We start from the raw sequence: 112515 nt of genomic DNA, 5'->3' as shown, positions 1-112515 counted from the left end.
CCGGTCAGGCCGGCCTGCTCGGCTTCATGATGCCCGAGGAGTACGGCGGCGGCGGGGTCCGCGACTTCCGGTTCAACACTGTGCTGATCGAGGAACTGACCCGGGCGCGCGCGAGTGGGGTCGGCTTCACGATCCACACCGACATCAACTCGGCGTACCTGCTCGACTATGCGACCGACGAGCAGAAGGCGCGCTGGTTGCCCGCGTTCTGCGCGGGGGAGACGATCACCGCGATCGCGATGACCGAGCCCGGCGCCGGCAGCGACCTGCAGGGCATCCAGACCACGGCCCGGCGCGATGGTGATCACTACGTGCTCAACGGCCAGAAGACGTTCATCTCCAACGGCATTCTCGCGGACTTCGTCATCGTCGTCGCCAAGACCGATCCGGCGGCCGGTGCGCAGGGGATCTCGCTGCTGGTGGTCGAGCGGGGGATGCCAGGTTTCGAGCGCGGCCGCAACCTGGACAAGATCGGCCTGAAGGCGCAGGACACCGCCGAGCTGTTCTTCGACAACGTCCGGGTCCCGGTCGGGAACCTGCTCGGTGAGGAGGGCAACGGTTTCATCTACCTGATGGAGAAGCTGCCGCAGGAGCGTCTGACCATCGCCGTCGTCGCGGCCGCGGCCTGCGAGAACGTCCTCGCGGACACGCTGCGCTACGTGAAGGACCGCAAGGCCTTCGGCCGGGCGATCGGCTCGTTCCAGAACAGCCGCTTCGTCCTGGCCGAGCTGGCCACCGAGACTCAGATCGCCCGGGTCTTCGTCGACCGCTGCATCCAGGAGCTGAACGCCGGCACGCTGACCGTGGCCGAGGCGGCGATGGCGAAATGGTGGACCACCGAGCTCCAGCAGAAGGTCGTCGACCGTTGCCTGCAACTCCACGGCGGCTACGGCTTCATGACCGAGTACCCCATCGCCAAGGCCTACCTCGATACCCGCATCCAGACCATCTACGGCGGCACCACCGAGATCATGAAAGAAATCATCGGCCGCACCATGGGCGTGTAGTCGACGACTACCTGCCGGTGAGGAGCCGGCAGGTAGTCCGCCATGGGCCCGCCCGCTGCAACGGGGGCCGCGCCTGATCGATCAACCGAGCGGTGAAACGCGTGCGAAGCTGATTGACACAGCGCCACGCCAACCCCTCCCAGGGGCGCGACACATCCGGCGCCAGGGTCTGGGGCGTACCTGAACAGGCTCGCTCAGCGTAGCCACCAAACCGGTACGGCGCCAGATGTAGCGACAGCCGGGGCTGTCTACTCGGGTTTGGCGGACTGGAGCCTGGGCATCGTGAGGCGGCCCTGCACGACATCGTCGGCGACATCCGTCAACCGGCGGTTGTTGGCGCGGGCATACGCCCGCATGATGGCGAACGCCTCGTCGACGTCGACGGACAGGCTGTGGGTCAGGAACCCCTTGGCCTGCTCGATCAGGATCCGGCTGTTGAGGGCGGTCTGCAGTTGCTCGGTGACGATCTCCTGGCGGGCCAGGGCGCGCTGGTGCACGATGCCGATGGTGGCGGCGTCGGCCAGCGCCTGCCCGAGGGTGATCGTGTCCGCGTCCAGCGTCCCGGTGGACCTGCTGAACAGATTCACCGCGCCCAGGACGGTGTCGCGCAGCCGCATAGGCATCGCCTGCACCGACAGAAACCCGGCGCCGACGGCCGCCTTGGTGAAGCGGGGCCACGTGCTGCGGGCGTCCCGCAGATCGGCGTGCTGGACCGGACGGCCGGTGGTGAACGCGTCCAGGCACGGGCCTTCGAGATTCTGCAACTGGGTCAGCTCGACCAGGCGCGCCTGTTCGCTGGATGCCGCGACGAGATTCAGTACGCCGTGATGGTCGGCGAGCAGGATGCCGCAGGCCGAGACCCCCAGCAGCTCGCTGCACCGGGCCGCGAGGCGGTCCAGGAATTCGATGATGTCGAAATCGTCGACGAGAGTGTCCGACAGTTCGATGAACACTTCCCGCACTCTACGGTCAGAGGCGCTCATGAGTCCTCCTCCTCTTCCGTCTCGGCATGTTCAGGGCGCAGCTCGGCGGCGCCGTTCTGGTCGTCCTCCAGGCGGAGGCGGTCGGCCATGACCTCGATGGCGACCTCTTGCAGCGACAGACCGCTGCTGTAGGCATGTGCGCGCAGGCGCGCGAACGCGTCGGTGACGCTGATGCTCTGCTGGGCCGCGATCCGTCCGGCGGCTTGGTGCACCTCGGCACGCCGAGCGGTGAACGCGACCTCGATCATCGCGTCCAGGTCGGCGCTGAGTCCACGACGATGGTCCAGGGTGAGGACGAACACGGCGTCGGCGAACACCAATGCGTCGGCCAGTTGGTCGGATCGCAGCGGCCCGGCCTGTCGCCGGTAGACACTCAGCACGCCGACCTTCGCGGCTCCGGCGCCGATGGGAAAGGCGAAGGTGCCTCGCACGCCCCGCTCGGCACCCGCCGCCGCGAAGGCCGGCCATCGCTGGCCGGCGGCGACGCCGGCCAGGTCCGACTCCAGGACCGGCGCGTCGGTGCGGATCGCGTCGCGGCCGGGACCTTCGCCGAGGGCGAACTGCAGTTCCTCGAGTTCGCCGGCCTCGGGATCGCTGGCCAGCAGCGGTTCCAGGACCCCGCCGTCACCGGTGATGGCCAACCCGGCACCGATGGCCGACAAGACCTCAGCGCAGGCGGTCACCGCATGCAACAACGTCGGGGATGCGCCATTACCATCGGCAACGGCCCTGATCGTCCCCCACACTCGGGCACTGCGGTCGTGATCCACCCATTCCGCCCACACTCGAACCGCCGCGGGGCGGATGGTCCACTCTAGCGGCAGGATTGCCGAACCGCTGTTCATCGCGACGCACGCCACCAACTGTCTGTCAGGATCGCCCAATACCCGGTCCCGCGACCCTCACTCCTCCGCCACCGGTTCGTCGCTCGGCGGCACCTCCACTTCAGGCTCCGGCGCCGTCCGCTCGTCGGGTCGTCTCGGCGCGGTCCGCTCGCTCACGCCAGCCGGGCGTAGGCCGTACCACTCGCTCATCGGGCACCTCCCGGACTTGTGGCGACGCGCGAGGCTACCAAGGTCCGGGGCAGCGTCACAGACTTGTGATTCTAGTCCGATGTTCGGCCCGGCGCGCTGTGATCGCGCGGGTCGCGCCGCAGCGGGACGAAAATCGTCGCCGGAGTGGTGGGAGTTCCAGGAGTGCCGTGATTGACTGCCTTCAGGGATGTTGAGGAGGTCGTCATGGGCATCGTGTCGCCTGGCTTCACCGGTCGTCGGCGGGGTGGGTCGGAGCTGCCGCCGGGGCAGTACCTGACGCGGGACTTCCCCGTGCTGTCGGCCGGACCGACGCCCCACATCCAGACCGAGCATTGGGAGTTCACGGTCACCACCGAGAGCGGCGAGAAGTACCGGTGGGACTGGGCCGCGCTGCTCGCGTTGCCGGCCGAGGAGATCACCAAGGACATCCACTGCGTGACCCGGTGGTCGAAGCTGCAGACGGACTGGAAGGGCGTCTCGCTCGACACCCTGCTCGCGGATGTCGAGACCGGCGCGGACTTCGCCCTCGCGACCAGCTACGGCGGGTACACGACCAACCTGCCGATGGACGACCTGCTCGACGGTCAGGCCTGGATCGCCTACGAGTACGACGGTGAGCCGCTGGACCCCGAGCACGGTGGCCCGGCCCGCCTGCTCGTGCCACACCTGTACTTCTGGAAGAGCGCGAAGTGGGTGCGCGGCCTGGTCCTGTCCGACACCGAGGACCTCGGCTTCTGGGAGACGGCCGGCTACCACGAGTACGGAGACCCATGGAAAGAACAGCGATACGCCGGCGACTGACCTGGCAGGTGGCCACGGTCGCCGACGTACGACGTGAGACCGCGACCGCACGCACGCTGGTGCTCGACGTACCGGAGTGGCCCGGGCACCTCGCCGGGCAGCACCTGGACGTCCGGCTGACCGCACCGGACGGCTACCGCGCCTCGCGCTCGTACTCGATCGCCTCGGCGTGGACCGGTGACAAGATCGAGCTGACCGTCGAGCAGGTGCCCGACGGCGAGGTATCGCCATACCTGGTCGACGTGGTGAAGGTCGGCGACCCGCTGGAGATCCGCGGTCCGGTCGGCGGGTGGTTCGTCTGGAAGCCCGAGCAGGACGGTCCGGTCCAGCTGATCGGCGGCGGATCGGGCATCGTCCCGCTGCGCGCGATGATGCGCGCCCACGCCGCCGCGGACAGTACGACGCAGGTCCGGCTGCTCTATTCGGTCCGGCGTCCTGCCTCGGTGATCTACGTGGCCGACCTGAAGGAGCTGGCCGCCTCGGACGATGTCGACGTACGACTCGTCTACACGCGCGAGGCGCCGGCGGGGGAGCCGCGGGTCGGGCGGATCGACGCCGAGCTGATCGAAGGGCTGGCGTTCCGGCCGGAGGACGCGGCGACGACGTACGTGTGCGGGCCGACACCGTTCGTGGAGGCGGTGGCTGACCTGCTGGTCGGGGCCGGGCACGACCCGGCCCGGGTGAGAACAGAGCGGTTCGGACCGACAGGAGACCAGCAGTGAAAGAGCGAAGCGAGTTCACCATCAAGTACAGCGTGCTTGGTGCCTCATCCGCGCCCGGAGCGAAGCGAGGACGCGGATGAGTGAGCCTACTTACCTCGACGGCAACGCCGCGGCCGGTGCGTTGAGTCAGGTGTTCGCCATGGACGTGACGTCGGCGATCACCCGGTGCAACGGCTGTGGGCAGACCGCGGTGTTCGCCGAGTCCCGCCTGTACGTCGACGCCCCCGGGCTGGTCGCCCGCTGCTCGGGCTGCGACGCCGTACTGCTTCGCGTGGTCTCCACGCCCAACGACACCTATCTCGACCTCCGCGGTCTGACCTACCTCCGCGTCCCCAACTCGTAGGACTTGGATGATCTGCCGTCGCGCTGTGGTGCACGGGCACGTCCAAGGCGTGTTCTTCCGGGACAGTTGCCGCCAGGAGGCCCAGCGGGCCGGAGTTGCCGGCTGGGTCCGGAACCGGCCGGATGGCACGGTCGAAGCCCTCTTCGAGGGCCCCGAGAACTGCGTCCAGCGCATGCTCGACTGGGTTCGGCGCGGACCGTCGTACGCCCGGGTCGAGCGGGTCGACGTCGTGGACGAGCAGCCCAGCGGCCACACCACCTTCGTCATCACTCGCTGGAGCTAGTGCCTCTCGTTACCGCATTCGGCTTCCGCACGGGGTCGATTTGAGGGGAGAACCTCGCAGCTGCACCCTTCTCCCCACGGCATACGCGGGGTGAAGGGACCAGATCAGGGGTGAACCCCGCACCTGGCCGCTTGGAAGAGATCATCCGGCGGCGGTGCCCGCACCCCAAGTCACGCAGCTGGCGGGGTTTCTTTGCGTGTCGGGACCTTGACAGCGCGCACACACCTGAGGTTCTGTATCACGAGTCGGTGAGAAGTTAACAGGAATTCGTGAGAGGTGTGATTCGCATGAAGCGCTTCGGGGTGTTGGCGGTGGCGGGGCTGATGGCGCTGGCGCCGGCGGCGTGTGGATCCGGCGCCGACGCGGGTGGTGGCAGTTCGGACGCGAAGATCGCCTTCCTGATGCCCGACATCGCCTCGACCCGGTACGAACTGTTCGACGCGCCGTTGTTCACCGCGAAGATGAAGGAGCTCTGCGGCGGCTGCACGGTGCTGTACCAGAACGCCGCGGCCGACCCGGCCAAACAGCAGCAGCAGGCGAACTCGATGCTCGCCCAGGGCGTGAAGGCGATCGTGATCGACCCGGTCGACTCCGCCGCGGCCGCGTCCATCGTCCAGGCCGCGCAGGGCCAGGGCGTACCGGTGATCGCCTACGACCGGCCGATCCCGGCGAAGAAGGCCGACTACTACATCTCGTTCGACAACGAGAAGATCGGCCGGATGATCGCCCAGTCGCTGGTCGACGACCTGAAGGCGACCAAGGCGACCGGCGGCATCCTGCAGGTCAACGGCTCGCCGACCGACGCCGCGGCCGGCCTGATCAAGAAGGGCATCCACAGCGCGGTCGATCCCAGTGGCTACAAACTGCTGGCCGAGTTCGACACCCCGGGCTGGGCGCCGCCGAAGGCACAGGAATGGGTGGGCGGCCAGATCACCCGGTTCCCGAACCAGATCGCCGGCGTGGTCGCCGCGAACGACGGGACCGGTGGCGCCGCCATCGCCGCGTTCAAGGCGGCCGGCACCAAGACCGTCCCGCCGGTGACCGGCAACGACGCCGAGCTCGCCGCGCTGCAACGGGTGGTCTCCGGCGATCAGTACAACACCATCTCCAAGCCGATCAAGATCGTCGCCGACGCGGCCGCCACCGTCGCGCATGAATTTGCCCAGGGCAACAAACCAGCCGGCAAGACGACCCTGTTCGACACCCCGTCCGAGCTGTTCACGCCGACCGTGGTGACCCGGGAGAACATCGCCGAGATCCTCAAGCAGCCCGGGTTCGCGGTGAAGATCGCCGACGTATGCACGGCGGAGTACAAGGCGGCCTGCACGGAGCTGGGCCTGAGCTGATGGCGACGCTGCAGCTCTCCGGCATCAGCAAGAGCTTCGGTGCCGTGGCGGCCCTGACCGACGTCGAGCTCACCGTCGACGCCGGTCAGGTGGTCGCGATCGTCGGTGACAACGGCGCCGGCAAGTCGACGCTGGTCAAGGTGCTGTCCGGAGTGCATGCGCCGGACGCCGGCACGATCGTCTTCGGCGGCCGCGAGGTGACGATCCCGGGGCCGGCCGCCGCACACCGGCTCGGCATCGCGACCGTCTTCCAGGACCTCGCCCTCTGCGAGAACCTCAACGTGATCGAGAACCTCTTTCTCGGCCAGGAGCTCGGCCCGTTCCGGCTCGACGACGTGGCGATGGAGGTCCGGTCCTGGGAGTTGCTCCGGCAGTTGTCCGCGAAGCTCCCGACCGTGCGGCTTCCGGTCGCCGCGCTGTCCGGTGGTCAACGGCAGACGGTCGCGATCGCCCGCTCGCTGCTCGGCGACCCGAAGATCATCATCCTCGACGAGCCGACCGCGGCCCTCGGCGTCGCGCAGACCGCCGAGGTGCTGAACCTGATCGACCGGCTCCGCCAGAACGGCCACGGCGTGATCATGATCAGCCACAACATGGCCGACGTACGCGCGGTTGCCGATCAGGTCGTCGTACTGCGTCTCGGCCGGAACAGTGGCGTGTTCGACGCCCGGCGTACGTCGTCGGAGGAGATCGTTGCCGCGATCACGGGTGCTCGGGACAACGTGGTCTCCCAGCGCGCCGCCCGAGTTGAAGGAGCAGGCCAGTGACCGCAGCGGATCTGACGGACGAGCGGCTCCGGCAGGCGACCGGCCTGCGCGGATACGCGACCGAGCTGGTGGATCGGGTCCGGGCCGGCGAGCTCGGCATGGTGCCGGTCGTCGCCGGGCTGCTGGTGATCTGCGTGGTGCTGCAGATCCTGAACCCGATCTTCCTGTCCAGCACGAACCTGGTGAACCTCCTGATGGAGTGCGTCCCGGTCGGCATCATCGCGCTCGGAATCGTCTGCGTGCTGCTGGTCGGCCAGATCGACTTGTCCGTCGGGTCGATCAGCGGGCTGTCCGCGGCGATCATGGCGATCCTGGTCGTGAAGGAAGGCTGGCCGGCCTGGCTCGCGGTCCTGCTCGCGCTCGTCACGGGATGCGCGATCGGTCTGCTGTACGCCGAGATCTTCAACCGGGTCGGCATCCCGACGTTCGTGATCACGCTGGCCGGGCTGTTGTCGTTCCTCGGCCTGCAACTGAAGGCACTCGGGGCGATCGGGTCGGTGAACCTGCCGTTCGACTCCGGGCTGGTCGAGTTCGCCCAGTTGAACTTCGTCCCGGCCTGGTTGTCCTACGTGTTCGTGCTGCTCGCCGCGGCCGGGCTCTTCGTCGTCGGCTTCCTCCATGCGGCCAAGCGCCGTACGGCGAATCTGTCCGCGAGGTCGATGCAGTTCCTGCTGGTGCGAAGCGGCGTACTCGCGGTGGGGCTCGGCTTCGTGGCCTGGTACCTGAACCGGACGCGGGGGATCGGTTGGATGTTCGTGCTGTTCGTCGTCCTCGCGCTGGTGCTGCACTACGCGCTGACGTCGACCAAGTGGGGCAAGGCGGTCTATGCGGTCGGTGGCAACGTCGAGGCGGCGCGCCGCGCCGGCATCAATGTGCGGCTCGTCTATGCGTCCGTGCTCGCGATCTGTACGACGCTTGCCGCGTTCGGCGGAGTGCTGGGCGCGGCGAGGCTGGCCGCGGCCAACCAGGCGAGTGGCGGCGGTGACGTCAACCTGAACGCGATCGCGGCCGCCGTGATCGGTGGCACCAGCCTGTTCGGCGGCCGGGGTACGGCGTTCGCCGCTGTGCTGGGCATGCTCGTCATCCAGTCGATCTCGAGCGGACTGACGCTGCTCAGCCTCGACTCGTCGTACCGCTTCTTCGTCACCGGAGTGGTGCTGCTCCTGGCGGTCGGGGTCGACTCACTGGCGCGCCGCAGCCGCACGACGCACGGCCGCGCCTGAGCGGACGCGGGCCTGGTGTCGCGGGGGATACCGGCAGTATGGTGCGAACGTACGTGTGCCCTGGACCCAGGCGCTGAATGTGCCATTTCTTCGCGAGGGTTGGTGGGCCGCGATGACTTCGCAGTATCTCGAGCGCCTGGCGCGTTCGGACCGGTTGGACGCGTGGAAACCTGGGGAACTGACGGAGGCGCTGGCCGCCGTCGAGAATCTCGTCACCCTCAGCAGGCAACCACCCGGCGAGCCGAGGGTCCTCAATCTCCGGCTGGCGATCTACCGGCGGCGGCTGCGCTACGAACTGGATCAGCGAGCCGACCGCGACGAAGATGCCGGCGAGCCCTGACAGCGGAACGATGGCGCGGTCTGTCAGCGGCGCTGCTTGTTTTGGGTGCGGCGGATGGTGTCGCGCTGGGTCTCGCCGACGGCGCGTTCGTAGGCGAGCACGAGGCCCTGGATCGTGACCGGCTTGAACCGCTCGACCAGGTGCTGGATGTGCTCCGGCGGTCCACCCGAATCCCGGTAGTGCGGCCAGACCTTGCTCCGGAACACCTCGGTGAGTTCCTCGGCGATCGCCCGGCCGTGCTCGGTGAAGATCCGCCCCGCGTCCTGCACCGCCTCGACCGGTAGGTCCAGGTCGAGCAACTCGACCCCGAGGCTCAGGTGGGCGGTCGCGACCTGGAAGACGTCCTCGTCCGGCGTCGGTTCGACCACGCCGAGCGCGACCAGCATCTCGATGTCGTCGTCGGACAGTTCGCGTCCGGTACGGCGTACCAGCGCGGCGCGATCGAGGGTCTCGGGCAGGTCCCGCATCCACGGCGTCAGCAGCGTGCGGTGCAGCGCGATATCCTGCGGAGTCGCGTCGGTCGGGATGCGCTCCAGGTAGCCCTCGATCGCGGACAGCGTGAACCCATGAGCCTGCAGCTCACGTACCAGGTCGAGCCGGGCGATGTGTTCCGGCCCGTAATACCCCACCCGCCCGCGCCGGATCGGCGGCGGGATCAGCCCGCGCCCGGCGTAGAACCGCAACGTCCGTACCGTCATTCCGACCCGCGCCGACAACTCGTCGACGGTGAGGGTCGCATCCCCCGCGACTTCCGACATGGCGCAGATCATAACGACCCTCCTTGACGATCGTGACACCACAACTGTCACAATCTGGGAGACGACTCGACCGACGGGATCATCATGACTGTATTAATGCCACGCCTCCGGCGCGGCGGGTCACGGGGCTTTTGCTCCCGGCCTTCCCTCGTCGCTCCGGTCGCTTCGCTCCCTCCACTCCTCAGTCCAGGCCGGGAGGCCCCGTGACCACCGAAGCCTTCCTGTACGACGCGATCCGCACGCCCCGCGGCAAGGGCAAACCGACCGGCGCGCTGTACGAGGTCAAGCCGATCCAGCTGATCACCGGCCTCCTGCACGAACTGCGGAACCGCCATCCCGACCTGGATCCGGCCGTCATCGAGGACGTCGTCCTGGGTGTCGTGACGCCGATCGGCGACCAGGGCATGGACATCGCCCGGACCGCGGTCCTCGCCGCGGGCTATCCGGAGACGACCGGTGGCGTGCAGTTGAACCGGTTCTGCGCCTCCGGCCTGGATGCCGTGAACCAGGCGGCCCAGCGGGTCCGCTCGGGCTGGGAGGACTTCATCCTCGCGGGCGGCGTCGAGTCGATGTCGCGGGTGCCGATGGCCTCCGACGGCGGTGCCTGGGCGATGGACCCGGAGACCGCGCTGCAGACCAACTTCATCCCGCAGGGCATCAGCGCGGACCTGATCGCGACCCTCGACGGCTTCTCCCGCACCGACGTCGACACATACGCCGCCGAGTCGCACGCACGCGCCGCGAAGGCCTGGGCCAACGGGTACTTCGCCCGCTCGGTCGTGCCGGTGAACGACCGCAACGGCCTGCAGATCCTCGACCATGACCAGCTCGTCCGGCCGGGTACGACGGTCGAGACGCTGGCCGGGCTGCCCGCCTCGTTCGCGGCGATCGGGGAGCACGGCGGGTTCGACGCGGTCGCGCTGGAGAAGTACCTGACCGTCGAGCGGATCGAGCACGTGCACCACGCGGGCAACTCGTCCGGGATCGTCGACGGCGCCGCCCTGGTTGCCATCGGCAACGAGAAGGCCGGCGAGGCGCTCGGCCAGGCACCCCGCCGCCGGGTGGTCGCGGCTGCGGTGAGCGGCGCGGACCCGACCATCATGCTGACCGGACCGGCACCGGCCGCCCGGAAGGCGCTGGCCAAGGCCGGGCTCGAGGCCGGCGACATCGACCTGTTCGAGATGAACGAGGCGTTCGCAGCCGCCGTCCTGCATTTCATGGCCGATCTCGGCGTACCGCACGAGAAGATGAACGTGAACGGCGGCGCGATCGCGCTCGGGCACCCGCTCGGCGCGACCGGCGCGATGCTGATCGGAACCCTGCTGGACGAACTGGAGCGGCGCGAGCTCCGGTACGGACTGGCCACCCTGTGCGTCGGCGGCGGGATGGGCGTCGCGACGATCATCGAGAGGCTTGCGGCATGATCTCCTGGGACCTTGACGAGGGTGTCGTCACGCTGACGATGGACGACCCCGGCGCGTCGGCGAACACGATGAACGAGACGTACCTCGCGGCGATGGGCTCGGTGGTCGAGCGCCTGCGGGCCGAGAAGGACTCCCTGCGCGGTGTCGTGATCACCAGTGCGAAGTCCACCTTCTTCGCCGGCGGCAACCTCCAGATGCTGTCGCAGATCCAGCCCTCGCAGGCCGCTGAGGTGTTCGAGACGGTCGAGGAAGTGAAACGGCAGCTCCGGGCACTGGAGACGCTGGGCGTCCCGGTCGTTGCCGCGATCAACGGGTCTGCTCTGGGCGGCGGCCTCGAGATCGCGCTCGCGTGCCACCACCGGATCGTTGCCGACGACAACCGGATCGAGATCGGCGTACCGGAGGTGACGCTCGGTCTCCTGCCCGGCGGCGGCGGGGTGACCCGCACGGTCCGGATGCTCGGCCTGCAGGACGCGCTGATGAAGGTCCTGCTGCAGGGCCAGCGGATGAAGCCCGCGCACGCTCTGAGCGTCGGCATCGTCGACGAGGTGGTGCCGGCCGACGAGTTGCTCGACGCGGCGCGCCGGTGGATCTCGTCGTACGACGGGGATGCGAAGCAGCCGTGGGATCGCGACGGCTACAAGATCCCCGGCGGTACGCCGGCCTCGCCGAAGCTGGCCGCGTTCCTGCCGGCGTTCCCGGCGAACCTGCGCAAGCAGTTGAAGGGCGCGCCGTACCCGGCGCCGCGGGCGATCATGAGCGCGGCGGTCGAGGGCAGCCAGGTCGACTTCGCCACCGCGTCGCGGATCGAGTCGCGGTACTTCGTCTCACTCGCGACCGGGCAGATCGCGAAGAACATGATCCAGGCGTTCTTCTTCGACCTGCAGGCGATCAACGCCGGCGCTTCGCGGCCGAGCGGCGTACCTCGCTACTCCGCGCGGAAGGTCGGCGTCCTCGGAGCCGGGATGATGGGCGCGGGGATCGCCTATGTGTGCGCGAAGGTGGGCATCGAGGTCGTACTCAAGGACGTCTCGCTCGACGCGGCTTCGAAGGGCAAGTCGTACTCCGAGAAGCTGCTCGCGAAACAGGTGCAGAAGGGGCGTCTTTCCGCTGCCGACGTGGAATCCTTCCTCAGCCGGATCACCCCGGCCGCGGATCCGAACGACCTGGCCGGCTGCGACCTGGTGATCGAGGCGGTGTTCGAGAGCGAGGAGCTCAAGCAGAAGGTGTTCGCCGAGATCGCCGGTGTGGTCGAGCCGGATGCGCTGCTCTGCTCGAACACCTCGACCTTGCCGATCACCTCGCTCGCCGACGGCATCGACCGGCCGGACGACTTCGTCGGCATGCACTTCTTCTCGCCTGTCGACCGGATGCCGCTGGTCGAACTGATCGTGGGGGAGAAGACCTCGGACCGCACGATCGCCAAGGCGTACGACGTGGTCCGGCAGCTCAAGAAGACGCCGATTGTGGTCAACGACAGCCGGGGCTTCTTCACCTCGCGCGTGTTCGGCACGTTGGTGATGGAGGGCGCGGCGATGGTCGCCGAAGGCATCGATCCGGTGACGATCGAGCGCGCCGCGACCCAGGCGGGCTTCCCGGCGCCGCCGCTGGCGATGCTGGACGAGGTCACGCTGACGCTCCCACAGAAGATCCGCGACGCGGCCAAGGCGGCGGGCGACAGTGCGGGCGCGTTCGACGACCACCCGGGGATGGCGGTGACGGATCGGCTCGTGAACGAGTTCGACCGCCGCGGGAAGGCTGCCGGTGCGGGGTTCTACGACTATCCGGCCGACGGACCGAAACGCTTGTGGCCAGGACTGTGGGAGCACTTCGCGCATGACGCCGAGGTGTCGCTGATCGATCTGCAGGAGCGGATGATCTTCGCGATGTCGCTCGAGACCGTCAAATGCCTCGACGAAGGAGTACTACGCTCCGTCGCCGACGCGAACATCGGCTCGATCTTCGGAATCGGTTTTCCGCCGCTGCACGGTGGCGCGTTGCAGTACGTCAACGCCTACGGATTGAAGGCTTTCGTGGAGCGGTCCCATGCACTGGCAGCCTCGTACGGCCGTCGTTTCGAGCCGCCGGCGCTGCTGCTGCGCAAGGCGGCGGCCGGCGAGATCTTCGGCTGATCACGGAGCGGTATCAACTCAAGCAAACTCCACAGAATCGAACAAATAACAGCGCGCCCGGTCTTGCGCCGGGCGCGCTTTTGCGTCATGGTGCTGGCACTTCTACAACGATTGACTTGACGGTGCCGGTACCTTCGGGCCGAAGTCTGAACACCTGGCGCCGTACCCCTGCGGCGTTGCTCCCCGGGAAGGTGGAATTCATGCCTGCTCATGTTCCGAACGCCGGTCTGACCCGGCGGGACCTGCTCAAGCGGACCGGTGGTCTGGCCGCCCTCGCCGCGTTCACCGCGGCCTGCGGAGGTAATACCGGCCGGCCGGCCTCGTCGGGCGACAGTGGCGGCGGAGCGAAGGTCAATCTGGCCCAGTGGTACCACCAGTACGGCGAAGCCGGCACCCAGCAGGCGGCGGCGAAGTACGCCAAGGCCTACACCGACGCGAACGTCGCCGTGCAGTGGACGCCGGGTGACTACGGCGCCAAGCTCTCCTCCGGTCTGCTGTCCAGCAAGGGCCCGGACGTGTTCGAGAGCCAGCTCAACATCGGCATGGTGAAGAGCAACCAGGTCGTGCCGCTGGACGACATCATGGCCGACGTCAAGGACGACTTCCTGCCCGGCGACCTGGCCACCAACACGGTCGACGGCAAGATCTACGGCATCCGGATGATCATCGACCCGCAGGTCATCTACTACCGCAAGTCACTGCTGGACAAGGCCGGCATCAAGCCGCCGGAGACCATCGACGACCTGATTGCCGCGTCCAAGGAACTGACCACGAACAAGGTGAAGGGCATGTTCGTCGGCAACGACGGCGGCAACGCCATGGGTGGGCCGGCGCTTTGGTCGTCGGGTGGCTCCTACCTGACCGACGACAACAAGCCCGGCTTCACCGACGCCCGCGCGGCCCAGGCCTTCGGGAAGCTGCACGAGTTGTATGCGAGCAAGAGCATCCTGCTCGGCGCGCCGACGGACTGGTGGGATCCGAGCGCGATCAACCAGGGCCTGGTCGCGATGCAGTGGATCGGCATGTGGGCGGTGCCCGGGATGCAGAAGGCATTGGGTGACGACATCGGCGTGATCCCGTTCCCGAAGCTCGACGCGCAGAGCAAGCCGGCCGTGTACTCCGGCGGCTGGACCGAGTTCGTGTCCGCGAAGAGCGCGAACATCGACGCGGCGAAGAAGTACGTGAAGTGGCTGTGGCTCGACAAGGCGGACTTCCAGGAGGACTGGTCGCTGAACTACGGCTTCCACATCCCGCCGCGGAAGAGCCTCGCCGCCAAGGCGTCCAAGCTGCAGAGCGGCGTCGCGGCCGACACGGTCAAGCTGAACGAGGACTTCGGGCACACCGACAACCCGGCCTGGACTCCGAAGATGGGTACGGCGTTCGGTGACATGCTCACCAACATCATCAAGAAGGGAGCCGACCCCGCCGCCGAGATCAGCAAAGCCGAGAAGACCGTCAACGCCGAGCTGTCCCGGTTGTTCGGATGAGCGCTCCGGTCAAAACCGCCCGGGCTGTGGACCCCGCCGTCACTGGTGAACGGCGGGGGACCCGGCGGCGCAAGGGGATCGCCGGGAACACCTTGTGGTTCTGGGTGTTCGTCGGCCCCTTCGTGCTCGGCCTGCTGATCTTCTCCTACCTGCCGATCATCTGGAGCCTGATCCTCAGCTTCTTCGAGGCCTACAACACGGCGACGCCGTCGAAGTTCGTCGGGCTCCGGAACTACATCGACATGCTCACCGACCACAACTTCTTGTCCAGCCTCGGCACGTTCACGATCTTCGCGGTGTTCATCGTGCCGCTGACGTTTGTCCTGTCGCTGGCGCTGGCGTTGCTGGTCAACCAGGTGAAGATCGCGCGGTCGTTCTTCCGGTCGGTGTTCTTCCTGCCGACCGCGTGCTCGTATGTGGTCGCGTCGCTGATCTGGCGGTTGTCGATCTTCAACGGGGTCCGGTTCGGTTTGGCGAACACGATCCTGGGCTGGTTCGGCATCGACGGGATCGCGTGGCTGTCGACGGTCGATCCGCCGTGGTACTGGCTTCCGTTGGTCACCGTGCGGCTGTGGCTGCAGCTCGGGTTCTACATGATCCTGTTCATCGCCGGACTGCAACGGATCTCGCCGACACTGTACGAGGCGGCGTACGTCGATGGGGCGAAGCCCGGGTGGCAGGTGTTCCGCTACATCACGTTGCCGCAGCTGCGGGCGACGTCGGTCGCCGTACTGATCCTCAACCTGATCGCGGCGTACCAGGCGTTCGACGAGTTCTACAACCTGATCGGCAACGTGAACTACGCGCGGCCGCCGCTGGTCTACCTGTACGGGATCTCGTTGGGGACGATCCAGGACCTCGGCCACGGCTCCGCCGGCGCGCTCATCCTGGCGGTCATCATCATGATCGTGACCCTCGTGCAGGGCCGGATCTTCGGCTTCGGAAAGGCAGGTGACTGATGGCTGTCGCCGAGCGTACGACGGGAACCCCACAGCCGATCGGCTTCAGCCAGAGCGTCATGGGCCGGGTCGGGACGGTGCTGCGCTGGATCGCGCTGTTCATCGCGGTGGTGCTGTTCCTGATCCCGTTCTACCTGATTCTGCGCAACGCGTTGTCCACCGAAGCAGACATCACAGCGCCGGACTGGACGCTGTTCCCTTCACACCTGCAGTGGAGCAACATCAGCGAGCTGTTCAACGACACCGAGGTGCCGATGGCGCGGGCGCTGTACAACTCCGCCGTCGTCGCTGTGCTCGGGACCGGGGGACAGTTGCTGTTGGCATCGATGGCGGGGTACGGGCTGGCGCGCATCCCGTACCGGCACGCGGACAAGATCTTCTACGCGATCGTCGCGACATTGATGATCCCGGCCGCGGTGACGTTCATCCCGAGCTTCATCGTGGTGTCGTCGCTCGGATGGGTCTCGTCGCTGCGTGGTCTGATCATTCCGACGTTGTTCAGCGGGTTCGCGGCGTTCTTGTTCCGTCAGTACTTCCTGGGCTTCCCGAAGGAACTGGAGGAGGCGGCCCGGGTGGACGGTGCCGGCTATCTCGGTGTCTTCTGGCGGATCGTCGTACCGAACTCCCTGCCGTTCTTCGCCGCCATCGCCGCGATCACCTTCATCGCCAACTGGAACTCGTTCCTGTGGCCGCTGGTGATCGGGCAGGACTCCTCCTCGTGGACGGTCCAGGTCGCGATGTCCACCTTCGTCACCGCCCAAACCATCAACATCCACGAACTCTTCATGGCGGTAGCGGTATCGATCCTCCCGCTGGTGCTGATCTTCGCCTTCCTTCAGCGCTACCTGATCCAAGGCGTAACCCAATCCGGCATCAAAGACTGAACGTCTGGAAAGCTCCGGCGGGGAGTCCACCAGGCTCCCCGCCGGCCCGCCACCCCACGACCGGGGCTGGTGCTGGAGGAGCAATGACCTAATCTACGGTGGTGCAGCCTGAGAGCATCATCAGTCTGATCGATGAGGTTGTCCCGTCGCTTGACCGCGACCTGATCGACGTGCGCCGGGCGATCCACCGGCACCCGGAACTGGCCGGCAGCGAGGTGAGAACCGCGGCGCTCGTAGCCGACCAGTTGCGAGCGGCTGGGCTGGAGGTCTCGACGGGAGTCGGCGGGCACGGTGTGGTCGGCATCCTCGACTGCGCTGAGCCGGGAGCGACGATCGGGTACCGCGCGGACATGGACGCGGTGGCCATGGACGAAGCTTCCGAGTCCGAGTTCAGGTCACAGGTCGACGGAGCAGGGCACCTGTGCGGGCACGACATCCACACGGCCATCGGAATCGGCGTCGCGCGAACCCTGGCCCGGGTGCGGGACCAACTGAGCGGACGGGTCGTGTTCTACTTCCAGCCGGCCGAAGAAGCCCTCACCGGCGCGAAGGCGATGCTCGATGCCCGCGTCCTCGAACTGGCCGAGCCCGACGAGATCTACGCACTGCATTGTGCGCACATCCCCGTCGGCACCTTCGCGGTGATGCCGGGCGGCGGACTGCCGGGGCACGACAACTTCGACCTGGAACTTTCTGGGCCGGAGGCGGCAGACAAGGCGGAGGAGATCGCCGCTCGGATCGCCTCCTGGTCCACGGTCAGGCCGCCGGCTACGCCGGAGCAACATGAACAGTTGCTGGCTGACCTGCTAGTGGAAGACGGTCCGCTGGCTCGCTTCGTATTCGCCGGCGCGTGGATCAGCAGGGATGAGACCCGCGCACAGGTGACCACGCATGGCTGGATCAAAGCGTGGCCTGACGAATCGTACCCCGGGATCCGGGAACGGGTGATGGATCTCGTGCAGGACGTTTGCGGGGCCGAGGGACTGAACCACCTGACTTTCCGGGAGGCGCCGTTCCCCGCCATGGTCTGTTCGGTGGACCTCAGTGAGTCGGCAGCGCAGTACTTTCGTGGGGCGTTCGGGGCCGACGCGGCGACGGTGCTTCATGCACCGTTTCCTTTCAACGGTGAGGATTTCGCCTACTTCCTCAACAGGGTTCGCGGGGCGATGTTCTTCGTCGGCGTGGCGAACCCGGCGGCCGGACTGAGCGGCATCGTGCACACCCCTACTTTCGCTGCCGACGAACGCGCAATCGCACTGGGAGTACGCGCGATGGCAGGTTGGCTCGCGACCCGCCTGTACGTGCTGGCCGATTAGGCCATCGAAACGAACCCGACGGTCGGCCCGACCAGCTCGACGCCGACGAGCGCCCGCCGTACGTCGCCGGGGGTGTCTTCAGGTGCCAGACAGTGTCGGACGCGGCTGCTACGTTGCCGACACCGAGGTCTCCTACTCGAATGCGCGAGGTGCCGAGATCGAGGAGACCATCCTTCGCCTCGACTAGAGCTCGCGGCCCCAGTCGTGCAGGTCCGACCTCGGACAGGCAGTGGGGACCTCGGACACGGCACAGCCTGTCCGAGGCGCCCAGACGGTGTCCCATGCCCGAGACCGGTAACGGTCCCACCGCCGGCAAGACGAACCCGTCCAGTCACCGCGCTTGCCCGCCGGTGCCGGCTGGTCGGGTGCGGACGGTCGCAGCCCGGGAGTGTGTTGCGGGCACGGCATCCGGAGCTCACGGTCCGGGCGGACGTGCTGTGGGACGGTGGTTTGCGGGAGGGTGGGCAGCTCGACAGACATCCCAGGAGTTTGGGTGTCAAGCTGCGAGGGTTTGGGTGGGGTGGGTCCAGGCGGTTGTTTCGTTGTAGTGGGTGTTGGTTTTGAGGCAGCCGTGGAGGATGCCGACGAGTCGGTTGGCGAGTTGGCGTAGGGCGGGGTTGTGGTCGGCTCCGCGGGCTCGTTGTTTGTCGTAGTAGGCGCGGGCTCCGGGCGAGGCGTTGAGTGCGGCGAAGGCTTGGCTCATGAGGGCGTCGATGAGCCGGTCGTTGTGGACGTAGCGGGCCAGGGCGACTTTCTTCTTGCCCGAGGCGCGGGTGATCGGGCTGGTCGCGGCGTAGTTCTTGCGGGCTTTGGCCGATGCGTAGCGGTCGGGGTCGTCGCCGAATTCTGCGAGCACCCGGGCGCCGAGGATCGGTCCCAGCCCGGGCTGGGACAAGATGATCTCAGCGGCCGGGTGCCGGCCAAAATGGGCCTCCACCTGCCCTTGCAGGCCGGTGACCTGCTCGTTGAGGACGGCCAGGACCGCGACCAGTGCGCGGGTCGAGGCGGCGTAGGCGGCGGTGACCACGGCGGGCTGGCCGAGGTGCTCGGCGCGCAGCGCCGCCTGGATCGCCGCGGCCTTGTCGGCGATGCTGCGGCGACGGGCCCGTTTCAGCGCCGCGGTGATCTGGGCGGTGGTCAGCCGGGCCGCCGCGGCCGGGTCGGGGGCCTTGGTCAGCAGCTCGAGGGTGTCGGCGGCGTCCAGGTCCTCGAAGGCTTCCAGCGCGGCCGGGAAGTACTCGCGCAGCGCGTGCCGCAACCGCTGCGTGGTCCGGGTCCGTTCCCAGATCAGGGTCTTGTGCATCCGGGTGACGACCTTGATCGCCTCGGCCTCGGCGCTGTCACCGGCCACCGGGCGCAGCTGGTGGGAGTCGGTGCGGACCATGTCGGCCAGCACATGCGCGTCGGCCGCGTCGCTCTTGGCACCCGACACCGCGTGCCGTTTGCGGTACTGCGAGGCCTGCAACGGGTTCACCGCGAACACCAGGTACCCCGCGGCCACCAGCGCGGCCACCCACGGGCCCCGATCGGTCTCGATCCCGACCACCACCTCGACCTCGTCAGGATCAGCCGCACCGAACTGCTCGGCCACCAGCGCATGCAACCGCGCCATCCCCGCCACCCCCTCGGGCAACCGCGCCTTGGCCAGCACCCGCCCCGCCGGGTCCATCACCTCCACATCGTGATGCGCCTCGGCCCAGTCATCTCCCACAAAGAACCTCAACACCGATCTCCCACACTCTCGACGCCATCCACACCACCAGCAAGCCGGTCGGGAGAACCATCAGCGACCTAATGAAGCAGTGCTCACGCCCCCAACCACACCAAGGGCCGGGCACGACATCCCATCAGCGATCAAATCTCCCGGTCACCGGCAGGGGCACGATCTGTCGACAGGACTCAAACGGTCCAGGAGGTACAAGTGCTCACCCACCGGCGGCTTACCAGCCCCGAGTCTGCCCGACGGCGACCCGGTAACTCTCATTAGGAGGTGTACGGTCCGGGCCTTGCCGGGCCGGGCGGGGCCAGGCGTGAACGCCTCGCCCGGCCAGCACCCTGGACCGACACCACCTGTCGAGCTGCACACCGGCCAGCCTGGCTCACCTCGCCCACACATCCAGCAGAAGAGCCTCATATGATGTCCCAAAGCTCGATTCCGCGGTCTTGTTAGGGTGCCTGGATGCCTTCTCAGCGCGTCGTACTGCCGCGGTCGACACCGACCGCCTCGGGGATGTCGTCGCGCTCGATCACCGCGCTGCTGGACCGGCTCGAAGCACGATCCGTCGAGTGTCACTCCATCATGGTCGTACGCCGCGGTCACGTCGTGGCGGAGGGCTGGTGGGCGCCGTACTCGGCCGAGCGCCCGCATCTTCTCTACTCGCTGACCAAGTCGTTCACCTCGATCGCCGTGGGGCTCGCCATCGCCGACGGGCTGCTCTCGCTGGACGATCGGGTGGTGGATGTGTTGCCTGACCACGTGCCGGCCGACATCTCGGAGCAGGGGCGCCGTCTCACCGTTCACCACCTGCTGTCCATGACGGCCGGACATCGCACGGACAGCCTGACCGAGGCCTGGCAACTGGAACCGGGCGACCTGGTCAAGGGCTTCCTGCGCGTACCGTTTCCCGACGCCGAGGGAACACGGCACGCCTACGACAATCCGACCACCTTCGTCCTGGCGAGGATGGTCGAGCGAGTCACGGGCCGCGGCCTCCCGGAGCTGCTCGACGAGCGCCTCTTCCGGCCGATGGGCGTCGACCACGCGGAATGGGACCGGGTGGCGAGCGGTGCCGCCTTCGGATTCCACGGACTGCACCTCACGACCGAGGCCGTCGCCGCCTTCGGTGAACTGCTGCTGCGCAAGGGCCTTTGGGGCGACCGGCGGCTCGTCCCGCACGAATGGGTGGAGCTCGCAACCAGACGGCACATCGGCACCCTGCCATTCGAGGACGGATCGGGGGACGCCGACTACCTGTGCGGTTACGGTTATCAGTTCTGGATCTCGCGTCACGGTTACCACGGTGACGGCTCCTTCGGCCAGCTGTGCGTCGTCGTCCCGTCGCACGATCTCGTGGTCGCCGTGACCGGCGCCACTACGCAGGCACAGGCAATTCTCGACACAATATGGGAGTGTCTGCTGCCGGGCATGGACCAGGCGGGAAGCACCCGGGAGGACGAGATCCTCGCCGATCGGCTGCGGCGGCTGTCATTCGCACCGGTGTTGGGTTCGGCCGTTCCGGATCGTTCGCTCACGGCGAGACTCGACGCCTCCGCCGAGAATTCGGCTCTGCCCGACGGAACCACGGTGATCGTCGATCCCGTGGACGGTGGATGGCTCCTGCACTTCGGGGCATCCCTCAGGGTCGAGGTCGGCCACGGCGAGTGGCGGGAAAGCTCGCCGCTCGGCCGCCCTGTGGTCGCGGCCGGCGCGTGGCAGGGAAACACGTTCGTCGCAGAGCTTTACGTCATCACCACCCCGCACCGGGTCCGGGTGGTGGTCGACGCCGACGCGGGGACAGCGGTGGCGACGTGGAACATCGTGCCCCTGACCAGCCCCAGTCTGGGGTTGCATTTGCGGTCGCCGCTGATGACAAGGCCTGACGTCTCGTAGCTGATGTTGGCTGCGAGATGTCTCGTCACCAGGTGCTGGTCTAGCCTGTCTGGGCAGGAAGGGGACGACGTTGTCCGAGCTATCAGGAACCGGCGATCCGTTCGGTGGGCGGCAGCCGACGAGTCATGAGCGGATGACTGGCGAGCCTTGGGATGCGTCGTACCACGATGGTCCTGCGCCGTGGGATTTCGGCGGCGCTCAGCCTGCGGTGATGCGACTGGCCGCCGAAGGTGCGTTCACCGGTTCGGTCCTCGATGCAGGTTGCGGCAGTGGCGAGAACGCCCTGCACATCGCCTCGCTGGGTGCGTCGGTCGTCGGCGTCGACGTTGCCGAAACCGCCTTGGCCTTGGCCCGCCAGAAGGCCGTCGACCGCCGCATCAAAGCCGACTTCACCACAGCCGACGCCCTCCACCTGGATCGCTTGCGGCGCACGTTCGACACCGTTCTGGACTGCGGCCTGTTCCATTCCTTCGACGCCGACGAGCGCCCGCCGTACGTCGCCGGCCTGGCCTCGGTCACCAAACCCGACGGAACCCTCTACGTCCTCTGCTTCAGCAGCGAAGGCCCCGACACCGGCCCTCACCCCGTCACCCGCGAAGACCTGACAGCAGCCTTCAACCCCAACACCGGCTGGCACATTGCCACGCTCGAAAACACCAAGCTCGAAACGCGCTACCACAACAACGGCGCCCCAGCCTGGCTGGCAACAATCAACCGGACGTGACGGCAGGCGTTGGCGCTTGCTGGGTGAGGTGGGATTGGAAGTGGGAGGCGAGGTCGGTGGCTATTTCTATGGTTCGTTTGGTGAGGGGGGATTGGGTGCGGCCGGAGGGCCAGAGGAGGTAGATCTCGCGGCGGGGTGGGGCGGGGAGTAGGTCATGGATGGACAGGGCCGGGTCGGGGGTGGTCAGGACCAGGCGGGGGAGTACGGCGGAGCCGAGGCCCGATCGGACCATTGCCAGTACGGCTTCGTTGCCTGCGGCCCGGAACACGATGTGGGGATGTACGTCGTTGGTGGCGAACAACTGTTCCACACGGGGCTGGTCGCAGGTGGGTGGCCAGGCCACCATGGGGGCGCGGTCGAGGCTGGTGAGCTGGACCGGGCCTTCTGGGAAGGCGCCACGTGGGGCGACCAGGACGTACGGGTCGTCGAGCAGTTTGAGGTGTTCGATGTCGCCGGCGACGCGGCCGTCGAAGAACATCAGGTCCACCTTGTCGACCGGTGGCGGATCGGATTCGTCCTCGAACAGGCGGATGTCGCAGCCGGGATGTTCCTCGCGCAGTTGGCGGACGACATGGGGGAGGAGCACGTTGGAGACGCTTTGGAAGGTACCGATGTCGATGCGTCCCTCGCCGGCTTTGAACCGGTCGAGTGCGGCGGTCATGGCCTGGCTCCGTGCCAGCAGGTCGCGACCGTGGGACAACACGACCGTGCCGAGCGGGGTGATCCGCACCGGCTTCGGGCCGCCGGGGCGGTCGAACACCGCGCCGCCGACGGCCTTCTCCAGCGCGGCGATGTGCTGGCTCACCGTCGACTGGGTGTAGCCGAGCCGGGTGGCCGCCCGACCGAACGAACCCTCGTCGGCGACGGCGGCGAGGGTGGCGACATGCCGGAGTTCTACGTCGGACATGGACGCGAGCGTACGCCGGATGATCGTAGTTCGCGATGGGGTCGATCGAGGACTATCGCTTTTCACGATGCTGAGCGCGGCATAGCGTCGTTGCCGTGAGCTGGGGAACGACGAACGAGAAGCGACCATGACGGCCGAAGCGCAACGCGGGCAGTTCGACTACGACGCCGAGCTGAGTCGGTATCACCCGCGGCTACTGGCGGCGATGGATGTCAGGCCCGATGACCACGTGCTCGACATCGGATGCGGTAGCGGGCTCACCACCCGGGCGGCCGCCGAGAGCGCGGTCTCCGGGAGCGCGCTCGGCGTCGACGTCTCCGCCGAGAGGTTGGCGGCTGCCCGCCGACTCAGCGAGCAGGAGGGCCTGCTGAATGTCCGTTTCGAGCGCGCAGATGCTCAGACGCATCTCTTTCCGGCGGAGGGCTTCTCCCTCGGTATCAGTCGTTTCGGCACGATGTTCTTCAGCGACCCGGAGGCCGCGTTCACCAACATCGCCCGCGCGTTGCGTCCGGGGGCCCGGCTGGTGCAGCTGGTCTGGCAGGACAGAAGGCACCAGGAGTGGGACGTCGTGGTCCGTCGTACGCTCGCCACCGGACGGACGGCGCCGGACACCGGAGGCGAACCGTTCTCGCTCGCTGACCCCGCGGCCGTGGAGCGTCTCCTGACCGGCACTGGGTTCACCGACGTACAGGCGATCGACGTCCGTGAACCCGTGTACTACGGCCCGGACGCGGACGCCGCGTGCGACGCCGTACGCAGCCTTTGGCTGACAAGGCACCTGCTTGCCGAGATCGGCCCCGCGCGTGCCGAACAGGCCCTCGACCGACTGCGTGCCAGCCTCGCCAGCCGTCAAACCGCGGACGGCGTGTGGTTCGACTCTCGCGCCTGGATCGTCACCGCACGCCGCCCGTAGTATCCGGGCCGGCTGGGCAATCAGGCCGGGATCTGGTAGGTCGGGGTGAGGATGGCTCGGGCGAGGGTGTGGAAGGCCAGGTTGAAGGAGACGACGGCGGGGGTGGCGCCGGAGTCCACGTCGAGGGCTTCTACGTCGATGGCGTGGACGACGAAGTAGTAGCGGTGGACCTGGTCGTTGGGCGGCGGAGCGGCGCCGCCGAAGTTCTTGGTGCCGAAGTCGTTGCGGACGTGGAAGGCGCCGTTGTCGAGGCGCTCCGTCGCACCGGCGCCGGCCGGGAGCTCCGTCACCGTGGCCGGCAGATTGACCAGGATCCAGTGCCAGAAGCCGGACGGTGTCGGGGCGTCGGGGTCATAGCAGGTGACCACGAAGGCCTTGGTCTCGGCGGGGAATCCGGACCAGCTGAGCTGCGGCGAGGTGTTTCCGCCGGCGAACGCCTGGGCGTCGGGCAACTGCTGACCGTCGGTGACATCGGTGCTGGTGACGGTGAACGCTCCGCACTTCGGCAGGAGTTCGTACGGGTCCGGGGCGACTGGACGATCGAGCGACATCGGTGATCCTCCGGGATCTCGCGAGTGTGGTGATTCCGACATTACTGTCCACATCTCACCGGTCCGTCCCGGGGCACGCGCGCGGGGATGCGAAGATCGGAGCGGTACGACGGCAGACGTGAGCGGAGGACGTGGTGGAGGAGTATCTGGAGCGGATCGTTCCGGCGGATCCCGGGGCGATGCGGGCTGCCGCCGAGCGGCAGGCGATCCTGACGAAACCGGCTGGATCCCTCGGCATCCTCGAGGACCTGTCCGTCCAAGTCGCCGGGATGACCGGCACGTGCCCGCCCGCGATCCCCGCGCCCGCCGTGGTGACCGTGTTCGCCGCGGACCACGGCGTCCACGCGCAGGGTGTGTCGCCGTGGCCGCAGGAGGTGACCGCCGCGATGCTGGCGAACTTCGCCGCCGGCGGCGCCGCGGTGAACGCGTTCGCAGCGAACAACCGGGTCGACGTCCGCGTGGTCGACGTCGGCGTGGCGACGCCCGTCGACGAGCTGGACATCATCCACGCGAAGGTGCGCCCCGGCACCCGCGACCTGTCCACGACCGACGCCCTGACCGAGGACGAGACCAGGGCCGCGATCGCGGTCGGCTTCGACCTGGCGGACTCACTGGTCAAGGACGGCTACCGGTGTCTGCTCACCGGTGACATGGGGATCGCGAACACCACCGCGAGCGCCGCCCTGATCGCCACGTTCACCGGCTCGACCGCCGACGTGGTCACCGGCCGCGGTACCGGCATCGACGACGCCACGCTGGCCCACAAGACCGCGATCGTGCGGTCCGCTCTGCAGTTGCACGATGTACCGGCGACCGACCCGCTCAAGGCACTCCAGGCGTACGGCGGCCTCGAGCATGCGGCCCTGGCCGGGTACATCCTCGGCGGCGCGGCCAACAAGGTGCCGGTGATCCTGGACGGCGTGATCGCGGGAGCCGCCGCGCTCGTCGCGCAGGCCTTCCACCCGGCGGTGATCGACTACTGCGTCGCCGGGCACCGGTCCGCCGAGCCGGGACACGCGGTCGCGCTGAAGACGCTCGGCCTGCAGCCGTTGGTCGACCTCGATCTTCGGCTCGGTGAGGGGACCGGCGCGGTCCTCGCGTACCCGATCCTGACCTGTGCGGTACGAGCGCTGGACGAGATGGCGACGTTCGAGTCCGCGGGAATCGACTCGTGACGAGCCAGTACCTGTCTGGTCTGGTCCTCGACGGGCGGCGCGTTGTCGTCGTCGGGGGCGGCGGTGTCGCCCAGCGGCGGCTTCCACGCCTGCTGGAATCGGGCGCGAAGATCGACCTCATCTCGCCGTCGATCACGCCAACGATCGAGGGCCTGCTGAACAACCCGTCGCTGACGTGGATCGAGCGGGGCTACGCGGACGGCGACCTCGACGGCGCCTGGTACGTCGTGGTGGCGACGGACGACGCCGCGGTGAACGACCGGATCTCGGCGGACGCCGACGAACGGCGAATCTTCTGTGTCCGCTCCGACGACCGGTCCCGCGCGACCGCGTGGACCCCAGCGTCCGGGCAGCACGACCAGGTGACCGTCGGCGTACTCGGTGGCGGCGATCACCGGCGCTCGGCCGAGGTTCGCGACGCGATCCTGGAAGGCCTGCGGACGGGGCAGCTCGGAGCGCGCACCCAGGACAAGAAACCGGGGGTGTATCTCGTCGGCGGCGGACCGGGCGATCCGGATCTGATCACCGTCCGCGGCCGGCGGTTGCTGGCCGAGGCCGACGTGGTCGTGGCGGATCGGCTCGCACCGCAGCAGTTGCTGGATGAGCTGCACCCCGATGTCGAGCTGTTCGACGCGGCGAAGCTTCCGCGTGGACGGGCGGCTCAGCAGGAGGAGATCAACCGGATCCTGGTCGATCGCGGTCGCCAGGGGAAGGTCGTCGTCCGGCTGAAGGGCGGCGATCCGTACGTGTTCGGCCGCGGCTTCGAGGAGGCGCTCGCCTGCGCCGAGGCCGGGGTGCCGTGGTCGGTGGTGCCGGGGATCACAAGTTCGATCTCGGTGCCGGCGGTGTCCGGGATCCCGGTCACGCATCGCGGCGTGACGCATGAGTTCACCGTGGTCTCGGGGCACATTCCGCCGGCGCATCCGGATTCGCTGATCAACTGGGACGCGCTCGCCCAATTGAGCGGGACGCTCGTCCTGCTGATGGCGGTCGAGAATCTGGCGGCGATCACCGAGCGGCTGATCGCCGCCGGCCGGCCGAAGACGACGCCCGCCGCGGCGATTGCCGACGGCACCCTTCCGGGGCAGCGGATGGTGACGTCCGACCTGGCCGGGATCGCCGCCGCGATGGCCGGGGCCGGCGTCGGCGCACCCGCTATCGTTGTCATCGGCAACGTTGTGGAGGTGGCCGCGCAAGCGCGCGACAGGCACGGCGGCGACGGGCCGGGGCCGGCGTGAGTTCGCTGGTGCCGCTGGATGATCCGGCGGATCCGCGGCTGGCGGACTACGTGCAGCTGCGGGAGGTGAACCTGCGGCGCCTGCTCGAGGCGGAGCACGGCCTGTTCATTGCCGAGGGCGACAAAGTGATCCGGCGCGCCGCGGACGCCGGGTACGAGCCGCGCTCGTTCCTGCTCGCGCCGCGCTGGCTGGAGTCCCTGCACGAGGTGCTGGCGAAATGGCCGGACAAGCCGGTGTACGTCGTCTCCGAGGAGCTGGCCGAGCAGGTCACCGGATTCCACGTGCACCGTGGCGCGCTCGCGTCGTACCGGCGTCGCGCCGCCCGGCCGCTGACCGAACTCCTCCGGGACGCACCCCGGCGGATCGCGATCTTCGACGACATCGTGGATCACACCAACGTCGGCGCCGGCTTCCGGGCCGCCGCGGCGATGGGCGTCGAGCTCGTCCTCGTCACCCCGACCTGCGCGGATCCGCTGTACCGGCGCTCGATCAAGGTCTCCATGGGCACGGTCTTCCAGGTCCCGTGGACCCGGCTCGACACCTGGCCCGGCGATCTCGAGCTGCTCCAGGACAGCGGGTACGTCGCCGCCGCGTTCGCGCTCACCGACGACTCGATCACGCTCGACGACCTCGCCGCACGCCACGACGAACGGCTCGCGCTGATCTTCGGCACCGAAGGGCACGGCCTCAAGCCGCACGTGCTCGACAAGGCAGACCTGACCGTACGCATCCCGATGGCCGGCGGCGTCGACTCCCTCAATGTGGCATCCTCAGCAGCAGTCGCGTTCTACGCCACGCGGCCGTAGGGGGAGTCATGCGTACGACGGAACGCCTTGTACTGCGCCCGTTTCGCGAAGAGGACCTGGAGCCGTGGGCCGCGCTGAACGCGGACCCGGAAGTGACCGAGTACCTCGGGGAGCCGCTGAGCCGGGACGAGTGTGACCGGATCGCGTCCGCGGTCAACGCGCGGTACGCCGCCGACGGATTCGGGTTCCTCGCGGTCGAGCGTCGTACGGACGGAGCGTTCCTCGGCGCGGCCGGCCTTACGCGTGAACAGTGGTACCCCGACGACCTCGAGATCGGCTGGCGGCTCGCCAGCGAGTACTGGGGACACGGTTACGCGACCGAGGCCGCGGCCTCGTGGATGGAGCACGGCTTCACCACGCTGGGGCTGCCGCGCATTATTGCGGTGACCGATACGCCGAACGTCCGTAGCATCGCGGTCATGCGCCGGCTCGGGATGAGGTTCGACCACGAGGCGGTGCTGGCGGAGGACGGCGTCGAGTTCGGCGCGACCATCTACTCACTCACGGCGGAGGCATGGACCGCAGCCCGAAGGTAGTGCTTGTCACGGGGATGCAGGCGGCGGGGAAGTCGACGGTGGCGCCGATGGTGGCCGCGCGACTCGGGCCGCCGGCGGCGACGCTGGATGGGGATGTGTTCTACCGCGGGGTCGTCGCCGGCGCCGAACAGATGACGCCGGAGCCGTCGGCGGAGGCGGTCCGGCAGCTGGAGCTGCGGTACGACGCGACCGCGCTGGTGGCGCAGCACTACGCGGACGCCGGATTCGACTTCGTCTGCAGCGACATCATCCTGGGCGAGCACGTCGAGAAGTGGTTCGCCCGGCTGCGGGGCGTGGACACGTATCTCGTCGTCCTGATCCCGTCGGTGCGGTCGATCGTCGAGCGCGAGATCGGTCGAGGCGGCAACAACAGCTACCGCGACTGGGGCCTCTCGCTGGAGGACGGCGTCCGCGCCCTGCAGGCGGGCCTGGAGGACATTCCGCGCCGGGGTCTGTGGCTGGACACGACCGGCCAGACCCCGGAGCAGACCGCCGGCGCGATCCTCGCCGACCTCGAGAAGGCCCGCTGGTAGACCGTCAGGTGGCGGTGCTGTCCTCGTGGGCGTTCTCGTGTTCGATCATCGGGGTGACCGGCCAGTCCGAGGGGTAGTCAGGAGCCAGTTCTTCGGCTTCGGCGAAGAGGCGCTTGCGGTACTTGCGGGACAGGCGGTCGCCGAAGACGGTGCCCTGGGTGTGGTCGGTCTCGTGCTGGAGGCAGCGGGCGAGCAGGCCGTCGCCCTCGAAGCTGACAGGTTCGCCGTGCTGGTCGACGCCGGTGACCCGGGCGAAGTCTGGGCGGGCGCACTTGGTGAACGCGCCCGGCAGGGACAGGCAGCCCTCGTCGCTCTCGTCCAGGCGGCGGTCCTTGCCCTCGGGGAGCTCGATCACCGGGTTGCAGACGACCCCCTGGACCCGGTTGCCGTCCTTGTCCGGGCAGTCGAACACGAACAGCTGCAGGTCCACGCCGACCTGGTTCGCGGCCAGGCCGACGCCCTCGGCCGCGTTCATCGTCGCGACCATGTCGGCGACCAGCTTCTGCAGCTCGTCCCCGAACTCGGTCACCGGCCGGTTGACCCGGTGCATCACGTCCTCACCCCACCGGGTGATAGCCAGCACCGAACCGCCCTCAGGCAACGTAGACATGCCCGAAATCCTACCCAGACCCCGTTGCGTCCGAAGAACCGTGGGCTCTGGGCCACAGTTCTTCGGACGCAAGCGTCTTACTTCTTCAGGTCGTCACGCCAGGCGACCCAGTCGCGGAGGAGGCCGAGGTCGTAGTCCGGGCCGGAGGCGTGCACGGTGAACAGGCGGGTGCCGACGTCGAGGAGGGGCTTGCCGACCTCTTCGGGGGTCTTGGTGCCGACGGCCGTCGAGCGCTCGATCTCGCCGGGGTCGCGGCCGATCGTCTTGCAGTGCTCGTCGAGGACGGCGTGCTTGTGCGCGATCGTCTCGGCGTCGCCGAAGCCGTGCCAGATGTGCGCGTGCTGGGCGACCAGCTTCAGCGTCTTCTTCTCGCCGCCGCCGCCGATCAGCACCGGGATGTCCCGGGTCGGCTTCGGGTTGAGCTTGGTCCAGCGCTGCTCGATCCGCGGCAGCGCCTCGCCGAGCGCGTCCAGCCGGCCGCCCGCCGTACCGAACTCGTAGCCGTACTCGTCGTAGTCCTTCTCGAACCAGCCGGAGCCGATGCCGAAGATCAGCCGGCCCTCGCTGATGTGGTCGACCGTGCGGGCCATGTCGGCCAGCAGGTCGGGGTTGCGGTAGGAGTTGCAGGTGACCAGGGCGCCGATCTCGACCCGCTCGGTCGCCTCGGCCCAGGCGGCCAGCATGGTCCAGCACTCGAAGTGCAGGCCCTCGGGCTCGCCGGACAGCGGATAGAAGTGGTCCCAGTTGAACACCACGTCGACGCCGATCTCCTCGGCCGCGGCAACGGTCCGCCGGATGTCGGCGTACTGGGCGTGCTGGGGCTGGATCTGCAGGCCGATCCGTACCGGGAAGGCGGCGTACGGACGGTCGGTGGACTTGGAATCTGTCATGGTGGTGATCCTATCCGGCGTTGCGGAGGACCCTCCGGATAGGTCCATGACAAGGGGGTACGGCGTGATGCCGGACGGGACCGAGATCGACGAGTTCGCGCGGCTGTTCACGCGGTTCCTGGAGCGGATGCAGCAGGCCGGCGGGCGGACGGGCCGGGAGAGCCTGCGGGACCGGTTGCGCGCGCATCTCGGTGTCGACCCCGAGCAGGTGGCGGTGGTGTCATCGAGCTTCCCGTCGTACGACCTGCCGAACGTGCAGCGCGGGATCGAGGCGTGGTTCGACGAGTTCGAGGTGCTCGGGCTGGCCGGATCGAACCGCGGTCACCATTCGCTCGGCGAGCTGCTCGAGCTGGCCGAGTACGACCGGTTCGGGATCGGCGCGGTCGACTACCAGCGGGTGCAGATCGACGTCGACGAGGAGATGGACTGCGTCGCGTTCGGGTTCTACCTCGGCGTCCAGGGCGAGGACCGGTACGTCGCACTGTTGCGCGCGGCGAACCCGCAGTACGGGCGGATGAGCGTCGAGCTCGAGGTCCTCGCGGTGGTGAAGGAGGCGGGGGATCGGTTCCTCGGTGCGCTGCCGGACCTGATCCGCGAGCACAACGTGTTCCGCGGCAAGGTGGTGTCGTTCGAGGGACACGAGTTCGGTCAGGGGGTGGGGCCGTTCCGGTTGCATCCGCGTCCCGGGATCACGCGGGCGGACGTCGTACTGCCGGATGGCGTGCTGGAGCGGGTCGAGCGTGAGGTCGTCGGCATCGCGGAGCACCGGGAGAAGCTGTTGTCGGCCGGCCAGCACCTGCGCCGAGGCGTGCTGCTCTACGGGCCGCCGGGGACGGGCAAGACCCACACTGTGCGGTACTTGCTGTCCAGGTTGCCCGGGTTCACCGTCGTACTGCTGGCGGGGACGAGCATCGGGTTCATCTCGCAGGCGTGTTCGCTGGCGCGGATGCTGCAGCCGGCGCTCGTCGTACTCGAGGATTGTGACCTGGTGGCCGAGGCGCGCGACTACTCGCACGGGATGGGGAACCCGCTGCTCTTCCAGGTCCTCAACGAGATGGACGGACTGGCCGAGGACGCGGACGTCGCGTTCCTGCTGACGACCAACCGTGCCGACCTGCTCGAGCCTGCCCTGATGCAGCGTCCGGGCCGGGTCGACCTCGCGGTCGAGGTGCCGCTGCCCGATGCCGAGGGTCGTGCGCGGCTGCTGAGTCTCTACGGACCGCGGCTTCAGCTGGCTGCCGACGTGATCGAGGAAGTCGTCGGGCAGACGGAGGGTACGACGGCGTCCTTCATGAAGGAGCTGGTACGACGGACCGTCCTGCTGGCCGCAGAGTCGGGGGAGACCGCGGGACCCACGGAGCTGCGGACCGCGGTGGCCGAGCTGCTGTCGTCCCGCGACGCGCTGACCCGGCGACTGCTCGGTGCGGCCGACGGCGACGCGCCGGACTACTCGCCGGGACCGGCACCTGGACCGATGCCCGGCGTCTACAAGGGGCTCATCGGCTGAAGTACGACGCCATGTGCCCGAGCATCGTCGCGACACCGGGCTTGATCGTGGTCTCCTGGTCGGCGGGCAGGCCCACGCTCCGGTAGTCGAGCCGGGTCCGCTCGTCGCCGAGATCCGTCAGCTGGACCGTGATCTCCTCGGCCGGCTCGTCGAAGTGGAGTACGACGCTCCGCGGCAGGTCGACCTCGCCGAAGCGGAGGGTGAAGGGCACCTCGACGTCCCCGTCGCCGACGAAGACGGCCGAGACGAGTCCGCCGGGGCGAGCGTCGATGGAGACGCGGTCGGCGGGAGTGGTGAAGCCTTCGGCGAGGAACCAGGCGGCGAACGGCTCGGGCTCGGTGAAGGCGCGGGCGACCTGGGCGGGCGCTGCGTCGATGGTCTGGGTGAGGGTGAACATGAGCTTGACCTCCTGGAATCGGGCTGACTCCAGCACTGTGCCGCGACCCGTTTACGGTTTGTTTCCAGTCGGGATCCGGTCGCCGTAAGGCCGCGTTCGGGTCAGTCCTCCCTGGGCATTGAGATCGGGCGACCGAGGCGGAGGCTCCAGGCCGGGAAGAGCAGGTAGGTGCCCGCCCAGCTGAGGCCGCCGACGTAGGTCCAGCCGGACGCGGTGCTCATGTCGTCGAGACCCAGGATGATGCCGGGCACGCTGACGAAACCGAGCAGCATCACGGCGCCGGCGACCAGGCCGGCTCGTTGCAGGCGCTGCGGCCACGGGTCGTCGGTGAGTCTCCGGCTGGCGGCGACGAGCCAGACCCCGATCAGCGCGAACCCGGTCGCCGACACCAACCCCGCGAAGAAGAATCCGGTGGCGTCGGTCAGGATCAGGATCGAGCCGACGACCGTGATCACGGCGCCGAGAGCCGCGATGCCGACGAAGACGGGCCGGACCTTCGCGGCCGACTGCTGGAACCGCCAAGCAAGCCCGGCGCTGAGCAGCCCGAGCGCCGCGTTGCCCACGTCGTTGATGGAGCCGAACGCGTCGGCGCCGAGGTAGAACACGATGAGACACAGGCAGGTCGCGAGGCCGACGATCCCGTGAACGATCGCCAGCCGGCGCAGTCTGTCCGTCACCATCGTTGCCCCCACCCCGCGAGCTACTTCCCCCGACCCGACTGTGCTCCCGGGACAGGTTGCCTGGCAACTAGCGCGGTGACCGGCTCCCGAAGAGCTGGTTGAGTTCGGCTTGCGGGATCTGGTCGGCGGCGAAGGTGATCGTGCCCTTCGTGGCCAGCTCCTCGGCGCTGCGGCGGATGAAGCCGAGGGCGGCGCGGGCGATACTGCCGCCGAGGCTGATCCGGGTGACGCCGGCGGACTGCAGGTCGGCAACGGTCAGGGTCGACGTACCGAGGCCGACGACGACGTTGAGCGGGCCGTCGATCTCCGTCACCAAGGTGCCGATCGTGTCCAGGTCGTTCACGCCGGGCACGTAGAGGCAGTCGGCACCAGCCGCGCGGAAGCGGTTGGCGCGCTCGATCGAGTCGGTCAAGGAGGTCGGCGTACGCAGCAACTGTCCGTCGGTCCGGGCCGTGAGCACGAAGTCCGCGCCGGCCGCCTCGCGGGCCGCGACGATGCGCTCCACCGCGAGCTCGGCGTCGTACAGCTCGCGTCCGTCGTAGTCCTCGATGTTCCCGCCGGCCAGCCCCGCCTCGCGAGCGAGCGCGATCGTCTCGGCAACCCGCTCAGGCTCGGCGCCGTACCCGTCCTCGAGATCCCCGTTCACCGGTACGTCGCTCGCAGCGGCGATCTCGCGGATCCGCTCGAACATGACCTCGCGGGACACCGACGGTGCGCCATCGGGCAGCGTGTGATCACCCTTCGCGAGCGAGAACGCGATACCGGCGCTCGTGGTCGCGATCGCCGGGAAGCCGGCCGCGGCAAGGATCACCGCGGTCCCGGCATCCCAGGCATTCGGCATCACGAAGAACTCGGTGTGCAGCTCACGGAAGGTCATGACCGCGATCCTGCCAGACCGATGCTTCGGCACCGGCCGAAGTCTGGCCAGCGGGGCCGGGGCGGACTACTCGATGTGTGACGCGGCGGCTTCGTCGAGGAGCCAGAGCGTGCGGTTGCGGCCCTTGGGCGCCGAGGCAGGAAGGGTGCTGGTTTCTTTCAGGGCATCGGCCACCGCATCGGCCTTGTCGTCGCCGGAGACGACGAACCAGACCTCGCGGGAGCGGTTCAGGGCCGGGAGCGTGAGCGAGACCCGGGTCGGCGGGGGCTTGGGGGAGTCGTGCACCGCGACCGCCGACACGTCGGTGATGGCCAGCTGCGGGTAGCCCGGGAACAACGATGCCACGTGCCCGTCCGGCCCGACACCGAGCATCAGTACGTCGAACGCCGGTACGGCGCGACCTTTGGCGTCGTGCAACGCCGAGATCGTGGCGGCGAGTTCGCTGGCGTACGCCTCGGCGGCTGCCTCGGGCGATTGCCCGGTGTCGGCGGGCATGGGGTGGACGCGAGCCGGGTCGACGTCAACGTGGGCGAGGAGGGCCTCGCGAGCCTGGGTCTCGTTGCGCTCGGGGTCGCCGGGCGGCAGGAACCGCTCGTCACCCCACCAGAACTCGACCCGCTGCCAGTCGATGCTCGCGCCGGCCGGCCACTCGGCGACGGCGCGGTACACCGCGGCCGCGACGCGACCGCCGGTCAGCACCACCTGCGCGACCCTGCCGTTGCTCTGGGCATCGACCAGCGCCGTCACGAACCGCGCCGCAACCGCGTGCGCCAAGGCCGTGGCGTCACGATGGATCAACAGCTCCGGGTCGACCACCCGGCCGGGAGCGGATGCATCAGTCATGAGCGCCTCGCCGCTGTCTTGCCCGCAGCCTTCTTCGCAGCGGTCTTCTTGGTCGCGGTCTTCTTGGCAGCAGTCTTCCGCCCGGCCGCGTTCTTCGCCGCGGCGGCCTTCTGCGCGGCAGCCGACTTCCGCGCGGCAGCGGCCGTCTTCTTGGCCGGGGCCGTGGTGGCACCCGGTCCCTTCTTGGCCGGGGCCGTGGTGGCACCCGCCGTACGGGCTGCGGCGTTCGACACGGCGGTCTGCACCGAGCGCCGGTCGGCCGCATCGACCTTCTTCTCGGCTTCGGGCATCTTCTCCCGCTTGACCATGCACGCCAGCGTCTTCGCGTACACGTCGTCCGGGTCGAGTCGCCGCAACTCCTCGCTCAACAGCTCGGACGTCGTACGGCGCTTCAGCGCCACCGGCCGATCCGGCTGCCCGGGGATGCTGAACGTCGCCACCGCGCCATCGGGCCGCGTCAGCGCGATCGGCCCCGACGGCGTGAACATGCGTACGGCGGTCACACCCGGGCCGCGGGAGTTCCGCTGCTCGACCGGGACGCCGAGCCGGCACTGCAGCCACGCGGCCATCAGGTCCGCACTCGGGTTGCCCTTCGCCGACACCACCTCCGCACCCGTCACCTTGGTCGGGTACTGATCCAGGGCAGCCGCCATCAGCGCCCGCCACGGCGTCAGCCGGGTCCACGCGAAGTCCGTGTCCCCAGGCTCGTAGCCCTCGGCCCGGGCGGCGAAGTCGACGGATGCCCGGCGAGTCGCGGCCGCGTCGCTCACCCGGCGCCGGCCGAGGCGGCCCAGCGGGTCGTCGGCCGGAACCTTCGGTCCGCCGCCCGGCCACCAGACGATGACAGGGGAGTCGGGCAGCAAGAGCGGCGTGACCACGGACTCCGGGACCTTCGCCAGCTCACCGTGCAGCCGGAGCAGCACGGCCTCACCCGGAATGCCCTCGCCCACCCGCACCTCGGCGTCCAGGCCGGAGGCACCGCGGCCCGGCCGCAGGATCGCGACCAGGACCCGGGACGGGTGTTCTCGGCCGGCCTCGTTCGCGGCCTTCATCGCGTCGTGGTGGGACGCCTCGTCGACGACCACCACGATCGTGCCGACCATGCCCATGGCCGGCGAGCCCGCGTTCCGGCGGGCCCTCAGCAGCGCCGACGCGATCTCGCTCGACGTGGTGTCGGTGAGGTCGATGATCACTGGAGTCCTTTCGGGGGTCTGGGGGTCGTCCCCCAGATCGATGTCACGGCCGCCTCCAGGCGCGTCCGTCGCGGGCGAGCATCTCGTGCGCCGAGTCCGGGCCCCAGTCGCCGGACGCGTACTGCTCCGGCTTGCCGTGCGCGGCCCAGTAGTTGATCACCGGGTCGAGGATCTTCCAGCCCAGCTCGACCTCGGTGTGCTGCGGGAACAGCGGCGGGTCGCCGAGCAGGACATCGAGGATCAGCCGCTCGTACGCCTCGGGCGAGGACTCCGTGAACGAACCGCCGTACTGGAAGTCCATGTTCACGTCGCGGATCTCCATCGCGGTCCCGGGCACCTTGGCGCCGAAGCGCATCGTGATGCCCTCGTCCGGCTGGATCCGCAGGACCAGGGCGTTCTGGCCGAGCTCCTCGGTCTCCGTCTTGCTGAATGGCAGATGCGGCGCGCGCTTGAACATCACCGCGACCTCGGTGACCCGGCGGCCCAGCCGCTTGCCTGTGCGCAGGTAGAACGGCACTCCCGCCCACCGGCGCGTGTCGACGTCGACCCGCAGCGCCGCGAAGGTCTCCGTCGCGGAGGACGCGGGGATGCCGTCCTCCTGCAGGTAGCCCTTCACCTTCAGGCCTCCGGCCCAGCCGGCCGCGTACTGACCACGGGCGGAGTGCAGGTCGAGGCGCTCCGGCAGTTGCACCGCGGCGAGCACCTTCTTCTTCTCCTGGCGCAGCGACCAGGCGTCGAAGCTGACCGGCTCCTCCATCGCGACCAGCGCGAGCAGCTGGAGCAGGTGGTTCTGGATCACGTCCCGGGCCGCGCCGATGCCGTCGTAGTACCCGGCCCGGCCGCCGATGCCGATGTCCTCGGCCATGGTGATCTGGACGTGGTCGACGTAGTGGCTGTTCCAGACCGGTTCGAACATCGCGTTGGCGAATCGCAGCGCCAGCATGTTCTGGACGGTTTCCTTGCCCAGGTAGTGGTCGATCCGGAACACCGACTCCGGCGGGAACACCGACTCGACCACGCGGTTCAGCTCGCGCGCACTCTTCAGGTCGTGGCCGAACGGCTTCTCGATCACCACCCGCCGCCACGAACCGGGGACCTCGTCGGTCAGCCCGTGCTCGGACAGTTGCCGCACGACCTCCGGGAACAGCCCCGGCGGGATGGACAGGTAGAACGCGTGGTTGCCACCGGTCCCGCGGGTGACGTCCAGCTCGTCCACGGTCTCCCGCAGCCGCTTGAACGCCTCGTCGTCGGTCAGGTCGCCCGGGACGAACCGGAAGCCCTCGGCGAGCTGCTGCCAGACCTCCTCGCGGAAGGGAGTCCGGGCGTGCTCCTTCACCGAGTCGTGCACGATCTGGGCGAAGTCCTGGTTGGTGTAGTCGCGGCGGGCGAACCCGACCAGGGCGAAACCGGGCGGCAGCAGCCCCCGGTTCGCCAGGTCGTAGACCGCCGGCATCAGCTTCTTGCGGGCCAGGTCGCCGGTGACTCCGAAGATCACCAGGCTGCACGGCCCGGCGATCCGCGGGAGCCGCCGGTCCTGCGGATCCCGCAGCGGGTTCACCGGGCCGGGCCCGTCGTCGAGCTCAGCGGTCATCAGCCGCTTCCCTCCGAGTTGTCTAGTTGCCGAAAAGGGACAGGAGCTGTTGTACGCCGTTTGCCGGGTCGGTCAAGTGGAGCCGGAGTACCGGACGGCCGCGGTCGGCCAGAACGTTCGCGTCACCGGCCGCCTGGGCCGAGATCAGCGTGCCGAACGTGAACGGACGGTCGGGGATCTCCACGTCCGTCGGGTGCGCCGCGGTGATCTGCAGGAACACGCCCTCCGGGTGGCCACCCTTGTGGTACTGGCCGGTCGAGTGCAGGAACCGCGGACCCCAGCCGAAGGTGACCGGACGGCCCGTGCGGGTCGCCAGCGCCGGGCGAATCGCGGCCAGATAGCCGTCGCGCTCGGAGTCCAGGTACGCCATGACGGCAAGGTAGCCCTTGGCATCGAGCTTGCCCAGCAGCGCGTCGACCGCGCCTTGCAGCGAGTCCACACCGTCCAGCAGACCCTCGGAACCACGAACCTCGACGGCACCCTCGGTGAATGCCGCGGCCTCCGGCTCGGGCTGTGCGTCGAGCAGGCCACGCGCCGCCTTCTTCGCGCTCTCGACGTCGGGCTGGTCGAACGGGTTGATGCCCAGCAGGTAGCCGGCCACCGCCGTCGCCATCTCCCAGAGCAGGAACTGCCCACCGAGCGTGCCCGAGGTCAGCGCCGTCGGCACACCGCTGGTCGCCTTCTCCGCGAGCAGCGCGTTGGTCAGGTCCGCCGCCTCGCTACGCAGCTCCGGAGCGCCGAACTCGACCGCTACCGGGAGTACGCCGGTGCCGTTCTTGCCGGTGCTCTCGGCGATCAGCTGCTCCGCCCAGTCCGGGAAGCCGACGATGTCCGAGCCGTCGGCCGTGATGATCGCCTTGTCCCGCCCGGCGCTGGCCGCGAGTACGGCGCCCAGCCACAGGGCCGGGTTGTCCGTGGAGTCGGCCTGGAGCTCGGGGGCAGCCTCGGCGGCCTGGTCGAGCAGCTCGGCGATGTCCGCACCGGCCAGGCCGGACGGCACCAGCCCGAACGCGGTCAGCGCGCTGTACCGGCCGCCGATGTTCGGGTCGGCCAGGAACGTCTTGCGGTAACCCTCGTCGGCCGACAACTTCTCGAACGGCGACCCCGGGTCCGTCACCACGACGACCCGGGACGCGGCGTCGATGCCCGCGTCCGTGAACGCCTTGACGAACGTCCGCCGGTGGCTGTCCGTCTCGACCGTCCCACCGGACTTGCTGGACACCACGATGACTGTCTTCGACAGATCGCCCGCCAGCGCCCGGCCGACCACACTCGGGTCGGTCGAGTCCAGGACGACGAGCTCGACGCCTGCTGTCCGGGTGATCACCTCGGGGGCCAGCGACGAACCGCCCATGCCGGACAGCACGATCCGGTCCAGACCCTCGGACCGCAGGTCCGCCTGCAGCGCCTCGATCTCGGCCAGCAGCGGACGCGAGGTCTCGTGCAGGTCGACCCAGCCGAGCCGGATCGAGGCCTCGGACTCGGCCTCCGGGCCCCAGATCGTCGCGTCCTTCGCGGCGATCCGGGACGCGATCTTCGCAGCGACCAGTTTGCCGACAACCTCGGCCCAGTCGCCGTTCTGCGTGCTGACCGACGGAGCGCTCACTTGGCGGCCGCCTTCAGCGCCGCGGTGACGGTGTCCTGCAGGTCCGACCAGGACGCGTCGAACTTGGCCACACCCTCGTCCTCGAGCACCTGGACGACCTCGTCGTACGAGATGCCCAGCTTCTCCAGGTCGTCGATCACCTTGCGGTCGGCCGCGTAGTCGCCGCGGACCGTGTCACCGGAGAACTCGCTGTGCTCCTCGACCGCCTTGATGGTTGCCTCAGGCATCGTGTTGACGACACCGCTGGTGACCAGGTTGTCGACGTACAGGGTGGGGGAGTACGACGGGTCCTTGGTGCCGGTTGACGCCCACAGCGGACGCTGCGGCTTCGCGCCGGCGGTCTCGATCTCGCGCCAGCGGTCGGTGTCGAAGATCTCCTCGTACACCTCGAACGCGAGCCGGGCGTTGGCGATCGCGGCCTTGCCCTTCAGGGCCAACGCCTCGTCGGTGCCGATGGCGTCCAGCCGCTTGTCCACCTCGGTGTCGACCCGGCTGACGAAGAACGACGCGACGCTGGCCAGCTTGGTCACGTCGTGGCCGTTCTCGATCGCCTGCTCCAGGCCGGTCAGGAACGCGTCCACGACCGCCTTGTAGCGGTCGAGGGAGAAGATCAGCGTCACGTTCACGCTGATCCCGGCGGCCAGCGTCGCGGTGATCGCGGGCAGTCCCTCCTTGGTGGCCGGGATCTTGACGAAGATGTTCTCCCGGCCGACGGCCTCCCACAGCTCCTTGGCCTGCCGGTTCGTCTTCTCGGTGTCGTGCGCCAGCGTCGGCTCGACCTCGATCGAGACCCGGCCGTCCTGGCCCTCGCTGTCGTCGTACGCCGGCTTGAACACATCAGCGGCGTCGCGGACGTCCTCGGTGGTGATCACCCGGATCGCCTCGTCGGTGGAGATGCCCTGCGCAGCCAGCCGGGAGATCTTCTCGGCGTACGCGTCGGCGTCCGAGATGGCCTTGGCGAAGATGGTCGGGTTCGTGGTCACGCCGACCACGTGCTTGTCATGGATCAGGGCTGCCAGGCTGCCGCTGGTCAGTCGTTCGCGGGAGAGGTCGTCGAGCCAGATGGAGACACCCGCGTCGGTGAGTGCTTTCAAGCGATCGTTCATGTCCGGAGCCTTCCGAATCTTCTGTTGTGGGTGTCGTCAGTTGCCGGCGTCGGCGGGTCCGACCGGCCCGGCGGCGGCTCGCTTGGGCGGCACGCCCGGGCCGCTGATCCCGGCGGCCGCGGCGATGCTGTCCTTGGCTGCCTGTACGACGGCGCCGGCGGTGATGCCGAACTCGTCGTACAGCGTCTGGTAGGCGGCGGACGCGCCGTAGTGCTCCAGGCTGACCGTGCGGCCGGCGTCGCCGACGATGTCGTGCCAGCACTGGGCGATGCCGGCCTCGACCGACACCCGGGCCCGGACCGCCGCCGGGATGACGGACTCGCGGTACGCGTCGTCCTGCTCGTCGAACCACTCGCGGGAGACCATCGAGACCACGCGCGCCTTGATGCCCTCGGCCGCCAGCGTGTCGCGGGCCTCGACGGCCAGCTGCAGCTCAGAGCCGGTCCCGATCAGGACCACGTCCGGCGTGCCGTCGGTGTCGAGCAGCGTGTAGCCGCCCTTCTTCACGTTCTCCGTGGTGGCGAAGCCGTCGGTGCCACGGGGGAACGTCGGCACGTTCTGCCGGGTCAGCGCCAGGCCGGCCGGGCGGTCGGTGTGCTCGAGGATCACGGCCCACGCGGCCGCCGTCTCGTTCGCGTCACCGGGCCGTACGACGTCCAGGCCGGGGATCGCCCGCAGTGCGGCCAGGTGCTCGACCGGCTGGTGGGTCGGGCCGTCCTCGCCGAGGCCGATCGAGTCGTGCGTCCACACGTAGGTGACCGGCAGCTTCATCAGCGCGGCCAACCGGACCGCCGGGCGCATGTAGTCGCTGAAGACCAGGAACGTGCCGCCGTACGGGCGGGTCAGGCCGTGCAGGGTGATGCCGTTCAGCACCGAGCCCATGGCGTGCTCGCGGATGCCGAAGTGCAGCACCCGGCCGTACTCGTTGCCCTGGAACTCCTTGGTGGCGTGCTCGGCCGGGATGAACGACGGCTCGCCCTTCGGGGTGGTGTTGTTCGAGCCGGCCAGGTCGGCCGAACCGCCCCACAGCTCGGGCAGCTCCGGCGACAGCTTGGTGAGCACGTCACCGGACGCGGCGCGGGTGGCAACGCCCTTGGCGTCGGCGTCCCAGCTCGGCAGCGCGTCCTTCCAGCCGGCCGGCAGCTCACGCTTCCGCAGCCGGTCGAGCAGTGCCGCGCGCCCCGGGGTGGCCGTGCGCCAGGCGTCGTACTTCACGTCCCAGTCGTCCTGCAGCGCCTTGCCGCGTTCGAGCGCCTTGCGGGTGTAGGCGATCACGTCGTCGGCGACCTGGAAGGTCTGCTCCGGGTCCCACCCGAGCACCTTCTTGGTGGCGGCGACCTCGTCCGCACCGAGGGCCGAGCCGTGGATCTTCCCGGTGTTCTGCTTGGTCGGGGCCGGCCAGCCGATGATCGTGTGCAACCGGATGAAGCTCGGCTTGTCGGTGACCGCGTTGGCCGCCTCGATCGCGTCGTACAGGGCCTGGACGTTCTCCTCGTAGCCGGTGCCGCCATTGGTCCAGTCCACGTCCTGCACGTGCCAGCCGTACGCCGCGTAGCGGGCCGCCACGTCCTCGGAGAACGCGATGTTGGTGTCGTCCTCGATCGAGATCTTGTTGGCGTCGTAGATCACCGTCAGGTTGCCGAGCTGCTGGTGACCGGCCAGCGAGGACGCCTCACCGGAGATACCTTCCTCGAGGTCACCATCCGACGCGATCACGTAGATGTGGTGGTCGAACACGCCCGCGCCGCGGGCCGCATCCGGCTCCAGCAGACCGCGCTCGCGGCGGGCCGCCATCGCCATGCCGACCGCGTTGCCGACGCCCTGGCCGAGCGGGCCGGTCGTGGTCTCGACGCCGGGGGTGTGGGAGTACTCCGGGTGGCCCGGAGTCTTGCTGCCCCAGGTCCGCAGCGACTTCAGGTCGTCCAGTTCGAGGCCGAAGCCGGCCAGGTACAGCTGGATGTAGAGGGTGAGGCTGGAGTGACCGGCCGAGAGTACGAACCGGTCGCGGCCGGCCCAGTGCGGGTCGGCGGGATTGTGCCGCATCACCTTCTGGAACAGCAGGTACGCCGCCGGTGCCAGGCTCATCGCCGTACCGGGGTGGCCGTTGCCGACCTTCTCGACCGCGTCCATCGCGAGCACCCGCACGGTGTCGACCGCGCGCTGGTCGAGCTCGGTCCATTCAAGCTTGGGGCTGGTCTTCTCCGTCACGCCGGCGGCGCTCCTCTCGATGGCTGCGAAACACGTCTGGTCAGCGTCGAGGGGATCGCTCCGCGACCTACCGGCCGGTCACGATCGCGCCCCCGCGCGTCACCGTGAGCGAGCCTACTCGCCTAGGCGTCCGGCGCCTTCCATAGACTCCGAACCCGGCCGGCCTGGTGCTTGTTCCCGACGTCTGCCAGGTCACACCGATGACTCGCCCAGGGGGGTGGCGAGTCACTCCTACGGGCCGTCGTAGACTGTCGAATCGTCAGCGCCGGACCTCCGGCGTCAACCCACTGAGTTCGAGGTGTTCGTGACGGCCGTCGACCCGCGTCCAGCCGCGACGACGTCGTACCCGACGCCGCTGGTGGACGCTCCTGCTGTGGTGAGTCCGTCGGTGCGCGACGTGGTGAAGACGTACGTCGGTCTGACCAAGCCTCGCATCATCGAGCTGCTGCTGATCACGACCGTGCCGGTGATGTTCCTGGCCGCCGGGGGAGTGCCCGGTCTGGAGGTCGTCGCGGCCACCCTGGTCGGCGGCATCCTCGCCTCCGGCAGCGCCAACACGATCAACTGCGTGCTCGACCGGGACATCGACGAGCAGATGCGCCGGACCCGGCGCCGGCCGCTGCCGCGGCACGCGGTCAGTCCGCGCTCGGCGACGGTGTTCGGCATCGTGCTCGGCGTCCTGGCCACGCTCGAGCTCGGGTTCTTCGTCAACTGGCTGTCGTCCGGACTGGCGCTCGCGGCGAATCTCTTCTACGTGTTCGGCTACACGATGGTGCTCAAGCGCCGGACCGTGCAGAACATCGTCTGGGGCGGCATCGCGGGCTGCTTCCCGACCCTGATCGGCTGGACCGCGGTCACCAACGAGCTGGCCTGGACCCCGGTCGTGCTGTTCCTCGTGGTGTTCTTCTGGACGCCGCCGCACACCTGGTCGCTGGCGATGCGCTACCGCGAGGACTACGCATCGGTCGACGTACCGATGCTGCCTGTAGTCGCCACCCCGGTCGCGACCGCCCGGCAGATCATGGCGTACTCGGTGATCATGGTGATCACCTCGCTCGCGCTGTGGCCCGTCGCGGATACCGGATTCGTCTACCCGCTGGCGGCGATCGCGCTGGGTGTGGTGTTCCTGCGCGAGGCCCGCGCGTTGTTGCTCCGCGCCCACACCGGCGCCGAAGGAGCCGCGCTGCGGCCGATGCGGTTGTTCCACTTCTCCAACATCTACCTGGCGCTGCTGTTCATCGCCGCGGCCGTCGATCCCTTGCTGCACTGAGCAGAACGACTCCGGTACGCCGGTCGCCGGGTCCCGTGGCCGGGTCGGTCTTCAGGTGCTGTGGTCGGGGTCGGCCTTCAGGTGCTGTGGTTCGCGTTGGCGCCCGGGAGTTGTCGTTCCCTTTGCCTTCGGCGGTGCTGGGGGCGGGTTCGCCCTCGGCGGTGCTGGGGTCGGGTTTGGCCCTTGGGAGGTGGTGGGGTCGGGTTCGCCCTTCGGAGGTGCTGGGGTCGGGTTTGGCCTTCGGAGGTGCTGGGTCGGGAACGGTTCGGAACGGCTGGGGTCCGGCTTCGGAAGGGCTGTGGTGCGCTGGGTACGGTGATCCGGTCGGGGGCTGGCACACCTCGTCGGGGGCTTGGACAAGTTATTCCCTGTCCCTGGTCCCCGTTTCCTGTCCCCGCCCCCGTCAACTGCCCCATTCGACCCCCGCATCCCACCAGGCGCACCCGACTGCCCCCATTCGACCCCGCATCCCACCAGGCGGACACAGTCGTCCATTTCGCGGAACGCCCACCCGGATCAGCCACCGAGTCGTGGATCCAGGCCGAGAAACCTGGCGTGTCGACAACCACGATCCACGACTCGACAACCGAAGCCGCCGCCCGGGTCCACGAGTCGACAACCGAAGCCGCCGCCCGGGTCCACGAGTCGACAACCGAAGCCGCCGCCCGGGTCCACGAGTCGGGAACCACCGAAGCCGCCGCCCGGGTCCACGAGTCGGCAACCGAAGCCGGCGCCCGGGTCCACGAGTCGGCAACCGAAGCCGGCGCCCGGGTCCACGAGTCGGCAACCGAAGCCGCTGCCCGGGTCCACGAGTCGGCAACCGAAGCCGGCGCCCGGGTCCACGAGTCGGCAACCGAAGCCGCTGCCCGGGTCCACGAGTCGGCAACCGAAGCCGGCGCCCGGGTCCACGAGTCGGCAACCGAAGCCGGCGCCCGGGTCCACGAGTCGGCAACCGAAGCCGGCGCCCGGGTCCACGAGTCGGCAACGGAACCACCGCCGTGGTCAACGACTTGGTGGCCGAGCCGGCACTTTGGTTCACCACTCGACGAGCGATCTGCGCCCGATTCGCAGCATCGCGGACAGCCCGCTTGACCCCAGCACCTCCGACGGCCTTGGGGGTGGGTGCGCGGCGAGGGAGGTGCGCCTGAACGGGCAGGGTGGTTGCTTCGGGCATCGAATGGCGGTGTACCGAGGGTGGAGTCGCGGCGACACTGCGTTGTTCGTAAGGGGTTTGCGGCGCGTGTGTGGTCGGCTGCGTGGAGTCCTCCCGTTGACCTCATCGTTATCTGATGTTCCGATAGGGCGGTCTGTGGAGGGGGTTCCACGCCTGGGGGGACACAGATGAAGGGGAAGACATGGGGGTTCGAACACGCATTGCCGCAGTCGCAGCACTGGCACTCGCCGGGTCCGTGCTGGTGGCCGGACAGGCAGATGCCGGTGGCAGCCATTCGAGTTTGACGCCGGTCGCAACGGGCCTGAACGGCCCGCGCGGCGTCTCGACGTTCGGGAACAAGGTCATCTACAGCGTGACCGACGGTTCGGTCTACGCGACTGACGGGCACAAGACCTGGAAGCTCGGCACCGTGCCGGGGGCGGGCGGCTTGGCGCCGGCGATCGACACCAGCAAGCGGGGCGTGACGTATGCCCTGACCGGTGCGGGCGGGGAGCCCGGACAGCCACCGGTGCCGGGCGGTTCGACGCTGTACCGGTTGCGGCCCGGCAAGTCACCGGTGAAGGTCAAGGACATCGCGGCGTACCAGGCGACGGACCCGGACCCGTACAACCAGGCCGACTCGCCGACGGAGTCCAACCCGTTCGGTGTCGCGGCGCTGAACGACGGCACCGTCCTGGTGTCCGATGCCGCGAACAACGATCTGCTCCGGGTCTGGCCGAACGGCAAGACGAAGACGGTCGCACGGCTGAAGCCGCGCACGGTGAAGGTGCCTGCTGGTCTCGGGCCGGACGCACCTCCGGCCGGAACGCCGTTCGTCGCCGAGGCCGTGGCAACGTCGGTGACGGTCGGGTCCGACGGCTACTGGTACGTCGGTGAGCTCCGCGGCTTCCCCGCCACACCAGGGACCTCGGAGATCTGGCGGATCAAGCCGGGTTCGATCGGCGCGGTCTGTGACCCGGTCAAGCCGAACAAGGGCAACTGCCAGCGGTACGCCGACGGCTACACGTCGATCGTCGACCTGGCCGGCGGGCCGCACGGCACGCTCGCGGTGGTGGAGCTGGCGCGGGACAGCTGGCTCGCTTTCGAGTCCGGCGGCTCGACGATCGGCGCTCTCTTCCTGCAGTACCCGGGCAAGCACCACAGGGCCGGTTACAAGCGGGAACTGGTCCGCGGCCAGCTGAACCTGCCAGGCGGCGCGGCCTTCAACCGGTGGGGCGGCCTGTACGTCTCCGCACCGGTCTTCGGGCCTGGAGCCGTCTACAAGGTGAAGTACTGAAGTAAGTGGTACGCCCGCGGCGTGAGCTACGTCGCGGGCGTGCCGCGTTCGGCGTACACGGCTGTTACCAGGGCGACGAGTAGGCCGGCGAAGAACATGTGGACCAGGACCAGGCCCCAGGGGAGGCCGGTGAAGTACTGCGTGAAGCCGACGGCGCCCTGGAGTAGTTCCATCGCGAGCAACCAGGCGGCCAGCTTGCGCAGCGTTCTCGAGGTCGCCGTGACACGGGTGGCGATCACCAGTGCGATCGTGATTCCGAGCAGGCCGAACACGACGTCCGCGTGCAGCTGGCTGATCAGCTCCTCGTTGAACCCGTTCCGCCCGGTGTCGGGATCGCCCGAGTGCGGACCCGCGCCGGTGACCAAGGTGCCGAGGGCAACGGTCAGCCAGACCGCCACGACACAGGCGGTCGCGAGGGCGCGGACCACCGGGGGAGTGTGCGGGTAGGGACTGGTCCGGGACCGGCGCACCATCGACACCGTCAAGGTGATGATCACCGGCGAGACCAGGAAGTGCGCGGACACGATCCACGGGTTCAGCCCGGTCAGCACGCTGATGCCGCCGATCACGGCCTGCAGCGGGACGCCGAGCGCGGCCGCCGTGGCGAGCCGGCGCAGGTCCCGGCGGATCGGGCGGTACCGCATCACCACGAGCCAGGTGCAGATCGCGATCACCGCGACCACGAACCCGAGCATCCGGTTGCCGAACTCGATCGCGCCGTGGATGCCGAGCGCGCTGTGCGGTACGTACGACTGGTCGGTGCACTGCGGCCAGGTCGGGCAGCCGAGGCCGGAGCCGGTCAACCGGACCAGACCACCGGTGACCACGATGCCGATGTTCGCCACCACCGAGGCCCAGCCCCAGCGCCGGACGACGTCCAGGCTCGGTTCGGGAACCAGTCGCCAGAATCCGCTGACTGGCTCGGTCTCTTGGGCCGGCGTCTCCGTGCTCATCACCGGCACACTCTAAAGGTCAGTCCCATCGGAAGGTTCGGGAGACCAGGTAACCCAGCACCCCGGCCCAGAGCGCGAGTGACAGCGCCGCAGCCCATGGGATCACACCTTCGACGGTCGAGTTCGCCAGCCCGTTGGCCAGGGCCGCACTCGGCAACAGACGTACGACGCCCTGCATGCCGGCCGGATACTCGTCGACCGGCGTGAGGATCGCGCCACCCACCAGCAGCAGCAGGTACAGCAGGTTCGCCGCGGCCAGCGTGGCTTCGGCGCGCAGTACGCCGGCCAATAGCAGCCCGAGCGACGCGAAGGCCGCCGTACCGCACAGGACCATCAGGATCACACCGAACACTGCGTTGAACCCACCCGTCGGGTCCCAGCCGAGGGCGAAGCCGGTCCCGATGAGTACCGCGAGCTGGATCGCCTCGACCACCAGCACCGCGCCGATCTTCCCGGCCAGCAGACCGGTGCGGGACAGCGGTGAGGCGCCCAGCCGCTTGATCACGCCGTACCGCCGCTCGAAGCCGGTCGCGATCGCCAGTGACGTGAAGGACGTCGAGAGCACCGCCAGCGCGAGCACCCGTGGCACGGCCTGGTCGATGGCCGGACCGTCGCCGAGGGGGAGTCGGTCACCGAGTTCGGTGCCGCCCAGCAGCAGGAGCAGGCCCAGCGGGATCACCAAGGCCAGCAACAACTGCTCGCCGTTGCGGATGAGCAGCTTGAACTCCATCCGGGCGTGCGCGAGCACCTTGCGGGGCCACGGGGCGCCACCTGGCCGCGGGGCATAGGTCGCGGCGCTCATCAGCCCTCCCGCTTCGGTGCCGTCAGTTCGAGGAAGACATCCTCGAGCGATTTCGTGTGATGTTCGGTGAGTGAGTCCGGCGTGCCGGACGCGATCACCTTGCCGGCGGACACGACGTGGACGTGGTCCGACAACTGCTCGGCCTCGTCCATCGCATGTGTCGTGAGTACGACGGTCACGCCGTCGTTCCGCAGATCGCGGATCAACTGCCAGATCTCGCGCCGTCCGTGCGGGTCCAGCCCGGTGGTCGGCTCGTCCAGGAACGCGATCTCCGGCCGCCCCACGATCGCGAGCGCGAACGACAGCCGCTGCTTCTGCCCACCCGACAACCGCCGGTACGGCGTCCGCCCGCAGCTGCCCAGGTCGAGTCGCTCGGCCAGCGCGGGGATGTCCAGTGGATGGGTGTGCAGGGTGGCGACGTACCGGAGCATCTCGAGCGCCCGGACCCCGGACCAGGCGCCGCCCTCCTGGAGCATCACGCCGATCCGCGGCATCAGTTCGTCGTGGTCCGCGATCGGGTCCAGCCCGAGCACCCGGACCCGGCCGGAATCCGGCCGCCGGAAACCCTCACAACTCTCCACGGTCGTGGTCTTGCCGGCGCCGTTGGGGCCGAGCACGGACGTCACCGTGCCGCCGGTTACGGTGAGACTGAGACCGTCGACCGCGGCCTTCTCGCCGTACCGCACGACGAGGTTGTCGATCTCCACCGCAACAGGCACGGCAGCAGTCTAGGACTGGGCTGTCGGGCCCTCGGCCCGGGCTGGGGGTGGTGGCGAGCGGCGTGACGCTGGTCACGGCAGGGCTCCGCCGCCCGCGGAGCGGCGCGAACCGGTTAGGTGAGCCTTATTTGAAGGGTCCGGGGAATTACGCGACACTGATGTTGTGAAAACTCCTGCGACCAATCCTGCGACGGGTGGCCCAGCGCCCTCCGGCGCCGGTGCTGTTGCCGGTGTGATGCGGGACGAGTCCACCCGGGACCGGGTCGCCCGCTCGATCCTGACCCACGGCCCGTCCAGCGCCGCGGTGCTCGCCGAGCGCCTGGAGCTGACCCCGGCGGCAGTCCGCCGGCACCTCGACCATCTGCTCGACGAGGGCCTGGTCGAATCCCGCGAGGAGCGTGTCTACGGCCCGCGTGGCCGCGGCCGCCCCGCGAAGGTCTTCGTGCTGACCGACACCGGCCGGCACGCGTTCCACCAGGCGTACGACGACCTGGCGGCCACCGCGATGCGGTTCATCGCCGAGGCCGGCGGTGAGCAGGCGGTCGCGGAGTTCGCCCGGCGCCGGGTCGCCGAGGTGGAGCAGAAATACCGGGAGCTGGTCGACGCCGCTCCGGAGAGCGACAAGACGGAGGCGCTGGCCCGGGCGCTGACAGCGGACGGGTACGCCGCCTCCACGGCGGAGGCCGGGCACGGCGCCCAGCTCTGCCAGCACCACTGCCCGGTCGCGCACGTGGCCGAGCAGTTCCCCCAGTTGTGCGAAGCCGAGACCGAGGTCTTCTCCCGGTTGCTCGGCAAGCACGTCCAGAGATTGGCCACCATCGCCCACGGCGACGGTGTCTGCACCACACATATCCCCGGCCCCCAGCCGGCTACTGCCCCTGTACCCGACGGCGAATCTGCGAGGACTGCACGATGACGCAAACCGCTCACCCTGAGCTCGAAGGGCTCGGCACGTACAAGTTCGGCTGGTCCGACAGTGACGCCGCCGGTTCCGTCGCGAAGCGGGGCCTCAGTACGGACGTGGTGGGGGGCATCTCGACGCTGAAGAACGAGCCGGAGTGGATGCTGGACCTGCGGCTGAAGGGCCTGAAGCTCTTCGACCGCAAGCCGATGCCGTCGTGGGGTGCCGATCTGTCCGGGATCGACTTCGACAACATCAAGTACTTCGTCCGCTCCACCGAGAAGCAGGCGACGAGCTGGGACGAGCTGCCCGCGGACATCAAGAACACCTACGACAAGCTCGGCATCCCCGAGGCGGAGAAGCAGCGCCTGGTCGCCGGCGTCGCCGCGCAGTACGAGTCCGAGGTCGTCTACCACCAGATCCGCGAGGACCTGGAGGCCCAGGGCGTCATCTTCCTGGACACCGACACCGGCCTGCGCGAGCACCCGGAGATCTTCAAGGAGTACTTCGGCTCCGTCATCCCGGTCGGCGACAACAAGTTCGCCTCGCTGAACACGGCGGTCTGGTCCGGCGGCTCGTTCATCTACGTGCCCAAGGGCGTCAAGGTGGACATCCCGCTGCAGGCCTACTTCCGGATCAACACCGAGAACATGGGCCAGTTCGAGCGGACGCTGATCATCGTCGACGAGGACGCCTACGTCCACTACGTCGAGGGCTGTACGGCGCCGATCTACAAGTCGGACTCGCTGCACTCCGCGGTGGTCGAGATCATCGTGAAGAAGGGCGCCCGCTGCCGCTACACGACGATCCAGAACTGGTCGAACAACGTCTACAACCTGGTCACCAAGCGCGCCACCTGCGAAGAGGGCGCGACGATGGAGTGGATCGACGGCAACATCGGCTCCAAGGTGACGATGAAGTACCCGGCCGTCTACCTGATGGGTGAGCACGCCAAGGGCGAGACCCTGTCGGTCGCGTTCGCGGGCGAGGGCCAGCACCAGGACGCCGGCTCCAAGATGGTGCACAACGCGCCGTACACGTCCAGCTCGATCATCTCGAAGTCGGTGGCCCGCGGCGGCGGCCGGACGTCGTACCGCGGCCTCGTCGAGGTCGCGCCGGGCAGCCACCACAGCAAGTCCACGGTGCGCTGTGACGCGCTGCTGATCGACACGATCAGCCGCTCGGACACCTACCCGTACGTCGACGTCCGCGAGGACGACGTGGCGATGGGGCACGAGGCGACCGTGTCCAAGGTCAGCGACGACCAGCTCTTCTACCTGATGAGCCGGGGCATGGCTGAGGACGAGGCGATGGCGATGATCGTCCGCGGCTTCATCGAGCCGATCGCCCGCGAGCTCCCGATGGAGTACGCGCTGGAACTCAACCGGCTCATCGAGCTGCAGATGGAAGGGGCCGTCGGCTGATGTCCGCCGCTGAAACCCTGGTCGCCACCGGCAACCGGGCGCACTCCCACGGGCCGGGCTCCCCGGTCCCGTTGCAGGCCCGCAGTGAGCGGCCGACGTCGTACGACGTGGCCGACTTCGCGGTGCCGAACGGTCGCGAGGAGGAGTGGCGCTTCACCCCGGTCAAGCAGCTCAAGGCACTGTTCGACGACGCGGCCGGCAGCGAGACCCCGAAGATCGACGCGAGCGGACCCGAGGGCGTCGTGTTCGACACGGTCGCCGCCGACTCGCTGCGGGTCGGCAAGCCGCAGGACCGGTCGGCCGCCATCGCCTGGAACCAGGCCGGCGCGGCGTTCGCGGTGCGGATCCCGGTCGAGGCCGAGCTGACCGAGCCGGTGCACGTGAACGTCGCGAGCCTCGGTGCGCGCGGCTTCACCCACCTGATCGTCGACGCCGGCCGGCACAGCCGCGCGATCGTGATCATCGATCACACCGGCGCGGGTGAGCTCGGCAGCAACGTCGAGATCGTCACCGGCGACGGCGCCGAACTGCGCGTGGTCAGCATCCAGCAGGGCGACCACGAGTCGATCCACCTGGCCCAGCACGACGCGCTGGTCGGGCGGGACGCGAAGCTCCACCACGTCGTCGTCACCCTCGGCGGCAGGATCGTCCGGATCGCCACCAACGTCCGGTACGCCGGGCCTGGCGGCGACGCGGAGCTCCTCGGCGTGTACTTCGCCGAGTCGGGCCAGCACCACGAGAACCGGCTCTTCGTCGACCACGAGGCCGCCAACTGCAAGAGCAACGTGATCTACAAGGGCGCGCTGGCCGGTGACCACGCCCGCTCGGTGTGGATCGGCGACGTCCTGATCCGCGCCGCGGCCGAAGGCACCAACACCTTCGAGCTGAACCGGAACCTGGTCCTGACCGACGGCGCGCGCGCCGACTCGGTGCCGAACCTGGAGATCGAGACCGGTGAGATCGAGGGCGCCGGCCACGCGTCGGCGACCGGCCGGTTCGACGACGAGCAGCTGTTCTACCTGCAGGCCCGCGGCATCCCCGAGGACGCGGCCCGGCGGCTGGTGGTGTCCGGCTTCTTCAACGACATCATCGGCAAGATCGGCGTTCCCGAGGTCGCCGAGCATCTGCACGACGTGATCGAGGAGAAGCTGGCGCGGGCCGCGGAGTTGAGCGCATCGGCCGAGGCGGTCGTCGGGCAGTGAGCGACAGCTTCGAGCGCGCCTGCGCCGCCGCCGACGTACCGGATGAAGGAGTCATCCCGGTCGAGGTCGGCGGCGTCGAGGTCGCGGTGGTGAAGAGCGAGGGACAGTTCTTCGCGGTGCGGGACGAGTGCTCGCACGCGCAGATCCAGCTGTCCGAGGGCGATGTCGGCGAGTGCGAGATCGAGTGCTGGCTGCACGGCTCCCGCTTCGACCTGCGCACCGGCGAGCCGACCAGCCTGCCGGCGTACGACCCGGTCCCGGTGTATCCGGTCCGGCTGGACGGCGACGACGTACTCGTCGACGTGAAGAACCCCCTGAATCAGGCATCCCTGTAAAGCGACGGAGATAGAAGAACCTCATGGCGACACTCGAGATCCGCGACCTGCACGTGTCGGTCGACACCGAGAGCGGCCCGAAGCAGATCCTGCGCGGCGTCAACCTGACCATCAGCGGTGGTCAGACGCACGCGATCATGGGCCCGAACGGTTCCGGCAAGTCCACGCTGGCGTACTCGATCGCCGGCCACCCGAAGTACAACATCACCAGCGGCACCGTCACCCTCGATGGCGAGGACGTCCTCGCCATGAAGGTCGACGAGCGCGCCCGGGCCGGCCTGTTCCTGGCCATGCAGTACCCGGTCGAGGTGCCAGGGGTGTCGGTGGCGAACTTCCTGCGGACGGCGAAGACCGCGATCGACGGCGAGGCGCCGAAGCTGCGCACCTGGGTCAAGGACGTCAACAAGGCGCTCGCCGACCTGGACATGGATGCCGACTTCGGTACCCGCAACGTCAACGAGGGCTTCTCCGGCGGTGAGAAGAAGCGGCACGAGATCGTCCAGCTGGAGCTGCTCGACCCGAAGATCGCGATCCTCGACGAGACCGACTCCGGCCTCGACATCGACGCGCTGAAGATCGTCTCCACCGGCGTGAACCGGTTCGCGGAGAAGGGTGACAAGGGTGTCCTGCTGATCACCCACTACACGCGGATCCTGCGCTACATCAAGCCGGACTTCGTGCACGTGTTCGTCGACGGCCGGGTCGCCGAAGAGGGCGGACCGGAGCTGGCCGAGGAGCTCGAGGCGAACGGCTACGAGCGCTTCCTGAAGGCCGGCGCGAAGTGACCACCGCCCGGACGTTCAGCAGTCCCCTGGACCTGCAGTCGGTCCGGGCGGACTTCCCGATCCTGTCCCGCGAGCTCGCGGGCGGTTTCCCGCTGGTCTACCTGGACTCGGCGAACTCCTCGCAGAAGCCTCGCCAGGTCGTGCAGGCCATCGAGGACCACTACCTCAAGCACAACGCGAACGTCGCCCGAGCCATGCACCAGCTCGGTGCCGAGGCGACCGCGGCGTACGAGAGCGGCCGGGACAAGGTGGCCGCCTTCATCGGAGCGCCGTCACGGGACGAGATCGTCTTCACCAAGAACGCCTCCGAGGCGCTCAACCTGGCCGCGCACACACTCGGCGCCTCGCTGAAGCCGGGCGATGTCGTGGTCATCTCCGAGATGGAGCACCACAGCAACATCGTCCCGTGGCAGCTCGCGTGCGAGCGGACCGGCGCGACGCTGAAGTGGTTCGGTGTCACCGAGGAGGGCCGGCTCGACCTCAGCAACATCGACGAGCTGCTCACTCCGCAGACCAAGGTCGTGGCACTGACCTGGGTGTCGAACGCACTCGGCACGATCAACCCGATCACCGACATCGCCGCCAAGGCGCACGCGGTCGGCGCGACCGTGGTGGTGGACGCGTCGCAGGCGGTGCCGCAGTTCCCGGTCGACGTCTCGACGCTCGGCGCCGACCTGCTGGCCTTCACCGGCCACAAGGTCGTCGGCCCGACCGGCGTCGGCGTGCTCTGGGGACGGTACGACCTGCTCGCCGCATTGCCGCCGTTCCTTGGTGGCGGTGAGATGATCGAGGTCGTGCGGATGACGGGTTCGACGTACGCCGCTCCGCCGGCCCGGTTCGAGGCCGGTACGCCGCCGATCGCGCAGGCGGTCGGGCTCGGTGCGGCGGTCGACTACCTGTCCGGGATCGGGATGGACAAGATCGCGGCGCACGAGCACGCGATCGTCGAGTACGCGCTCGAAGGGCTGAAGACGGTCCCGGGCGTGACGATCCTCGGGCCGACCGACGCGGCCGACCACGGCGGCGCGATCAGCTTCGAGGTCGAGGGCGTTCATCCGCACGACGTGGCGACTGTGCTGGACACGCGCGGGATCGCGGTACGGGCCGGGCACCATTGTGCGCGGCCGGTGCACGAGCGGTTCGGCGTGCAGTCCTCGACGCGGGCGTCGTTCTATCTCTACACGACTCCGGAGGAGATCGAGGCGCTGGTCGACGGCCTCGGCTTCGTCCGCTCTTTCTTCAAGCGTGCTTGACATCAGATACAGCAAGGTGGCCTGACTTTCCATGCAGCTGGACGCGCTGTACCAGGAGATCATCCTGGACCACTACCGCAGCCCGCACCACGCGGGCCTGGCGGACCCGTACGACGTGGAGGTGCACCACGTGAACCCGTCCTGCGGGGACGAGGTCACGCTCCGGGTCGAGCTCGACGGCGACACCGTGAAGGGTGTGACGCACGAGAGTGTCGGCTGTTCGATCAGCCAGGCGGCGACGTCGGTGATGTCGGATCTCGTCATCGGCAAACCGGTCGCCGAGGGCATGGCGACGTACGAGAAGTTCCTCGAACTGATGCAGAGCCGGGGGAATGCCGAACCGGACGAAGAGGTTCTGGAGGACGGCGTCGCGTTCGCGGGCGTCGCGCAGTTCCCGGCCCGGGTGAAGTGTGCGCTGCTGGGCTGGTCGGCCTGGCGGGACGCGACCGCCCAGGCTCTGGCCGCGAAAGAAGGAGTGAGCAATGCCTGACCAGACCGACGAGAAGATCGAGCTGCCCGAGGTCGACCTGGAAGCGGCGGCCGCTCAGCCCGGCACCAGTCCGGCCAAGGAAGAGGACGTCACCGAGGCACTGAAGGACGTCGTCGACCCCGAGCTCGGCATCAACGTGGTCGACCTGGGCCTGATCTACGGCATCACGGTCGACGACACCAGTACGGCGATCATCGACATGACGCTGACGTCCGCGGCCTGCCCGCTGACCGACGTGATCGAGGACCAGACCAGGATGGCGCTCGACGGCCTGGTGAACGACTTCCGGATCAACTGGGTCTGGATGCCGCCGTGGGGTCCGGAGAAGATCACCGACGACGGTCGCGACCAGCTCAGGGCGCTCGGCTTCAACGTGTGAGCCGCATCGTTACGGTGGCGCCGGAGCGGCTGGACAGGTGGCTGGCCGGCTTCGGTGACCGCCACGGCGAGGTCTCGTACGACGTGACGCCGACGAGCGTCACGGTCTCCGCGGCGGACGGCTCGCTTGCGGTCGTGACGGTGCCGTTCGCGCCGTTGAGTGAGCTCACTCGCGCGGGGTTGGTCGCGCACGTGCTCGGGGACCATCGGCTCGGTGTGCTGCTGGTGCGGCGCGGTGGTTACGGCGCCGGCGTGTTTGCCGGCGGCAAGCTTCTCGACTCCAAGGTCGGCTCGCGGCATGTGCAGGGGACGACCAAGGCCGGCGGCTGGTCGCAGCAACGGTACGCGCGGCGCCGCGACAACCAGGCGCGGGAAGCCTTCGCGGCCGCGACCGAGGTCGCCGTACGCATCCTGGCCCCGGCCAAGCTGGACGCGCTGGTGTGCGGGGGAGACCGGCGCGCCATCGACACCGTGCTCGAGGATCCGCGGTTGAAGGACCTGCCCGGACTGGTGCGGCCGCCGTTCCTCGGCGTACCGGATCCGAAGCAGAAGGTGCTCGAGCAGGCGGGAGTGGACGCCCGGGCGATCCGGATCGAGGTGACTCAGGAGGACCCGTCGTAGAGCGCGCGGAAGTCCTCCAGCGTTCCCCGGTAGTACTCCAGGTCGTCTTCCAGCTTGGCGCGCGTCACCAGGTGCCGGTTCTCCGCCCGGGCCTGCCGCCCGAACTCCGACCACACCGCCGCGTCCGGCGCCTCATTGGCTCCCTCAGGCACGAACTTGAGCGCCTCGCGGACCGCGTCCGCCGCAAACTCCCAGTTGATCTCGACGAGGTAGCGATCCTGGTCCGGTGCGGCGGTGTAGGCCATGTCGGCCTCCAGCGCCCGCCGCGCGAAGGTCGCGCCCACCACGGCCCACTGCGCCGCGTCGACCAACTGTGAGACGCCCAGGCCGAACCGGGCGCCGACCGTCCGGGACGCCTCCTCGGACGCGTACGGGATGAGCAGATCGCCGGCCGACGATCGCAGCGTCCAGCCGTCCGGGCCCTCGAGCAGGTTCTCCCCGGGCTGCAGTGGGGCGGGCTCGTTCGCCGGCACCTCCAGATCCGCCGCCGTCGTCAGGCTCACGTAGATCTGCGCCTCGGCCAGGGTCCTTGCGGTCAGCATCGGTTATCTCGCTCCTGTCTCTCGGACCAGATCGTGGTACGTGTCGCGAACCACCAGCAACCGGTCCAGCCGGAACCGGCCCGGCTCGGCGTCCCGGACCGCCCGGCCCTCGGGCGTCCAGAACTCGTCCTGCGGTACGGCGTCCTGCCCGGCCGGCACGAACTTGACCACCTCGTCCACGGCGGCCCGCGCGACGGCCAGCACCCTACCCGCCTCGACCGGCTCGGTGGGGACCGCCGCGGCGGCACGATCGGCCACAGCCATCCACTGTCCGGCATCCAGCAGCTCCGACGGCTCCGGTCCGCCGAACGTCGGCCAGCCGTTCACCCTGGTCTCCCGCTCGGGCAGACCGAACAGGTACTCGCGCTCGGCCGTACACCCGGGGCAGGTTCCGGCGTAGCTGATCGCGAGCTCGCCGTCGGCCTCGATCAGGCTGTGCTCCCAGGGCGTCTCGATCGAACCGCAGTCGGGGCACGGGTGCAGCTCCAGATACAGCTGCGCCTCATCCCGGGTGCGTGCCACTGCGAACGCCATGCCGTCCCTCTCGTCGTCGAGAACCATCATGCGGTCACGGGCCCGACAGAGACGGCCCGTGGCCGCTCGGTGCGATGGTCCGGCCGGACGCCGCCGAATGCTTCCCGCCCTTGCTCGGCGACGCTGCGAACTCGCGCGCGGTGGTGGCGTAGTCGAGACCCTTGAGCACACTGGCCGGCACCCCGCTCTTCTCCAGTTCGGCGGCCACCTTGGCGCTGAAGCTGCCGTCCGGGGACGAGGTGTTGTAGAGCTTGCGCAGGTCGACCCGGCCCTCTGCCATCCGCACCACGTCGCGATGCAACGTGGCGAAGGCCGAGGCGAAGCCACCGTCGCCGGCACACCGCATCTTCCCGTCGTGGAAAGCCTCGTAGACGCGCTCGGTGCCGTCCTTCTCCCGCATCGCCAGCACCACTGTCCTCCGCTCGGCCTTGGCTTTCGCCAGCGCCTGCAGCAGCGGTTGGTACGGCTGGTGGACCGGTCCCGACGGGCCTTCGACGTACTCTGTCGCCTCCAGGTCCGGTCGGCCCAGGTCGGGCGGCACCGCCTCCAGCCGCGCACCGGCCAGGACGGCGTCCATCGAGGCGCCCTCCTCCATCTGCCGGAGCCCCTCCAGGTACTCGTGCCGCAGCATCTTCACGTAGTACTCGCCGTGGGCCACGTCCCGCAGCTGGGTCGTCCGTGTGGTCTGCGGCGTACCGCGGCCCTTGTCGGTGGTGTGCCGGACGGTGACGTCGTACACGACCGGGATCCGGACCGTGACGAGCTTGCCTTCCTCGATCTTGGTGGCCTCCAGCCGCGTGCCGTGGGCATCGGAGGACTGTTCCTTCACCTGCTCTCCGACCGAGCCGGTGACCGCGACGATGCCGGCGTCGAACCCGCCGGTCACCGTGACCGGGGTGGCGTGGTTGCCGGTGCTCGAGGACCGGGTGGCCTCCTGCCGCCGGCGGACCTTGCCGGACTGTCCGTCCACTCCGTCGTCCTCGAGCACCCAGCCGATCGGCGTGGCGTTGATCGCGACGGCGACCGTGGTGCGGCCGTTGCCGCGCGCCGCCATCGGCACCAGGTGGAGGCCCTGGGCACTGGTCAGCCGCTCGAACTTGGCCTTCAGCGCGGTCGGCTGCAACTGCGCCCCGACCATCGCCTTGTGCTCCGCGAAACCCGCCTCACCGAGGACGCCGGGGCGGCTGAGGAAGGCCCCGACCTCGTCGAACAGGCGATCGGACTCCGGCTCGCCCTTCAGGTACGGCGCGGCCCGCTCGACCGACGCGCTCTCGGGGAGTTCGAACATGCGGTGCTCCGGCAGGCGGTCGTCCGGCGACCGCTGAGCCACGGCGGCCGGACCGTCGGTGATCAGCCCGCGGGGGACCAGCGCGGTCAGGTCCGCGCGCAGTTGCCGCTGCTGGGACACGGTGGTGACCTCGCCCGGCGTGTTCCGCTCGAGCTTCCACCGCAGGCTCGCCATCGTCGCCGCACCCGCGTTGTGCAACCGGACGACCTCGGTGGTGAAGACGATCTTCCGGTTCACCTTGGCCACGTCGAAGTGGCCGGTGCGATCCAGCGTGGTGTTCTGCTCGCCGCTGCCGGCCGTGTGCGTCCGGGTCCGGTCGGTCCCGACACTGCCCGACATGCTTCCGCCCGCACTGTTGGCGTCGGCGGCCTGGACTGTCCCGGAGTACGTCGTCGTGCGGCCGGTGGACCGGTCCCGCTGGGCGTAGTCATAGGCCTGGTTGATGCTGCCCGCCGCGACCTTGGGGATCTCCGGCGTACCGTCGGCCGCTTCCGGAGTGCCGTCGATGGTGATCTCACCCTCGAAGTGTGCCCGGACCCGGACGAGCAGTACGTCGGGTAGCTCCCGCCCCTCGACCGGGACCTCGATCGAGCCGACGTACCCGCGCGGACCGAGCATGTCCTCCAGGTGGCCCTGGTAGCTGTCCGGACTCAGATCGGCCTTCAGCTCGGCGCTGAGCAGGGGACTGGCCTGCTGTAGGCCGGGCGCGACCTCCTCGATCTGCTGGTTGATCAGCGCGAGGAGCTCGACCTCGTCGTCCGGCTTGCCCTCGGGGGTGATCGACTCGAGCTGGCTCGACGCCAGGCTGGCGTCGTACGCGCCGGAGAGGTGCACGATCCGGGGCTGATCGGCCAGCTGCTCGGCCCGTTCAGCCGCGGTCTCCAGCCGCTCGCTCGGCGTCGGTGCGTGCGGCATCGGCACCTTGGTCTGCCGCACCACCTTCTCGGTCAGGCGTTCGTCGGTGTGCGTTGCCGCGAGGCCCGTGGTCACACCGGCCTTCTCCTGCCGGTAGCGACGGACGAAACCGGCCGCGGTCCGCGGATCGAGCTCGAGTTTGCCCTCCAGGTATCGCTCGGCGGCGTCGGCCACGACCGGCAACGGCAGGTCGAGCTTCCGGCCCGCGTAGAGCTCCAGGGCACGGCGTTCGGCCATCGCCTTCTGCGCCAGGGCGTCCTCCAGCGGCACGGTCTGGATGACGCGCCCGTCCTGGACGATGTCCGCGACCAGCTTGTACCGCTCGAGGAGCTCGTAGTGCGTGCCGCCGTTGACCAGCAGGCGTTCCTCACCCGAGGTCTGGCTGTTCGAGGTGGACTGCGACCTCCCGCCGGTCCGCCCGATCGTGGCCCCACCCGACCAGCCGGAGCCGTCGGCCTCGGTCAGTCCGCCGCCTCCGTCGACACTCAGCCCACCGGAGTGCGACGTACCGGATGTCAGGCCGACGTCGGTCATCGTGAAGTTGATGTCGACCGTGGTCTGCTCACTGATCGCGGCGAACGTGAGGGCGGTGGCCTCGCCGCGGATGACGATCTGGAGCTGTTGCGGCAGCAGGGTCCGGTCCTCGAGGGCCTGGGCCGGGTTCGCTGGTGCCGGGATGACGACCATGGGCAGCTCGTAGCTGCCGTTCATCCAGTCCCGGTTCGCGACCAGGCTGTCGGGGGAGAGGAACGTGTGCAGCTGCTGGAAGGCGCTGGAGTCCGTACGGATCGCGCTGACGGCTGAGAAGATCCGGTCGGCCGGGTTGCCCGCATCCACCGCGACCGGGATCGCCTGCCGAACGGCGAGCGCGCTCGGTGCCTTCGGGTCCGCCTCGAACACCGGCGCCTCGGCCCGGGACAGCGCACTGTCGTACTCGACCTCGAAGCTTCCGCGGACGTCGGCCAGCGGCTCGGAGTCGCCCTTGTCGGTGACCTCGGCGAAGGTGATCCGGGCGCCTTGCCTGAGCCGGTCGGTTTCCGCGCTGCTCTCGTTCAGCGTGACCCGCTGCACCCGCCGGCCGACCGTCCAGCTGAAGCTCCGGCCGAGCGCGTTGCGGCTCAGCTTGATGCCGAGCCGGCCGGCCCAGCCCCGGACACCCGGCGCCGGACCGGATTTGGCGCCGACCCCACCCGAGATCGGGACTGCCTTCGATCGTCCGGACGTCCGCCCGGTGGCGCGCGAACTGATGCCGAGCCGGACGATGTTCTCCGTCGTACTGGTGCCGCGCCCCTGGACGTCGTCGAAGTCCTGGGTGACGGACAACCGGAAGTTGCGGTAGTGCGGCGCCCGGCCGGTGCGGTGGTCGTCGAGGACCACGATCAGGCCACCCTGACACGCCTGGTTCAGCCCGGCCTCGATCCGGGGCGCGGCGATCTGCTGGGTGATCCGGTCGTAGTTGGCCAACTGACTGGCCCGGCGCAGCGGATCCCTCGGCATCTTGTCCTGGCGCGGCTTGAGCCTGGAGTCCAGCGGTGGCACCAGACCCATCGCACTCAGCTTCAGCAGCGCCTGCCGCTGGGTCTCCTCGGCACCGCGGAGGTTCTGCGGCAGTGCTTTCCCCGGGCCGCGCAGCTGGTTCTCGCCGCGACCGAGCCACGGCGGCAGAGTCCGCGGTCCGGTCGGCGGCTCGGGGTCGCCGCGCAGCAGCACCCGGTCGTCCTGGTCGAACCGCATCGCGCCGTCGGGCTCCCGCCGTACGGCGTTCTTGTCCGCGCGTCCGCCCGCCCGCAGCAGGTCGTTCTCCGGGACGCGCAGCCGTGCCTTCCAGGTGTCCGTGATGACGATCGGCTCGGACTTGCGGTCGTTGACCTTGCGCAGGGTCGCCTTGACCCTCAGGTCGACGATGACCCCCTGGGTGGGGCCCTGGTTGCGGTGCACGGCCGGGGTGATCGACGTCGAGCTGACCGCCTGCCCGCCTTGGCGTGAGACGGTGCGACCGACCGAGACGCTGGGCGAGAGGTCCGCGCCGGATCCACCGACATCGTTCAAGGCCTTCGGGCTCGGCAGGAAGCCCGGGACCGGCTGGCCGGCCACCGCCTTGCCCGGGAAGGCCAGCGAGGCCGTGCCGGTCAGCGACGTGCCGTAGGACTGACTCGCGTTGACTCCGGCGAAGTCGACCAGAACCTCTTCCTGCCACATCTCGGAGCTGGACTCACCGCTCAGCTCGGCAGTGCTCCAGACCGGTTCCACCTCGAGGGTGAGCTCGTACTCCGTCTCGCCGCCGGACGGGATGGGCCTGGTGATACCGCCGGGGGCGGTGGCCTCTCTGAGCAGGCGGTGCGAGTCCTGGGTGATGAGTCCGCTGATGTGGTCGTAGGTGACGCGGTCGATCCCGCCGTACTTCCGCTTGGCCTCGGCGACCATGCGGTCGTTGAGGCGCTGCGGACCGCTGATCCTGGTGACGGTGTGCCGCGGGAACTCCGTCGTGCACTCCGCGCCGCGGCCGAGCTCCGCCAGCGACACCGTGTCAGCCGGTGGCTTGACGGTGTAGGCGCTCGACACCCACGTCAACTGCCGGCCCGCGTCGGCCGGCTCCACCGGAAACCAAGGCTCGGTGGGTGAGTTGCGGACCTCGATCTCCCACTCGCCGGACCACTCGTAGAGCAGGGACTCGCCCCGGTTGACGTCGACCCAACCGGACTGGTGGTGGGCGGTGGCGCCACTGGTCTCGGCCAGCGTGCGGCCCGTGGAGACCTCGCCGCGCGGCGAGAGTAGCTGGGACGCGACGTGCAAGGGCGTCCCGGGTGCGGCCATGGCGAGGAACGGCTGGACGTTGACACCGACTGTGGCGTTCGACGCGTGGGTGCTGGTGGTGGCGAAGCTCTGGCCGCCCTCGCCGAGGGTGCCCGACATCTGCTCGGCCAGGTCGTAGTCGCGATCGACCACCTCGGTCACGTCGCGCGGTTTCATCCGGAGCCGAACCTGCGTGATCCGGGTGACGTCGTCGTCCGGACTGCCGCCGACGGTGAACACCATGCCGTCGGGGGAGAGCAGCCGGCGGTACTCGGCGCCAGGCATCGGGATCGGCGCGTCGGACCCGAGCCGCTCACGACAGTCGTACTTGGCGAGCACCCGGTTGATCTCGTCGAGCGGCACGGTCAGCGGCTTGCCGGTCGGTACGCCGGTCTCCAGCAGGTCCTTGACCGGCGTCGCCTGATCGACGCTGCTCTCGTAGACCTCGACGCGTTCCCCGGCTTGCCGGGCCAGCTCGGCGATCCGGGTCCGCGAACCGTTCGCGTCGAGCTCGCTCAGCAGGGCCTGATAGCCGGCCAGCGCCTGCCGGGCGTCGGTCGCCGCCTGTCCGTACGCCCCGGCGATCTCGGTGTGCCGCCGCGCTTTGTTGCCGGCCGCAACGGCCGCGACGCGCAGCTTGCGGGCCCGCTCGGGCGCGCCGAGATCCTTCCCGGTCTCCTCGTTCTGAGCGTCGCGCTTGTTCTGATCGGCCTCGGTGATCGCCGCGGAGGCACTGAGCGTCTTGGTCCGTGCCTTGCCCTCCAGGTCCCCGACCGCGGCTTCCAGCGTCGTGATCTGCGCGACGACCTGTCGGCGGAGGTGGCCCGGCGTGTGCCGCGCGGGCGTGGCGTCCGCCTCGGCGCGAGCGGCGGCGAGGCCGGTCTCGGATGCGTCGGCGGTGGCGATCGCGTTGACCGCCCAGGGGAGTGCGGGCTCGGTGCCGCTCCGGCGTCCGATCGCCTTCGCCAGGCCCTGGATGTCCTGCTCGAGCTCCGCGACGCTGCGCGGACCGGTGGGCCGTCCGTTCGCGAGCGTCTCGGCCCGCGCTTGCCGCCAATCCTGCGTCAGCAGTTGGTACGCGGCGTTGTCGGCCCGGACACGGCGATCCCGCCCCTCGTGGCCGAAGGCCGACCGCAGCCGGCCGAGGATCCCGGTCGGCCGCTCGGCCTTCGCGGCCGCGAGTTGCTGCGTCAGCAGAGAGAGCTGGTGCGCCCAGATGTGCCGGTACTGCGTGTCGGCGAGGCCGGGCGCGATCCGCAGTACGTGCGGGTCGTTCGCCGTACCCGAGCGGAGCCGGCCCTGCGCCACCAGGCCGCCGACCGTGGCGAGCACCTCGACCCGGACATGCTGAGGTACGTCGCTCGCCGTCATCCTCACCACGGCCAGCTCGGCCTGCGGATCGACGGCCGGCTTGGCGGTGAGGGACGAGCCGAGCTCGTCCTGAGTCATGGTCTCCAGGACATTCAGCGCGGTGCGCCGGTTCTGCTCCGGGTCTCCCGCGGCACCTGTCACCAGGCCGGTGCCGCGGATCGCTCGGGTCAGCGTCTGGCGACGCGACGGCCGGCGATGGTTGGTGCCGACCTGGGGACGATGGCGTCCGGGAGAGGAGCGGGCGGGTGCCGTCGCGGCGAGCAGCCGAGCGTCGCGGCTGATCTGCTGCGATGCCGACACGACCTCGGACGCCGCGACCGGCTTCGACGTACCCGGTAGGCGCTCGAGTCGAGCGGCGGCTTCCGGGGAGTCCGGCGCCGCGCTTCGGAGCGCGACCCGGAGCATCGCCTCGGCCTCGGTCCGCCGCGATTGGTCCAAACCGGGGACATGGAGGAACCGATCCAGCGCTGCCGTCGCTCCGGCCGCGGGCGATTCGCCGCGGACGCGGGCGACCTCGGCGCCGAGTACGCCGACAGCCTCGGCCAGCAACCGGTCGTCGTGAGAATGGTCCGCGGCCCGGCGGCTGAGTTGTGCCTCCAGCGCCCGGACGACGTACGCCGGCAGGACGTCCTGCCGGCTGGTCAGCCAGACCCGGCCGTCACTCAGCGGCACTGCCGCCGGATAGACGATGCCGAGGGCGGTTCCGATGGCCGTTCGGGCCCGGACCGCCGGCTCAGGGGCGGCCATCGTGGGTGTCGTCAGCCGACCCACCCCCTCCCGTAGGTGCCTCGGTGCTCACCAGTTGTCACCAAGACGTCTGCTTCCGGAATCTAGCAAACTTTCGGTTACTCGCCAGCTACTCGGAACACCCGAACTGTTAACGATTTACGCCCCGTCGGCCACCTAGGATCACGCGCATGGACGACCGGCTGGGTTCATCGGAGTGGAGCGTGCCCGAGGCGCGGAACGTGGTGGCCCCGTTGCGGCACATCGCGGCCGAAGGTCCGGAGTACGACGGTGTCGAGCTCTTTCTCGCTCTGTGTGACTACCTGGACGAGCTCCACGGCGAGGCCGGATTCGACCGGGTGTTGACCGGGCCGGAGCGGTCCGCGCTGGCCGGCGCCGTACGCCGGATTCACGGGCGGAGCGCCGTACCGGATCGGGACGGGGAGCGGCTGGTGCAGCCGGTGAACGCGGCCGTCACGCTGACCGAGGGGCGGGCGCTCGCGGCTGAGCTGGAAAGCGCTGACGGGTGGCAGCGGGAGCTGGGTCTGGCGCTGCACGGGCTGTACAGCTATCTAGACCAGTTGTACGGCGGACCGGGCGCCTTCACCGACCTGCTGACGACCGCGGAACGGGACCGGGTCGCGAGCCGGTAACGGCACCGACCTGGCGGCCCGGATGGCACCTCGCTGCCATTACGGTAGGGCGCGTGAGTCTCTCGTCCTCCACGCGCACACCCTCCCAAGGCACCCGCGGAGCGGGCCGATCGGCGGGCGGTGGCGCGACCCGCCTCCCGGGCAGCCGGGAGCGCCGTCCGGCCCTGGCCGCGCTCGCGGTCATCCTGATCCTGCTCGGCGCCGCCGGGTCCGCCCTGATCGCGCTGAACAGCGGCAACCGGTCCGACTTCGTCGCGATCGCCCCCGACAAGCTCGCGCCCGGCCACCGGATCGAGCCCAAGGATCTGTCCCGTGGCGACCTCGCCGGTGCGACCGGCGGCCTGATCCCGTGGTCGGAGGCGAACAAGTACCTCGGCCGCTACACCACGACCTGGCTCTACAAGGACCAGTTCGTCACGCCGGACAACTTCACCAAGGACGGCGCCAAGCCCATCCCGGCCGACGGTGCACTGGTCGGTGTCAGCCTCGAGGCGGGCCGCGCGCCGTCGGACGGACTCGACGTCGGCGACATGGTGTCGGTGATCCGGGTCCCGGCGGCCACCGGCGACTCGGGGATCCCGACCACGCTGGTCAAGGCCGCCGAGATCACCTCGACCGCGGGTGCCGTCACGGACCCGAAGACGAGCGCCAGCACGACCTTGAACGTGACAGTGCTGATCCCGACCGACCAGTCGATGCCGGTGGCCGCTGCCGCCGCGGCGAAGACCCTGGTGCTGGTGAAGCTCGCGCCGGGGACCAGGCCCGACGTCTCGCGGACCGACGGGACCAATTGATGGCACTGGTGGCATTGGCGAGCGCGAAGGGCTCGCCCGGGGTGACGACTGCCAGTCTCGTCTTCGGCGCGCTCTGGCCGCGGCAGGTGCTGCTGGCCGAGTGCGACCCGGCCGGCAGCGATGTGGCGATCCGGATGACCGCACCGGGTGGTGCGGCGCTCAACTCCGACCGTGGCCTGGTCAGCCTGGCCGCCGCGAGCCGGAAGGGCCTGGGCGACGAGGTGATCCTCGCGCACAGCCAGCAGCTCGACGGTGGTCTCGACGTACTGCTCGGCGTCCGTTCACCTGAGCAGGTCGGTGGCATGGGCGGCCTGTGGCATCCGCTCGGCGTCTCGTTCAACCAGATGCAGAACGGCGACGTACTGGCCGACTGTGGCCGGATCGGCGCATCGTCGCCGCAGCTTCCCGTCATCCAGTCCGCGCGCCTCGTCGTACTCGTGTGTACGGCGACCGGGTCGTCGGTCGCGCACCTGCGGGAGCGACTGTCCTCACTGGTGCACCATGTCGACGCACAGCTCGGCGTGGTCGTGGTGGCCGACCCGAAGCGGCGCGACGGGGTCAAGCAGGTGTGGACCGTGCTGGACGCGATGTCCGTGCCCGTTCGGCACCGGTGGCATCTGGCGTACGACCCGGCCGGTGCGGCGTTCTTCGACGGGCGTGGTCACGGCCGGCTCGACAAGACGCCGCTGATCCGGTCCGCGACCGACATCACCGCGGAGATGGCCGCACTCGTCGCGGCGCCACCGCAGCAGGACTTCGACATGGCCCAGGCCGCCTTCCCGCCGCAGGGTGAGTACTGATGAGCGCTGATCAGGAGCTGGTCCGCAAGTTGCGGGTCCAGGTCGCCGAGCGGCTGAACGAACAACGCCGCCGCGACCAGGTGAACGGCGTACCGCCGATGAGCGCCGAGGACGAGCGCGAGTACGCCCGTTCGCTGATCGTCCAGGTGCTCGAGGACCACGCCCGCTACGAACTCGCCGACGGCCGGACGCCGCCGACTCCGGACGACGACGCGCAGATCGCCGGCGCGATCCACTCGGCGCTGTTCGGCGTCGGCCGGCTGCAGCCGCTGATCGACGACCCCGAGGTCGAGAACATCGACATCAACGGCTGCGACCAGGTCTTCGTCCAGTACGGCGACGGTCGCGAGGAGATGCTGGGAGCGGTCGCCGAGAGCGACGACGAGCTGGTCGAGCTGATCCAGGTGCTGGCCGCCCACGCCGGCCTGACCAGCCGGCCGTTCGACTCCGCCAACCCGCAGCTCGACCTGCGGTTGCCCGACGGCTCCCGGTTGTCGGCGGTCATGGGTGTCACGTCGCGTCCCGCGGTGTCCATCCGGCGCGCGCGACTGGGCCGGGTGTTTCTTCGCGACCTGGTGGCCAACCGCACGATGTCCGACGACGTCGGCTCGTTCCTGCGGGCCGCGGTCGCGGCGCGGAAGAACATCATGATCGCGGGCGCGACGAACTCCGGGAAGACCACGCTGCTGCGGGCGCTGGCCAACGAGATCGGTCCGTCCGAGCGGCTGATCACGGTCGAGCGGTCGCTCGAGCTGGGCCTCGGCGAGTTCAAGGACCTGCACCCGAACGTGGTCGCGTTCGAGGAGCGGCTGCCGAACTCCGAGGGCGTCGGCGAGGTCAGCATGGCCGATCTGGTCCGCCGCTCGCTGCGGATGAACCCCTCGCGGGTGATCGTGGGTGAGGTGCTGGGCGACGAGATCGTGACGATGCTGAACGCGATGAGCCAGGGCAACGACGGCTCGCTGTCGACGATCCACTCGAACAGCTCGATGGAGGTGTTCAACCGGATCAGCACCTACGCGATCCAGGCGACGGAGCGGCTGCCGATGGACGCCACCCAGATGCTGATCGCCGGCGCGCTCGACTTCGTCGTGTTCGTCCGCAAGCACAACGACTACGAGCACGGCGGCGGTCTGAGCCGGTACGTCGAGAGCATCCGCGAGGTGACCGGCTGGGACGGCAGGGTGCTGTCCGGCGAGGTGTTCGCGCTCGGACCGGACGGCCGGGCCGCGGCGCACGCGCCGATCGCCTGCATGGACGAGCTCGAGCACTATGGGTACCAGCCCCTCGTGCACGGAACGTGGGCGTGACGCGATGAACGACAGGACGCTGCTCGCCCTGCTCTGCGGCGCGGTCGTCGGCGGCGCCGTACTGCTGCTGATCGTCGCGATCCGCGGTACCGAGCCGCGGGACGAGACCCCCTCGGTGTTCCGCCGGGGCAATGCCGAGAGCCGGAAGAACCTGGTCCGGTTCGGCGTCGGGATCGGCGTCGGTCTGATCGTCCTGGTCGTAACCCGCTGGTTGGTCCTGGCGGTGGCCCTCGGCCTGTTGGCGGCGATGGCGGACCGCTTCTTCGGCGGCACCGGTGAGGAACGTCGCGCGATCGAGCGCCTGGACGCACTGGCCACCTGGACCGAGGCACTGCGCGATACGATCGCCGGCGCGGTCGGCCTGGAGCAGGCGATCCCGGCGACCGCGGTGAACGCGGCCCCGGCGATCAAGCCCGGCCTGAACCTGCTGGTCGACCGGCTGCGCATCCGCGAACCGTTGCCCTCGGCATTGATGCGGTTCGCCGACGACCTGAACGACCCGTCCGCCGACCTGATCGTCGCGGCCCTCGTACTCAACGCCCGGCTGCGCGGACCCGGTCTGCGCGAGGTGCTCAGTGCTCTGGCGGACTCGGCCCGCGAGGAGCTCGACGTACGGCGGAAGGTCGCGGCGGAACGCCGATCGACGCGGCGCAGCGTGCAGGTGGTGGTCGCGATCACGCTGATCATGGCGGCCAGCCTGGTGCTGTTCAATCCGACGTACATGCAGCCGTACACGAGCTTCATCGGGCAGGTCGTGCTGGCCGTCGTGATCGCGCTGTACGCGCTCGGGCTGATCTGGCTGCGCCGGCTGGCCAGGATCGAGGTGCCCGAGCGGTTCCTGATCAGGAGCGACAACGCCCAGCGGGGCAACCGGTCCGGCGACCAGCGGATGGAGGTGGTGGGCGGATGACGTGGGCCTTCATCGCCGGCGGTCTCGTCGGCCTCGGCGTGTACCTGGTGGTCCGGATGTTCATCAAGCCGGCGACCAACGTGCTGTCCACCATTGCCCGGATCGACGCCGGCCGGGGCGGATACACCAGTGGTGCGACGACCAGTGCGGCCGGCGAGCGGGTGCTCGGCGGCGTCGACCGGGCTCGCGAGACGCTCGGGCGGCGGCTGGAGCTGGAGGCGAACGCTCGCGGCTGGGCGTTCGGGAAGCTCCGTCGCGACCTCGCGGTGATGAACCAGCCGTTCGCGGCGATGCTCGCGACCAAGGTGTTCTTCGCGCTCGGGGCGATGATCTTCATCCCGCTCGTGCTGTTCCTGTTCGGGGCGATCGGTCTCAGTGCGCCCGGCGCCAGCCCGGCGATCGTGACGCTGGCCGCGATGGCCCTGGCGTTCTTCCTTCCTGACCTGGCGTTGCGGCAGGAGGCGGAGAAACGGCGCCGCGACTTCCGGCACGTGGTCGGCAGCTTCCTCGACCTGGTCGCGATGAACCTGGCCGGCGGCCGCGGCCTGCCCGAGGCGCTGATGACCGCGTCCACCATCGGCGACCACTGGGCGATGGCCCGGATCCGGCAGGCCCTCGCGAACGCGCGGCTGATCGGCATCACGCCGTGGGACGCGATGGCCCGCCTGGGCGAGGATCTCGGCGTCGAGGAACTGCGCGACCTCGCGTCCGCGCTGGCGCTGGCCGGTGACGAGGGCGCGAAGATCCGCGCATCGCTGCTGGCCCGGGCCGCGTCCCTGCGACGCAAGGAGCTGGCCGACGTGGAAGGCAAGGCGGGTGAGCGCTCCCAGTCGATGCTGGTCGCGCAGCTCGTCATGATCGCGGCGTTCTTCCTGTTCCTGGCCTTTCCGGCCGGCGCGGCGATCCTCGGGAGCTAGTGGGATCCAACGGACGAAGCTGTCCGTCGTAGAGGGCATACTGAGGCCTGCTTCGGCCTCACGATTCGGAAGGCTAACGGATGATCTCGGAACTACAGTTCTGGCGGGCGATGGCTGGTTACGCGATGGCGCGTGCCCACGCTCAACGAGCCCGGGCACGCCAGGGCCGGACCGATCTCGGCGCCTCCGCCCTGGAATGGGCGATCATCTCGGCGATCCTGGTCGCCGCCGCGCTGGCGATCGGCGTGGTCGTCAAGCGCGTCATCACCAAGCGGACCGGCGAGATCGACCAAGGCTGACCCGATCATGCGTTTCCGCCCCCGCTCGGAGCGCGGCGTCAGTTCGCTCGAGCTGGCGATCCTGGCGCCCGCGATCCTCGCGCTGATCTTCATGAGCATCCAGACCGCGCTCTGGCTGTACGGGCGGTCGGTGGCGCTGAACGCCGCACAGGAAGGGGTTTCCCGGCTGCGGCTGGTCCAGCCGCCGGTCTACACGACGGATGTGGGGGAGAAGGTCCGGGCCGACATCGAGTCGTACGCGCAACAGGTCGGTGGGACGTCACTGCAGCACGCGAGTGTCGCGCCACCGTCGTACAACAACCCCGAAGGCATGGTCTCCTTCACCGTCACCGGTGAGACGGTCTCGCTCGTCCCCGGCCTGACGCTGAAGGTGAGCCGCACCGCCACCGGCCCGATCGAGCAGTTCGAGGCCGACGACAAGTGAGCCAGGAGATGACGCGGAGACTGGGGATCCGCTGCCGCCGCATGGTCGGACGGCGGCGCGAACGCGGCGCACTGGCGCTCGAGCTGGCGGTTCTGGCGCCGGTCCTGCTGGTGCTGTTCATGTTCCTGCTCGCCTGCGGCCGCTACTTCCAGACGTCTTCGCTGCTGGAGGGTGCCGCCCGCGACGGCGCCCGCTCCGCGAGCCAGGCACGCTCATTGACCGATGCCCAGGCGCGGGTCGACCGGGCCGTCAGCGATGCGATGGGCCAGGCGGTCAAGTCCTGCAAGGAAACCGCGTCCGGCAGCATCACCACCGGGTTCACCGCTGGGGCGCCGCTGTCCGTCGAGGTGAGCTGCACGATCAACTACCGCGACCTCGGGCTGCTCGGCCTCGGCGGCGACACCACCATCACCAAGCGATTCACCTCGTCACTCGATCCGTACCGGGGGGTGCGCGGTGACGGCTCCTGATCGGCACCGGATCCTGGAGTTCTTCCGGATCGATGCCCCCGGCAACCATCGGATCGCGCTCGGCCGGGGTGCCCTGAGCCCCGCGGTGGCGATCCTCGCGGTGATGATCTTCACCCTGGCCGGCCTGGTGATCGACGGCGGCCGCCAGCTCGGCGCCCGCTCCCGCGCCGTCGGCTACGCCCAGGAGGCGGCCCGCGTCGGCGCCGCGGCGATCCAGCTGAACAACGCCGAAGCCAAGATCGACACCACCAAGGCGGCCACCGCGATCAACGGCTTCTGCGCCCAGGTGAAGTCCAACGACTCCACCGTCACCTCCTGCGGCCCGACCACCCTGACCGACGAGCAGGTCGACATCCAGGTCGACATCGCCAACAAGACGACGTTCCTGGGCCTCATCGGCAAACAGAGCCTCAAAGCCGTCGGCACCGGCCAGGCCCACGCCGAGCAAGGCATCAAGAAGGCCGACGACAGCCCGACGATCCCCTCGATCGTGGTCAACCGGACCCCGGACGACCCCGGCGCACCCATCACCACCGCGGTGCCACCGACCATCGACTTCCCCTGCCCGACCTGGACCGTCGGCTCACCGACCCCGATCTGGACGTTGACACCGTTCCCGTTCCCGGCCACGTGCACGCCGAACGTGACGCCGACGCCGGACCCGTCGTCCTCTCCGCCCGGGAGTCCGCCGCCCGGGACGCCACCCACCTCCACCCCGCCAAGCCGCTAGAGACCGAAGGAATGTCATCCGTGCGTAGGTTCGCTCTCCCCGCCGCGGCGCTGGCCGGCGTTCTGCTGCTCTCCGCCTGTGGCAGCAAGGACTCCAACGACGGCGGTCTACCAGTGCCGGCCGGCGGCGACTCCGGCACGACAACCTCGAGCACCCCGTCCACCGGGACGAGCGAGCCCACCACCGAACCGTCGCAGACAGCCAAGCCCACCTCGCAGCCGAAGGCGCAAGTCATCGTCCAGGCCGGGAACTTCGCGTCGAATGCCGCCGTCCAAGGCCTCGTGAGCAGCTATCCGCTGTACTTCCAGGCCCTGGTGTCGAAGGACGACACCGTGCTGAAGAAGTCCTTCCCGTCCTTCTGGTACGCCGACGTGTCACAGGCGATCTTCGATGCCCAACGCAACGGCTGGGTGATGCGGCCACCGGGCAGCGTGGTCGTGATGGGTGTGCAGAACCAGCCGGAGGGCATCGTTCGGGTGAAGACGTGCCGATCGCAGACCACGCAGTACTGGGATCTCAAGGCGAAGAACTGGATCGAGGTCACGCCGAAGGGATCGCCTCAGGTGATCGACATGGTCCGGACCGGACGTGGCTGGCTGCCGTACCGGCTGGCTCCGTCGACCGGCGTCACCTGCTCAGGCGTGCATTATCCGGCCTAGAGCAGAACGCGAGGATTCACATTCCGAATAGGTGACGGGTCAGTGAGCAACGGGCATGATGCCCCTGGTCGAAGATAATCTGCCGGGTAGCCGAGTCTGGGGAGTGAGGATGCACAACCGAGTGGGCCGCGGACTGCTCGTTCTGAGCGCCGTGCTCGCGCTGCTGATGGCGGTCCCGGCCACGACGGCCACCGCGGACACCATCCAGACCGGCAACAAGGTCTGCAGCATGTACGTCAACTCGATCGGCTTCGGCGCGTACTGCAGCTCCGGGCTGGCGTACGTCGGTGGGACACCGCCGCCGACCTGGCGCGAGCGACTCGCCGGCCGGCCGTTCATCCCGTGCCGCGACTTCGACATTCCTGACGGGATCCGCCTGCCGCAGGCGCCGGAGGGCAAGAGCTGGGTCATGCGGATCACGATCACCGGCTACAAGCTGGACAGCTACAACGGTGGGCCGCACGCGCACCTGGAGCGGGCCTATGTCGCGGTCGACGCGGCCGAGCGCGCCCAGTGCCCGTTCCCGGACTACATGAAGGACTTCTGGTGGCCCTTCAAGAGCACGTACCCGGATCCGGCGCTGCAGATCATGCCGACGTACACGCCGCGGGTGAACGTGCCCGCGTACTTCACGCTGACACCCGAGAGCTCGATGGCAGGGAAGACCGACGGGCGGACGGTGGATCCGAAGGAGTTGACCAGCGGGTACTTCGACCAGAGACACAACCTCACGATGCGCGGCATGGTCGTCCAGATCGTGATCGACCCAGGTGACAACACCGGTACGTTCACGTGCCCGGTCGGTGTGACGCCGTTGGACGACCCGGACGGATACGACCAGTCGCAGGACCCCGAGCACCAGATCAACCCGTGCAAACACGTGTACACGCGGTCTAGTGCGAACCAGCCGGACGGCATGTACACGGTGAAGCTGACCATTACCTGGGAGGTCTCGTACTGGGTCGGCCAGCACTCCGGCTGGATCTCGATCGGCAAGGCTGATGTGCATGCGGTGCAGCGGTTGCCTGTGCAGGAAGTTCAGGCTATCGGTGGTTAACGGTGGGGGTATGGAGGCGTGATGGTCAGGACGAATGAACCGGTGCGGGCGGCGCGGTTACCGCAGCGAGGGTCGGGCAGTCCGGGGGCGGACCGGCTGAAGGGGTTCGTCGCGCTGCTCGCGATCCTGGCGATCGTCGGCGGGGTCCCGTACGTCCTGCTGCGGTTCTTCGGCACGCCGTGGCCGGACAAGATGCCGAGCAGCAGCATGCTGTTCAGCGAGTTGAGCATCGAGACCGTCCTCGGCATCATCGCGTTCTTCATCTGGGTGGCCTGGCTGCACTTCGTCATCTGTCTGATCGCGGAGGCGGTCGCGGAGATCCGCGGGCACGGCCTGTCGCCACGGATCCCGTTCGGCGGCGGTTCGCAGACCATGGCGCGCCGGCTGATCGGGACCGTCGTACTGATCGCCGCGGGAGCCGGCGTCAGCCTGCCGGTCGCCAGCGCAGTAACGACAAGCGTCGCGACGCCGACCTCGGTCACCGTGACGCAGGGCGGCGAGCAGGGGTCGACGGCGCAGTTCCGCCAGACCGAGGCTCGCAGCACTGTGCTCAGCGGCAACCAGGCCAAGACGACCACGCACACCGGCGTACGGACGAACCACGATCACAACGGTCAGGTCATCAAGTACACCGAGGTCCGCCCGCCACAGGGCCGGAACTACGACTGCCTGTGGGACATCGCCGAGCGCTACCTGGGCGAAGGCCGGCGGTACAAGGAGATCTACGACCTCAACAAGAACAAGCTGCAGCCCGACGGCCGCCGCCTCACCAACCCGGACCTGATCCTGCCGGGCTGGCAGGTCCGCCTGCCCGGTGACGCGAAGGGCCCGGGTGTGCACACGGTCCGCGTGAACATCGAGGACCGTGGTAACACCACGCTCCCCGCGGGCTCGAAGGTGACCACGGGCACCAAGACGACGACCGGGTCCAAGACCACCACCGGCAGCAAGGTGACCACCGGCTCGGAGACGAAGACGACGCCCGGCACGGGCAGCCGCTGGTCCGAGCAAGGCGCCGAGTCCGGTTCGACGATCACCATCGGCAACGCGAAGAACGACCCGGGCGCGAAGAACGTCAAGCCGGGGGAGCCGGGCATCACGGTCGGCCCACACGGTCCTGGTACGTCGGAGTCCGAGCCGGGCGACCCGGCCGCCGGTGGCACTCAGGTGCCCGAGGCAACGCCGGTCGCGACGGACAGCGGGTTCAGCCTGACCGACGCCGGCATCTACGGCTTCGGTGCGACGTTGCTCGCGGCCGGCCTGGCGCTGGCGCTGAAGCGGCGCCGCGGCTGGGCGCTGGGTCCGGGCCCGAAGGCGGCCGGCCACCGGCAGACCGAGGTCGGTCTGCGGCTGGCGTCGGACATCCCGACCGCGCAGTTCGTCGACAATGCGCTGCGGAAGCTCGGCGCCGACATGACGCAGGCACAGCGTCCGATGCCGAAGGTCGTTGCCGCACTGGTGACGGATCGGGCTCTGACGCTCGTGCTCGACCCGTACGAGGCGCCGTCCGCACCGCCCGGCCCGTGGCAGGCGATTGCCGAAGGCACCCGCTGGACGCTGCGTCGCGGCTACGCGCCGACTGGTGACGTCACTGCGCCCGCGCCGTACCCGACCCTGGTCACGATCGGCCAGAACGCCGATGGCGCGACCGTGCTGGTCGACCTCGACACCGCGAACGGCATCGTCAGCTTCGGCGGGGTGAACAACCCGTCCCGGGACGTGGTCGGCTCACTCGCGGTCGAGTTGGCGACGAACCTGTGGTCCGAAGGCGCACACATCAGCATGGTCGGGTTCGGCGACGACCTGTCGTCGCTGGCGCCGAGCCGGCTGAGCTACTGGGTCCGGCTCGACGACGCGATCGCCGAGGTGGCTCGCCGGACCGACGCCCAGGTGCAGGCCTGTGCGCGGCGTGACCTGAGCTCGGTCGCCGACGCGCGGATGGCGTACCCGGACCCGGTGCTGTGGGGCGCGGAGATCATCTTCGTGTCCGCGCCGCCGTCACCCGAGGAGCAGGACCAGCTGAACCGGCTCGCCGCGGACCAGCAGCGCAGCATCGCGGTGGTCGTGGTCGGCGACGTGATGAACTCGCCGTGGCGGTTCGTGGTGGACGAGAAGAACCAGGCGGTCTGCCGGCTGCTCGGTCTCGAGGTCGATGCCCACAGCATCGACCCGCAGCAGTTCGCCAACCTGGTCGCGCTGTTCGACGCGGCCGAGTCGGACTCGCGGGACAAGCGCCGGGCCGAGCAGGACATGCCGGCGTACGAGTTCTCCGGCACCGATCTCAGCCAGCCCGCACCGGTCGAGGTCGACCTGCTCGGGCCGGTCGAGGTGGATGCCCGCGGCACCATCGACGACGGCCGGATCCAGCTGTCGACCGAGATCATCGCGTTCCTGGCCAGCCAGGACTACGGCGTCCACCCGAACGTGCTGGCCGGCGCGATCTGGCCGCGCGGCATCAGCGACGAACTGCGCGACGCCGCGCTCGACCACACCCGTCGCTGGGTCGGCATGGACGCGATGTACGCCGACGAGTCCGGCCGCTGGATGCTGAACCGCAGCATCGTCCGGGTCGACTGGGACGTGTTCCGCACGCTGGCCAAGCAGGCGACGATGATGGACGACCCGCGCGGGCCGCTGTCGACGGCGCTGAGCCTGGTGCACGGCCCGGCCTGGTCCAACCTGCCAGCGGGTCGCTATTCGTGGCTTGCCGCCTCGGGGATCGAGCGGCGGATGGTGGAGTCCGTGGTCGACGCGGCCCTGCGGCTGGCGGAGTCGGCGCTGAACCACAACGACGGCAACCTGGCCCGCACCGCACTCCAGACCGGCCTCAGCTTCTCGCCGGCCTCCGAGGAACTGTGGCGAGCCACGCTCCGCCTGGCCTCGCACTTCGGCACCGCCGCCGACGTCACCAACGTCGCCGGCCAGCTGTACGCCGCCCTCGCCAAGCACGGCGGCCCCCGCGGCCCCGAAGCCGAGACCGACGCCCTGGTCGACGAACTCCTCCCGGGCTACCACCGCCCAGCCGCGGTCGCCTGACCCACCCGAAACCGCCCGTACCCCGGATCCACACCGGGTACGGGCGGTTCGTCGTACCAGCCTCACGCACGCATGTCAGTCCTCCTCCGTCACCAACACCGTGTGCCTGCCGCATTGGAGGGGTAACCGGCTCCTCTGCTCAGGTTTGGGTGATCGTCGGCCGGGTGTGCTGGTCGGGATAGGGGCGATGTTCGGGGTGGGCAAGGTGGAGGGTGGGCCGATGCTGTGCCGGGCGGCTCCAGCGGGCTCGTTCCCCTGCGGATCGGTCGACCTCTGGTGACCTGGGACAGGTTCTGGTGGGTCGAGACAGGCAATTCCATGTCCCAACCCACCACGACCCGTCCCAGCCCACCGGCCCCAACCCACCACGACCCGTCCCAGCCCACCGGCCCCAACCCACCACAACCCGTCCCGACCCACCGACCCCAGCCCACCGGCGCCCCGGTCCCCGCCCCGCGCTGTGTGTCCGCGCGGACAGGTCCTGAGCGTCCCATTTCATGGGCCCGCCAAACCTCACCGCGAGCCCGGCAAACCTGTCTGGCCGGTGGTCTCACCGATGACCTACCGCAACCGGCCAGCCACCACATCACCGGCTAGCACACCCAGCACACCGCTGCCCCGAGCGCCAAACTCGCCTTCCTCATGGCCACAAGACTCAACCAGGCGACCGCGCTACACCATTATCTGGGACTCAACTGTCACCTCACCCACACAGCAAGCACAAGAACCGGATATCCCCTGAAGTTGCCCCTTCTCCCGCCTTGATCTGAGGAGTGAAGGGGGTCGTTGGGGGGGATGGGAGATCCGGCGCTCCGGTTGGTTCGGTGGGTGTTGCCCGTGCCGTCGAGCGGATCGCCAGGCCATCACAACGAGGCGCGGACGATGGCCGCCCGCGGACGATCGCGGCGTCTGGGTGATTGTGATGGCCTGGAAGTCCGCCACAGCCCGCCCGGCGGCGGTGGCGGGTTGGGCGATGCTGCGCCGCTGACCGGACCTGCAGCACTCACCAAGCAGCGCGATGCCAGACGGGCCCCGCTCGGCCCCGAGCAGTCGGCGGCTGACGGACCGGGTTAGTGAGTGCCCCACGTCCGCCCAGGCCACGACCCGCGAGCCGGCCGGGGCAGGCTGGAGAGGATCTCCCACCCGATCCGGGATCCGGGACGAGATCCTCCCCACCCCGGCGGGAACCGACACAACACGGCCGACCGCCGAGACGCCAAGGAGACGAACGAACCACCCACGGATACGTCAGAAGAGCCGGATATCCCGTCAAATGCCGGACGGGACGGGAGGGTGATAGTCGGCGGACAGTCAGAGCGGGTTGGCGGACCAGGTGTCGCAGGCGGTCATGTCGCCGGAGTCCATGCCGGTCTTGAACCACTTCATCCGCTGCGCGGCGGTGCCGTGGCTGAAGCTCTCCGGGGTGACCTGGCCCTGGGTCTTCTCCTGGATGCGGTCGTCGCCGACGGACGCGGCAGCGTCGAGGCCGCGCGCGATGTCGTCCTCGGTGAGCTCCGTGATGAGCGGCTGGCCGCTCTTGTTGGGGACCGTGGTGGCGTGGTTCGTCCAGATGCCGGCCAGGCAGTCGGCTTGCAGCTCGGACCGGACCGAGTCCGAGTTCGGCCCGTTGCGGCTCTTGATCCGGTCGAGGATGCCGTAGAGGTTCTGGATGTGGTGACCGTACTCGTGGGCGACGACGTACGCCTCGGCGAACTCGCCGCCGCGCGCGCCCAGGTCCGTCTGCAGGGTCTTGAAGAACCCGATGTCCAGGTACACCCGCTTGTCCGGCGGGCAGTAGAACGGTCCGACCGCGCTGGTCGCCGGCCCGCAGCCGGTGCTGACCGAGCCGTCGAATACCCGCATCGGCGCCGGGATGTACTTCTTCCCGCGCCGGGGCAGCTCCGCGGCCCAGAAGCTCTGGATCGAGTTCTGGTAGAAGACGAACCGGCAGTCCGAGTTCTGCTGCAGGTCCGAGCCCTTCTTGCAGGAGTCGAGGCTGCCGGCCGCGGTGTTCTGGATCGCCGGCTGGTCGCCGCTGTCGCTTCCGGGCAGGCCGCCGCTGAGTAGCAGGATGACGACCAGCAGGATGATGCCGCCGATACCGCCGCCGACCGGGATCATTCCGCCGGGCAGGCCGCCGCCGCGTCCGCCACTACCGCGGGTGTCCTCGACACTGCTGGTGTCGAGATCCGCGTCCGGGTTGAATTTCACCTGGGGCGTCGCGGGGAATCCCCATCGTTCAGGACGGGGAGCGACCGCGACTCCCTCCTTCCGAGATCGGGGACTGTCGGTCCCGGCTGATTGGGTAGGTGGCATGTCTGTGTTCCACCTGTACCCAACTGCCCCACAGCAGGCATGCCCGGCACAGGTGGAAACGCCCGGATGTGAACGTGGCGGCAGTCGACATCGCAGCCGGACGGGCCGTCAGCGCGCGCCGAGAGACGACCGGAGGGGTCTCGCCGAAGCGTGAACCTCAACTCGCTGCCTCCGCGTCCGGGTTGAATTTCACAGCACTTAGACTAGACCTCGGTGCGGGGGATTCTGCCGTGTCGTGACGCAGTGCTTTCGACCCGCCACAGACCGACTCCTCGACCCAAGGACGCCTGCCACCGCGATGATCAATGTCTCCAATCTCGAGGTCCGCGTCGGCGCCCGTCAGCTCCTCGCCCCCGCCTCGTTCCGGGTCGGGCCGGGCGACAAGGTGGGACTCGTCGGCCGCAACGGCGCCGGCAAGACGACGCTGACCAAGATCCTCGCCGGTGAGGGCCTCCCGGCGAGCGGCTCGGTCACGTCGTCCGGTGAGATCGGCTACCTGCCGCAGGACCCGCGCACCGGCGATCTCGACGTACTCGCGCGGGACCGGATCTTGTCCGCCCGCGGCCTCGACGACGTCGTACGGCGGCTGCGGAGCGCCGAGAAGTCGATGGCCAGCGTGGACGACAAGACCCGCGCGAAGGGCATGCGGCGGTACGAGCGGGCCGAGGCGGACCTGCACGCCGCCGGTGGGTACGCCGCCGAGGCCGAGGCGGCCCGCATCGCGGCGAACCTCGGCCTGCCCGACCGCGTCCTCGGCCAGCCGCTGGGCACGCTGTCCGGTGGTCAGCGCCGGCGCGTCGAGCTGGCCCGGATCCTGTTCGCCCAGGCGGAGACGCTGCTGCTGGACGAGCCGACCAACCACCTGGACGCGGACTCGATCGTCTGGCTGCGCGACTTCCTCAAGTCGTACGCCGGTGGCGTGATCATGATCAGCCACGACGTGAACCTGCTCGAGGAGACCGTCACCCGGGTCTTCCACCTGGACGCGAACCGGGCCGAGATCGACGTCTACAACGTCGGCTGGAAGGCGTACCTGACGCAGCGCGAGACCGACGAGCGGCGCCGCAAGCGCGAGCGGGCGAACGCGGAGAAGAAGGCGACCCAGCTGGTCGACCAGGCGAACAAGATGCGCGCCAAGGCGACCAAGGCGGCCGCGGCCCAGCAGATGCTGAGGCGGGCCGAGCGGTTGATGTCCTCGCTCGAGGACGAGCGCAAGCAGGACCGGGTCGCGAAGATCTCGTTCCCGACGCCGGCGCCGTGCGGCAAGACGCCGCTGATGGCGCGCGAGCTGTCGAAGTCGTACGGCTCGCTGGAGATCTTCACCGACGTGGACCTGGCGATCGACAAGGGCTCGCGGGTGGTCGTGCTCGGGTTGAACGGTGCGGGGAAGACCACGCTGCTGCGGGTGCTGGCCGGGATCGAGAAGTCGGACACCGGCGAGGTGATCGACGGGCACGGGCTCAAGCTCGGGTACTACGCGCAGGAGCACGAGACGCTGGACGTCAACCGGACCGTGCTCGAGAACATGAAGTCCGCCGCCCCGGATCTGAACGAGACGCAGGCCCGAAGCGTGCTCGGCTCGTTCCTGTTCACCGGCGACGACTCGGACAAGCCGGCCTCGGTGCTGTCGGGTGGCGAGAAGACGCGCCTCGCGCTGGCGACCCTGGTCGTCTCGGCGGCGAACGTCCTGCTGCTCGACGAGCCGACCAACAACCTGGACCCGGCGTCGCGGGCCGAGGTGCTCAACGCGATTCGCTCGTACGCCGGCGCGATCGTCCTGGTCACGCACGACGAGGGCGCGGTCGAGGCGCTCGAGCCGGAGCGGGTGCTGCTCCTGCCGGACGGCGTCGAGGACCTCTGGACGAACGACTACGCCGACCTGGTGTCGCTCGCCTGACCTACTCCGCAGTAATGTTCGGCTCATGACGGATCTGGGACTGCGGTTCACGGTGGATGGGCCGGTCGCGCGGGTTGTGCTGGACCGGCCGGAGGTGCGCAACGCGCAGACGCCGGCGATGTGGCGGGCCTTGGCCGAGTTCGGTACGGCGCTGTCACCCGAAGTCCGCGTGGTCGTCGTGTCGGGGGAGGGGCCGTCGTTCTCGGCAGGTCTCGATCGGCGGCTCATCATGGGCGAGAACGACTTGGGCGAGGAGCCGCTGCTGAGCCTCGGGGCGAAGCCGACCGCCGAGGTGTACGAGCTCATCGCCGGGTTCCAGGCCGGGTTCTCGTGGTTGCGGCGGCCGGAGATCGTGAGTATCGCCGCGGTCCAGGGGCACGCCGTCGGCGCCGGCTTCCAGCTGGCCCTGGCCTGCGATCTTCGCGTCGTGACCCCGGATGCCCGCTTCAGCATGCGTGAGCCAGCGCTCGGCCTCGTCCCCGACCTGGGTGGCACCCAGCCATTGGTCCAGTTGGTCGGCTACTCCCGCGCCCTGGAGATCTGCGCGACCACGCGCTGGGTCGAGGCGACCGAGGCGAAAGAGCTCGGCCTGGCGAACATCGTCGTACCGGCCGAGGAGCTTGCCGGGACGGTGAAGGATCTCACCGACGCACTGCTCGGCCCGCTCCCCGGAGCGATCCGCGAGACCAAGGCGTTGCTCCTCGGTGCCGCGGATCGCTCGTATCAAGAGCAGCTGAAGGCCGAGCGGGAGGCCCAGGAGCGCCGGTTGAAGGAGCTCCTGGCCGCCCTCGGGTGAGACCTAGTGCCAGTTGCTGATCTGGACGTCGCGCGGAGCGGGATCGCCCTGACCGGTTTCGACGTACTTCTTCAGGCTCAGCAGGTACGAGCCCCACTTGGTGCTGCAGTGGTACATGAACTCGACCGGCTCCTTCCAGCCCTCGTGCCGGAACAGGACGATCGTGTACTCGTCGGCCGTGCTCAGCTCGAAGCTGACGTGCGTACCCATCCACTCCTCGGGGCCGTCGACGACCTCCCAGCGGACGAGCTTGCCCGGCTCGACGTCCAGTACCTTCATGTCGAACCCGCCGCCGGCCACGGGGAACTGGAATCGGAGCACACCGCCGACCGATTCGTCGCCTTGCGTGTCGTCGGTCCACCAGCCCGCGAGTCCGGGGATCGTGGTGAGGGCCGCGGTGACGTCCTCGGGGGACGCCGTGATGCCGATGCGGTGCAGGATGTCTACCATGTCGATTCCTCTTTCTGATGTCAGTTGGTGCGATTGCGCTCGATGGTCTCGGCGATGCGCTTGATCCGCTGCAGCCGGCCGTCCCAGGCCTCGCTGACGGATGCCATTTGCGCGACAGCCCGGGCGAGCTGTGCTTCGTCGACGGTGTAGCGGCGTTCCCGTCCGGACGGGGTGGAATGCACCAGCCCGGCCCGGTCGAGGACGGCGAGGTGCTTGGCGACCGCCTGCCGGGTGACCGGCAGCTGATCGCTGAGGCTGGTCGCGGTCCCGCCGCTGCCGGCCAGCAGCAGGTCGAGCATCCGGCGCCGAGTCGGGTCTCCGATCGCCGACCAGAGCTCGTCGTCGATCACGGCCTCGCCGCCAGCCGATCTACGTACGGCGCGAGGCGGGGGAGGAAGTAGTCCCAGCCGCTGACGTGGTCGTGGTACACCTCGTCCGGCTTGGCGGCCTCGTCGTACCCGGTCTCGGCGAACCGCAGCAGTGTGCCACCGTCGGACGGGATCAGGTCGAACGTCACCAGCACCGAGTTGGCCGCGGTAGCGACCTCGCCCTCGTAGTCCCAGCGGAACGAGAACCGCCGGGGCGGGTCGGTCTCGACGACGGTGAGCGCGACATTCATGTCACCGAACGAGACTGTCCCGGTCGCGCCGGCCACAGGCTCGAGGTCCGCGTCGTCCGGCCACCACTCGCGCAGGTGCTCCGGCGAACTGACCACCTCGTAGACGACCTCCGGCGAAGCCTCCACCCGAATCTCCCGCTCGATGCTCCTAGCCATCCCAGCCACCCTTCCTTTCGCAACCTTTGGTTGCCTATGACTGTAGGGCACGGATCCGTGATGCGCAACCATCGGTTGCAGAAAAGATCTGCCCGTGCCGTGCGGGAAGATTGAGCTGACCTGAACTGTTGTGAAGGTCCACGAGGAAGACGTGGGGAGGTGACCGGATGTCAGGCATGATGCGCCCGGGCATGGGTGCGGCCAGTTGGCGCCGCCAGGACGAGTCAGTCGTCGGGAAGAAGCTCGCGAAGGGCACGCTGCGCCGGATCGTCCGGTTCGCCAAGCCCTACCGCTGGTACATCACGCTGTTCCTGGTCCTGGTGATCATCTCCGCTTTCCTGGTCATCGCCTCACCGTTGCTGTTCAAGAAGATCGTCGACGACGGCATCAGCAAGGGGAACGCGCCCCTCGTGACCGCGCTCGCTCTGGTCGTCGCCGTCCTCGCGGTGCTCGAGGCCGCGCTCGGCCTGATGCAGCGCTGGTTCTCGGCGCGGATCGGTGAAGGACTGATCTTCGACCTGCGCACCAAGGTGTTCTCGCATGTCCAGCGGATGCCGGTCGCGTTCTTCACCCGGACCCAGACGGGTGCGCTCGTCTCGCGGTTGAACAACGACGTGATCGGCGCCCAGCAGGCCTTCACCTCGACGCTGTCCGGCGTGGTCTCGAACATCATCAGCCTGATCCTCGTGGTCGGCGCGATGCTGGTGCTGAGCTGGCAGCTGACCGTGGTCGCGATCCTGATGCTGCCGATCTTCCTGATCCCGGCCCGGGTCCTCGGACGCCGGCTGGCCACGATGACCCGCGAGCAGATGAACCTCAATGCGGAGATGTCGACGTCGATGACCGAGCGGTTCAGCGTCGGGGGAGCGCTGCTGGTCACGCTGTTCGGTCACCCGTCGATCGAGGACCGCGACTTCGGCGAACGCGCCGGCCGGGTCCGCGACCTGGGCATCCGGATCGCGATGGTCGGCCGGGTGTTCTTCACGGCGCTGACGCTGGTCGCGGCTCTCGCGACGGCCCTGGTGTACGGCGTCGGCGGCAACCTCGCGGTCCGCAAGGCGCTGACCGTGGGGACACTGCTGGCGCTCGTCGCGCTGCTCGGCCGCCTGTACGGACCATTGACCGCGCTGTCCAACGTGCGCGTCGATGTGATGACCGCGCTGGTCTCGTTCGAGCGTGTCTTCGAGGTGCTCGACCTGGAGCCGATGATCAAGGACAGCCCCGGCGCGCAGGACTTGCCGGCGGGCGCGGCGAGCGTGGAGTTCGAGCACGTCGCGTTCTCGTACCCGACGGCCGAGCAGGTGTCGCTGGCGAGCCTCGAGTCGGTCGCGGTTCTCGACAAGCGCGTGTCGGCGCCGGTGCTCGAGGATGTCAGCTTCGCCGTCCGCCCCGGTCAGATGGTTGCCCTGGTCGGCCCGTCCGGCGCCGGCAAGACCACGATCACGAACCTGGTCGCGCGCCTGTACGACGTGGCCGGTGGCGCGGTCCGCGTCAGCGGCCACGACGTACGCGATGTCACGCTGCGGTCGTTGCACGACGCCATCGGATACGTGACGCAGGACGCGCACATGTTCCACGACACGATCCGCGCGAACCTCGCCTATGCGAAGCCGGGCGCGTCGGACGAGGAGATGATCGAGGCGCTCCGGGCCGCGCAGATCTGGGACCTGGTGTCGTCGTTGCCCGATGGTCTGGACACCGTGGTCGGGGATCGCGGGCACCGGCTGTCCGGTGGCGAGCGGCAACGACTCGCGATCGCCCGGTTGTTGCTGAAGGCACCGCAGATCGTCGTCCTCGACGAGGCGACCGCGCATCTGGACTCCGAGTCGGAGGTCGCCGTCCAGCGGGCGCTCGACACCGCGCTGGAGGGACGTACGTCGCTGGTGATCGCGCACCGGCTGTCCACCGTGCGGAACGCCGACCTGATCCTGGTCGTTGACCACGGCAACATCGTCGAACGCGGCACCCACGAGCAACTGCTCGCCGCGGGTGGCGAGTACGCTGACTTGTATCACACGCAGTTCAAGGAAACCGGCACAGCGGCAGGTGTCTGATCCTACGGGGCCGGCTCTTTGGGCTGCTGGTCGTGCTCCAGCAGATGGAGCACCGGTACGCCGAGGTGGCGGCGGGCCGAGTTCGTCCAGTCGAGGTGGAAGAACTCCGCGACGAGGTGCCCGCGAGTCAGGATGATGACCTCCTGCCCGTGCACGTGGTCCACGGTCGCGACCAGAGCGTCGATCGGCCGTTCGTGGGTGATGCCGCCCTCGGCGTTCTGACCGAGATCGCGCAGCCGCTGGACGCTCCGCCCGGTGCAGCCCTTCGCCTCGGTGTCGATCGCCTGCTGGGCCTCGGCGAGGTCCTGGCGCTGGGTGGCGAGCCCCGGCCCGTAGAGATCCGCGGTACCGAGGGCGCTGATCGAGGCCTCCACGCCGGCCTCCGCGTTGTGGCACGGCACGAGCACGTGGTACTTGACCGGCTCGGGCATGTCCTGGTGCAGGCCGGCGACGCGCTTGGCGTCCGGCTCGGACAGTTCCTGTTCGACGAGCAGTACGACGTCGTACATCTCGCAACCTCCGGTTCCTACCAGTCGGTATGCCTCCATGATGCCCCTTGTACCCACCAGGAGTCAGCTGGATCGCTCCAGTTGCCGCCGGCCGTAGGTACGGAGCGCACGCAGCAGATCGATCTCCCGAAACGCGGGCCAGTAAACATCGCAGAAGGCGATCTCCGACCGCGCCGTCTGCCAGAGCAGGAAGTCCGACATCCGCAGCTCGCCGCTGGTCCTGATCACCAGCTCCGGATCCGGCAGGTCCGGCAGGTAGAGGTGCCGCCGGATGTCGTCCTCGGTCAGCGCAGCCGCGACCTCCGCCGCCGAGCGGCCCGACGCGGCTGCCTCGTCCAGCAGTTCCCGGACGGCGTCCAGCACCTCACCCCGGCCGCTGTACCCGATCGCGATCGTCAGTTCGCCCGCCCCTGAGCGGTACCGGGTCTCCTCGACCGCTTCCTTCAGCGCGCGAGCCGTTGAATCAGGCAACAAATCCAGCTGGCCGGCGACATGCAGCCGCCAGTTGTGGTCGCGTCGAACGTGGTCGGCCAGGACGGTCTCGGTCAGGTGCATCAGATAGTCGACCTCGGCCGACTCGCGCCGCCGCATGTTGTCCGCGGACGCGACCCATGCCGTGACACAGCGGATCCCGGCCTCCGAGCACCACTGCAAGAACAGCTCCAGGTGCTCCGCGCCGAAGCGGTGGCCGATGCGTACGTCGTCGTACCCGGCGCCCCGTGCCCAGCGGCGGTTTCCGTCCATGGCGATCGCGACGTGCTGCGGCATCGGCAGGCCGGCCAGCTGACGTCGCAGGATCCCGGCGTACAGGCGATACAGGGCCCTCATCAATTCAGCGCCGGATCAGCGTTGCGCGCTGGACAGGACGTCGGCGAGGTCGAACTTCACCGGCTCCTCGAGCTGCTCGTACGTGCACGACTCCGGCGTACGGTCCGGGCGCCAGCGGACGAACTGCGCCGTGTGCCGGAACCGGATGCCCTCCATGTGGTCGTAGCGGACCTCGACCACCAGCTCCGGGCGCAGCGGTGTGAACGAGAGGTCCTTGCCCGCCTGCCAGCGGCTGCCTTCGGCGTTGCGCGGCGTCCGCACGCCCTCCTCCTGCTTGGCCCACGCCCACGGATGGTCGTCGAACGTCGTGACGAGCGGCTGCATCTCCTCGAAGAGCTCCTTGCGCCGCTCGAGCGGGAACGCGCCGATCACGCCGACGCTGGCCAGTGTGCCGTCTTCGTTGTACAACCCGAGCAGCAGTGAGCCGATCCGATCCGGGCCGCTCTTGTGGATCCGGTACCCGGCCACCACACAGTCCGCCGTACGCTCCGGCTTCACCTTGAACATGACCCGCTTGTCCGGCTGGTAGAGGCCGTCCAGCGGCTTCGCGATCAGCCCGTCCAGGCCGGCGCCCTCGAACTGCTCGAACCACTGCCCGGCGGTCGCGTGATCGGTCGTCGCAGGCGTGACGTGGATCGGTGCCTTGACGCCGGCGAGCGCGTCGATCAGCGCGGTACGGCGTTCCGCGAACGGGCGCTCCATGTAGTCGTCATCCCCGAGCGCCAGCAGGTCGAACGCGACGAACCGGGCCGGGGTCTTCTCCGACAGCATGTTCACCCGGCTCGCGGCCGGGTGGATCCGTTGCTGCAGCACCTCGAAGTCGAGCCGGTCGCCGGACTCGCCGATCACGATGATCTCGCCGTCGATCGCGCACCGCTCCGGCAGGTTCGCCTTCGCCGCCTCGACCAGCTCCGGGAAGTACCGGGTCATCGGCTTCTCGTTCCGGCTGCCGATCTCGACCTCGTCACCGTCGCGGAAGATGATCGAGCGGAACCCGTCCCACTTGGGCTCGTAGCTCAGTTCCCCGCGCGGGATCTCCTTCACCGGCTTGGCGAGCATCGGCTTGACCGGTGGCATCACAGGCAGTCGCATCCCGTCATTCTCACCCACGCACCAACTCCGCACCTACGGGACGCGTCCCACAGCTGAGGATGAATTGACCAACTCGGGAGGTTGATCATGAGGATCAAGGGTCTTGGTAAGGGTGGAGTCATGGCGGCGGCGCTGGCCGTTACCGCTCCACTCGTGCTCGCTGGCGCGGCGGCTCCTGCGGTCGCGACGAGCGCTCAGACGACGGCGGTGATGTCGTGTCGCGGTTCCGTCGTGCGGCTCGACCCGGTGACGTACGCCGACCGCCTGGTACGCGCCTGGGGTCGCGGCGACCGTGCGACGGCGGCCTGTTACGGAACCGCGAGCACCGTGCGAGCGCTGTTCGCGCAAGCGTCGCCGGGTGGCATCCACTGGCGCCGGGTCTCGGCGGAAGGCGCCCTAGGGACGATCTTGGTGACCTACCACGACGACGCCCGTGGCGGGAATCTGACCGTGGGCGTGCAGAATGCGGCGCCGGAGCTGCGAGGGCCGGGTGGCTGGCACGCGGCGTACACCCTGCGCTTCATCGGTGAGCCACGCGCCTGGAGCCCGGTGCAGTGGTCCGACAACCTGGTCCGGGCCTGCGGTCGTGGCGACTCGAAGTGGATGTCGTACTACGCAACGCCCGCGGTGAAGAAGGCACTGACGCACATCTCGGCCGTCGGTGGTCCGAACTGGCGCCGCGTCTCGACGGAGGGTGCGGCAGGTACGACGTTCGTGACGTACCGCAACTCCACAACCGGTCACCGGTTGACCATCGGAATCTCGAACGTCAGGCTCTCGCGGGGCGACGCACACGTCGCCTACCTGGCGAGCTACCGCTGACCGCGTGCCCGGCCGCCCCCGGGCCCAAGGTTGGACACCGAACCGGCCTGGACCGACAATTCGGTGTATGACATCGGCGCCGGTGGAGGGGACGCGTCCATCGGACGCCGAGCGGGACCGCGCCCTGGCCGTCCTGCGCGAGGGCGCCGGGTCGGGCCGCCTGTCGCAGGACACCTTCATCCGGCGGATGAACTTCGTGCTCCGCGCCCAGAGCCGCGGCGAGCTCGCCAACGCGATCCGCGACCTGCCCCGAGCCGAACCCCGCCGCCCCGGGTGGATCCGGCAGTTGCGTCGCAGCGTCGACACGATGCTCGCCACCTTTCCACAGTTCGCCGTCGCGCGACGTACGCCGGCCCTGCCGCTGCCCGGACTCGCGCTGCCGGCCCCCGGCTCGCCGACCGTCCGGATCGGCCGCGGTCCTGGCGCGACCCTGCGCCTGGCCGACGTCTCCGTCTCCCGCTGCCACGCCGAGCTCCGGCACGTTGACGACGGCTGGATGGTGCGCGACCTCGGATCGATGAACGGGACCGAGGTCAACGGCTCGCGCATCACCACGCCGGTCCGGGTCCGTCCCGGCGACCGCATCCGGTTCGGAGCGGTCGCGTTCGTGCTCACCTGGACAGATCAGCCGTAGGGCTTGCATCCGGTACCTGGGTACAGGTTTACCGTCGATCCATGGACACCGACTGGACCCCTTCCGCTTGCACCCTTCCGACCGCCGAGTTGCCGCTGCGGCGCGCCGAGTTCGACCAGCTCTTCGCCGACTATCTCCGCGGCGCCGACCGCGTCGACCCGCACACCCTCGACCTCCTCCTCGCCGCCGACTCTCGCGCGACAGCCACCGACCTGACCGCCCGCGAGAACGAATGCTGTTCGTTCTTCACCTTCACCTTCACCGAGGCACCGGACGACAGGATCCGGCTCCGGATCCACGTGCCGCCCGCGTACGTCGCCGTACTCGACGGGTTGAGCGAGCGGTTGCCGCGGTGAGACCTGGAGAGGTCGCGGCCGCGGCCGGTGTGAACCTGCAGACCTTGCGGTACTACGAACGCCGCGGGCTGCTCGACGAACCGGTACGCAGCCTCGGCGGGCACCGGATGTACTCGCATGACGCGGTCACGACGTTGCGGGTGATCAAGGCGGCCCAACGGCTCGGGTTCACGCTCGCGGAGGTCTCGGAGTTGCTCGACACGGCCAGGCATCGGCATGCTCTCGGCGAGGGAGCCGGGCTGCAGGCCCGAGCGCGCCAGAAGCTGGCCGATGTGGAAGCGAAGATCGCCGACCTGACCGTGATCGCCGAGACCCTGCGCGCCGGGATCGCCGCCGGTTGCGACGATCTGCAGACCTGCGCGGGTGCCCCGGACTGCCCGCTCCCGTTCACCGACCTCGGCCAGGGCGACCGCTCGTGACCGTACTGCGGTCGATCGGGCTGTTCGTCCTGGCCGCGCTGGCAGAGATCGGCGGCGCCTGGCTGGTCTGGCAGGGCTGGCGCGAACACCGCGGACTGTGGTGGATCGCGGGCGGCGTGATCGCGCTCGGAGCCTACGGCTTCGTCGCGACCTTCCAGCCCGATCCGAACTTCGGCCGCATCCTCGCCGCGTACGGCGGCGTGTTCGTGGCCGGCTCGCTCGTGTGGGGGATGGTCGTCGACAAGTTCCGCCCCGACCGCTGGGACCTGCTCGGCGCAGCGATCTGCCTGGTCGGCGTCGTGATCATCATGTACGCGCCGCGCAGTTCCTGATCAGCGCTCCGCGACGATGCGGCCGCCGTCGAGGAACGGGTCGAACGACCCGTGGGCGCTCGTACCATCCTTGGCCGGGATGACCTCCTTCGAGTACTGGGCGATGTACACGCGCCGGTTCCGGTCGGTGAGGTTGGGTCCGCTGCGGTGGATGACGACGCTCGAGAAGACCACGATCGAGCCCGCCCGGGCGGTCATCGGGATGCCGGGATCGCTGCCGAAGTAGCACACCATGTCGTTGAGCTCGGGGTCCTGGAGGTGCTTGATGTACGACCTGATGCCGGACCGCGAGTACGGCAGCAGGTAGACCGAGCCGTTCTCCTCGGTGACGTCGTCGAGGGCGATCCAGCAGGTCAGGTAGGGCTCGTGGTCCTCGTGGACGTAGCCGGAGTCCTGGTGCCAGGCGAACGCCGTGTTCGGGTCGCCGGCCTTGATCACGTACTGCTCCCAGAACAGGTACGCCTCGTCGCCCAGCGTCGCCCGGCAGATCTCGGCCATCGTGTCGCTGAACAGGAACTGCCGCAGTTCGGGCCGGTCCTGGTAGATCATGCTGCTGAAGTACCGCTTGCCGCGGTGGTTGATGCCGAGCGAGTCGGTGCCGGCGGCATCCATCGCGGCGTCGAGTTTGTCGATCGAGTACTGCGCTCCGCCGCGCAGCAGCTCGAGTTGCTCGTCGGTGAGCACGCTGTCCAGCACGAAGTAGCCCTCGTCGCGGAACTGTTCCAGGTGCTCGCGCGTGACCAGGTCGGTGGTCGATGTCATCGTGCGGTCCTCCGGTCGATCGGCTGGTCCCTTCCACCGAGAACGCTAGGGCGGCCGCGCCGGACAGAGAATGTCTGCACGCGACCCGGGCATGAACATTTTGGCGTTTCGGGCTGGGTACTGTTGCCGGCATGAGTGAGCGGACGATCCTCACGACGCCCTCGACGTGATGCTCGCCGCCAAGCGCTCAGCCGCCGAGGGCCGCGTGATCGAGGTGACGAGCCCGTTCCCCGACCTCGACTACGGCACCCCCGCCGGCCCCGCGGAAGCCGCCCGCCCGGCCCACGACCCTCGCACCTCCTGAGCTGGGGCCCCCGTCTCAGGGGATGAGGACGACCTTGCCGGTGGTGGCGCGCGTCTCCAAGGCGCGGTGGGCCGCCGCCGCCTCGGAGAGCGGGAACGTCGTCGTGAGCGCGTGCCAGCGGCCTGACACGGTCTCTTCGAGTGCCGCCGCCTCGAGCGCGCGCAGCTGGGACGTCATCTTCGCGCCGAGCGCCCAGCCGGCGGTGAGGCCGCGGGCCATCAGATCCTCGTGCGTGAACTCGATCGACCCACCACCGGACCAACCGAACATCAGCACGCGCCCACCGACCCCGAGTAGCTCGAAGGCCCGCTGGCCGCTCGCGCCGCCGACCCCGTCGAGCAGGACGGTGATCTCCCGATCGCCCAGCTCCGCCTTCAAAGCACTCGCCCACTCGGGATCCGTGTAGTCGATCGCGTACTGCGCACCCAGCGAACGGACCAGGTCGACCTTGGTCGGTCCGCCGGCCAGCCCGATCACGGTTGCACCCGCGTTCCGCCCGGCCTGGACCAGGTAGCTGCCGATTCCGCCCGCGGCCGCCGTCGCCAGGACGACATCGTCCGCGCTCAGCTTGGCCTGGCTCAGGATTCCGGCCGTCGTCCGGCCGGTCCCGATCGCGGCGACCGCCTGCGCCGCGTCGACGTGGTCGGGGAGTTCGTACAGCGACTCCACCTTGGCCACCGCGAGTTCGGCGTACCCGCCGGGGACCATGCCGAGGTGTACCACCACCCGTTTGCCGATCCACGACGAGTCGACGCCGGGCCCGACCGCGGTGACGCGCCCGGAGACCTCGCGGCCGGGGATCGTCGGCAGCTCCGGCACCGGGATCGGGCTACCGCCGGTCGAGCCGGACCTGATCATCGTGTCGACCAGATGGACCCCGGCCGCCTCCACCTGAATGAGCACCATGCCCGGATCGGGGGTGGGATCCGGAGCCTCCTCGTACCGTAGGTTCTCCGCCGGACCGAACTCGTGCAATCTGATCGCCTTCACACCGACCGAGGCTAGAACCTCAACAAACATTGAGGTCAAGCTATCCCACTTTCTTACTTTGTGTATTAAAGTGCGGAGCGAGGGAGGGTGACGTGGCGAAGATTCTGAAGGGTGCGAACGCGCAGGAGACGCACAGCGCGATCCTCGACCTGATCCGCTCCAGCGGCACGGTCACCCGGGTCGACCTGGCGGAGCGGTCCGGCCTGACCGGCGCGTCCATCTCCCGGGTGGTCAAGCAGTTGCTCGCCGACGGCCTGATCGTCGAGACCGGCCTCGGCGACCCGACCGGCGGCAAGCGGGCGACGCTGCTGCAGTTCAACCCCCGTGCGCGGCACGCCGTCGGCATCTCGATCGACACGCCGAGTACGACGTACGTCGTCACCGACATGAGTGGACGGGTGATCGAGCAGGTGTCGTCGCGCGGCATCGGCCGCGACGCGCCCAGCACTGCCGTCAAACGGATCACCGCCGAGCTCGAGGACCTGATCGTGAAGGCGGAGATCGAGCCGGCCACCCTGGTCGGCGTCGGGGTCGCCCTGGCCGGTCGCCAGGGCGGGGGAGGGCAACGGCTGCTGCGGACGAACTCGTCGAAGTACGCCTGGGAGCCGTTCGCCGTCCGTGACACCCTGCGGGCCGCGATCGACCACCCGATCGTGGTGGAGAACGACTCGACCTGCGCCGCGATCGGCGAGTTCTGGGCCGGCCGGATCCCGTCGGTGAACGACTTCGCCACCGTCTACATGGCGGCCGGTTTCGGGCTCGGCCTGGTCACCGACGGCGACGTGTACCGCGGCTCGTCGTCGAACGTCGGCGAGATCGGCCACATGGTCCTGGACGTGAACGGCCCGGAGTGCTGGTGTGGCAGCCGCGGCTGCCTGGAGAGTCTCGCCGCACCGGCGGCCGTGGTGAAGCGTGCCGAGCAGGACGAGGCGCTGGTGAACGAGCTCGCCCTGCGCGGCCGGCAGCTGGCGGTCCGGTCCGACTTCGCGAAGATCGCCCGGCTCGCGGCCGCCGGCGACCAGCGGTGTGTGCGGCTGATCGAGGAGTCCGCGACGTACCTGGCGAAGGCGCTGCTGTCGATCACGAACCTGCTCGACCTCGACCAGATCATCCTCGCGGGTCCCGGCTTCAGCGAGGCGGGCGGCCTCTACGTCCGGATCGCGTCGGCCGAGATCAACCGGCTGTCGTTCGTCCGCGCGATGCACCCGACCCGGGTCGAGCTCTCGAAGCTGGGCCCGAGCGCCGCGGCCCTCGGCGCCGCCTCCCTCGTCCTCCACAGCCAGCTCACCCCCCACCAGAAGTCCAGCCGCTAGCCAACCGCAGCAGCCGGGCCGCGATCTCGTTGACGGACTCGAGCGCGAAGATCACCCCCAGCGCCTTGGGTGACATCCGCATGGCGACCGGCTGCCGGGCCCTCGGACAAGACCTGGTGGGCCGCGACACGTTATTGCGGCTCTTGTGTCGTTTCCGTGGGTGAGCGGTCCTTGCGGTGTCGGTGTCGGTGTCGGTGTCGGTGTCGGTCTGGCGGGATCGTTGCTGGTGCGGACCTGAGGCACTCACCGACCTCACCGTCGGGTCATCACCGGCGCAGGTCTGAGCGGGACCGGCCAGGGCGGTGTCTGCTGTTGGTGAGTGACACAGATCCGCGCCACGGACCCGGACCGCCCTGCCGTGGTCACGTCCGTTGCCTGCGGTGCCCCGCCCGCGCCGTCCTCGCCCGCGCCGTCCTCGGCCGCGGTGTGGATCGGAGCTGTGGACGACGGCCAGGGTCGACTTTGTGCACCAGATCCGTACGCCGAGGCCGTCGCCGTACGGATCTGGTGCACAAAGTGACCGCGATCCCGGACCCCCAGTCCGCGTCGGACCAGGTCGGCGGTCCGCGTCGGACCGGGTCGGCGGTCCGCGTCGGACCGGGTCGGCGGACCGGGTCGGCGGGGACGCGTGGCGCTCCGGCTGTCGTGCAGCCGGCGGGGTGGTGGTCCGCTGGGATGGGGTTGGTCCAGCGGCTGACCAACTGCCGGGGCCTGGGACACGTACTGGTGGGTTGGGACACGTTATTCCTTGTCCCAACCCACCAGGAGGTGGCCCACTCCCCCCGAGAGGTGGCCCACTCCCCCTGAGAGCTGGCCCACTCCCCCGAGAGCTGGCCCGCCCCCCGAGAGCTGGCCAGTTGAGCGTCTGGCCGGCTGAGGGTGGGCCGGTAGCTTCAGCTCAGGTAGTCCTTCAGCCAGAGGCCGCTCTTCTTCACGGTCCGCTGCTGGGTGACGTAGTCGACGTACACGATCCCGAAGCGCCGGCTGTAGCCCCAGGCCCATTCGAAGTTGTCCATCAGCGACCAGGCGAAGTACCCCTTCAGCGGGAAGCCCTCGGAGACGAGGTCCTGGCAAACCGCGGTGTGCTGCTGCAGGTAGTCCAGCCGCTCGTCGTCCTCGACGGTCCCGTCCGCGGTCAGTTCGTCCGGGTACGCCGATCCGTTCTCCGTCACGTACAACGGCAACTCCGGCGCCATCTTGTTGATCGTGACCAGGATGTCGCGCAGTCCGGCGGCCTGGATCGGCCAGCCCATCTGGGTCTGCGGCAGACCGGTGTCGACGGCAGCGACATTCTCACTGCCGGGCTGCGTCGAGGGACCGGGTGTGGAGATCGGCCCGTCCGGTGCGGCGACCGTGGTCGGGCAGTAGTAGTTCACGCCGATGAAGTCCAACGGCGCCGAGATCACCGCGAGATCGGCCTCCTGCGCGGCGAACCATTCGGTCAGCCCGGTGTCCTCGAGCACGTCGGCCGGATACGTGCCGGCGAGCAGCGGATCGAGGAACATCCGGTTCCGCAGTCCGTCCACCCGTCGCGCGGCGTCGAGGTCCGCGGCCGAGTCCGAGGCGGCGTGGATCGGCGCCGGGTTCAGGGCGATGCCATACGAGCCCTCTGACGACCGGAGCGCCTCGAGCGCCAGCCCGTGCCCGAGCAGCAGATGGTGCACGGCCTTCAGCGCCTCAGCACCCTCGGTCCGTCCCGGCGCGTGCTCGCCGTTCCCGTACCCGAGGAAGGCCGAGCACCATGGCTCGTTCAGTGTCATCCAATGCTTGATGACGTCCGACAGCGCGTCGTGCGTGACAGCCGCATAGTCGCGGAACCGTTCGGCCGTGGACCGCACGAGCCAGCCACCCGCGTCCTCGAGCGGCTGCGGCAGATCCCAGTGGTAGAGAGTCGCGTACGGCGTTACGCCGTTCTCCAGGCAGGTTTCGGCGAGCCGCCGGTAGAAGTCCAGACCGGCGGAGTTCGTCGCGCCGGAGCCGGCCGGGACGATGCGCGGCCAGGCGATCGAGAACCGGTACGCCGTCAGGCCGAGGTCCGCCAGCAGCCGGATGTCGTCGGCGAACCGGTGGTAGTGGTCGACGGCGACGTCACCGTTGGTGCCGCCGGAGATCTTGCCGGGCGTGTGCGCGAAGGTGTCCCAGATGCTCGGGCCGCGCCCGTCCGTGGAGACCGCGCCTTCCACCTGGTACGACGCGGTCGCCGCGCCCCAGGTGAAGCCTGATGGGAAGCCGTTCGTCACGTCGTCTCCTTTGTTCCTTCAACCCAGTATCGCTCTTGGGGGACGAGGCTACCTAACCGGTTAAGGAGCTCAGCTGGAAGGTCGGCCTCGAGCGATGTGATCAACGCGTCGACCCGCGAAGGCTTGCTGATGCCGACCACGGTCCCGGCGATGTCCGGGTTGTCCACCGAGTGCCGGAGCGAGGCGGTGGCGAGGTCGGTGCCGAACTCGTGGCAGGCCTTGTCCATCTCGGCGACAGCTTCCAGTACGGCGTCCGGCGCGTCGCGGTACGCGTACTTCGTGGCGCCCTGCGGGTTGGCCAGGATCCCGCCGCCGTAGATCGCTGCGTTGACCACCGCGATGCCGTCACCGGTCGCCCGGCAGATCAGGTCGCCGGCCGAGTGGTCGACGAGGCTCCACCGGTTGTGCACGAGCAGCACCTCGAAGCCGCCGAGGTCGAGATAGCGGCCGAGCTCGACGGTGTTCCCGCCGGCGAGCCCGACATGCCCGATCTCGCTGTCGGCCCGGAGTTGCATCAGCGTGTCGACGGCCTCGCGCATCGAGTCGAAGTCGTGGAACTCCGGATCGTGCAGATAGACCAGCGGGAGGTCGTCGAGCCCGAGCCGCTCCTTGCTCTCGGCAACACTCGCGCGCACCCGGGCGCCGGAGTAGTCCTGGCCGCGGGCGTCGACCTTCGTCGCGACCAGGAAGCCGTCCGGGAGACCGCCGTACTCGCGGATGGCCTGGCCGATCCGCAGTTCGCTCTCGCCGTCGCCGTACCCGTTGGAGGTGTCGATCCAGGTGAGCGGGCTGTCGAACACCCGCAGGACGAGGTCGACCGCCTCCTGCCGGGTCACGTCGTACCCGAAGACCGCGGGCATGCCCGAGATCGCGCTGCCGCCGGCGCAGACGGCGGACACGGTCAGTCCGGTGGAACCGAGGGGCCTCAGCCAGTCGTCTCTCATGCCTCGGAGCCTACGGCGAACGCGAAGCCGTCGGGATCGACGTAGACACTCGTCCCGTCCGGCGCGGTGGCCGTGGTCAAGTCCGTCGGGGGGTCGCCGGCGAGTTCGGCGTACGCGAAGCCGGCGACGTCGAGCTGGGGCTCGCGGGAGGTCTTGTCCACCTCGTAGGTGAACACCTCCAGGACCGTGTCGCCGCCCTTGAGGTAGCCGATGCTGAAGCCGCGCTGGTCGTGTGGTTGCTCGATCGTGCCGATGAACGAGAAACCGTAGTGCTCGTGGTAGTAGTCGCTGGTCGCGGCCCGGTCCTCGATCGTCACCGCGACGTGGTCCAACCGCGGCCGCCGCGGTACGCCGAGGGCACGTTCCCGTGCGACTCCGTCGGCGTCGAGCACAGCGGCGTACTGGAGATCGCCCTGGATCATCTCGAGCAGCGTGCCGTCGGGATCGTAGAAGAAGCAGATCCGGACCTCGCCCTCGGCATCGAGCGGATCCAGCTTGAACTCCACCCCGGCGGCCTTGAGCACGTCGGCCCGCTCGTCGAGCCGGTCGACCTTGAAACCGATGTGGCGGAAACCCTTCTGCAGATCGTCCGGCGACCAGGTGCTCTGATCGCGGCCGTTGCCCACGGCCCGTAACTCGATCGTCGCGGTCACCGCGTCGAGGACGGCGCGCTGCGGCGTCGGCTCGCCGACCACGCGGAGCTCCAGGAACTTGGTGTAGTACTCGACCGAGCGCTGCACGTCCGTGCAGTTGACCACGACGTTCTTGATCGGCATAAGACCTCTTCCAGTCAGCTAGTTCTTGACCGCGCCGAGCATCATCCCGGCGACGAACTGCCGCTGCATCCGGACGTAGACGATGACGACCGGTACGACGGACAGCGTGAGGCCGGCGGTGAGCGCCGGCCAGTTGGTGGAGTACTGGCCCATCAGGGTGAACAGCACGGGTTGCAGGGGGAGTGACTCGGTGTTGCGCAGGACCGTGTTGGCGATCAGGAACTCGTTCCAGGTGGAGAGGAACTGGAAGATCACCACGGTCGCGATCCCGGGCCGGGTCAGCGGAAGGATCACCCGCCGGAAGATGGTGAGCTCGCTGCCACCGTCCACCCGGGCCGCCTCGATCAACTCGTCGGGCAATGTCTGGAAGAACGCCCGCATCAGGAACATCGCGAACGGCGCCGAGCCCGAGATGTAGAGCACCAGCAGACCGGCCTGGCTGTCGAGCAGCCCGAGCGATTTGAGCTCGAGGTAGAGCGGGATGATCAGCGCCGTCGACGGCATCATCAGGGTCGTCAGCAGCAGCACGAACAGCGTGTTGCGGAACGGGAAGTCGAGCTTGGCGAACGCGTACCCGCTGAGCGTGGCGAACACGAGGACGCCGATCACCGTGACGGACGTGATCCAGACGCTGTTCCAGAAATGCAGCGGGAACTCGATCGAGGTCCAGGCTTCCTTGTACGCCGTACCCGTGAACTTCCGCGGGATGATCGGTCCGTTGAAGATCGTGTTCTGTTCGCGTAGCGACGTGAGCAGCATCCAGACGAACGGGAACGCCATCAGCACGCAGAACGGCAACAGCACGAAGGTCGCGAACGACTTGCCGACCCAGGGCTTGTGCGCATTCGTGACGCTCATCGATCAGCCCTCCTCGTCAGCCAGAGCTGGGCGATGACGGCCAGCGTGCAGAGCACCATCGTCACGACGCTGAACGCGCTGGCGTAGCCGAGTTGCGGGATCGAGCCCGACGTCGAGCCGAAGGCGAGCGAGTAGAGGTAGGTGCCGAGTACCTCGCTGGCGTGGTTCGGCCCGCCGCCGGTCATCACGAAGATCACGTCGAATGCCTTGAACCCGTTGAGTAGGCCGAGGCTGACTATCAGACCGGTGACGACGCGCAGGCTCGGGACCGTGATGTGCCGGAACTGCTGGACGGTGTTGGCACCGTCCATCGCCGCCGCCTCGTAGAGGTTCGGGTCGATGCTCTGCAGACCGGCGAAGTAGATCAGCATGGTGAAGCCGAGACCGCCCCAGACCGTCACCACGACGATGGCCGGCAGCACCGTCTTCTGATCGGCCAGCCAAGGATGCTGCAGGCTGTCCAAACCGATTGCCCCGAGCAACCGATTGAGTGTGCCGATGTTCGGGTCGTAGATCAGCTTCCACAGCACGGCGGACACCACGAACGACACGATGCCCGGGATGAACAGGATGGTCCGGACCACGATGCCGACCTTCGACCAGACCACGTTGACCAGTACGGCGATGACGAGGCCGAGGAACGTGAGCACTGCCGTGGTGACACCGGTCAGCACCAGCGTGATGATCAGGGCTCGCCGGGCCACCGGGTCGTTCAGCATCCGGCTGTAGTTGTCGAAGTTCACGAATCTCGGCGTACCGAAGCCGCCCCAGGAGGTGAGGCTCAGGTACGCCGTGTAGAGGATCGGCCAGAGCACGAACCCGAGGAACAGCGCGAACGTCGGCAGCACGAACAGGTAGCCGGCGATGCGCTGCGATTTCCTCAGCGGCGAACCGAACCGGTACGGCGGCCGCTGGGGGAGCGGTCGCCGATCGGCCGGAGCGACGTTCTTGCTCGAGAGGGCAGTCGCCATCCGATCAGCCGCCCTTGGCGTTCTGCACGGCCTGCTGCATCTCCTTGGCGACCGCGGCCGGTTCTCCCTTGCCGTCGAAGATCTTGGCGAGCGGATCGCCGGCCGCCACGGAGCCGGGGCCGAACGGGATGTGCGGGCAGCCGTCGCCGTCGAGCAGCCAGGATGTCATCTGCTTCATGATCGGCAGCTCGATCCGGCTCGCCGCGCTCTTCGTCGCCGGCATCGAGTTGGACTCGTTCATGGTGGGGGAGTACTGGTCGGCGGAGTACATGAACTTCAGGAACTCCAGCGCGGCGTCCTTGTTCTTGCTGTTCGCCGACACGGCCCAGCCGGCGCCGGCCTGGTTCGCGGTCCAGTGCCGCTTGCCGGCCGCAATGGCCGGGGTCTTCATCACCTTGTACTTCTTGTTGAACGCCGGCGTCGCGTCCTTGGTCAGGCCCTGTGGCGTCCAGCTGCCGTTGAACAGCATCGCGGCCTTCTCGGTGTAGAAGATCTGCGGCGCCTGGTCTCCGCTGGTCCCGGTGGTGCCGGGCTGGAAGACGCTGCCGTTCACGATCTTCTGCTGCAGCTCGATCGCCTGCACGACCTTCGGGTCCTCGTACGTCGCCCCGTCCTTCAGCTGGTCGAGTTTGAGGTAGAAGGTCGGGTCGTCGGCAACTTGCGTGATGAGCGGAAGGAAGAAGTCCAGGGAGCTCGTCGTCGGGTTGCAGCTGAGCGCCACCGGGAACTTGCCGGTGGCCTTGATCTTCGCCGCCGCCGCGATCAGGTCGTCCCAGGTCTCGATCTCGTCCTCGCCGACGCCGGCCTTCTTCAGCAGGTCCGGGTTGTAGAACAGGCCGAACGTCTGTGCCATCCAGCCGACCGCGTACTGCTTGCCGTCCAGGGTGTACTCCTGGTTGGCCGAGTCGAAGAAGTCCTTCAGGAAGTCGTCGCCGAGCTCCTGCTTCAGGTCGGCGGAGATGCCGCCGGTGCCGTAGGTCAGCGCCCGGGTGTGCGGCGCGAAGATCTCCGGGACATCGCCACCGGCCACCGCCGCCTGCAACGCGGGCAGGTACTGGTCCGGGGTGCCGAAGATCCGGTTCTCGATCGTGATGTTGCTGTGTGCTGCCTGGAACTTCTCGATCAGCTTCGGGAACTGGTCCTCCTGGTCGTTGTACCAGGACCACATCCGGACCACGGCCTTCCCGCCGCTCGTGGTCCCGCCGCCGCTGTCACTGCCGCCACAGGCGGCCAGTGTGGACCCCAGTCCGAGGGCCGCCGCGCCACCACCCAGCGCGCCCTTGAGTACCGTCCGCCGCCGTACGTGCCGTTCGCCCATCGCCGACTCCTAGTCGCTCACCTCACGAACCTCACATCAACTTCCTAACTGAAAGTAAGAAAGTGGTCAAGGTCCGGGACTGCGCTTTCCGACTTTTCCGGAGCTGCGGCCCGGCCCCTAGGGTTGGGGCATGGTGATTCGGCTGAGCGAGCGGTGGCCGGAGGTGAGTTCGGATCGGCTGCTGTCCGAGTGCGTGCCTCCGCCGCGGTTCGCCGACGTCCGGTTCGCGACGTACCGCCCGGATCCGGACGAGACCTCCCAGGCCGAGGCGCTCGAGGTGCTGTCGGAACGCGCGACGAAGCTGGCCCGCCCGCGCCCGGCGCCGACGCTCTGGTCCCGGCTCCGCGGAGGCCGCGGCGGTTCGTCCTCGGGCGCACGAGAGTCGGCGGTGGACAAGCCCGGGATCTATCTCGACGGTGGGTTCGGAGTCGGCAAGACGCACCTGCTCGCGTCACTCTGGCACGAAGCCTCCGGACCGAAGATGTACTGCACCTTCGTCGAGCTCACCAACCTCGTCGGCGCCCTCGGTCTCCGCGCCGCCGTCGAGGCGTTGTCGTCGTACCGGCTGATCTGCATCGACGAGTTCGAGCTGGACGATCCCGGCGACACGATGCTGATCTCCCGGCTGCTCGGCCAGCTGGTCGCCGCCGGGGTCGAGTTGGCCGCGACGTCGAACACGCTGCCGGACAAGCTCGGCGAGGGCCGGTTCCAGGCGATCGACTTCCTCCGCGAGATCCAGGCGCTCGCCGCGCATTTCGACGTACGCCGGATCGACGGACCGGACTACCGGCATCGCGGCCTTCCGGTGGCGCCCGAGCCGTGGCCGGACGAGCGGGTCGAGCAGACCGCGGCCGACCGCCCCGGCGCGTCCTGTGACCACTTCGTCGACCTGCACCGCCACCTGGCCGAACTGCACCCGAGCAAGTACGGCGCTCTGCTCGACGGCGTCGAGACTGTCGCGATCACCGACATCCGCCCACTCACCGACGAGAACGTCGCCCTCCGGATGGTCGTCCTGGCCGACCGCATGTACGACCGGAACCTGCCGCTCCTGGCCGGCGGCGTAGCACTGGACCAGCTGTTCTCCCCGGAGATGCTCAAGGGCGGCTACCGCAAGAAGTACCTCCGCGCGCTGTCCCGCTTGATCGCCCTGACCCGCGAGTCGGTCGATCACGCCACGTCCTGAGATCCGCACCAGCTCCGCTCATCTCAGCGGTTGATGAGGCAGTATGGGCCAATGGCGAAGCAGAAGAAGGGTCAGAAGGCGGAGGACGGTGGACTGCGCGCTGAGCTGCGAGTGCCGTCCGGCCCGGTGGACCTGACGAAGTACGACACGCGAGCCACGCCCGGGTTCAGTGGGGGCAAGGCTGACGGCAAGGCTGCGCTGAAGAGCCTCGGTAGTGAGGTCTCCGACTGGCAGGAGCGGCTGTTCGCCGAGGGACGCAAGGACGGACAGCGCAGCGTGCTGCTGGTCCTGCAGGGGATGGACACGTCCGGCAAGGGCGGAGTGATCCGGCACGGCGCGGGACTGATGGATCCGCAGGGCCTGAAGATCACGTCGTTCAAGGCGCCGACGGCGGCCGAGAAGCGACGCGGCTTCCTGTGGCGGATCAAGCAGGCGCTGCCGGAGGAGGGGATCGTCGGGATCTTCGACCGGTCGCATTACGAGGACGTGCTGATCGCTCGGGTGCGCAACCTCGTCACCCCGAACGTGTGGGACCGGCGCTACGACCAGATCAACGACTTCGAGGCGGAGCTGGCCGCGAACGGCACGACGATCCTGAAGTGCTACCTGCACATCTCGGCGGACCAGCAGCGGACCCGGCTCGAGACCCGGCTGGACGATCCGACCAAGCACTGGAAGTACAACCCGGGCGACGTTGACGAGCGGAAGTTCTGGCCGGACTATATGGACGCCTACCATGCGGCGATCGAGCGCTGTAACACGCCCGAGGCGCCGTGGTACGTCATCCCGAGCGACCGCAAGTGGTACCGCAACTGGGCCGTCACCACGATCCTCCTCGAGACGCTCAAGGAGCTGGACCCCGAGTGGCCGGTCGCCGACTACGACATCGTCACCGAGCAGAGGCGCCTCGCCGCCACCTGATCCGAGCGGACGCCTGATGCCCGGCCAAGGGATCAGGCGTCCGGATCGATGTCATGCTCCCGCAGCAGGTTGCGCAGGTGTGCCACCTGCTCGTGGAGGCGTTCGTTCTCGTCCAGGACGTGGTTGAGCTCGCCCAGGAGATGGTGGCGACGGCCGAAGGTGGTCCAGCCCGATGCGTCGTCGGCGAGCATGCCGGCGACGGCGGACTCGGACCGCCGGCGGCGATCGATCCGATCCTCGACCTTGCGGCGGATGGCGTCCGGGTCGGAGGTGAGCTTGGTCAGGATCTGGCCGGCGACGCCGTCGCCGTCGCGCAGCAGGCCGAGCAGCAGATGCTCGGTGCCGAGCTGGTCGGAGCCTCGCCGCCGGGCCTCGTCCCACGCGTGCTCGAACGTGCTCTTCGCCCGCGGTGTGAACGGGATGGTCCCGGCCTCCCCGCGCCCACGGCCGAGGATCTCCACCACCAGGTCACGGACCGCTGGAGCCGTGATCCCGAACCCGGCCAGCACCCGCTCCGCGATGCCCTGTCCCTCCTCGATCAGCCCGAGCAGCAGGTGCTCGGTCCCGATGTAGACATGCCCGAGTTTCCGCGCCTCCTCCTGGGCCAGCGCGACGACTCGCTTGGCCGGATCACTGAATCGCTCGAACATCCGGATTCCCCTCCGCCACTCGTTGTCGACAGTCAGTTCGGCGACCGCGTCCTCCAGCACCAGGTCGAGCCGCAGATGTTCCTGCAGGTCGCCGGCCGTGACCAGTTCCTGCTCGAGGCGGGCCCGGACAAACTCGGCAACCTCGGCTGCGGTCGCACCGCCGGCTGTGATCCGATCCAGCAAGTCGTCCACTTCCGACACCGGCTCGAGCCGCAGCTCAGCCCGGTTCAGCGCGGTGAACTGCAGGACGACCGCGACCGCCACCACCCGATTAGGCCCGTCGAACGGGCGCTCCCGGACCAGCCCCGCCAGCAACACCCCGGCCGCCTCAGCCATCCCAGGGGTACGTCGTACGTCGGCCAGCACTCGGTCGATCGTGTCCAGGTCCGTCCGGCGTACGGCGTCCTCCGACTCGCACTGCAACACGCGAGCCGCCACCGCGAGTACGTCGTACCGGCCGAGGTAGCGCATCAGCCGTCTCCGCGGAGGCGGCGTAGGGACTCCTCGTGGCGGGCCAGGTTTTCCTCCAGGAGGCGGCTGAACCGCGTGTCCTGCCGGCGCTGATCGACCAGCGCCGTGATCGCCTCTCGCGCGACATCCGACACCGACCGGCCTTCCACCGACGCCACCGTCTGCAGCCGCTCGGCCAACTCCGGATCAAGCCGCAACAGGATGTTCTTCGTCCCGTCCTTCACCATAGATAGCAAGATATCACGCTATCTCAGTCCAGAACCTGGGCTGCCGGGACTCGTGAGCCTGGGAGTGGGGCAGGGTGGGGGAATGCGAGCGGATGTCGTGGTGGTGGGGCTGGGCGCGTTCGGGTCGGCGGCGTTGTGGCGGCTGGCTTCGCGTGGGGTGAATGTGGTGGGCATCGAGCGACAAGGGATCGGGCATCCGTTCGGTTCGTCGCATGGGACCACGCGACTGTTCCGGGTCGCTTGCATGGAACACCCCGGGTTGACGCCGATCGCTCGCAAGTCGCTGGAGCTGTGGACTCAGCTGGGGGAGGGGACCGGCGAGGTCTACGTCCGTCAGACCGGCTCTCTGAACGTCGGCGGCCCGAAAAGCCGTCCGGTCAGGGGTGCCCGGCAGGCGGCTGCCGAGGCGGGGGCGCCGACCACGGACCTGACCCACGACGAGCTGGTCGAGCGATTCCCGCAGTACGACCTGGCCGCCGAGGACGTTGCCGTCTGGGATCCCGGCGCGGGGATCTGCTACGCCGAGCCGACCGTCCGCGCGCACGTCGCGGAGGCACAACGGCTGGGTGCGACGGTCTTCCCGCACACGATGGTGACGGCGATCGACCTCGGCCGCGACGAGGTGACCGTGCGCACGCCGACGATCAGCATCACCGCGGATCAGGTCGTCGTCGCCACGGGCGCCTGGCTGAGCAAGCTGGTTCCAGCTCTGCCGCTGTCGCCGCGACGTACGCCGTTGTTCTGGTTCCAGCCGAGGGATCCGGCGTCGGAGGCCTTTCGGCTCAGCAACTTCCCGTCGTTCATCTGGGAGTTCGCGGACGGGCGCGGGCTGTGGGGACACGGGTCCGACGAGGACTTCCTGGTGAAGGTCGGCCTCGACGGTGCCGAGCGCGAGCGCGGCGTCGATCCGGACGAACTCGATCGCTACATCCACCCGCGCGAGGACATCGCCGAGCTGTCGACAGCGATCGGCCACGCCTTCCCGGACCTCGATCCCGAGCCGGTCAAGCTGATGCCGTGCATGGTGACGGACTCACCCGACGGCCAGTTCCTGGTCGGCCGGTACGACGAGCGCCTGGTGATCGCGGGCGGTGACAGCGGCCACGGCTTCAAGCACTGCGCCGGTGTGGGTGAGCTGCTGGCTCAGATCACAACGAAGGAGACGCCGTACACCGACGTCTCCTTCGTTGATCCGTTGCGGTTCTAGGCGGTACGGACGAGCTCCGGGCGGGCGATGACCGGGCGCGGGGCCGGGGTCAGGGTGAGCAGGTCCAGGCCGGCTACGCCGTAGCGGAGGAGGACCAGGCGGGCCACCTCGGCACTGACACCCAGCGGGCGCGAGACGGCGACGGCGCCGGCGCGGCGGGCGGTTGACTCGGCGCGGTCCGGGAGGACGCCCGGGGCCAGGAAGAGGGAGCCGACGGCCACGTGACGCCGGCCCTCGAGCCGCCACTGCAGCACGGCCTCGGCCGGTGACGGCGACGCCGCGCAGGTGAACGCCGCGGTCACCGGCAGCTTGTGCCGCTGACCCCACAGCCGCGCGAGCCGGGTCACGCTCGCGTTCGCCTGCGAGTCGCTCGAACCGGCGCACGCCAGCACCAGCGCGTCCAGCTCCCGCACCCGCCCGTCCTTCAGCTCCGCGCGCATCCGGCGATCCAGTACGTCGAGCAGCGACTCGTCGTACCCGAGGACGTCGGAGGCGATGATCCGCAGCGCCGGGAACCGGGTGCGTGCCTCGTCGACGACGGCCGGGATGTCGACCCGGGCGTGGAACGCCGACGACAGCAGCAGCGGCAGGATGACGACTTCCTCCACGCCCTCGGCGGCGAGCTTGCCGAGCTTCTGGTACGGCGTGGGCGGGCAGTGGTCGAGGAAGGAGGCTTCGATCCGGAGGTCGTCACGCAGGTCGCGCAGGCACTTGACGAGAGCGTGGACGGTGGCGGCCGAGCGCGGGTCGCGGCTGCCGTGGGCGAGGATCACGAGCGCTGGAGCAGTCACAGCAGTTCCCCTTCTTCGTCGTCGATCATGCCGGCTGCCAGCGTCCACCCGTCGTGGGCGTCGATCAGCAGGAACGATCCGGTGATGGTGTTGCTGGAGTACGGGTCGGCGGCCAGCGGTGCGGCGATCTTGAGTTGCACCCTGCCGATGTCGTTCAGGTCGAGCCCGGTGGCGTCGATGACTCCGAGCGTGTCGAGGTCCAGCGCCCCGGTGATCTTGGTGACGATCGCCTGGGCGGTGGTCGTGGTGTGCTTGATCAGCAGCCGGGCGCCCACGGCCAGTGGGCGGTCCGACAGCCAGCACACGGTGGCGGCCAGTTCCCGGCGGGTGCCGGGGGAGGCGTCCGCGGCGACGATCACCGAGCCGCGGGCGACGTCGATGTCGTCGGTCAGCCGAACGGTGACGGCCTCGCCGGCGACCGCGGACGGCCGCTCGACCACCGCGGTGCTCGTCGACGTGACGACGGGCCGGTCGATGCCGGCGATCGACGTACGGCGGCCGGTCGGGAGCACGATCACCGGGTCACCGACGGTTACGGTGCCGGAGGCAACGGTTCCGGTGTAGCCGCGGTAGTCGCGGTACTCGTCCCCGGTCTGCGGCCGGATCACGTACTGCACCGGGAACCGCAGCGGCTGGTCGGAGGAGTCGATCCGCCCGGTCGCGTTCTCGAGCACCTCGAGCAGCGTCGGTCCGTCGTACCAGGGCGTTTCGGTCGACCGCTCGACCACGTTGTCACCGACGAGTGCGGAGACCGGGATGGCCTTGACGTCGGCGATCCCGAGCTGGTCGGCGACCTCGTTGACGTCTTTCGCGATCTTGGTGAACACCGTCTCGTCGTAGCCGACCAGGTCGACCTTGTTCACCGCGAGTACGACGTGTGGCACCCGGAGCAGACCGGCCACGGCCAGGTGCCGCCGGGTCTGCTCGAGGACGCCGTGCCGCGCGTCGACCAGGATGATCACCACATCCGCGGTCGAGGCGCCGGTGACCGTGTTGCGGGTGTACTGCACGTGTCCGGGGCAGTCGGCCAGGATGAACGAGCGCTTGTCGGTGGCGAAGTACCGGTAGGCGACGTCGATCGTGATGCCCTGCTCGCGTTCGGCCCGCAGGCCGTCGGTGAGCAGGGCGAAGTCGAAGTCGCCACCACGGGCTTCCGACACCGTCTTCACGTGGGCGATCTGGTCGGCCAGGATCGCCTTGCAGTCGTGCAGCAGTCGCCCGACCAGCGTGGATTTGCCGTCGTCGACGGATCCCGCGGTGGCAAGCCGGAGAAGTGTGCTCATCAGAAGTACCCCTCTCGCTTGCGGTCTTCCATCGCGGCTTCGCTGACGCGGTCGTCGGCCCGGGTGGCGCCGCGCTCGGTCAGCTCGCTGGCCGCGACCTCGACGACCACCTCGGCCGCGGACGAAGCGGTCGACGCGACCGCGCCGGTGCAGGACATGTCGCCGACGGTCCGGTAGCGAACCATCCGGCGCTCGACCACCTCACCCGAGCGAGGCTGCGAGTAGGGGCCGACGGCAAGCAACATGCCGTCGCGCTCGAACACGTCCCGCTCGTGCGCGTAGTAGATGCTCGGCAGGTCGATGCCCTCGCGCTCGATGTAGTTCCACACGTCCAGCTCGGTCCAGTTGGACAGCGGGAAGACGCGCACGTGCTCGCCCGGTCGGTGCTTGCCGTTGTACAGCGACCACAGCTCCGGCCGCTGGTTCCGCGGGTCCCACTGACCGAACTCGTCGCGCAGGCTGAAGATCCGCTCCTTCGCCCGGGCCCGCTCCTCGTCCCGCCGGCCGCCGCCGAAGACGGCGTCGAACCGGTGCCCGTTGATTGCGTCGAGCAACGGGACCGTCTGCAGCGGGTTCCGCGTCCCGTCCGATCGCTCCCGCAGCCGGCCATCCGCGATGTAGTCCTCGACGCTGGCCACCTCGAGCCGCAGGCCGAGCGTGTTCACGGTCGCGTCGCGGTAGTCCAGCACCTCCTGGAAGTTGTGCCCGGTGTCCACGTGCAGCAGCGCGAACGGAACCCCGGCCGGCGCGAACGCCTTGCGGGCCAGGTGCAACATGACGATCGAGTCCTTGCCGCCGGAGAACAGGATCACCGGCCGCTCGAACTCCGCCGCCACCTCACGGAACACGAAGATGGATTCACTCTCCAGCGCGTCCAGCTCTGTGACGGCTGGTGTTTCCACGATGGCCGTCATGTGTGGAGTCCGCATTCGATCTTGCCTTGGCCGGCCCAGCGGCCGCTGCGCGGGTCTTCGCCGGGGGCGACTCGTTGGGTGCACGGCTCGCAGCCGATCGACGGGTAGCCGTCGTACTGCAGCAGGTTGACCAGTACGCCGTTGTCCGCGATGTAGGTGTCGAGGTCTTCCTGGGTCCACGGGGCGATCGGGTTGAGCTTGACCATGTCGCGCTTGGCGTCGTACTCGACGAGCGGGGTGTTCGCCCGGGTCGGCGCCTCCTCGCGGCGGATGCCGGTGACCCAGGCCTTGTAGCCGGACAGGTACCGGTTGAGCGGCTCGACCTTGCGGAGCGCGCAGCATTTGTCGGGCTCGCGCTCGTAGAGCTTCTCGCCGTACTCGGCGTTCTGCTCCTCGACCGTCTGCTTCGGCAGGGCGTTGATCAGGTTGATCGGCAGCGTCGCCGCCACCGCGTCCCGGGTGCCGATCGTCTCGGCGAAGTGGTAGCCCGTGTCGAGGAACAGGACGTCGACGCCGGGGGCCGCCTCGGCCGCGAGGTGGGGGAGTGCCCCGTCTGCCATCGAGGCGGTCACCACCAGCTCGTCACCGAAGGTCTCCCGCGCCCACGCCAGCAGTTCCTGCGCCGAGGCGTCGGCTAGTCGCTCGTTCGCCTCTTCGGCGAGCGTCTTCAGATCTGTGCTCATTCCACTGTCACCCGCAGTCCGATCATCTTCAGCTGGAACACCCGTGCACACGGCCGGCACTCCCACGCGCCATGGCCTTCCTCGGAAGGACGAAGGTCCTCGTCCCCGCAATAGGGGCAGTACAGCGGCGCAGCACGCTCACTCATTGCAAAGCCTCCTCGTCAGCACGGGTGACCCACTCGGCGAAACGCTCGCCGGCGTTGCGTTCCTTCAGATAGTTCTGGGTGACACGCTCCACATAGTCGGCGAGACCGTCCGCGGTGACCTTGTGGCCGCGGAGCTTCCGGCCGAAGCCGGCGTCCAGCCCGAGCCCGCCGCCGAGGTGGACCTGGTAGCCCGGCACCTGCTTGCCGTCGGCATCCATCACCAACTGGCCCTTCAGGCCGATGTCGGCGACCTGGATCCGGGCGCAGGAGTTCGGGCAGCCGTTCACGTTCACAGTGATCGGTACGTCGAGCTCCGGGATCCGCTCCTCCAGCTCGTCGATCAGCTGTGCCGCCTTCGCCTTGGTCTCGACGATCGCCAGCTTGCAGAACTCGATGCCGGTGCAGGCCATCGTGTTCCGCCGCCAGGCCGACGGGTTCGCCTGGAACCCGAGCGCGTCGAGGCCGGCGATCAGCGAGTCGACCTGCGCCTCCTCGACGTCGAGCACGAGCAGCTTCTGCTGCGCTGTCGTCCGGATCCGGTTCGACCCGTGCGCCGCGACCACGTCGGCGACCTTGGCGAGCGACGTACCCGACACCCGTCCGACCACCGGCGCGACGCCGACGAAGTACCTGCCGTCCTTCTGCTTGTGTACGCCGATGTGATCGCCCTGTACAGCGGGCACCTCGGGCGCGGGTCCGTCGATCAGCTTCCGCTTGAGGTACTTCGTTTCGAGAACTTCCCTGAACTTCTCGACGCCCCAGTCCGCGACCAGGAACTTCAGCCGGGCCCGGGTCCGCAGCCGCCGGTAGCCGTAGTCGCGGAAGATGCTGGTGACACCCCACCAGGCCTCGTGGACCTCTTCCAGCGGGATCCACGCGCCGAGCCGCTGCGCGAGCATCGGGTTCGTCGACAGGCCACCGCCGACCCACAGGTCGAAGCCGGGCCCGTGCTCCGGGTGCACCACGCCGACGAAGGCGATGTCGTTCACTTCCGGTACGACGTCGTGCGACGGGTGACCGGTGAGCGCGGTCTTGAACTTCCGCGGCAGGTTGGAGAACTCGGTCGAGCCGATGTACTTCTCGACGATGGCGTCGATGGCCGGGGTCGGGTCGATGATCTCGTCCGCGGCGATCCCGGCGACCGGGCTGGCGATCACGACGCGCGGTACGTCGCCGCAGGCCTCGGTGGTGTAGAGCCCGACAGCCTCCAGCTTCTGCCAGATCGCCGGCACGTCCTCGATCCGGATCCAGTGCAGCTGGATGTTCTGCCGATCGGTGATGTCGGCGGTGTCGCGCGCGTACTCGGTGGAGATCTCCGCGATCACCCGCAGCTGCTCGGTGCTGAGCTGGCCGCCCTCGACCCGGACCCGCATCATGAAGTAGCGGTCGTCCAGCTCCTCGGGCTCCAGCGTCGCCGTCTTGCCGCCGTCGATGCCGGGCTTGCGCTGGGTGTAGAGGCCCCACCAGCGGAACCGGCCACGCAGGTCGGCCGGGTCGATCGAGTCGAAGCCGCGGTGCGCGTAGACGTTCTCGATCCGGGCCCGGACGTTCAGGCCGTCGTCGTTCTTCTTGTTCTCTTCGTTCTTGTTCAACGGCTCGCGATAGCCGAGCGCCCACTGGCCCTCGCCTTTGCCCTTGCGCGGGCGGGCGGGCTTACGGGGAGCAGCAGGAGGAGACGTGACGCCAGTCATCCGGAGGGGTGTCCTTGTCCTCGTGACAGGTGCTCACCGAGGGCGGCGGGATCGAAGCGTCGTCGATTCGATGCGTTCCGCGCGGTGCGCACCCAGCGGTGATCGGGGGTGATCAGGGGCCGTCATCGGGCCCGGCGGGGTGGCTGTCAGAACATCGAAGGACAACAGATGGCGCTGCGCATCCGCCCGAGGTCGACATGAATCCGACCTACGAGGTGAGTGGAGCGGGCAGCGAGCATGCTCACAAGCGTCAGTCCCAGAGCCGGACATTGCAACTGTCAATCCTGCATCGTGAGACCGGATCTCACGATACGGCTACCTCTACAAGTCTGGTCGAGATTGCTTCGCGCTCGGACCCTGTTCCACAAGAACTCTTGTACAAGAGCTCTTGTGCAATTTATGGTGGCTCGCATGACCCCCGCGAACCGGCGCCCGGCCGACCCCTCGGTGATCGCCGCCATCCACCATCCGCTGCGCCGGCGGCTGATCGACCTGCTCGGCGTCGAGGGCCCCGCGACCGCCTCGCAACTAGCCGGACGCACCGGCGAACTGGTCGGCAACATCAGTCATCACCTGAAGGTGCTGGCGGTCGCCGGAGTGATCGAGGAGGCGCCGGAGCTGGCCAAGGATCGCCGGGAGCGCTGGTGGCGCAGCGTCCGGTCGTCGTGGACCTGGTCGGTCGCTGACGCAGGCGGCGAACCGGCCGGTGAGCTGATTGCAACCGTTTCCGAGGAGAGGAATGTCACGTACCACGCGGACAAGGTCCGGCAGTGGTTCGAGGCCAGGCACGAGTACGGCGAGGAGTGGGTGCGGGCCGCGTTCGCGACCGAGAGTTGGCTGACGCTGACGCCGGAGCGGCTGACCGAGCTGTCGGACCGGATCCGGGACCTGATCCAGGAGTACTACGAGGAACCGTCGAACGACTCGTCCGCGGTGCCGGTGTACGTGTTCGCGCACGGCGTGCCGGCCCGGCCATGACCGGCCCCGCGGCGGTCGCGGACACGACCGACATCCCGCCGCTGGGCCGGGATCGCCGGGTGCACGCGTGGATCCTGTCCGGAGCGGTCTCGGAGGCCGGCGACGTCGCCTGGTACGTCGGCCTCGCGTGGAGCGCAGCCCAAGTCGCCTCGCCCGCCGGTGCCGGTCTGGTGATGGGCATCGGTGCGCTGCCGAGGGCCTTGATCCTGCTGTTCGGCGGCGCGCTCGCCGATCGGCTCGACGCCCGGCGCACGATGATCGCCGCCAACCTCGGCCGGATCGTCGTACTCATCGCCGGCGCGCTCGTCGTCGCTGCGGCCGGGGTGTCGATGGCTCTGCTGCTGACGGTCGCGATCCTTTTCGGCGCCGTGGACGCGCTCTACAACCCTGCGTCGGGCACGCTGCCGCGCCGGATGGTCCGCTCCGACGACCTCGTTCGGTTGGCCGCAACCCGGCAGTTGGCCAACCGGCTGGCGGTGTTCGTTGGTGCTCCCCTCGGCGGCCTACTGGTCGCGCAGGGCGGTCTGGTCGCGGTGATGGTCGCCGACGCGATCTCGTTCGGGGTCATCGCCCTGGCGCTGGCGTTCGTCGTCCGGCCGCGCTTCCCGCGCCCGGCGCCCAGTGGGCACTCGATCCGGCGCGACCTGTCCGCGGGCTTCGGTTACCTCCGGCGCGATCGGATCGCCCGGACCCTGGTCATCGCGTTCTTCGGGCTGAACCTGTGTGTCGGACCGGTGCTGGCCGTCGGCCTGGTTCAGCGTGTCCATCTGGACGGCTGGGGCTCGGCGGCGCTCGGGTGGTTTCAGGCGTGCTCCGGGATCAGTGCCGCGGTCGGCGCGGTGGTTGCCCTGCGCTGGAAGCCGCGGTTGCCCGCCCGTGCCGGACTGCTGCTGCTCATCGTGCAGGCGGCCGGATGCGTGATGATCGGGCTGGTGCCGCGGGCCGGCGTGTTCGTCGCGATGGCGATGATCGGATTCACCGCCGGACTCGCCTCGGCCTTCCTGTCCGGAGCCTTCCAGCAGACCATCGAACCGGCGTTCCTCGGTCGGACCTCGAGCATCGTCAGCCTGTCTGACGAGGGCCTGATGCCCATAGCCATGACCGGGTTCGGCGCGCTGATCTCGCTGACCGACGTCGCCGTGGCGTGTGCGCTGCTGGGGACCGCGTTCGCAGTACTGATGGTGTGGTCGGCCTCGCGCTTGCGGGGCTGAAGTCTGTACTCGGGGCGCGCGAACGCGTGGGGTGTGTCGTTCATGGTCGGCGTCGGGCGGAACGCCGAGCGGTGCCCGCATCACCAGATCGCGAACATCACCGGGAACGTACTCACTCCGTGTTCACCGGCCACGGCTCGCGGTACGTCGACGACGTACGGTCCTGGCAGGCCTCGGAGCCCGCCGACGACTTCGCCGCCATCGCCGTCTACGCACCGACCCGCTGACGCTAAGCTCACCTGGTGCTTCAGGTCGATTGGGACAACGTACGCGAGTTCG

At 69.0% G+C, this 112515-nt stretch carries 111 protein-coding genes (1 of these 111 cut by a window edge); 64 read left to right on the top strand and 47 right to left on the bottom strand.

Annotated elements, in window-relative coordinates:
• Positions 1-1007 carry the 3' portion of an acyl-CoA dehydrogenase family protein gene (locus tag OG555_RS38340; protein WP_329478278.1) on the top strand. Its footprint begins 136 nt before the window's first position, so only the last 1007 of its 1143 coding nucleotides appear in the window; its start codon lies off the left edge, out of view; it ends in the stop codon at positions 1005-1007.
• Between the two features lie 248 nt (positions 1008-1255).
• On the opposite strand, the gene OG555_RS38335 is transcribed toward OG555_RS38340, so the two are convergent.
• The 3 genes from OG555_RS38335 to OG555_RS38325 form a co-directional block, all read right to left on the bottom strand.
• Positions 1256-1960: a GAF and ANTAR domain-containing protein gene (locus tag OG555_RS38335; RefSeq protein WP_329478276.1), complete on the bottom strand. Its 705-nt coding sequence runs from the start codon at positions 1958-1960 to the stop codon at positions 1256-1258.
• Positions 1961-1986: 26 nt separating this feature from the next.
• Complete coding sequence (locus OG555_RS38330; RefSeq protein ID WP_329478274.1) at positions 1987-2652, bottom strand: ANTAR domain-containing protein; 666 nt, start codon at positions 2650-2652, stop codon at positions 1987-1989.
• A gap of 240 nt (positions 2653-2892) precedes the next feature.
• Positions 2893-3024, bottom strand: a complete 132-nt coding sequence (locus tag OG555_RS38325; RefSeq protein ID WP_329478272.1) for a hypothetical protein — start codon at positions 3022-3024, stop codon at positions 2893-2895.
• Between the two features lie 204 nt (positions 3025-3228).
• On the opposite strand from OG555_RS38325, the gene OG555_RS38320 reads away from it, so the two are divergent.
• The 8 genes from OG555_RS38320 to OG555_RS38285 all read left to right on the top strand — a co-directional run bounded on the left by OG555_RS38320 (position 3229) and on the right by OG555_RS38285 (position 8849).
• On the top strand, positions 3229-3825 hold the full coding sequence (locus OG555_RS38320; RefSeq protein ID WP_329478270.1) for a sulfite oxidase-like oxidoreductase: 597 nt from the start codon (positions 3229-3231) through the stop codon (positions 3823-3825).
• Complete coding sequence (locus OG555_RS38315; protein WP_329478268.1) at positions 3795-4547, top strand: ferredoxin reductase; 753 nt, start codon at positions 3795-3797, stop codon at positions 4545-4547. Before OG555_RS38320 ends, OG555_RS38315 begins: the two co-directional genes overlap by 31 nt.
• Before the next feature lie 76 nt (positions 4548-4623).
• The gene (locus OG555_RS38310; protein ID WP_329478266.1) at positions 4624-4890 is read left to right on the top strand and encodes a DUF6510 family protein; all 267 of its coding nucleotides are present in this window, start codon (positions 4624-4626) and stop codon (positions 4888-4890) included.
• Between the two features lie 7 nt (positions 4891-4897).
• A complete protein-coding gene (locus tag OG555_RS38305) occupies positions 4898-5173 on the top strand; it encodes an acylphosphatase (protein WP_329478264.1) in 276 nt (91 codons plus the stop codon).
• A gap of 287 nt (positions 5174-5460) precedes the next feature.
• Positions 5461-6519 (top strand): substrate-binding domain-containing protein, encoded by a 1059-nt coding sequence (locus tag OG555_RS38300; protein WP_329478262.1) that lies wholly within the window; start codon positions 5461-5463, stop codon positions 6517-6519.
• Positions 6519-7286, top strand: a complete 768-nt coding sequence (locus OG555_RS38295; RefSeq protein ID WP_329478260.1) for an ATP-binding cassette domain-containing protein — start codon at positions 6519-6521, stop codon at positions 7284-7286. The genes OG555_RS38300 and OG555_RS38295 overlap by 1 nt, the downstream gene beginning before the upstream one ends.
• Positions 7283-8509, top strand: coding sequence for a sugar ABC transporter permease (locus OG555_RS38290; protein ID WP_329478258.1), 1227 nt, complete (start codon positions 7283-7285; stop codon positions 8507-8509). Before OG555_RS38295 ends, OG555_RS38290 begins: the two co-directional genes overlap by 4 nt.
• Positions 8510-8621: 112 nt before the next feature.
• A complete protein-coding gene (locus OG555_RS38285) occupies positions 8622-8849 on the top strand; it encodes a hypothetical protein (protein WP_329478256.1) in 228 nt (75 codons plus the stop codon).
• Between the two features lie 23 nt (positions 8850-8872).
• Here the strand turns inward: OG555_RS38285 and OG555_RS38280 are convergent, their stop codons facing one another.
• The gene (locus OG555_RS38280) at positions 8873-9607 is read right to left on the bottom strand and encodes a MerR family transcriptional regulator (protein WP_329478253.1); all 735 of its coding nucleotides are present in this window, start codon (positions 9605-9607) and stop codon (positions 8873-8875) included.
• Between the two features lie 203 nt (positions 9608-9810).
• Between OG555_RS38280 and OG555_RS38275 the strand changes: the two genes are divergently transcribed.
• The 6 genes from OG555_RS38275 to OG555_RS38250 all read left to right on the top strand — a co-directional run bounded on the left by OG555_RS38275 (position 9811) and on the right by OG555_RS38250 (position 17809).
• Positions 9811-11031 (top strand): acetyl-CoA C-acetyltransferase, encoded by a 1221-nt coding sequence (locus tag OG555_RS38275; RefSeq protein WP_329478251.1) that lies wholly within the window; start codon positions 9811-9813, stop codon positions 11029-11031.
• Complete coding sequence (locus OG555_RS38270; RefSeq protein WP_329478249.1) at positions 11028-13163, top strand: 3-hydroxyacyl-CoA dehydrogenase NAD-binding domain-containing protein; 2136 nt, start codon at positions 11028-11030, stop codon at positions 13161-13163. The genes OG555_RS38275 and OG555_RS38270 overlap by 4 nt, the downstream gene beginning before the upstream one ends.
• A gap of 200 nt (positions 13164-13363) precedes the next feature.
• Positions 13364-14650, top strand: a complete 1287-nt coding sequence (locus OG555_RS38265; protein WP_329478247.1) for an ABC transporter substrate-binding protein — start codon at positions 13364-13366, stop codon at positions 14648-14650.
• Entirely contained in the window at positions 14647-15609 is a 963-nt protein-coding gene (locus tag OG555_RS38260) for a carbohydrate ABC transporter permease (RefSeq protein ID WP_329478245.1), read from the top strand. The genes OG555_RS38265 and OG555_RS38260 overlap by 4 nt, the downstream gene beginning before the upstream one ends.
• On the top strand, positions 15609-16493 hold the full coding sequence (locus OG555_RS38255) for a carbohydrate ABC transporter permease (protein ID WP_329478243.1): 885 nt from the start codon (positions 15609-15611) through the stop codon (positions 16491-16493). The genes OG555_RS38260 and OG555_RS38255 overlap by 1 nt, the downstream gene beginning before the upstream one ends.
• Before the next feature lie 101 nt (positions 16494-16594).
• Positions 16595-17809, top strand: coding sequence for a M20 metallopeptidase family protein (locus tag OG555_RS38250; protein WP_329478241.1), 1215 nt, complete (start codon positions 16595-16597; stop codon positions 17807-17809).
• 496 nt (positions 17810-18305) lie between these two features.
• On the opposite strand, the gene OG555_RS38245 is transcribed toward OG555_RS38250, so the two are convergent.
• Positions 18306-19478: an IS110 family transposase gene (locus tag OG555_RS38245; protein ID WP_329484779.1), complete on the bottom strand. Its 1173-nt coding sequence runs from the start codon at positions 19476-19478 to the stop codon at positions 18306-18308.
• 510 nt (positions 19479-19988) lie between these two features.
• Here OG555_RS38245 and OG555_RS38240 point away from each other — a divergent pair.
• A complete protein-coding gene (locus OG555_RS38240; protein ID WP_329478239.1) occupies positions 19989-21419 on the top strand; it encodes a serine hydrolase domain-containing protein in 1431 nt (476 codons plus the stop codon).
• 133 nt (positions 21420-21552) lie between these two features.
• Entirely contained in the window at positions 21553-22143 is a 591-nt protein-coding gene (locus OG555_RS38235) for a class I SAM-dependent methyltransferase (protein ID WP_329478237.1), read from the top strand.
• Here OG555_RS38235 and OG555_RS38230 read toward each other — a convergent pair.
• A complete protein-coding gene (locus OG555_RS38230) occupies positions 22130-23050 on the bottom strand; it encodes a LysR family transcriptional regulator (protein ID WP_329478235.1) in 921 nt (306 codons plus the stop codon). The two genes, OG555_RS38235 and OG555_RS38230, sit on opposite strands and share 14 nt — an antisense overlap.
• A gap of 127 nt (positions 23051-23177) precedes the next feature.
• Here OG555_RS38230 and OG555_RS38225 point away from each other — a divergent pair, with 127 nt between their 5' ends.
• Complete coding sequence (locus OG555_RS38225) at positions 23178-23963, top strand: class I SAM-dependent methyltransferase (RefSeq protein ID WP_329478233.1); 786 nt, start codon at positions 23178-23180, stop codon at positions 23961-23963.
• 20 nt (positions 23964-23983) lie between these two features.
• On the opposite strand, the gene OG555_RS38220 is transcribed toward OG555_RS38225, so the two are convergent.
• Positions 23984-24514, bottom strand: coding sequence for a YbhB/YbcL family Raf kinase inhibitor-like protein (locus OG555_RS38220; protein WP_329478231.1), 531 nt, complete (start codon positions 24512-24514; stop codon positions 23984-23986).
• Positions 24515-24648: 134 nt separating this feature from the next.
• Here OG555_RS38220 and cobT point away from each other — a divergent pair, with 134 nt between their 5' ends.
• From cobT to OG555_RS38195, 5 genes are read left to right on the top strand one after another with little or no spacing between them, the layout of a single operon-like run.
• The gene (cobT, locus tag OG555_RS38215) at positions 24649-25689 is read left to right on the top strand and encodes a nicotinate-nucleotide--dimethylbenzimidazole phosphoribosyltransferase (protein WP_329478228.1); all 1041 of its coding nucleotides are present in this window, start codon (positions 24649-24651) and stop codon (positions 25687-25689) included.
• Positions 25686-26927 (top strand): uroporphyrinogen-III C-methyltransferase, encoded by a 1242-nt coding sequence (gene cobA / locus OG555_RS38210; RefSeq protein WP_329478226.1) that lies wholly within the window; start codon positions 25686-25688, stop codon positions 26925-26927. Before cobT ends, cobA begins: the two co-directional genes overlap by 4 nt.
• Positions 26924-27733, top strand: coding sequence for a TrmH family RNA methyltransferase (locus OG555_RS38205; protein ID WP_329478224.1), 810 nt, complete (start codon positions 26924-26926; stop codon positions 27731-27733). Before cobA ends, OG555_RS38205 begins: the two co-directional genes overlap by 4 nt.
• Positions 27734-27741: 8 nt before the next feature.
• Complete coding sequence (locus OG555_RS38200; protein WP_329478222.1) at positions 27742-28269, top strand: GNAT family N-acetyltransferase; 528 nt, start codon at positions 27742-27744, stop codon at positions 28267-28269.
• Positions 28248-28802: an AAA family ATPase gene (locus OG555_RS38195; RefSeq protein ID WP_329478220.1), complete on the top strand. Its 555-nt coding sequence runs from the start codon at positions 28248-28250 to the stop codon at positions 28800-28802. Before OG555_RS38200 ends, OG555_RS38195 begins: the two co-directional genes overlap by 22 nt.
• A 4-nt stretch (positions 28803-28806) precedes the next feature.
• On the opposite strand, the gene def is transcribed toward OG555_RS38195, so the two are convergent.
• Together def and OG555_RS38185 are read right to left on the bottom strand one after the other, a co-directional pair.
• Positions 28807-29412, bottom strand: coding sequence for a peptide deformylase (def, locus tag OG555_RS38190; RefSeq protein WP_329478218.1), 606 nt, complete (start codon positions 29410-29412; stop codon positions 28807-28809).
• A 77-nt stretch (positions 29413-29489) separates the two neighbouring features.
• Positions 29490-30302, bottom strand: coding sequence for an LLM class F420-dependent oxidoreductase (locus tag OG555_RS38185; RefSeq protein WP_329478216.1), 813 nt, complete (start codon positions 30300-30302; stop codon positions 29490-29492).
• Positions 30303-30348: 46 nt separating this feature from the next.
• On the opposite strand from OG555_RS38185, the gene OG555_RS38180 reads away from it, so the two are divergent.
• Positions 30349-31809 carry an ATP-binding protein gene (locus OG555_RS38180; protein ID WP_329478214.1) on the top strand — a complete coding sequence of 487 codons (1461 nt, stop codon included), beginning with the start codon at positions 30349-30351 and terminating at the stop codon, positions 31807-31809.
• Here OG555_RS38180 and OG555_RS38175 read toward each other — a convergent pair.
• The 9 genes from OG555_RS38175 to tkt all read right to left on the bottom strand — a co-directional run bounded on the left by OG555_RS38175 (position 31799) and on the right by tkt (position 42232).
• The gene (locus OG555_RS38175) at positions 31799-32206 is read right to left on the bottom strand and encodes an SRPBCC family protein (protein WP_329478212.1); all 408 of its coding nucleotides are present in this window, start codon (positions 32204-32206) and stop codon (positions 31799-31801) included. The two genes, OG555_RS38180 and OG555_RS38175, sit on opposite strands and share 11 nt — an antisense overlap.
• Before the next feature lie 101 nt (positions 32207-32307).
• Complete coding sequence (locus tag OG555_RS38170) at positions 32308-32886, bottom strand: hypothetical protein (protein WP_329478210.1); 579 nt, start codon at positions 32884-32886, stop codon at positions 32308-32310.
• Positions 32887-32953: 67 nt separating this feature from the next.
• Positions 32954-33763, bottom strand: coding sequence for an isocitrate lyase/PEP mutase family protein (locus OG555_RS38165; RefSeq protein WP_329478208.1), 810 nt, complete (start codon positions 33761-33763; stop codon positions 32954-32956).
• Between the two features lie 66 nt (positions 33764-33829).
• Positions 33830-34606 carry a 6-phosphogluconolactonase gene (pgl, locus tag OG555_RS38160; protein ID WP_329478206.1) on the bottom strand — a complete coding sequence of 259 codons (777 nt, stop codon included), beginning with the start codon at positions 34604-34606 and terminating at the stop codon, positions 33830-33832.
• On the bottom strand, positions 34603-35799 hold the full coding sequence (locus tag OG555_RS38155; protein WP_329478203.1) for a glucose-6-phosphate dehydrogenase assembly protein OpcA: 1197 nt from the start codon (positions 35797-35799) through the stop codon (positions 34603-34605). Before OG555_RS38155 ends, pgl begins: the two co-directional genes overlap by 4 nt.
• A gap of 43 nt (positions 35800-35842) precedes the next feature.
• Positions 35843-37390 carry a glucose-6-phosphate dehydrogenase gene (gene zwf / locus OG555_RS38150; protein WP_329478201.1) on the bottom strand — a complete coding sequence of 516 codons (1548 nt, stop codon included), beginning with the start codon at positions 37388-37390 and terminating at the stop codon, positions 35843-35845.
• Positions 37391-37412: 22 nt separating this feature from the next.
• Positions 37413-38996 carry a glucose-6-phosphate isomerase gene (locus tag OG555_RS38145; protein ID WP_329478199.1) on the bottom strand — a complete coding sequence of 528 codons (1584 nt, stop codon included), beginning with the start codon at positions 38994-38996 and terminating at the stop codon, positions 37413-37415.
• Positions 38993-40102, bottom strand: coding sequence for a transaldolase (tal, locus tag OG555_RS38140; protein ID WP_329478197.1), 1110 nt, complete (start codon positions 40100-40102; stop codon positions 38993-38995). Before tal ends, OG555_RS38145 begins: the two co-directional genes overlap by 4 nt.
• A gap of 36 nt (positions 40103-40138) precedes the next feature.
• Positions 40139-42232, bottom strand: coding sequence for a transketolase (gene tkt, locus OG555_RS38135; RefSeq protein ID WP_329484927.1), 2094 nt, complete (start codon positions 42230-42232; stop codon positions 40139-40141).
• A gap of 382 nt (positions 42233-42614) precedes the next feature.
• On the opposite strand from tkt, the gene OG555_RS38130 reads away from it, so the two are divergent.
• From OG555_RS38130 to OG555_RS38120, 3 genes are all read left to right on the top strand, one after another.
• On the top strand, positions 42615-43580 hold the full coding sequence (locus tag OG555_RS38130) for a heme o synthase (protein ID WP_405066269.1): 966 nt from the start codon (positions 42615-42617) through the stop codon (positions 43578-43580).
• A gap of 555 nt (positions 43581-44135) precedes the next feature.
• Positions 44136-44672 (top strand): hypothetical protein, encoded by a 537-nt coding sequence (locus tag OG555_RS38125; RefSeq protein ID WP_329478195.1) that lies wholly within the window; start codon positions 44136-44138, stop codon positions 44670-44672.
• A 263-nt stretch (positions 44673-44935) separates the two neighbouring features.
• Positions 44936-46030 carry a ScyD/ScyE family protein gene (locus OG555_RS38120; RefSeq protein WP_329478193.1) on the top strand — a complete coding sequence of 365 codons (1095 nt, stop codon included), beginning with the start codon at positions 44936-44938 and terminating at the stop codon, positions 46028-46030.
• Positions 46031-46056: 26 nt separating this feature from the next.
• Here the strand turns inward: OG555_RS38120 and OG555_RS38115 are convergent, their stop codons facing one another.
• The 3 genes from OG555_RS38115 to OG555_RS38105 are packed head-to-tail and all read right to left on the bottom strand — an operon-like array spanning position 46057 to position 48492.
• Positions 46057-46983 carry a COX15/CtaA family protein gene (locus OG555_RS38115; protein WP_329478191.1) on the bottom strand — a complete coding sequence of 309 codons (927 nt, stop codon included), beginning with the start codon at positions 46981-46983 and terminating at the stop codon, positions 46057-46059.
• A gap of 19 nt (positions 46984-47002) precedes the next feature.
• Entirely contained in the window at positions 47003-47785 is a 783-nt protein-coding gene (locus OG555_RS38110) for an ABC transporter permease (protein ID WP_329478188.1), read from the bottom strand.
• Positions 47785-48492, bottom strand: a complete 708-nt coding sequence (locus OG555_RS38105; protein WP_442914546.1) for an ABC transporter ATP-binding protein — start codon at positions 48490-48492, stop codon at positions 47785-47787. Before OG555_RS38105 ends, OG555_RS38110 begins: the two co-directional genes overlap by 1 nt.
• Before the next feature lie 247 nt (positions 48493-48739).
• Between OG555_RS38105 and OG555_RS38100 the strand changes: the two genes are divergently transcribed.
• From OG555_RS38100 to OG555_RS38060, 9 genes are read left to right on the top strand one after another with little or no spacing between them, the layout of a single operon-like run.
• Complete coding sequence (locus tag OG555_RS38100; RefSeq protein ID WP_329484925.1) at positions 48740-49420, top strand: helix-turn-helix transcriptional regulator; 681 nt, start codon at positions 48740-48742, stop codon at positions 49418-49420.
• Positions 49417-50829, top strand: a complete 1413-nt coding sequence (gene sufB, locus OG555_RS38095) for a Fe-S cluster assembly protein SufB (RefSeq protein ID WP_329478184.1) — start codon at positions 49417-49419, stop codon at positions 50827-50829. The genes OG555_RS38100 and sufB overlap by 4 nt, the downstream gene beginning before the upstream one ends.
• Positions 50829-52031 (top strand): Fe-S cluster assembly protein SufD, encoded by a 1203-nt coding sequence (gene sufD / locus OG555_RS38090; protein WP_329478181.1) that lies wholly within the window; start codon positions 50829-50831, stop codon positions 52029-52031. The genes sufB and sufD overlap by 1 nt, the downstream gene beginning before the upstream one ends.
• Entirely contained in the window at positions 52028-52366 is a 339-nt protein-coding gene (locus tag OG555_RS38085) for a non-heme iron oxygenase ferredoxin subunit (RefSeq protein WP_329478179.1), read from the top strand. The genes sufD and OG555_RS38085 overlap by 4 nt, the downstream gene beginning before the upstream one ends.
• A 23-nt stretch (positions 52367-52389) precedes the next feature.
• The gene (sufC, locus tag OG555_RS38080; RefSeq protein WP_328521296.1) at positions 52390-53151 is read left to right on the top strand and encodes a Fe-S cluster assembly ATPase SufC; all 762 of its coding nucleotides are present in this window, start codon (positions 52390-52392) and stop codon (positions 53149-53151) included.
• A complete protein-coding gene (locus tag OG555_RS38075) occupies positions 53148-54404 on the top strand; it encodes a cysteine desulfurase (protein WP_329478177.1) in 1257 nt (418 codons plus the stop codon). Before sufC ends, OG555_RS38075 begins: the two co-directional genes overlap by 4 nt.
• Positions 54405-54435: 31 nt before the next feature.
• The gene (gene sufU, locus OG555_RS38070; protein WP_328521294.1) at positions 54436-54894 is read left to right on the top strand and encodes a Fe-S cluster assembly sulfur transfer protein SufU; all 459 of its coding nucleotides are present in this window, start codon (positions 54436-54438) and stop codon (positions 54892-54894) included.
• Positions 54887-55273: a metal-sulfur cluster assembly factor gene (locus tag OG555_RS38065; protein WP_328521293.1), complete on the top strand. Its 387-nt coding sequence runs from the start codon at positions 54887-54889 to the stop codon at positions 55271-55273. The genes sufU and OG555_RS38065 overlap by 8 nt, the downstream gene beginning before the upstream one ends.
• Positions 55270-55893: an acVLRF1 family peptidyl-tRNA hydrolase gene (locus OG555_RS38060; RefSeq protein ID WP_329478175.1), complete on the top strand. Its 624-nt coding sequence runs from the start codon at positions 55270-55272 to the stop codon at positions 55891-55893. Before OG555_RS38065 ends, OG555_RS38060 begins: the two co-directional genes overlap by 4 nt.
• Here the strand turns inward: OG555_RS38060 and OG555_RS38055 are convergent.
• Genes OG555_RS38055 through OG555_RS38045 form a run of 3 tightly spaced genes read right to left on the bottom strand, consistent with a single transcriptional unit; the run spans position 55875 to position 64083 of the window.
• Positions 55875-56435 (bottom strand): hypothetical protein, encoded by a 561-nt coding sequence (locus OG555_RS38055; RefSeq protein WP_329478173.1) that lies wholly within the window; start codon positions 56433-56435, stop codon positions 55875-55877. The genes OG555_RS38060 and OG555_RS38055 overlap by 19 nt on opposite strands.
• A 3-nt stretch (positions 56436-56438) precedes the next feature.
• Positions 56439-56969: a hypothetical protein gene (locus tag OG555_RS38050; RefSeq protein WP_329478170.1), complete on the bottom strand. Its 531-nt coding sequence runs from the start codon at positions 56967-56969 to the stop codon at positions 56439-56441.
• Positions 56970-57003: 34 nt separating this feature from the next.
• Positions 57004-64083: a hypothetical protein gene (locus tag OG555_RS38045; protein WP_329478168.1), complete on the bottom strand. Its 7080-nt coding sequence runs from the start codon at positions 64081-64083 to the stop codon at positions 57004-57006.
• 170 nt (positions 64084-64253) lie between these two features.
• Here OG555_RS38045 and OG555_RS38040 point away from each other — a divergent pair, with 170 nt between their 5' ends.
• From OG555_RS38040 to OG555_RS37980, 13 genes are all read left to right on the top strand, one after another.
• Positions 64254-64715, top strand: a complete 462-nt coding sequence (locus OG555_RS38040; protein ID WP_329478166.1) for a hypothetical protein — start codon at positions 64254-64256, stop codon at positions 64713-64715.
• Between the two features lie 53 nt (positions 64716-64768).
• Complete coding sequence (locus OG555_RS38035) at positions 64769-65509, top strand: hypothetical protein (protein ID WP_329478164.1); 741 nt, start codon at positions 64769-64771, stop codon at positions 65507-65509.
• Positions 65509-66309: a hypothetical protein gene (locus OG555_RS38030; protein WP_329478162.1), complete on the top strand. Its 801-nt coding sequence runs from the start codon at positions 65509-65511 to the stop codon at positions 66307-66309. The genes OG555_RS38035 and OG555_RS38030 overlap by 1 nt, the downstream gene beginning before the upstream one ends.
• Complete coding sequence (locus OG555_RS38025) at positions 66309-67619, top strand: CpaF family protein (protein WP_329478159.1); 1311 nt, start codon at positions 66309-66311, stop codon at positions 67617-67619. The genes OG555_RS38030 and OG555_RS38025 overlap by 1 nt, the downstream gene beginning before the upstream one ends.
• A gap of 4 nt (positions 67620-67623) precedes the next feature.
• Positions 67624-68529 carry a type II secretion system F family protein gene (locus tag OG555_RS38020; RefSeq protein ID WP_329478157.1) on the top strand — a complete coding sequence of 302 codons (906 nt, stop codon included), beginning with the start codon at positions 67624-67626 and terminating at the stop codon, positions 68527-68529.
• Positions 68526-69446 (top strand): type II secretion system F family protein, encoded by a 921-nt coding sequence (locus OG555_RS38015; RefSeq protein ID WP_329478155.1) that lies wholly within the window; start codon positions 68526-68528, stop codon positions 69444-69446. The genes OG555_RS38020 and OG555_RS38015 overlap by 4 nt, the downstream gene beginning before the upstream one ends.
• 80 nt (positions 69447-69526) lie before the next feature.
• Positions 69527-69745, top strand: coding sequence for a hypothetical protein (locus tag OG555_RS38010; protein WP_328521282.1), 219 nt, complete (start codon positions 69527-69529; stop codon positions 69743-69745).
• Positions 69746-69752: 7 nt separating this feature from the next.
• Entirely contained in the window at positions 69753-70169 is a 417-nt protein-coding gene (locus OG555_RS38005; RefSeq protein ID WP_329478153.1) for a TadE/TadG family type IV pilus assembly protein, read from the top strand.
• Between the two features lie 8 nt (positions 70170-70177).
• Positions 70178-70639 (top strand): TadE/TadG family type IV pilus assembly protein, encoded by a 462-nt coding sequence (locus OG555_RS38000; protein ID WP_329478151.1) that lies wholly within the window; start codon positions 70178-70180, stop codon positions 70637-70639.
• The gene (locus OG555_RS37995; protein WP_329478149.1) at positions 70626-71369 is read left to right on the top strand and encodes a TadE/TadG family type IV pilus assembly protein; all 744 of its coding nucleotides are present in this window, start codon (positions 70626-70628) and stop codon (positions 71367-71369) included. Before OG555_RS38000 ends, OG555_RS37995 begins: the two co-directional genes overlap by 14 nt.
• 20 nt (positions 71370-71389) lie before the next feature.
• Complete coding sequence (locus OG555_RS37990) at positions 71390-72028, top strand: hypothetical protein (protein WP_329478147.1); 639 nt, start codon at positions 71390-71392, stop codon at positions 72026-72028.
• A 109-nt stretch (positions 72029-72137) separates the two neighbouring features.
• Complete coding sequence (locus OG555_RS37985; protein ID WP_329478145.1) at positions 72138-73085, top strand: hypothetical protein; 948 nt, start codon at positions 72138-72140, stop codon at positions 73083-73085.
• Between the two features lie 21 nt (positions 73086-73106).
• Complete coding sequence (locus OG555_RS37980) at positions 73107-76121, top strand: hypothetical protein (RefSeq protein WP_329478143.1); 3015 nt, start codon at positions 73107-73109, stop codon at positions 76119-76121.
• 1311 nt (positions 76122-77432) lie between these two features.
• On the opposite strand, the gene ypfJ is transcribed toward OG555_RS37980, so the two are convergent.
• Entirely contained in the window at positions 77433-78332 is a 900-nt protein-coding gene (gene ypfJ, locus OG555_RS37975) for a KPN_02809 family neutral zinc metallopeptidase (protein WP_329478141.1), read from the bottom strand.
• A gap of 403 nt (positions 78333-78735) precedes the next feature.
• Between ypfJ and OG555_RS37970 the strand changes: the two genes are divergently transcribed.
• The gene (locus tag OG555_RS37970; RefSeq protein ID WP_329478139.1) at positions 78736-80334 is read left to right on the top strand and encodes an ABC-F family ATP-binding cassette domain-containing protein; all 1599 of its coding nucleotides are present in this window, start codon (positions 78736-78738) and stop codon (positions 80332-80334) included.
• 25 nt (positions 80335-80359) lie between these two features.
• Positions 80360-81130, top strand: a complete 771-nt coding sequence (locus OG555_RS37965; RefSeq protein ID WP_329478137.1) for an enoyl-CoA hydratase/isomerase family protein — start codon at positions 80360-80362, stop codon at positions 81128-81130.
• 3 nt (positions 81131-81133) lie between these two features.
• On the opposite strand, the gene OG555_RS37960 is transcribed toward OG555_RS37965, so the two are convergent.
• From OG555_RS37960 to OG555_RS37950, 3 genes are read right to left on the bottom strand one after another with little or no spacing between them, the layout of a single operon-like run.
• Positions 81134-81580 (bottom strand): SRPBCC family protein, encoded by a 447-nt coding sequence (locus OG555_RS37960; protein ID WP_329478135.1) that lies wholly within the window; start codon positions 81578-81580, stop codon positions 81134-81136.
• 20 nt (positions 81581-81600) lie between these two features.
• Positions 81601-81930, bottom strand: coding sequence for an ArsR/SmtB family transcription factor (locus tag OG555_RS37955; protein WP_329478133.1), 330 nt, complete (start codon positions 81928-81930; stop codon positions 81601-81603).
• The gene (locus tag OG555_RS37950; protein ID WP_329478131.1) at positions 81927-82355 is read right to left on the bottom strand and encodes an SRPBCC domain-containing protein; all 429 of its coding nucleotides are present in this window, start codon (positions 82353-82355) and stop codon (positions 81927-81929) included. The genes OG555_RS37955 and OG555_RS37950 overlap by 4 nt, the downstream gene beginning before the upstream one ends.
• Before the next feature lie 167 nt (positions 82356-82522).
• On the opposite strand from OG555_RS37950, the gene OG555_RS37945 reads away from it, so the two are divergent.
• Positions 82523-84409 carry an ABC transporter ATP-binding protein gene (locus OG555_RS37945; RefSeq protein ID WP_329478129.1) on the top strand — a complete coding sequence of 629 codons (1887 nt, stop codon included), beginning with the start codon at positions 82523-82525 and terminating at the stop codon, positions 84407-84409.
• A 2-nt stretch (positions 84410-84411) separates the two neighbouring features.
• Here the strand turns inward: OG555_RS37945 and OG555_RS37940 are convergent, their stop codons facing one another.
• From OG555_RS37940 to OG555_RS37930, 3 genes are all read right to left on the bottom strand, one after another.
• On the bottom strand, positions 84412-84918 hold the full coding sequence (locus tag OG555_RS37940; RefSeq protein WP_329478127.1) for a hypothetical protein: 507 nt from the start codon (positions 84916-84918) through the stop codon (positions 84412-84414).
• Positions 84919-84981: 63 nt separating this feature from the next.
• On the bottom strand, positions 84982-85746 hold the full coding sequence (gene uppS, locus OG555_RS37935; RefSeq protein WP_329478125.1) for a polyprenyl diphosphate synthase: 765 nt from the start codon (positions 85744-85746) through the stop codon (positions 84982-84984).
• A gap of 15 nt (positions 85747-85761) precedes the next feature.
• A complete protein-coding gene (locus OG555_RS37930; protein ID WP_329478123.1) occupies positions 85762-86838 on the bottom strand; it encodes an ATP-dependent DNA ligase in 1077 nt (358 codons plus the stop codon).
• Between the two features lie 87 nt (positions 86839-86925).
• Here OG555_RS37930 and OG555_RS37925 point away from each other — a divergent pair, with 87 nt between their 5' ends.
• The 5 genes from OG555_RS37925 to OG555_RS37905 all read left to right on the top strand — a co-directional run bounded on the left by OG555_RS37925 (position 86926) and on the right by OG555_RS37905 (position 89401).
• Complete coding sequence (locus OG555_RS37925) at positions 86926-87660, top strand: hypothetical protein (RefSeq protein ID WP_329478121.1); 735 nt, start codon at positions 86926-86928, stop codon at positions 87658-87660.
• Between the two features lie 67 nt (positions 87661-87727).
• The gene (locus OG555_RS37920; RefSeq protein ID WP_329478118.1) at positions 87728-88294 is read left to right on the top strand and encodes a DUF1707 and FHA domain-containing protein; all 567 of its coding nucleotides are present in this window, start codon (positions 87728-87730) and stop codon (positions 88292-88294) included.
• 41 nt (positions 88295-88335) lie between these two features.
• A complete protein-coding gene (locus tag OG555_RS37915; RefSeq protein WP_329478116.1) occupies positions 88336-88650 on the top strand; it encodes a hypothetical protein in 315 nt (104 codons plus the stop codon).
• Positions 88647-89069 (top strand): MerR family transcriptional regulator, encoded by a 423-nt coding sequence (locus OG555_RS37910; protein ID WP_329478114.1) that lies wholly within the window; start codon positions 88647-88649, stop codon positions 89067-89069. Before OG555_RS37915 ends, OG555_RS37910 begins: the two co-directional genes overlap by 4 nt.
• Positions 89066-89401 (top strand): YnfA family protein, encoded by a 336-nt coding sequence (locus OG555_RS37905; protein WP_329478112.1) that lies wholly within the window; start codon positions 89066-89068, stop codon positions 89399-89401. The genes OG555_RS37910 and OG555_RS37905 overlap by 4 nt, the downstream gene beginning before the upstream one ends.
• On the opposite strand, the gene OG555_RS37900 is transcribed toward OG555_RS37905, so the two are convergent.
• A complete protein-coding gene (locus OG555_RS37900) occupies positions 89402-90163 on the bottom strand; it encodes a phytanoyl-CoA dioxygenase family protein (protein ID WP_329478110.1) in 762 nt (253 codons plus the stop codon).
• A gap of 169 nt (positions 90164-90332) precedes the next feature.
• Here OG555_RS37900 and OG555_RS37895 point away from each other — a divergent pair, with 169 nt between their 5' ends.
• The gene (locus OG555_RS37895; RefSeq protein ID WP_329478108.1) at positions 90333-90467 is read left to right on the top strand and encodes a hypothetical protein; all 135 of its coding nucleotides are present in this window, start codon (positions 90333-90335) and stop codon (positions 90465-90467) included.
• 15 nt (positions 90468-90482) lie between these two features.
• Here OG555_RS37895 and OG555_RS37890 read toward each other — a convergent pair whose 3' ends face one another.
• On the bottom strand, positions 90483-91457 hold the full coding sequence (locus OG555_RS37890; protein WP_329478105.1) for a zinc-binding dehydrogenase: 975 nt from the start codon (positions 91455-91457) through the stop codon (positions 90483-90485).
• A gap of 92 nt (positions 91458-91549) precedes the next feature.
• Here OG555_RS37890 and OG555_RS37885 point away from each other — a divergent pair, with 92 nt between their 5' ends.
• Entirely contained in the window at positions 91550-92770 is a 1221-nt protein-coding gene (locus OG555_RS37885) for an ROK family transcriptional regulator (protein WP_329478103.1), read from the top strand.
• 893 nt (positions 92771-93663) lie between these two features.
• On the opposite strand, the gene OG555_RS37880 is transcribed toward OG555_RS37885, so the two are convergent.
• Genes OG555_RS37880 through OG555_RS37855 form a run of 6 tightly spaced genes read right to left on the bottom strand, consistent with a single transcriptional unit; the run spans position 93664 to position 99877 of the window.
• Positions 93664-95010, bottom strand: coding sequence for a GH1 family beta-glucosidase (locus tag OG555_RS37880; RefSeq protein ID WP_329478101.1), 1347 nt, complete (start codon positions 95008-95010; stop codon positions 93664-93666).
• Positions 95007-95954: an aldo/keto reductase gene (locus OG555_RS37875; protein ID WP_329478099.1), complete on the bottom strand. Its 948-nt coding sequence runs from the start codon at positions 95952-95954 to the stop codon at positions 95007-95009. The genes OG555_RS37880 and OG555_RS37875 overlap by 4 nt, the downstream gene beginning before the upstream one ends.
• Positions 95951-96730 (bottom strand): VOC family protein, encoded by a 780-nt coding sequence (locus tag OG555_RS37870; RefSeq protein WP_329478097.1) that lies wholly within the window; start codon positions 96728-96730, stop codon positions 95951-95953. Before OG555_RS37870 ends, OG555_RS37875 begins: the two co-directional genes overlap by 4 nt.
• A gap of 18 nt (positions 96731-96748) precedes the next feature.
• The gene (locus OG555_RS37865) at positions 96749-97588 is read right to left on the bottom strand and encodes a carbohydrate ABC transporter permease (protein ID WP_329478095.1); all 840 of its coding nucleotides are present in this window, start codon (positions 97586-97588) and stop codon (positions 96749-96751) included.
• On the bottom strand, positions 97585-98559 hold the full coding sequence (locus OG555_RS37860; protein WP_329478093.1) for a carbohydrate ABC transporter permease: 975 nt from the start codon (positions 98557-98559) through the stop codon (positions 97585-97587). Before OG555_RS37860 ends, OG555_RS37865 begins: the two co-directional genes overlap by 4 nt.
• 4 nt (positions 98560-98563) lie before the next feature.
• Positions 98564-99877, bottom strand: coding sequence for an ABC transporter substrate-binding protein (locus OG555_RS37855; protein ID WP_329478091.1), 1314 nt, complete (start codon positions 99875-99877; stop codon positions 98564-98566).
• Positions 99878-100007: 130 nt separating this feature from the next.
• Between OG555_RS37855 and zapE the strand changes: the two genes are divergently transcribed.
• Entirely contained in the window at positions 100008-101063 is a 1056-nt protein-coding gene (gene zapE / locus OG555_RS37850) for a cell division protein ZapE (protein ID WP_329478088.1), read from the top strand.
• Between the two features lie 51 nt (positions 101064-101114).
• On the top strand, positions 101115-101984 hold the full coding sequence (locus tag OG555_RS37845; protein WP_329478086.1) for a polyphosphate kinase 2 family protein: 870 nt from the start codon (positions 101115-101117) through the stop codon (positions 101982-101984).
• A gap of 32 nt (positions 101985-102016) precedes the next feature.
• On the opposite strand, the gene OG555_RS37840 is transcribed toward OG555_RS37845, so the two are convergent.
• Together OG555_RS37840 and OG555_RS37835 are read right to left on the bottom strand one after the other, a co-directional pair.
• Positions 102017-103105 (bottom strand): Clp protease N-terminal domain-containing protein, encoded by a 1089-nt coding sequence (locus OG555_RS37840; RefSeq protein ID WP_329478084.1) that lies wholly within the window; start codon positions 103103-103105, stop codon positions 102017-102019.
• Entirely contained in the window at positions 103105-103332 is a 228-nt protein-coding gene (locus tag OG555_RS37835; RefSeq protein ID WP_329478082.1) for a ribbon-helix-helix protein, CopG family, read from the bottom strand. The genes OG555_RS37840 and OG555_RS37835 overlap by 1 nt, the downstream gene beginning before the upstream one ends.
• Before the next feature lie 82 nt (positions 103333-103414).
• Here OG555_RS37835 and solA point away from each other — a divergent pair, with 82 nt between their 5' ends.
• Positions 103415-104539, top strand: a complete 1125-nt coding sequence (solA, locus tag OG555_RS37830) for an N-methyl-L-tryptophan oxidase (RefSeq protein ID WP_329478080.1) — start codon at positions 103415-103417, stop codon at positions 104537-104539.
• Here solA and OG555_RS37825 read toward each other — a convergent pair.
• From OG555_RS37825 to OG555_RS37800, 6 genes are read right to left on the bottom strand one after another with little or no spacing between them, the layout of a single operon-like run.
• The gene (locus tag OG555_RS37825; protein ID WP_328521244.1) at positions 104536-105330 is read right to left on the bottom strand and encodes a sirohydrochlorin chelatase; all 795 of its coding nucleotides are present in this window, start codon (positions 105328-105330) and stop codon (positions 104536-104538) included. The two genes, solA and OG555_RS37825, sit on opposite strands and share 4 nt — an antisense overlap.
• Positions 105327-106613 carry a sulfate adenylyltransferase subunit 1 gene (locus OG555_RS37820; RefSeq protein WP_329478077.1) on the bottom strand — a complete coding sequence of 429 codons (1287 nt, stop codon included), beginning with the start codon at positions 106611-106613 and terminating at the stop codon, positions 105327-105329. Before OG555_RS37820 ends, OG555_RS37825 begins: the two co-directional genes overlap by 4 nt.
• Positions 106613-107527, bottom strand: a complete 915-nt coding sequence (cysD, locus tag OG555_RS37815) for a sulfate adenylyltransferase subunit CysD (protein WP_329478075.1) — start codon at positions 107525-107527, stop codon at positions 106613-106615. The genes OG555_RS37820 and cysD overlap by 1 nt, the downstream gene beginning before the upstream one ends.
• Complete coding sequence (locus OG555_RS37810) at positions 107524-108210, bottom strand: phosphoadenylyl-sulfate reductase (RefSeq protein WP_329478073.1); 687 nt, start codon at positions 108208-108210, stop codon at positions 107524-107526. The genes cysD and OG555_RS37810 overlap by 4 nt, the downstream gene beginning before the upstream one ends.
• The gene (locus OG555_RS37805; protein ID WP_166665480.1) at positions 108207-108356 is read right to left on the bottom strand and encodes a hypothetical protein; all 150 of its coding nucleotides are present in this window, start codon (positions 108354-108356) and stop codon (positions 108207-108209) included. The genes OG555_RS37810 and OG555_RS37805 overlap by 4 nt, the downstream gene beginning before the upstream one ends.
• The gene (locus OG555_RS37800) at positions 108353-110047 is read right to left on the bottom strand and encodes a nitrite/sulfite reductase (RefSeq protein WP_329478071.1); all 1695 of its coding nucleotides are present in this window, start codon (positions 110045-110047) and stop codon (positions 108353-108355) included. Before OG555_RS37800 ends, OG555_RS37805 begins: the two co-directional genes overlap by 4 nt.
• Before the next feature lie 411 nt (positions 110048-110458).
• Here OG555_RS37800 and OG555_RS37795 point away from each other — a divergent pair, with 411 nt between their 5' ends.
• Together OG555_RS37795 and OG555_RS37790 are read left to right on the top strand one after the other, a co-directional pair.
• The gene (locus tag OG555_RS37795; protein ID WP_329478069.1) at positions 110459-111025 is read left to right on the top strand and encodes a helix-turn-helix domain-containing protein; all 567 of its coding nucleotides are present in this window, start codon (positions 110459-110461) and stop codon (positions 111023-111025) included.
• Positions 111022-112236: an MFS transporter gene (locus tag OG555_RS37790; protein WP_329478066.1), complete on the top strand. Its 1215-nt coding sequence runs from the start codon at positions 111022-111024 to the stop codon at positions 112234-112236. Before OG555_RS37795 ends, OG555_RS37790 begins: the two co-directional genes overlap by 4 nt.
• The last annotated feature ends 279 nt before the right edge of the window (positions 112237-112515 follow it).

Origin of the sequence: Kribbella sp. NBC_01484 (genome assembly GCF_036227145.1) — a bacterium.
GTDB lineage: Bacteria > Actinomycetota > Actinomycetes > Propionibacteriales > Kribbellaceae > Kribbella.
This window is presented reverse-complemented; position numbering and strand designations above follow the sequence as displayed.

Bases quoted from the DNA above. Each gene is read 5' to 3' on its own strand.
- OG555_RS38325 (WP_329478272.1), bottom strand. From the start codon at position 3,024: ATGAGCGAGTGGTACGGCCTACGCCCGGCTGGCGTGAGCGAGCGGACC.
- OG555_RS38320 (WP_329478270.1), top strand. From the start codon at position 3,229: ATGGGCATCGTGTCGCCTGGCTTCACCGGTCGTCGGCGGGGTGGGTCG.
- OG555_RS38315 (WP_329478268.1), top strand. From the start codon at position 3,795: ATGGAAAGAACAGCGATACGCCGGCGACTGACCTGGCAGGTGGCCACG.
- OG555_RS38310 (WP_329478266.1), top strand. From the start codon at position 4,624: ATGAGTGAGCCTACTTACCTCGACGGCAACGCCGCGGCCGGTGCGTTG.
- OG555_RS38305 (WP_329478264.1), top strand. From the start codon at position 4,898: ATGATCTGCCGTCGCGCTGTGGTGCACGGGCACGTCCAAGGCGTGTTC.
- OG555_RS38300 (WP_329478262.1), top strand. From the start codon at position 5,461: ATGAAGCGCTTCGGGGTGTTGGCGGTGGCGGGGCTGATGGCGCTGGCG.
- OG555_RS38295 (WP_329478260.1), top strand. From the start codon at position 6,519: ATGGCGACGCTGCAGCTCTCCGGCATCAGCAAGAGCTTCGGTGCCGTG.
- OG555_RS38285 (WP_329478256.1), top strand. From the start codon at position 8,622: ATGACTTCGCAGTATCTCGAGCGCCTGGCGCGTTCGGACCGGTTGGAC.
- OG555_RS38280 (WP_329478253.1), bottom strand. From the start codon at position 9,607: ATGTCGGAAGTCGCGGGGGATGCGACCCTCACCGTCGACGAGTTGTCG.
- OG555_RS38270 (WP_329478249.1), top strand. From the start codon at position 11,028: ATGATCTCCTGGGACCTTGACGAGGGTGTCGTCACGCTGACGATGGAC.
- OG555_RS38265 (WP_329478247.1), top strand. From the start codon at position 13,364: ATGCCTGCTCATGTTCCGAACGCCGGTCTGACCCGGCGGGACCTGCTC.
- OG555_RS38260 (WP_329478245.1), top strand. From the start codon at position 14,647: ATGAGCGCTCCGGTCAAAACCGCCCGGGCTGTGGACCCCGCCGTCACT.
- OG555_RS38255 (WP_329478243.1), top strand. From the start codon at position 15,609: ATGGCTGTCGCCGAGCGTACGACGGGAACCCCACAGCCGATCGGCTTC.
- OG555_RS38245 (WP_329484779.1), bottom strand. From the start codon at position 19,478: ATGGACCCGGCGGGGCGGGTGCTGGCCAAGGCGCGGTTGCCCGAGGGG.
- OG555_RS38240 (WP_329478239.1), top strand. From the start codon at position 19,989: ATGCCTTCTCAGCGCGTCGTACTGCCGCGGTCGACACCGACCGCCTCG.
- OG555_RS38235 (WP_329478237.1), top strand. From the start codon at position 21,553: ATGACTGGCGAGCCTTGGGATGCGTCGTACCACGATGGTCCTGCGCCG.
- OG555_RS38230 (WP_329478235.1), bottom strand. From the start codon at position 23,050: ATGTCCGACGTAGAACTCCGGCATGTCGCCACCCTCGCCGCCGTCGCC.
- OG555_RS38225 (WP_329478233.1), top strand. From the start codon at position 23,178: ATGACGGCCGAAGCGCAACGCGGGCAGTTCGACTACGACGCCGAGCTG.
- OG555_RS38220 (WP_329478231.1), bottom strand. From the start codon at position 24,514: ATGTCGCTCGATCGTCCAGTCGCCCCGGACCCGTACGAACTCCTGCCG.
- OG555_RS38200 (WP_329478222.1), top strand. From the start codon at position 27,742: ATGCGTACGACGGAACGCCTTGTACTGCGCCCGTTTCGCGAAGAGGAC.
- OG555_RS38195 (WP_329478220.1), top strand. From the start codon at position 28,248: ATGGACCGCAGCCCGAAGGTAGTGCTTGTCACGGGGATGCAGGCGGCG.
- def (WP_329478218.1), bottom strand. From the start codon at position 29,412: ATGTCTACGTTGCCTGAGGGCGGTTCGGTGCTGGCTATCACCCGGTGG.
- OG555_RS38185 (WP_329478216.1), bottom strand. From the start codon at position 30,302: ATGACAGATTCCAAGTCCACCGACCGTCCGTACGCCGCCTTCCCGGTA.
- OG555_RS38180 (WP_329478214.1), top strand. From the start codon at position 30,349: ATGACAAGGGGGTACGGCGTGATGCCGGACGGGACCGAGATCGACGAG.
- OG555_RS38175 (WP_329478212.1), bottom strand. From the start codon at position 32,206: ATGTTCACCCTCACCCAGACCATCGACGCAGCGCCCGCCCAGGTCGCC.
- OG555_RS38170 (WP_329478210.1), bottom strand. From the start codon at position 32,886: ATGGTGACGGACAGACTGCGCCGGCTGGCGATCGTTCACGGGATCGTC.
- OG555_RS38165 (WP_329478208.1), bottom strand. From the start codon at position 33,763: ATGACCTTCCGTGAGCTGCACACCGAGTTCTTCGTGATGCCGAATGCC.
- pgl (WP_329478206.1), bottom strand. From the start codon at position 34,606: ATGACTGATGCATCCGCTCCCGGCCGGGTGGTCGACCCGGAGCTGTTG.
- zwf (WP_329478201.1), bottom strand. From the start codon at position 37,390: ATGACCGCTGAGCTCGACGACGGGCCCGGCCCGGTGAACCCGCTGCGG.
- tal (WP_329478197.1), bottom strand. From the start codon at position 40,102: ATGAACGATCGCTTGAAAGCACTCACCGACGCGGGTGTCTCCATCTGG.
- tkt (WP_329484927.1), bottom strand. From the start codon at position 42,232: ATGGACGCGGTCGAGAAGGTCGGCAACGGCCACCCCGGTACGGCGATG.
- OG555_RS38120 (WP_329478193.1), top strand. From the start codon at position 44,936: ATGGGGGTTCGAACACGCATTGCCGCAGTCGCAGCACTGGCACTCGCC.
- OG555_RS38115 (WP_329478191.1), bottom strand. From the start codon at position 46,983: ATGAGCACGGAGACGCCGGCCCAAGAGACCGAGCCAGTCAGCGGATTC.
- OG555_RS38110 (WP_329478188.1), bottom strand. From the start codon at position 47,785: ATGAGCGCCGCGACCTATGCCCCGCGGCCAGGTGGCGCCCCGTGGCCC.
- OG555_RS38100 (WP_329484925.1), top strand. From the start codon at position 48,740: ATGCGGGACGAGTCCACCCGGGACCGGGTCGCCCGCTCGATCCTGACC.
- sufB (WP_329478184.1), top strand. From the start codon at position 49,417: ATGACGCAAACCGCTCACCCTGAGCTCGAAGGGCTCGGCACGTACAAG.
- sufD (WP_329478181.1), top strand. From the start codon at position 50,829: ATGTCCGCCGCTGAAACCCTGGTCGCCACCGGCAACCGGGCGCACTCC.
- sufC (WP_328521296.1), top strand. From the start codon at position 52,390: ATGGCGACACTCGAGATCCGCGACCTGCACGTGTCGGTCGACACCGAG.
- sufU (WP_328521294.1), top strand. From the start codon at position 54,436: ATGCAGCTGGACGCGCTGTACCAGGAGATCATCCTGGACCACTACCGC.
- OG555_RS38065 (WP_328521293.1), top strand. From the start codon at position 54,887: ATGCCTGACCAGACCGACGAGAAGATCGAGCTGCCCGAGGTCGACCTG.
- OG555_RS38055 (WP_329478173.1), bottom strand. From the start codon at position 56,435: ATGCTGACCGCAAGGACCCTGGCCGAGGCGCAGATCTACGTGAGCCTG.
- OG555_RS38050 (WP_329478170.1), bottom strand. From the start codon at position 56,969: ATGGCGTTCGCAGTGGCACGCACCCGGGATGAGGCGCAGCTGTATCTG.
- OG555_RS38045 (WP_329478168.1), bottom strand. From the start codon at position 64,083: ATGGCCGCCCCTGAGCCGGCGGTCCGGGCCCGAACGGCCATCGGAACC.
- OG555_RS38040 (WP_329478166.1), top strand. From the start codon at position 64,254: ATGGACGACCGGCTGGGTTCATCGGAGTGGAGCGTGCCCGAGGCGCGG.
- OG555_RS38030 (WP_329478162.1), top strand. From the start codon at position 65,509: ATGGCACTGGTGGCATTGGCGAGCGCGAAGGGCTCGCCCGGGGTGACG.
- OG555_RS38025 (WP_329478159.1), top strand. From the start codon at position 66,309: ATGAGCGCTGATCAGGAGCTGGTCCGCAAGTTGCGGGTCCAGGTCGCC.
- OG555_RS38020 (WP_329478157.1), top strand. From the start codon at position 67,624: ATGAACGACAGGACGCTGCTCGCCCTGCTCTGCGGCGCGGTCGTCGGC.
- OG555_RS38015 (WP_329478155.1), top strand. From the start codon at position 68,526: ATGACGTGGGCCTTCATCGCCGGCGGTCTCGTCGGCCTCGGCGTGTAC.
- OG555_RS38010 (WP_328521282.1), top strand. From the start codon at position 69,527: ATGATCTCGGAACTACAGTTCTGGCGGGCGATGGCTGGTTACGCGATG.
- OG555_RS38005 (WP_329478153.1), top strand. From the start codon at position 69,753: ATGCGTTTCCGCCCCCGCTCGGAGCGCGGCGTCAGTTCGCTCGAGCTG.
- OG555_RS38000 (WP_329478151.1), top strand. From the start codon at position 70,178: ATGACGCGGAGACTGGGGATCCGCTGCCGCCGCATGGTCGGACGGCGG.
- OG555_RS37985 (WP_329478145.1), top strand. From the start codon at position 72,138: ATGCACAACCGAGTGGGCCGCGGACTGCTCGTTCTGAGCGCCGTGCTC.
- OG555_RS37980 (WP_329478143.1), top strand. From the start codon at position 73,107: ATGGTCAGGACGAATGAACCGGTGCGGGCGGCGCGGTTACCGCAGCGA.
- OG555_RS37970 (WP_329478139.1), top strand. From the start codon at position 78,736: ATGATCAATGTCTCCAATCTCGAGGTCCGCGTCGGCGCCCGTCAGCTC.
- OG555_RS37965 (WP_329478137.1), top strand. From the start codon at position 80,360: ATGACGGATCTGGGACTGCGGTTCACGGTGGATGGGCCGGTCGCGCGG.
- OG555_RS37960 (WP_329478135.1), bottom strand. From the start codon at position 81,580: ATGGTAGACATCCTGCACCGCATCGGCATCACGGCGTCCCCCGAGGAC.
- OG555_RS37950 (WP_329478131.1), bottom strand. From the start codon at position 82,355: ATGGCTAGGAGCATCGAGCGGGAGATTCGGGTGGAGGCTTCGCCGGAG.
- OG555_RS37945 (WP_329478129.1), top strand. From the start codon at position 82,523: ATGTCAGGCATGATGCGCCCGGGCATGGGTGCGGCCAGTTGGCGCCGC.
- OG555_RS37940 (WP_329478127.1), bottom strand. From the start codon at position 84,918: ATGTACGACGTCGTACTGCTCGTCGAACAGGAACTGTCCGAGCCGGAC.
- uppS (WP_329478125.1), bottom strand. From the start codon at position 85,746: ATGAGGGCCCTGTATCGCCTGTACGCCGGGATCCTGCGACGTCAGCTG.
- OG555_RS37930 (WP_329478123.1), bottom strand. From the start codon at position 86,838: ATGCGACTGCCTGTGATGCCACCGGTCAAGCCGATGCTCGCCAAGCCG.
- OG555_RS37925 (WP_329478121.1), top strand. From the start codon at position 86,926: ATGAGGATCAAGGGTCTTGGTAAGGGTGGAGTCATGGCGGCGGCGCTG.
- OG555_RS37920 (WP_329478118.1), top strand. From the start codon at position 87,728: ATGACATCGGCGCCGGTGGAGGGGACGCGTCCATCGGACGCCGAGCGG.
- OG555_RS37915 (WP_329478116.1), top strand. From the start codon at position 88,336: ATGGACACCGACTGGACCCCTTCCGCTTGCACCCTTCCGACCGCCGAG.
- OG555_RS37900 (WP_329478110.1), bottom strand. From the start codon at position 90,163: ATGACATCGACCACCGACCTGGTCACGCGCGAGCACCTGGAACAGTTC.
- OG555_RS37895 (WP_329478108.1), top strand. From the start codon at position 90,333: ATGCTCGCCGCCAAGCGCTCAGCCGCCGAGGGCCGCGTGATCGAGGTG.
- OG555_RS37875 (WP_329478099.1), bottom strand. From the start codon at position 95,954: ATGAGAGACGACTGGCTGAGGCCCCTCGGTTCCACCGGACTGACCGTG.
- OG555_RS37870 (WP_329478097.1), bottom strand. From the start codon at position 96,730: ATGCCGATCAAGAACGTCGTGGTCAACTGCACGGACGTGCAGCGCTCG.
- OG555_RS37865 (WP_329478095.1), bottom strand. From the start codon at position 97,588: ATGAGCGTCACGAATGCGCACAAGCCCTGGGTCGGCAAGTCGTTCGCG.
- OG555_RS37860 (WP_329478093.1), bottom strand. From the start codon at position 98,559: ATGGCGACTGCCCTCTCGAGCAAGAACGTCGCTCCGGCCGATCGGCGA.
- OG555_RS37855 (WP_329478091.1), bottom strand. From the start codon at position 99,877: ATGGGCGAACGGCACGTACGGCGGCGGACGGTACTCAAGGGCGCGCTG.
- zapE (WP_329478088.1), top strand. From the start codon at position 100,008: ATGGTGATTCGGCTGAGCGAGCGGTGGCCGGAGGTGAGTTCGGATCGG.
- OG555_RS37845 (WP_329478086.1), top strand. From the start codon at position 101,115: ATGGCGAAGCAGAAGAAGGGTCAGAAGGCGGAGGACGGTGGACTGCGC.
- OG555_RS37840 (WP_329478084.1), bottom strand. From the start codon at position 103,105: ATGCGCTACCTCGGCCGGTACGACGTACTCGCGGTGGCGGCTCGCGTG.
- OG555_RS37835 (WP_329478082.1), bottom strand. From the start codon at position 103,332: ATGGTGAAGGACGGGACGAAGAACATCCTGTTGCGGCTTGATCCGGAG.
- solA (WP_329478080.1), top strand. From the start codon at position 103,415: ATGCGAGCGGATGTCGTGGTGGTGGGGCTGGGCGCGTTCGGGTCGGCG.
- OG555_RS37820 (WP_329478077.1), bottom strand. From the start codon at position 106,613: ATGAGCACACTTCTCCGGCTTGCCACCGCGGGATCCGTCGACGACGGC.
- cysD (WP_329478075.1), bottom strand. From the start codon at position 107,527: ATGACGGCCATCGTGGAAACACCAGCCGTCACAGAGCTGGACGCGCTG.
- OG555_RS37810 (WP_329478073.1), bottom strand. From the start codon at position 108,210: ATGAGCACAGATCTGAAGACGCTCGCCGAAGAGGCGAACGAGCGACTA.
- OG555_RS37805 (WP_166665480.1), bottom strand. From the start codon at position 108,356: ATGAGTGAGCGTGCTGCGCCGCTGTACTGCCCCTATTGCGGGGACGAG.
- OG555_RS37800 (WP_329478071.1), bottom strand. From the start codon at position 110,047: ATGACTGGCGTCACGTCTCCTCCTGCTGCTCCCCGTAAGCCCGCCCGC.
- OG555_RS37795 (WP_329478069.1), top strand. From the start codon at position 110,459: ATGACCCCCGCGAACCGGCGCCCGGCCGACCCCTCGGTGATCGCCGCC.
- OG555_RS37790 (WP_329478066.1), top strand. From the start codon at position 111,022: ATGACCGGCCCCGCGGCGGTCGCGGACACGACCGACATCCCGCCGCTG.